We start from the raw sequence: 110,434 nt of genomic DNA, 5'->3' as shown, positions 1-110,434 counted from the left end.
TCCGGTGCGTCCGAGCTGCGTGTACTCCATGGGCACCAAGCCAACGCCTTCGAGTCCGCTCGAAGCAAGGGTGATCCCGAACGCGCCCTGCCCCCGGCGGAGTGCCGGGGGCAGGGCGTCATGCGAATGTCTTGCGCGGCCGAATGCCTCAGGCGGTCACTTCAGGTACACGATGCCGTCGGTGGTGACCGCCGGCCGGCCCGATGTGGCCACGACGACAATCTTGACGGTGTGCTTGGCGCTGCTCGACCAGCTCTTCGTCCACAGCGCGTCGCGGTACTTGGTGGTGCTGGACTTCAGGTCCACCGTGGACACCTTCACGCCGTCCACATAGACGTACACCTGGCCGGAGGTGGCAGCCCTGGAGGCCACCAGGGCGACCGAGCGACCGGTGAACGTCCAGCTCAGGCTCGCGTTCTTGGACGAGCTGGAGTACGACTTGCCGCCGAGGTAGCTGGACGAGGACTTCGTCGTCCACGTGCCCGTCTTCGTCGCCGAGCTCTCCTGGACGATGACCGGTGTGCCGGAGACCGATGCGGCGGCGGTGTTGCCCGCCTGGTCGTACGCGGTCATGGCCCAGCTGGTCGCCACACCCGACTTCGCGGTGTGCGAGGCGCTGGTCGTCGTCGGGCCGTACGTCTTGGCGACCGGGGCGGTGAGCCTGACCTCCTTGAGCGCAGCGGCGTCGGTGGCCTTCCACTTCAGGGTGAGCGGGACGGCTGTGGTGTTCACCGTGCCGGTGCGCAGGTCCAGGCTCGGCTTGGTGGTGAAGGCGGGCGCCGTCTGGTCGGCGACCACGGTGGCCGCGGCGGACGAGGCGACCTTGCCCGACTGGTGGGTGGCGCGGACCTGGACCTGGTGGCTGCCGACGGCGAGCGTGGCCTTGGCGGAGGTGGCGGTGCCCGCGGTGGTCGCGACGACCTTGCCGTCGACCAGCAGCTCGTACTTGGAGATGAACGCGCTCGGGGTGCTCGCCGACCAGCCCACGGTGACCGCGGACTTGGTGTAGTACGTCGTGCCCGAGAGCCCGGCGCCGGTCACCGACTTGATGGCCAGTCCGGTGACGGGGCCCGCGGCGAGGCTGCGGATCGCGGGCAGCTGCCCGTACAGCTTCAGGCCGGGGCACTGGGTGTTGAAGCCGTCGCGGTGGCCGGAGATCTGGTTGAAGGTGTACTTCGTACCGGCGGTGAAGGCCTTCCCGAAGTTGTTGCCACCCGTGGCGCCCGCGGTGAGCGTCGTGGTGCCCGCCGGGTCGCCCTTGTACTGGCCGAGCTTCCACGCGGCGATCCGGGCCACCGAGGTGGTCACCGCGCTCGGGGCGGCCGAGTCCGTGTACGTGCCGATGACTGCGACGCCGGCCGTCTGCCGGTTGAAGCCGTAGGTGTGCGCGCCGAAGACCGGCCGGTCCACCCCGCCCTTACGGCCCTCGAAGATCGTCCCGCACTTGTCGACCAGGAAGTTGTAGCCGATGTCCTTCCAGCCCTCGCTCTTGATGTGGTACGCGTACACGCTGCGCACGACGGCCGCGGAGTCGGCACACGAGTAGGTGTTGGTCCCGGCGGTGTGGTGGACGAAGACCGCCTTGACGGTGTCCGTGTACTCCGGCGCCTCCGGGCTCATCGACTCGTCGGCGCCCCAGCCCGCACGCGAGGTGATGGGCGGCTTGGGCGCGGTCGAGGGCGGTGCGGGCGGCAGAGTATCGGTCGGGGACGCACTCGCGGACGCCGAGGGGCTCGGGTTCACCGGGGGAGCGGGTTTCGCCGTGGCCGGGTCGGAAGGGCTCGGTGACGCCGGGTCGGACGGTATGACCTCGGCGGGCGGTTCCGTGCTGTCACTCGGCGCGGGCGGCTCGGTTGCGGCCGGGTCCGACGGGTCGGCGGAGGGGTCGGTCGTGGCATCGGCCGCGGGGATGTCGGCGGCGAATGCGGCCGGGGCCGCGTTCAGGGTGCCGCTCCGGCCCGGGTCCACGGTGTCCAGCCGCAGCCCCGCGGGCAGCTTCGCGGAGACCTTGCCGCCCGCGTTGATCCGTACCTCGACACCGTTGGAGGGGCCCACCCAGCGCGGCTCGGTGCTCCCTCGTACGCCGGACCGGCCGGTCTCCGTACGTCCGTCGACATCGGTTTCGAGCGGCAGCCAGGACGTCCAGTTCCCGTTGGCGGCGGACCTGGTCCGTACCTCCACGGCCCCGGTGACCTTGGCCGCCGGGTCGGTCCAGGTGATGCCCAGCATGCTGAACGGCTTGGTGTCCCGCTTGCCGAGGGTGGCCGAGGTGCCGTCGCCGTCGACCTTCAACGCGGTCGCGTGCACGTCGGTCTTGGTCGGGCCGGACTTGGCGTCGGCGTCCACCGAGGAGTTGCCCGTCACCCCCTCGAAGACCAGGACGCCCGTCACGGCGGACGTGGCCAGGGCAGCCGTGATCCAGATTCTTTTCTTCGATCTCAAGTCGTACCCCACGGATGGTTTCGGACATCGGCTTCGTCAGGCGCTGCGTCCGGCGACAGCACTGGCTCATGACGAGACCAGTGGGGGGTACGAGTGCTACCACGCATGCAGCGGAGACACAGCTTGCCATGCCACTCCGACTACCGGACCCCTACCCCCGCCCCTGCCGCCATCGGGCGCCACGAATTCCGCTTCCGTTCACTGCCGGGCAAACCGGTCCAGCGCCGCCAGCACCGCCCGGCTCGTCGCCGGACCGCCCAGATGCCCCGCACCGTCGATCACGGTCAGCTCCGCGTCCGGCCACGCCTTCGCCAGCTCCCACGCGGTGATCAGCGGCCCGCCCAGGTCGAACCGTCCGTGCACCAGCACACCCGGAATCCCCGTCAGCCGCCCCGCGTCCCGGATCAGCTGCCCCTCCACCAGCCAGGCGCCGTGCGAGAAGTAGTGCGAGCAGATCCGCACCAGCGCCTGCCGGTCCCGGCCGGGGCGCCCGCTGTACGGCGGCGGTCCGGTGTACGTCTCCTGGGAGAGCACCGCGTCCTCCCAGGCGCACCAGTCGGCCGTCGCCTTCTCCCGCACCCCGGCGTCGGGGCTCTCCATCCGCCGGGCGTACGCGGCGAGGACGTCCGGGGTCGCGTCCCCCTCGGCCTCCGGCACCCCGGCCCGGAACAGGTCCCAGGCCTCGGGGAAGATCTGGCCCGCGCCCCGGTACAGCCAGTCGATCTCGGAGCGCCGGGTCGTCGTGACGGCCGGGATCACGATCTCGGAGACCCGCTCCGGGTACTGCTCGGCGTACGCGAGGATCAGCGTCGAGCCCCAGGACCCGCCGTACAGGAGCCAGGTGTCGATCCCGAGGTGGCTGCGCAGCCGCTCCATGTCGGCGATCAGCCGGCCGGTCGTGTTGTACCGCATGTCGGCGGCCGGGTCGCTCGCGTGCGGGGTGGAGCGGCCGCAGCCCCGCTGGTCGAAGAGGACGACGCGGTAGCGGTCCGGGTCGAAGTACTGCCGGGGCCGCTCCCTGCACCCCGACCCCGGACCGCCGTGCACGACGAGTGCGGGTTTGCCGTCCGGGTTGCCGCACGCCTCCCAGTACACGAGGTTGCCCTCCCCGACATCGAGCATGCCGTGCTCGTACGGTTCGATCGGCGGGTACTTCTCGTCGGGCTTGCGGTCCATGGCGCGGTGGCTCCCTCGGCTCGGCGGGCAAAGGGGTCAGCTTATGGCGGGCGTAGCCTGATTGCCGTGAATTCCGAACCCCGGGCACTGGCCGTACTCGACGACCTGCTGACCGCCGCCGCCCACGACGACCGCGGTGCGCTGTGGCAACTGGCCGAGCAGGGCCGGGAGCTGGACGCCAATCTGGTACGTCTTCCGCCGGGCGCGGAGGTTGCCGAGCATCAGGAGGACGTCCTGGACGTCCTTCTCGTCGTCATCGCGGGCAGCGGCCGGGTCGTCGCCGGGGGCGACGCGCTGAACCTGACGCCTTCCAGCGTTGTCTGGCTGCCCCGTACCTCCCGCCGCGCCCTTGCCGCAGGACCGGACGGTCTGGCCTATTTGACCGTCCACCGCCGCCGCCCAGGCCTGACCATCAAGTCCTCGGTCGCGCCCCCGGCCGGATACGAGGGCGGCGATGCGCCCTGCATGCTGGACCGGGTCTGCCCCGGGTGCGGCCGGCTCTCGCAGGACCCGGAGCCGGTGTTCTGCAGCCGGTGCGGGGAGCGGTTCGCCGGTCACTGACCGCACGACTCGTCGCCGGCGGACGCGAACTTCCCTCGCTTCACTCCGGTCACCCACCCGTTCGCCGCGGCGTGGATGCCGAGCTGGAACCGGGTGCTCGCCCCGGCCCGTTCCATCAGGGCGTGCAGACGGCGCTGGAGCGTGCGGTAACTGAGTCCGGCCTGGCGGGCTATGGCCTCGTCCGGCAGCCCGGCGGTCAGCAGGCTGACGAGGAGCTGGTCCTGTTGGACAGGGCCTGGGGGGCGTCGCCCGCCTCGTCCTGCGTGCGGAGCGGCTGGGCGATCGCCCACAGGGCCTCGAACAGCGCGGACAGCGCGTCGAGGACCGCCGAGCGGTGCAGGACGACGAAGGACGGGCTCGGGTCCGGGCCCGAACCGGCGGTGCCATCCCCGTCCGGTCCGTCCCCGGCGGGCGCGGGAATACTGCCCGCGCCGAAGCAGTCGGCCCCGTCGATGCTGACGCTGATCACCGGTGACAAGGTCGCCGTGACGACCGGAGCCGACGGCAAGCAGGCCGTTGACGTCGTTGCCGCGACGGATGCGTCGAAGCACTTCCAGATCTCCAGCGGGCAGAACGGGGACCTCTACGTCATCCCCGAGGACGCGCTGAACGCCGTGTCCGCCCAGATCGTGGACCGCGAACTCTTCAACGTCACCCAGGCGTTGAAGGACGGCTACGGCGACGCGAAGACCGATGCCGTGCCGGCCATCGTCGACTTCCGGGGCAAGCCGTCCGCCACCGCCCTGCGACAGCAGGCCGAGGCTCTTCCCGGCGCGCCAAGGACGAACACACCATGCCCCGGCTCGGGCTGGCGGCAGTGCGCGTCGACAAGGGAAAGGCGAACGGTTTCTGGCGCACGGTCAGGCCTGCGGCCGGCAAGGCCAGGAGCGGATCGGGCGCGATGGTGCCCGGCACCGCCGGGGTGACCAAGCTCTGGTACGACGGCCGGGCCAAGGCCACCCTGGACCAGAGCGTGCCCCAGATCGGCGCCCCCGAGGCGTGGGCGAAGGGCTTCGACGGCAAGGGTACGAAGGTCGCGATCCTGGACACCGGCGCCGACCTGAACAACGCTGACATCAAGTCCCGTATCACCGCCACCCAGAGCTTCGTCTCCGGCGAGAGCGTGCAGGACGGCCACGGTCACGGTACGCACGTCGCCTCCACCATCGCGGGCAGCGGCGCCAACTCCGGCGGCAAGTACAAGGGCGTCGCTCCCGGAGCCGACCTCCTCATCGGCAAGGTGCTCGCCAACGCGGGCAGTGGCCCGGTGTCGGGGATCCTGGAGGGCATGGACTGGGCGGTCGCCCAGGGCGCCGACGTCGTCAGCATGAGCCTCGGAGCCAAGGCCGCCACCCCGCACGATGTACTCACCGACGCGGTGGACTCGCTCAGCGACTCCTCCGGCACCCTGTTCGTCATCGCGGCAGGCAACGATGGCAAGGGCGGCGAGTCGACACTCGGCAGCCCGGGCACCGCCGACGCCGCGCTCACCGTCGGCGCCGTCGACAAGTCCGACGCCCTGGCCGGCTGGGCGTCACGCTGGGCGGCAAGGTCCGCACGGAGTGGAACTTCGCCTCGGCGGCGCCGACCACCATGGCCGTCAAGGACTGCGAGAAGTACTCGCCCAAGCCCACCGCCTGCGAGTCCCTGCCGGTCGTCATGCTCGGCTACGACGTCCCCCTGGACATCCTCAACCAGGCACCGGCGGGCCGCCCGCACACCTTCACCGTGAACGCGGGCCGGCCCAAGGGCTGGTCCGGTTCCACCGCGATGGCGGGCGCCAAGGTCTCCGTCTCGTACGACGACGGCGCCACCTGGGAGAACGCCAAGATCAAGCGCAAGGACGACAACTCCTTCCAGGCGTCGGTACACCACCCGAAGGTGGCGGACACCAACGGGTACGTGACCCTGCGGACCGAGGTGTGGGACGCCGCGGGCAACCGCACCGTTCAGACCATCAGCCGGGCGTACGCGCTGAAGTAGGGTGCACGCCGAGATCCCTGAACCGGGGCCGCCGTCCTCCGCTCATCGCGGGGGGCGGCGGCCCGTTTCCGTACGGGCAGAAAACGACGGGGACATTAGCTCTCATACAGAGTTAAACTGGACAGATGGCGGCGGGTGATCTACCTGATGAGCTCGCCGGACTTCTGCCCCGTATCCAGAGGCTCGCCCGGCGACGGCTGTGGAGCGGCCTGTCGGCGCCCCGGCTGCGCGGGGCGCACGCCGAACTGCTGCGGCTGGTGGCCGACCGACCCGGCATCCGCATCTCCACGGCCGCACACAGCCTCTGTCTCGCGCCCAATTCGGTCAGCACCCTGGTGAACCACCTCGTCGCCGAAGGACTGCTGCGACGGGAGAAGGACCCCGGGGACGGGCGGGCCGCGCTGCTGTATCCGACCCCCGCAGGGGTCGGGAGGCTGAGCGACTGGCACGCCCGTCGCGAGGCGCTCTTCCGCGAACACCTGACCGGACTCGACGCGGCCGACCGGGCGGCACTCGCCGCCGCGCTCCCGGCCCTGCACAGACTCGCCGCCTCACTGCGAAGCGAAGGGGATGAGACCGCGTGACCATGGAAACCGCCCCCGCCCTCAACTGCACCGGTCTGAGCTACAGCTTCGGCGACGCGAAGGCCGTCGACGGCCTGGACCTGCTGGTCGGCCAGGGGGAGGTGTTCGGCCTCCTGGGGCCCAACGGCGCGGGCAAGACCACGACGATGCGCGCGATCACCACGCTCCTGCCCGTACCGCCCGGCGTCATCGAGGTGTTCGGCCATGACGCGGCCCGGCAGAAGATGGCCGTACGGCGCCTGCTCGGCTACGTACCGCAGCAGCTGTCGGCCGACGCGAGCCTCACCGGCCGGGAGAACGTCCAGCTCTTCGCCCGCGTCTACGACGTGCCCCGCCGTCAGCGCGCCGCGCGGGTCTCCCAGGCGCTGGACGCGGTCGGCCTCGGCGATGTCGCGCACCGGCTCGCCGCCACGTACTCCGGCGGCATGGTCCGCCGCCTCGAACTCGCGCAGGCCCTGGTCAGCGCGCCTCGGCTGATGATCCTGGACGAGCCGACCATCGGCCTGGACCCGATCGCACGGGACAGCGTCTGGGACCGCATCACCGAGATACGGGTGGGCACCGGCATGACCGTGCTGGTCACCACCCACTCCATGGACGAGGCCGACCAGCGCTGCGACCGGCTCGCGCTGATGCATCTCGGCAGACTCCGCGCGCTCGGCACCCCCGCCCAGCTCAAGAGCGAGCTCGTCGCCCACCGCCGGGAATCAGGGGAGACGGGCCTTCCATCACCGTCCCTGGAGGACGTCTTCCGCCACCACTCCGGAAGCGGACTGAACGACCCCGGCTCCGGCTCCGGCTCCGGTTCCGGTTCCGACGAAGGGAAAGGAGCGTTCCGAGATGTCCGCCGTACCCGTCGCACCGCATCCCGCCTCGGCTGAGTCCGTCCCGCCGGATCAGCGGTTCGCGTTGCTGCTGACCCCGCCGCCGCCCCGCACCGGCTGGCGCGTCGTACCCGCTCGCGTCACCGCGATGTGCGTCGTCGAACTGCAGAAACTGCGCCACGACCGCACCGAGATCTACACCCGCGCCGTCCAGCCCGCGCTCTGGCTGCTGATCTTCGGCGTGACGTTCTCCCGTATCCACGCCATCCCGACCGGCGGCGTCCCCTATCTCGACTTCCTGGCGCCGGGCATCATCGCCCAGTCCGCCATGTTCATCGCGATCTTCTACGGAATCATGATCATCTGGGAGCGGGACTCGGGCGTCCTCACCAAACTCATGGTCACGCCGACACCCCGGACGGCCCTGGTGACCGGCAAGGCCTTCGCCGCCGGGGTGAAGGCCGTGATCCAGGCGGCGGTCGTCATCGTGATCGCCGCGCTGATCGGTGTCGGCATGACCTGGAACCCGTTGCGGCTGCTCGGCGTGGTCGTGGTGGTCCTCCTCGCCTCGGCGTTCTTCTCCTGCCTGTCGATGTCGATCGCCGGGATCGTCCTGACCCGCGACCGGCTGATGGGCATCGGCCAGGCCATCACGATGCCGCTCTTCTTCGCCTCCAACGCGCTCTACCCGGTCGCCCTGATGCCCGGCTGGCTCCAGGCCGTCAGCAGGGTGAACCCGCTGAGCTACCAGGTCGACGCCCTGCGCGGACTGCTCATCGGCACCCAGGCCCACCTGGGCCTCGACCTTGCCGTCCTCGCGTTCGCGGCGCTGGCCGGCATCGTCGCCGCCGGTTCTCTGCTGGGCCGCCTGGCCCGTTGAGCACTACGGAGCCGTCCGGGTTCATCAGCTGTTCGGTGATCAGCTCGCCTCGTCGAGAGGGAGCAGCCAGGGGCGACCTCCTTCTACGGCAGCACCTCGTCGGCGCTGCGGGGCTCCGTGCGCTCTTGGCGATTGAGCTGGTGGCGCACGATGGAGGAGCGGCGGTAGACCTCCTTGCGTGCGCGCATGATGCTGCCGAGGGGCGCGTGCGCGGCGGTCACCCGCCACGGCGTGAAGGAGAGCGCGTCCATTCTTTTGAGGTTCTCCTCGTCGGAGATGTCCTGCTGCGGGAGGCGCAGCCTGGCCACCGTGACGAACGGGGAAAGCTGCTCGGGCCACTCGACGGTGACGTCCTCGACCGGCATCCGGTCCAGGCCGGTGCACAGCTGGACCTGGATGTCGAACGCGTAGGGCCGTTCCTGCAGCTCGGTGACCAGAGCGGGCCGGAACACCTCTGCCGCCGAGGTCAGGTCGATGGTGCGCCGGACCACCGCTTCGGCGAAGGCGGGGTCGGGGGCGATGCGCACCTTGGCGACGTGGTCGCCGTGCCGGACCGCGCCCATCGTCCAGTAGGTCGACAGCAGAACGTTCACCGAGGGCGGCTGCGACACCCTGAGGAACGCCAGGAACTCGTCCCACGCCCATTCGTCCTGCTCCAGGGTGCCCTTTCCCGTCACGAAGTCGCGGTAGAAGCGATGCCGACCGGGCGCACCCTGGGCGAAATAGGCGGGTGCTTCGAGGAAGAGTTCCTGGATGAACAGGTAATGCTCAACGGTGTTGCAGAAGAAGACCGGTGCGTTGATGAGGGCGTAGTCGAAGGTGCGGGTGTCGGGCTCGTCGTCCAGGAGGGTCGGACCGTCGATGTCGAAGATCTTGAGAGCCAGCCCGGTAGCACGGCCGAGCCGTGCGTCGGCTCCGGCATGCGGGGAGCCGTTGGAGAACCGCACGAGGGCATCGTGGCGTCCTGGCGTCGCGTAGATGCCCTGGGCGTACTCGGCGGGGAGCCGGTCGAGGATTTCGATTTCTCCTCTGACGAGCCCGTAACCCTTGGCGTGCGCGTCACGCACCGCGGCGCCGGTGCCTTCGGTCGTGACCGATTCGGTGATGTACCGCTCGGTCTTCCCGATCACTGTCCGCAGCTTGTCGTCGAAGTCGGGCTCAGCGGTTTCGACGTCCTGCGTGTAAGGGATGAACCGTGATGGCATGAATCGGCCGTTTCTCATCGGCAGCTCCGCTCGTGAGAGCGGCGCCTCGTACTCCGGGCCGACCCGTACGACGCCACATCGCTGCCTGCCGACAGGCGGGACGGTTGCGGGCCCAGGCCCTGGTCCTGGTCAGCGTAGGCACGGGTGGGCGGCTGCCGCGCGTCGAGGGCGGCCCGTCTCCGGTCGGCAGGGCGGCGCGAAGAACTGTCCGCAGGGCCGCTCGGACGTGGTCGTGGCTCGCTCCTCGTCGTCGGTGTCGCGCGGCCCGGCCGCCTGTGTCGCGCGGCCAGCTGATGCGGTCGATGATGACTGTTGAGAGGTTCTCCACGTGCTCGGCGAACCAAGGAGAGGCTCGCGGGGGCTGGAGAGGGCGACCGGTCCGGGCGCGGTCGGCCGGTTCGTCCCTGATCGCCGCCCGGAGGGCACCATGGGTAAAGTTCTCGGCGATGTCCTGGGCCTGGCGGCCGGCGTCGCGATCAGCCCGCTCCCGATCATCGCGATCATCCTTGTACTGGTCACGCCCCGAGGGCGGCTCAACGGGCTGCTGTTCACCGTCGGCTGGGTCGTGGGACTTTCGGTGCTGGGCGCGGTGATGCTGGTGATCGGCGGCCCCGGCGGCGCGTCCGCCCAGCATCATCCGGCCATCTGGGTGGGCGGCCTCGAGCTCGGGCTGGGACTGCTCCTTGTGCTGTTCGGTGCCCGGCAGTGGCGCCGGCGTCCCGCCCCCACCTCGGAGGCGCAGCTTCCGAAATGGATGGCCGCGATCGACCGCTTCACGCCGGTCAAGATCCTCGGCCTCGGGCTGGCCCTGTCGGCGGCCAATGTCAAAAACGCCTCGCTGACCATTGCGGCGGCTGCCTCCATCAGCTCGGCCGGCCTCCCTCCGGGGGAGCAGATCGCCTCACTGGCCGTCTTCGTGGTCATCGGTACCCTCGGACTGCTGACCCCGCTCGCAGTACTGCTGTTCACGGGGGAGCGGGCGACGGCCGTGCTCAGCGGCTGGAAGGACTGGACCGCCCGGCACAACGTCGCTGTGATGGCAGTCCTGTTCTTCGTACTCGGGGCGAAACTGCTCGGAGACGGCATCGGCATCCTCGTCTCCTGACCGCGGCATCTCCTGATCGGCGACCACGCACTGCTGGACTTCCCGTACGCCTATCCCGTGCGCGGCCGGTCGAACCAGATCGTCAGCAGCGTCGGTACGAGCCCCACCCAGAACAGCACCTGCGGAACACCCCGGTCCGTCCACGGCGCCGCCGCGATGGCCACCGCACACAACGTCCCCAGCACCGCCTGCACCAGCACCAGCCGCGCCCAGAACATCCGCCGCAACAACGACCGCACACTCAGCCACCCTACGGAGCGGGGCCGACAGCGGGTGACGCGGCCCTACTGCGCGGCGTAGGGGAGGAAGTCCGCCCAGGCGGCGGGGGAGAGGGCGAGAGCGGGGACGGTCAGGTCCTTGGAGTCACGGACGTGCACGGTCTCGGGGCACGTGGCGACCTCAACGCAGTTGCCGCTGTTTTCGCCGCTGTAGCTGCTCTTGAACCAATTGAGGCCGGTGTTCATAGCTCTTTCGCCACCTGCTCGATCACGTCTCTGGACTCTTCGGGGCTGAGGGCCTGCGCCCGCAGAATGCCATATTTCCCGAACAGGTTCCCCAACGCCGGTTGTTCGCTGATGAGGAAGTTGTGGTCCTGCACTTCGACGTAGGCGAGCTGACGCCGTTTCTTGGTCTCCAGCAGAACGAACGGGCCACTGAGACCGGCATGAGTCTGCCGACGTGGTGACATCACCTGCATCTGCACATGTCGAAGCGCCCCGACCTCCAGGATGTGGTCCAGCTGCTCCTTGTGCACCCGACGACCCCCGATGGGGCGGGTAAGAGCGGCGAGTTCCAGGACAAAGCCGATGTCCGGCACGGGCTTTCGGGACAGGAGCCTCTGGCGTGCCAAACGGGCCGCGACTCGGCCCTCGACCTTATCGTCGTCGACGGGTGGGTAGCCGCTGCCCAATACGGTGCGGGCGTAGCCCTCCGTCTGCAACATCCCGGGCACGACGTGAGTCTCGTACTCGTGTCTGGCGGATGCGGTGATCTCTTCCTCGGCGAACGGCTCGAACCAGGACGCCAGATAGCCGAACGTCACCCCCTCACCTGCGGCCGTCAGTGCACCTTGTGCACCCAACGCGCAGTCCGCCTCCGCGATGACTGGTCCTGGAGGTGACGGCCAGGGAGGGGTGAGGACGTGATCCAGGGACCCGGAGCGTGAGTTACAGGCCGCGGTAGACCTCGCCGCGGTGCGCGACGGCCAGCACCCACAGGATGAGCTGACCGTCTTCGACGGTGTACACGGCGCGGTAGTCGCCGATTCTCAGCCGCCACCTGTCCGAGTGCCCCTGGAGAGCTTTGATGTCAAAGGCTGCGGTATCTCCCGTATCCAGCGCCTTCTGGAGCTCGGTGAGGCGGAAGAGAATGCGGAGCGCCTCCTGACGAGGAATCTTCAGCAAGTCTCGTTGTGCGCGCGAAGTGAACCGCGTGACGTATCCCATGAGGTCAGGGCGCAGATCGGAGGAGAGCGGCCATCTCTTCCACGGAGACCGAACCGTTGAGGCCCTCGGACTCCGCCTCGTCGGCCAGTCGGTTGAGCCACTCTTCCTCGTACTGCTCGGCGACCTGCTTCAGGCGTCGGTATTCGTCGATATCGATCAGTACGGCTTCGCTCTTGCCGCGGCGGGTGATGACCGTCGGGGTCTCGTCCCGTCGCGCGCGGTCGATGACATCGGCGAGGTGACGGCGTACCTCTGCCATGGACTCAGTGACAGGCTCGCTCATGTAGCAAATGTATCGGATGTACATCTGTTGTGCGAGGGATGTGCGCGAAAGGGGGCAAGGCTCCCGCAGCCTGCGGTACGGTGATCGCGTCATAACGCTCTGTGTTGCACCTGCATGCAGGGCGGCCCCCGGGGGTGCTACCAACACCTCGCCGAGGGCCTTCACCACGAGTGGAATCGAGAGTCCACCGGGATGCTTCGGCATGCTATCGCGCCGTCTCGGCGCTACACGAAGGCTTCGCACGACGTCGTGCGCCATCCGCGTCTGGGTAGTGACGCGAAGGTTCTCCTCCTGCACGTGCAGGGGCTTCCCGAAGACCAGGCCGGGCAGGCGCTCAGTGAGCATGCGAGGAATCTCGGGATCACTGGGCGGGCGTACCAGAAGGCCAAGAAACAGCTGGTGGAGAACGGTTTCGTACATGAGCGGCGGCGGCAGGTGGGCCGGGGTCACTGGGCCACCGACCAGCTCTGCTCGAACGTCCCCCTCACGGCGGATCAGGCCCGACGGGTCCAGGACGGGCTGGTGGTGACGCCTGCGCCCCAGCCGAGTACGCGGGAACGGGCGGTCGGTCAGCCGGGGGTTCGGGCAGCCGGTGACTCACTACCGGTAGAAGAAGAACGTGAGAAGAACTATCCCCACCCACCCTCCGAAGCCGAGCCCGAGGCCGAGCCCGGTCCCGACAGCACCCCTGACCCCGAACTGAACGTGACGGAACGGCTCCTGCTGTCACTTCGCCACGCAACACCCCAGCTGCACCTGGGAGTCCGCGAGGCCCGGGGGCTCGCCGAGCTCGCCGCGGAGTGGATTCGGCGCGGCATCACGACCAACGACTTACGCCGGGCCCTGACCAGCGAACTGCCCCCGGACGGCGTGCGATCAGCGGTCGGATTCCTGCGCCACCGCCTCGTACAGAAACTGCCGGAACCCCCGGCACCCACCACTGCCCGCCCCGCGACACCACCCCGCGTCAGGGAGCTCGTCCCCTGCGCCGGTCCCGGCGAGGATCACGTCTTCCGGGCGGTGGGCGACGAAACGCACTGCGCTCCGTGCCGCCAGGAGGAGGCATGGGCCCTCCGGTCCGCCCGAGCAGCCGCGTACGCGCAGCAGCCTCCCCGCATTCCCTGGCGCGAACGGGTTGCCTCCCTCGCGGCGAAGTCGACCGAGACCGCTTGAAGGGCGATCGGCGGTCTTGCCATGGCTCGCGGATGAGAGTGCGGTGGCTGGAGTGACGACGGCATGGAGCCGCTCGGCCCGCTGCCCGGCGTCGGCGGAGGGGCGACGCCGGGCAGCGGACCTTTGCTTCCCGGCCGGGCTCGTGGCCCGGGTGGGGTGCCGCAACGGGTGTCGGTCCGGTCAGGCTTCGACAGCGGCCTGTTCGGGGGCGGGGGCCGCATCGTCCTTCGCGGTGTCGGACGCACTGCGGCGCACCGCCGGGATGACGAGGGCGATCGCCGCGGCGACCAGGGCGACGCCGCAGCCGATGATCAGGCCGGTGCGGAAGCCGCTCTCCGAGCTGAAGGTGTGGCCGCCCGCCGTGGTGGTCATCTGGGACAGGACCACGCCGATCACGGCCGCACCGATCGAGGTGCCGAGGGAACGCATCAGCGTGTTGAAGCCGTTGGCCGCAGCGGTCTCGGAGAGCGGCACGGAGCCCATGATCAGGGCCGGCATGGAGCCGTAGGCGAGACCCACACCGCTGTTGATGACCATGAGGGACAGCATCAGCCCCCAGGCGGAGCCCATGAGGACGAGAGAGAGGCCGTACCCGGCTGCCAGGACCAGGACGCCGCAGATCAGGGTGAACTTCGGGCCGCGGGCGTCGGTGAGCTTTCCGCCGAACGGAGAGACGATCATCATCATGACGCCGCCGGGGGCCATCCAGAGGCCCGCCGCCAGCATCGACTGGCCGAGACCGTAACCGGTGGCCTCGGGGAACTGGAGCAGCTGAGGCACGATCAGCATGCTGGCGTACATGCCGAAGCCGACGAAGATCGAGGCGACGTTGGTGATCAGCACGCGGGGGCGGGCCGTGGTGCGCAGGTCGACCAGCGGGTCACGGGTCCGCAGTTCCCACGCGCCCCAGGCCAGCAGCACGACGACGGCGGCGATGAACAGGCCGAGCGTCGTCACGGAGGTCCATCCCCACTCGGCGCCCTTGGAGACGGCGAGCAGCAGGCAGACCAGGCCGACGCCGAGGCCGAGCGCGCCGGGCGCGTCGAAACGCTGTCCCTTGGCGCTGGCCGGGACGTCCGGGATGAGGAACCAGATCAGGGTGGCGATGGCCACGGCCAGGACGGCGGAGCCCCAGAACAGCGCGCGCCAGTTCGCGTACTGCGCGACGGCCGAGGCGATCGGCAGGCCGAGGCCGCCGCCGATACCCATGGACGCGCTGACCAGGGCGATGGAGGAGCTGAGCTTCTCGGCGGGGACCACGTCGCGGAGCAGGGCGATGCCGAGCGGCACCATGCCCATGCCCATGCCCTGCAGGCCACGTCCGATGATCATGGGTACGACGGACGATGCGAGGGCGCAGACCACCGACCCCGCGATAAGGGGCACGGAACAGGCGAGGAGCATCCGGCGCTTGCCCAGCAGGTCGCCGAGGCGTCCGGTGACGGGCACGCACACCGCCCCCACCAGCAGGGTCACCGTGATCACCCAGGCGGTGTTCGCGGAGCTGGTGTGCAGGATCTGCGGCAGTTCGGCGATGAGCGGTGTGACCAGGGTCTGCATGATCGCGGCCACGATGCCGGCGAATGCCAGCGTGGCGATCACACCGTTCGCGCGGGTCGATGTTTGGGGGGCTCCCATACCGGGACTCCTCGGGTGGCTGTCGGGTATCGAATTGCATCGTACATGAACTATGCATAGCGCACATTGTGTGCGCTATGCATAATCGTGTGAGAGGATGGAGCGGGGCCGCTCCGAAATGAAACGTGCCGGCGGCCCGGCAAGGAGCGAGAGGCAGCGGTCGCATGGTCAGGGCTACGCAAGAGGTCGAGTACGAGCAGATGCTGCTCAGCCGCCATGGACTTCTGCATCACAGGAACGGCCGCCGCGAGGACAGCCGACTGGAGCGGAGCGCCTACATCCTGCTCAGCCGCATCCGTGTCCAGGGGCCGATGTCGATCGGTGAACTGAGCGACGCCTTCGGGCTCGACGCCTCGACCCTCAACCGGCAGACCGCCGCGGCGAAGCGCGCCGGTCTCGTGGAGCGCATACCCGATCCCGAGGGCGGTATGGCTCGCAAGTTCCGCATCACCGACGAGGGTGCGCGCATGCTCGACGACGAGCGGGAGCGCAATACGGACTCGCTGGACCAGATCATGTCCGACTGGTCCGAGGAGGACGTCTCGGCCTTCGCCGCGTACCTCAGGCGCTTCAACGCCGACATCGAGCGCCTGAGCGGACGCCGGTGGCCGCGCCCCTGATCCGCCCCGTCAGTGGCGGCAACCGCGCGGCAAGTCCTGGAGGCGGCGGCCGCGAGCGGCCCCGAGCCCGCCCGCACCCCACCTCGAACCGGACGTGACGCAAAGGGCCCCCAGTGCCACATCCCCACGGGCACTCCGGTCCGCCCGAGCCGTCGCGTACGGGGAACAGCCTTCCCACACCCCGGGCGTCGCCGGTCATACCCAGGTCTGACGCCGCAATCCAGGCCCTGGTCCGATGCCGTGGACGGGGCGGCCAGGACATGGTCGGCGGTATGACCACGCTGCCACGGAACACCGCCCCCGAATCCTTGCCCGCAGCAACCGCGACGGCTGCCGCTCCCGCTCGCGCCTCCACCGCCCTCGGCCGCATGCTCCCGGTGGAGGTCATGGAGGCCTTTCCGGGCCGCTGGGTGGGCGGCGTCGCCATGGTGCTGGGCCCGCTGCTCATGCTGGCCGGAGCCCTGGTGCGGGTACGCTCCGACTTCTTTTTTCCCGCTCAACTTGCCGCGTACGAACATGATCCCGGGCTGATGGCCACTTCGTACGCCCTCTTCGGCGCGGGCAATCTGCTGCTCTGGCCCGCCGTGGCCGTGCTTGCCGCCCGGATCGGAACCCGCAGTCCTGGCTGGGGCCTGTGGGGCGGAGTGCCGGCCATGTCCGGGCTGTTCGCCCGTACCTTTCACGCCGGAGCGGACCACATGGCTTTCCGGCTGACCGACGCCGAGGGCGCCGAGGCCGCCACCCGGGCCGTCTCCGAAACGTACGGTGCCTTCCAGATCTTCTCCGCGCTGAACCTCGCCATCCTGGCAGGCTGGCTGGTGCTCGCCCTCGGCGCCTGGCGCACCCGGACACTCGGCCCGGTACGCGCGTTCGCCCTCGCGCTGATGGCGGCCCTGCCGTTGGGTGTGCTCAAGGGCACCACCCCGCTGTCACTGGTGGCCCTCGTGGGGCTGACCGCCGCCCTGCTGCCGCTGGGCTTCGGACTGCTGCGGGAAGGCCCGCGGCCCAGCCGGGCCGCCGTTCTGCGCTGGGTGCCGCTGACGCTGGTCACACTGGTGCTGATGGTCTTGCTGGGACAGGCGGGCTGAGTGGGCCGGGACAGATACGGTCGTGCCATGAACCGCACGGGCGGCTGCCATCTCTACGCCGTCGACCTTGCGTCGGCTGTCGCCGTGAGCGCGATCTATGCCGGCTTTGCAGGCATGACCGCAGCCGACGGGCAGCCGGTCTACGACGGCCCGGCCTGGCTCCTGTGGCTGATCGTCGCTGCCGTCGGTCTGCCCATCGCGTTGCGCCGCCGTTGGCCCCTGCCGGTCATGGGCGTCGTACTGGCGGCCCTCACCGCCGCTTCCGTCCTGGACCTGACGCGCGAGCCGTACGCGGCGGCGGGCCTGGCCGCCTATCCGGTGGGCCTGGCGGAGCCCGCCCGCCGCTCGGTGACGGCGCTTGCGCTCGCGCTGCCGGTGGCGGCCGGCGGGGTGTACCTGGACGAGGCGGTGATCACCCCGGCCGGGGACCGGCAGGGAGCCGCGGGCCTGGTCGCCCTGGTGCTGGTGGTGATCGGCGGTGCCTGGACGGCGGGCTTCGTCGTACGCTCCCGCCGGGCCGAGGCACAGCGGCAGGAGCAGCGACGGGCCGAGCGCGTACTCAACGAGGAACGGCTGCGCATCGCCCGCGAGTTGCACGACATCGTGTCGCACAACCTCAGCCTGATCGCCGTCAAGGCGGGCGTCGCCGCCCATGTGGCCCAGGCCGATCCGCAGGAGGCCCGGACCGCACTGAAGGTCATAGAGGAGACCAGCAGGGCCGCACTGACGGAGATGCGCCGCACTCTTGGCGTACTGCGCACGGAAGGTGCCCCGTTGAGGCCGGCGCAGGGCCTCGGTGACCTGGCCCGACTGGCCCAGGACGCGCGCCGGGCGAGGGTCGACGTGGACCTGACGGTCCGCGGAGCGGAATCCCTTGCGGAGGGTACGCAGCTGACGGTGTACCGGATCGTGCAGGAGGGTCTGACCAATGTGGTCAAGCACGCTGCACCGACTCGCTGCCTGGTCACGGTCGAGGTCGCGGTCGCGGCGGACGGCGGAGAGGCCGTCCGTATCGACGTGGTCGATGACGGGCCTTCGGGCGGCACACGCCCACCAGCCCGGGAACTGCCGGGCGGACATGGCCTGATGGGCATGCGGGAGCGGGCACTCATGTACGGCGGGAGCTTCGAGGCCGGTCCTCGGACCGAGGGCGGCTTCGCCGTGTCCGTACGGCTCCCGATCGACGGAGGGAGCCCGTCATGACCGAGCCGACAGTTCCCGGGCAGGCCGGACCGGCCTCCGCCGCCCCGGATCCGGGCCCCGTCCGCGTCCTCATCGCCGACGACCAGGCCATGGTCCGCGGCAGCTTCCGCGTCCTCGTCGACCACACCCCCGGCCTGACCGCCGTCGGCGAGGCGGCGACCGGCACCGAAGCCGTCGAACTCGTCCGTCGCGAACAGCCGGACGTCGTCCTCATGGACATCCGCATGCCAGGCCTGGACGGCATCGAGGCCACCCGCCGCATCTGCGCCGATCCGTCCACAGTCGGCGCCCGCGTCCTCATCCTCACCACCTTCGACCTGGACGAGTACGTCTATGCCGCCCTTCGCGCGGGCGCGGCGGGCTTCCTCCTGAAGGACACACCGCCGTCGGAGGTCCTGAACGCCATCACCGTCATCGCCGCCGGAGACTCCCTCCTCGCCCCCTCGGTCACCCGCCGCCTGATCGCCGACTTCGCCCGCCGCCCCGAGCCGGGCCGCCCACCGGCCCGCACCCTCGACGGCGTCACGGACCGCGAGCTGGAGGTCCTGAGCCTGATCGCCCGCGGCCTCTCCAACGCGGAACTGGCGGAGCACCTGCACCTGAGCCTCGCCACGGTCAAGACCCACATCGGACGCCTGCTGTCCAAGCTCCGGGCGCGCGACCGCGCGCAGCTGGTGATCGTCGCCTACGAGACGGGCTTGGTGACCTCCGGCCGGCCGGGACTGTGACGTTGTCGTCGGCGCGGCCCGTGGGAATGCTGTCGCCCACTCCGCCGTCGGGGGAGGCGGCGGCCTCTCTTGCCATCGGGTCGAAAAAACGTAGAGGTGCACGGCGCCGGCGGACATGATGACGGCATGGACAATCGTGCGCTTCCCGCAGAGGCCCTGCTCGTTGTGGACGTTCAGAAGGCCGCCGTCCGCGGTGACAGGGCAGTACCCGAGACGGACCGGCTCCTGGACCGGACGGCAGACCTGATCGCACGGGCGCGAAGGAGCGGGGCGCTCGTTGTCCACATTCAGAACGACGGGCCGGCCGGAGCGGGCGACGAGCCGCACACGCCCGGTTGGGAACTTCACCATCCCGTCGAGGCCGGCCCCACTGAGGTCGTGATCCGTAAAACCAAGGACAACGGGTTCGACGGGACTTCGCTGGGCGGTCTCTTGACCGAATCGCAGGTACAGGCGCTCGCCATCTGCGGTGTGATGTCGGAGATGTGTGTCCAGGCGACGGCCCGCGCAGCCCTGGCGCTGGGGTATCGGGTCGTCATGCCGCACGACGCCCACGCGACGCAGGACATTCCGGCGGCCCCCGGAATCAGCGACCGCATCCCGGCCGCCACGGTCTCGCGGGTCGCCGAATGGGCTCTCGGTGACGAGCTCGAAGTCACCGCTCGGGCCGCAGACGTCATGTTCACGGCCCTGCCCTCGCGGTCCTGCTGAAACGCTCGGCAGTCGGGCAGCAGGCAATCGCTCGTCAGGACTCGGTGGTTCGGCGGAACAGGGCCGTCCAGAGGAACGGCTCGCCGAAGTGCGGGGACTCGGGCGGTTCGTCGTGCATGCGGCGGAGTTCGATCTCCGTCAGGTCGGAGGTCCGGCGTCGGAGACCCGGTGGGGAAGTGTCGGCGAATGCCGTTGGTGGGCGCCTTGCGGCCCGGGGCGGGTTGGTTGGCAAACCCCCCTCGCACGTGGCCCTTTTGGGTGTGGGTGCACCCGTGGAGTGACGCGAAAGGGGGCTCTCCGGGGTCACTGAGGGGTCTTTTTGATCAGGAGCAGCTACTCGGGGACCAGGCGCCCTCGCCCCAGGTGCGCGTGGCGCTCGGGAGCACCGACCTCCGTAGATCCAAAATTCAGACGGTAGCAGCAACGATTCGATGGGCAATCGGACTTGACCGAAGCACCGCCCTACGCGTGCCCGAGTGCGTGGCGGTGACACCACCGGCGGGGCAGAGCGTGGAGAGTGGGGGCAGCGGTACGGACGACGAAGGAGGACCGATGGTGGGTGTCGTGGCGAACCAGCGGAACAGGGCGGTCGGACAGGCCATGGAGGGTCCGGGGGCACGGGACCGACTCCTGTGGGCCGGACGCCAGTTGTTCGCCGCGTACGGGTACGCGCACACGAGTGTCGAGGCTCTGTGCGAACAGGCGAAAGTGCCCGTCCACATCTTCCAACAGGAGTTCGTCTCGCGGGAGGTGCTCCTGATGGCGATCTACGACGAGGTGGCGACCTACGGGCTGCGCGCCGCCGAGAACGCCCTGATGGCCGAGGGCATGGAGGACTGCCCGACGGCGGAACGGGTCCGGCTGCTCTTCGACGCCTATGTGAAGGCGGTCACCGAGGACCCGTGCGCGGCCCGGGTGGCGTTCGTCGAGGTGCTGGGGGTGAGCCGGGAGGTGGACAAGCACCTCGCGACATGGCGGGCGATGTGGATCGACTTCCTGACCTCCGAGGCCGAGCGTGCCGTGCGACGGGGCGAGGCGGTGGCGAGCGACCACACCGTGACCGTCACTGTGCTGAACCACTCGGTGGACGAACTCATGGCCCATCACGGCCGCCGCCCCCGGCAGGTCGACGCCGAGTGGCTGACCGATGAGCTGACCCGTCTCTCACTGGCCATGATCCTGCCGTCCTGACACACCCCGTTGCCGGGACGGCAAATAATGGGGAGATGGATGAACAAGACGGAGAGCGCGGAGAGCGTACGGACGACGAGATCTCGACCGTCCTGACAGGCGTCGGGCCGCGGCTGCGCGCCCTGCGCCAGGAACGCGGCACGACCCTGGCGCAGCTCAGCGAGACGACCGGGATCTCCCTCAGCACCCTCTCGCGCCTGGAATCGGGCGGCCGCAAACCCACGCTCGAACTGCTGCTGCCACTGGCCAAGGCGTACGGGGTGCAGCTGGACGAACTCGTCGGCGCACCCGCCACCGGCGATCCACGTATCCATTTCCGCCCTTTCACCCGGGACGGCATGACCTTCGTGCCGCTCACCCGGCACCTCGGCGGGCTGCACGCGTACAAGCAGATCCTGCCCGGCGGTCGCGGGGCGACGGGTCCGCTGGAGCAGCGGGTGCACGAGGGGTACGAGTGGGTGTATGTACTCGCGGGGCGGCTACGGCTGGTGCTGGGCGAGCACGATCTGGTGCTCACGGCCGGCGAGGTCGCCGAGTTCGACACGCGTACGCCGCATGCGTGGGCCAGCGCCGGGCCCGATCCGGTCGAATTCCTCAGCCTGTTCGGGCAGCAGGGGGAGCGGATGCATGTGAGGGCCCGGCCCACGGGGTCGGAGCGCTGAGGTGCCGGGAACCCGGTGACGGGCGGGTTCTCAGAAGCGGGGGCCGGGCGGGAAGCCCGTCCAGCGCAGCTCGTCGGGCAGGTGCCGCATGTCGTTGCAGACCAGGACCGACACCGGACGGTCCGGGCTGTAACGGATGACAGTCAGCGACGCATTACCGTGATTCAGACCGAGCCAGCGCCATTGCGGCGCGGCCATCGCGTGCCGTACCAGCCACGCCACCAGGAAGTTGTGGGTGACGACCAGTTCGTGGACGTCTTCGTCGCCCGCCACCGGGCCGGTGTACGCCTCCAGGGCCCGGCGCGCCAACTCCGGTCCGTGCACGCGCTCTTCGGCCGTGCATGGTTCGAGGAAGCGGAGGAGGGTGTCGGCGCAGTCCGTCGGCAGTTCGGCCCGGTCCGGGAAGTGGGGGACGTAGTCCCCGGCGTTCTCCGCCCCCTGGAGGGGGACGTCGCCGAGCTGTTCGCCCATCAGCCGCGCGGTCTCGACGGCCCGGGGCAGCGGGCCGTGATGCACCACCGAGATGGGGTGCTCGCGGAGCCGTCGGCCGAGCAGGTACGCCTGGCGGCGGCCGTTCTCCGTCAGTCCGCCGCCGTCCGCCTCCGCCTCGCCGTGCCGGGCGAGATAGAGATAGCGGGTGGCCGTTCCCGTCATGTCCCGGGTCCTTCGGTTTCTTGGCGGCCGGCTACGAGTGCCGACCGCGGATGCCGGCTACGGGAGGGCTGCGTACGGGCCGCCCAGGCCCCACGCCTGGTGCATCGCGTCGGCGAACGCGGCCGCCAGCTTGTGTTCGCCGGTGGGGCCGGGATGTGTCCCGTCGTACGTGTCCCGGTGGATGTCGTACCCCGGTGGGCGGGAGGCCAGCAGGATCGGGGACATCGGGTCGTCGAGGTCGGCGACGGCCTTCGCCAGGAGCTCGTTGAAACGGTCGCACTCGGCGGCGAACGAGGCGTCCGACTCGGCCCGTATGTTCGGTATCACGGGCAGGAGCACCATCTTGACGTGCGGGTTCGCGGTGCGGGCCGCCGTGATGAACGCCCTTGCGTTCAGGGCGGTCTGACCGCTGTCCGTATAGAACCCGAGGTCTATCAGGCCGAGCGAGACAAGCAGGATGTCCGTGCGGTGCTCGGTGACCGTGTCGGCGATCACCGGGGCCATGTGCAGCCAGCCCTCACCCCAGCCGGCCAGATGGGTGCGGGCCCCGGCGGGAAAGTCCGGGGCGCCGTACTCGCACGAGACAGGGGTGTTCGTCCCGGTGTCGTACAGCTCGCTGCGTGGGCCGACGATCGCGAACGGGGCACCGAGAGTGGAAGCGAGGTGCTGCCACATCCGGTAGCGCCAGGTGAAGTCTCCGGCGCGGCCGATCGACATGGAATCGCCGACAAACATGAAACGCATGGCGTCATCATCGCGGATCACTCATCCGACCTGCGACGTGACGATGGACACTTGTGTCATGCGTTCGTACCTGACTGTGTCCGGAGCCGCCGCGCTGCTCCTCCTCGCCGGGGCGGCTCCCGCCGTCGCGGCCGGAGACGGAGCCGATCGGAGCTTCACGATCGAAGACCCCCGGATCACCGAGTCCAGCGGCCTCGCCGCCAGCCGCGCCCACCCCGGCATCTACTGGACGCACAACGACAGCGACGACGGGCCGTACATCTACGCCGTCGACTCCCGCACCGGGAAGACCCTCGCGACGATCACCCTGCGGGGGGTGGGGCAGCCGCGCGACGTCGAGGCCATCTCGCTCGGACCCGATGGCAATCTGTACGTCGGCGACATCGGCGACAACCTGAACGGCAGCTGGGACCACGTCTGGATCTACCGCTTCCCGGAGCCGAAGCAGCTCAAGGACGCGACGGTCCGCGCCACACAGTTCGACGTGAAGTACGCGGACGGCCCGCGCAACGCCGAGGCGCTGATGGTCCACCCCACGACCGGGCGCGTCTACATCGCGTCGAAGAACGAGGACGGCGGCGGACTGTACGAGGGCCCGGCCGAGCTCACCACCGGCGCCACCAATGTCTTCCGACGGGTGGGTGAGGTGCCGTGGGTGACGGACGGGGCGTTCTCGCCGGACGGCAAGGAGCTGGTGCTGCGCTCGTACTTCAGCGCCCGTGGCTACGCCTTCAAGGACGGCAGGCTCGGCACCGACCACGCGGTCCAGGCACCGCTGCAGCGACAGGCCGAGTCGGTGACGTACACGGCGGACGGCTCGGCGCTGATGTTCGGCACGGAGGGGGAGCAGAGCGATGTGGTGCGGGTGGACATCGCCGGCGGCGGCGGTGGTGACAGCGGGGCGCCGTCGAAGGACGGCGGCGGCGCGTCGTCGGCCACCGGTGAGGCGAGCGGCCAACAGGTGAAGGGCAGCACCCTGGTCGGAGCACTGGTGCTCGCCGCCGTGGGCGCACTCGTCCTCATGAACCGGCGCCGCAAGCGCGACTGACCGTTGCCCGGTCTCCATCGGTGCGCGGACCCGGCCCCGCGTCACGCCCCGGCGCGCCGCTCGACCGCCGAACGGCGGTTCCAGCGACTGAGCCGCTGAGTCGCCGGGCGACCGGCGCACATAGGGTCGGGTGGTGTGATCAACCATGGACCCGAGCCCTTCACCACCGCCCGGCTGGACGCGCTGCCGCTGCGGGTCGCGTACGCGGACGAGATGTCCGCGGTGCTGGACGACCCGGCCCTGCACACCTACACCGGAGGCGCCCCGGAGACCGCCGATGAGCTGCGGGCCCGCTACGCACGCCAGTCCGCCGGTTCGCCGGACCCCGGGGTGGGCTGGTGGAACTGGGTGCTGCGCGTACGGGACGAGGGCTGCCTGGCCGGTTACGTACAGGCGACGGTGAACGAGCAGGACGCGGAGGCGGAGATCGCCTGGGTGGTCGGGACGCGGTGGCAGGGACTGGGATACGCGAAAGAGGCCGCGGTGGGTCTGGTCGCCCACCTCGCGGGGGTGCGGGAGGTCCGTACCGTCGTCGCCCATATCCATCCGGACCATGACGCCTCCGCCGCCGTGGCCGCCGCGGCGGGGCTGGTTCCCACGGAGGAGTGGTGCGACGGCGAACGGCGCTGGGAGCGGGGCGCAGCGGGCCGTGTGAGCGTTTGGCTTCGCGCCTCGGAGCCGGAGGTTATGGTGGCTCGCCCCGGGGTTGCCCGGGAACGGGGAAACGGGGAGGGTTTCGCGGATGGCGTGGGATGAGTGGGAGCAGCTCAAGGCCGATGCGGTGGGCCGCGGTTCCGCACAGATGCAGTTGAACCAGTATCCGGCCGATCAGGGGGGCGGGGCTCCGGCGGGCGCGGCTTCGGAAGATCTGAAGTCGGACAAGAAGGCATGGGCGAAGGCCGGCGAGGGTGTCAAAGGCCTGAAGGACGGCATCGGCAAGGCGTTGGCGAAGCTGGACGACGGGCAGGCGGGGCTGGGTGACACCGGCGGGTGCCAGAGCGCGGCGGCGCAGAAGGAGCTGTACGACTCCTGGAAGAAGTACGTCGGCGATGTGAGCAGCCGCTGTGACGAGTTGGGCGGACTTCTGGAGAGTTCGGGTCACGATCTGTCGAAGTCCGACGAGACGGTCAAGGAAGAGCTGGACAAGCTGAAGCTGAAGTACGAGGACACCGAGGCCGCCGGCGGCCAGGCGAAGGAGAAGTGATTCGCGGTCATGGATCTTGCGACGCTGAAAGCCTTCAAGCCGTCGGAGTACGAGGAATCCGCGGACGGCTACCGGGCGACCGGTGACATGGCCAGTGCGGCCAAGGATTCGATCGACAACCAGATCTGCGCGGGGGTGCGCAATCAGCTTGAGGGCCAGGCGGCGAAGGCCGCCCTCCGGGAGCTCCACGAGCTGTCGAAGAACTTCCACTACGCGCAGACCGAGTGCGGTCTGGTAAGCACCGCGCTCAATGGTTTCGCCTTCGACATGGCGGTGGCCAAACAGAAGCTGGACGCGGCGATCGAGGACGCTCGCGCGAACCACTGCACGGTGAACCCGGACGGCTCGGTCACTTATCCGGCAGGCAAGAAGCCCGGCGACGAGAAGATCGCTGACGGCGGCTCGGTGACCGGGAGCGCTGGGGGCGGCCCGACGTCCGATGCCCTGGAGCGCCAGGCAGCGAACATCCACCCGAACCCGAACTACGGCAGGGCGATGGGGTATGCGAACCGGATCGCCGATGCGTTGAAGGAAGCCACGGATGTCGACCAGAAGTGGGCGCCGAAACTGCGCGCGCTGAAGGCCGACGACGACCTGACGGTCTCGAAGCGGGACTGGGCCGACGCGCAGTCGGACATGGGTGGGGTCCGCGAGGCGGGCAAGAGCTATCTCGACTCCCTGCCGGAGCCCCCGAAGGACGGCAGTCCGAAGGACAACGCATCGTGGTGGAACGGGCTCACCCCGGAGGAGCAGGCCGCGTGGCTCTCCCTCCGGCCCGACACCGTGGGGGCGCTCGACGGGCTGCCTTCCACGGTTCGTGACGAGGCAAATCGCGTCGTTCTCGATGAGAAGCGCGGCGAGCTGCAGATAGAGCTGGACTCCATCCCGAAGCCGCCTGCCAACGAGTGGACGTGGATCACCGCAGGTATGTACCCGTCCAAGGTGCACACCGACGAATGGATGGAGTGGCACAACAAGTACGGGGACCGTTACGAGCAGCTCAACAAGTCCCTCAAAGGTATGCATAGCATCCAGGAACGCTTCGACAAGACTGGTGAGGAAGGCCTGCCCGAGGCGTACCTGCTCGGATTCAGCGCGGAAGGAAACGGCCGGGCGATCGTCGCCAATGGGAATCCGGACACGGCTGATCACCAGGCGGTCTATGTGCCGGGTACGACGTCGAACCTGGGCGGCATCGGCGGTGACATCGAACGGATGGTCAATGTCTGGCGTGTGGCTGACGCCTCGCCCGGCGACAAGTCGGTCTCCACGATCACCTGGCTCGGGTACGACGCCCCGCAGAACATCGTCAAGGACTCGCCGTTCAGCCACTACGCGAACGATGGCGCTCCGGCCTTCAACCGGTTCATGGACGGACTCGACGCGTCGCACACCGGCGACTCGGAACCACACCGCACCGCGATCGGCCACTCGTACGGCACGACCCTCATCGGTTCCGCGGCCCGGCAGGGCGACCTGAACGCGGACGACGTGATCCTCGCGGGCAGCCCCGGTGTTCAGGTACCCAAGGCCGAGCAGCTGGACGTGCCCACGGGACATGTCTGGAACCAGGAGGCCGACGGGGATCCCGTCCCGGACATCGGTCGCTATGGGCACGGCGGAACCGACTGGGACGGGCCCTGGACGATTCCTAGCGACGAGCGCTTCGGTGCCAACCAGATGACCACGGACACCGAAGGCCACAGCGACTATTGGAAGGAGAAAACCGACAGCCTGTGGAACCAGGGCCAGGTCGTGGCAGGCCATGGTGACAAAGTGAATTTGAAGCCGCCGCCGGACCACTGGGCGCATATGAGGTAGGGATGTCGGTGCCCGCAGGCACCGGTGCCTGTCCGACGACCGACCCACGAAGTACCCGACGACATGACCGGCCCGTGTCCCGGTCCGACCCATCGAGGCCCCTCGACTTGAAGAGCAAACTGAGCGCCCCGGCGCTCCTCGTGTCCCTCGCCCTCGCGACCCTCACTGGATGCAGCATGACTGACACCAATGACTCCCATGACATCCCGTCCGCGGGCACCAGCACCTCGGAGGAAGCCGCCGCTGAGGCAAAGAAGGTCTCCAGCGAGATCTACGACCTGATCGGCATCAAGGGAAAGGCGTCCAACACCGGAGCGGGCGTCACGGATTGCACGGGCAAGGACCGCGAGAAGTACTTCCAGATCTTTCACCCGTGGAGCTTCACTCCGGCATCGGCCGACCAGCTCGGTGGTGTGATGGAGCGGCTCAAGGAGGAACTGCCCAAGCACGGCTGGAAGGTCGTCGATTACGGGCCGGACAACAGCAAGCAAAAGAACGTCAACCTCACGGCCGACAACGACGAGAAGAAGTACAGCGTCAAGATTGTCCACTTCGCGAAGGACAACCCGCCGAGCCTCAGCCTGATGGTCGTCTCCGGCTGCTATCAGGTCCCGGACGGCGAGAAGGTCGAGCGGTTCTGAAGGTTGCTGCTTGCGTGACGCGTGGACGCGGGATGGCGCGGTCGGGCAGCCGTGGAGAACCAGATGATCCCCGGACACGGCCCCGGACCCGGGCCCTTCGCCACCGCCCCGCTGGGCGCGGTGCCGCTGCGGGTCGGGTACGCGGACGAGACGGCGGACGTGCCCGACGACCCCGCCCTGCACACGAGCGCGGTTCCTCGTGCCAGGGCGGATCAGGCCCGGGGGCGGCCGGCCCGGATGAGCTCGGCGACGTCGAGAGTCACCGGGGCGCCGATCGCATCGGGCAGCGTGACCGTCTGCCCGGGGGCGTACACCTCGTGACTGTCGTAACCGCCGCCCATGGGTTCCGTCAGGACATGCACCCGGCCGTGCTTGCGGTCGACGATCACATACACCGGGATCTTGGCCTCGGCGTAGGCGACAACCTTGTTGCGCAGGTCGTTGTTGTAGTTGCTGGAGGTGACTTCCAGGACGAGGCGGAAGACTGCGGGGTCGTAGCAGTTGTTCTCGACGAGATGGTCGTCGAGATCGGCGTCGACGACGGCCAGGTCGGGGATGGCGTAGTCCTCGGGGCCGCCTGGGAGCCACAGGCCGATGCCTTGCAGCACCTCCGTCTCGCCATCGTCGAGACCGGCCGTGATGAAGGGGCGCATGATCTTGGTCAACACTCGGGCGTGCGGGCCGTCCGGGGATGGGGCCACGGTGATGACGCCTCCGATGATCTCGACGCGGTAACCCGGGTGCTGCTCCATGAGGCTGTTGGCCGTTTCGAGCAGCGATTCCGGCTCACCGTCACAGGGGTGCTCGGCTGCTGCTGCAGACATTGCGGGCCTCCTGAAGGGGTTTTGTCGAGGCCATCATCGTAGGACGATCCGGCCGCCCGCGCCCGGAAGCCGTTCCGCCACCCGGTCGAGTGAACGACGAAGGGCCCCGCGCACCGGCGCGGGGCCCTTCTCGTGTGTGCGTCCTCGTTACAGCTTCTCGATCACGTAGTCGATGCAGGCCGTCAGCGCCTGGATGTCCGACGGGTCGATCGCCGGGAACATCGCCACGCGCAGCTGGTTGCGGCCCAGCTTGCGGTACGGCTCGGTGTCGACGATTCCGTTGGCGCGCAGCACCTTCGCGACAGCGGAGGCGTCGATCTCGTCCGCGAAGTCGATCGTGCCGATGACCTGCGAGCGCTTCGCCGGGTCGGTGACGAACGGGGTCGCGTACTTGGACTCCTCCGCCCAGCCGTACAGGTTCCGCGCCGAGGTGGCTGTGCGGCGGACCGAGAAGTCCAGGCCGCCCTGCGTGTTCAGCCAGTTCAGCTGCTCGTTCAGAAGGAACAGCGTGGCGAGCGCAGGGGTGTTGTACGTCTGGTTCTTGAGGGAGTTGTCGATCGCCGTCGGCAGCGAGAAGAACTCCGGGATGTGCCGGCCCGACGCGTGGATGCGCGCCGCGCGCTCCAGGGCCGCCGGGGAGAACACGCCGATCCAGAGGCCGCCGTCGGAGGCGAACGACTTCTGCGGGGCGAAGTAGTAGACGTCCGACTCGGTGATGTCGACCGGCAGGCCGCCCGCACCGGAGGTGGCGTCCACCAGGACCAGGGAGCCCTCGTCGGCGCCCGCGACGCGCTTGATCGGCATGGCGACACCGGTCGACGTCTCGTTGTGCGTGAACGCGTAGACGTCGACGCCCGCCTCGGCCTGCGGGTCCGGGTGGGTGCCCGGGTCGGAGGCGATGACGCTCGGGTCGGCGAGCCACGGGGCGAGCTTGGCGGCCTTCGCGAACTTCGACGAGAACTCGCCGAAGTTGAGGTGCTGGGACTTCGTCTCGATCAGACCGTGCGTCGCGATGTCCCAGAAGGCGGTGGAGCCGCCGTTGCCCAGGATCACCTCGTATCCCTCGGGGAGGGAGAAGAGGTCGCGCACGCCCTGACGCACCGCGCCGACCAGGTTCTTGACCGGGGCCTGGCGGTGGGACGTACCGAGAAGAGACGTACCGGTGGCGGCCAGCGCGTCGAGCGCCTCCGTCCGCACCTTGGAAGGACCGGCGCCGAAGCGTCCGTCGGCGGGCTTGATGTCAGCGGGAATCTGGATATCGGCCACGAACCGGAGCGTAGTACCTCATCGACACGGTCGAGGACCGTGTCCGTCGGATGAGACACCCGCTCCGGCTTGTGGACCACCTCGAACGGCGGATCAGCCCAGCTCGACCGGCAGGTCGTTCAGGTCGTTCTGGGTGACGATCGGCTTGTTCCGCAGCTCGGACGCCGGGACGGCGAGCTCCAGATCCGGGAAGCGCTCGTACAGCGCGGGCAGCGCCACCCCCGCCTCCAGCCGGGACAGTGCCGCACCCGGGCAGACGTGCGGGCCGTGGCCGAACGCGATGTGGCGGTTGGGGGAGCGGGTGATGTCGAAGTCACCGGCCGTCGGCCCGTGCTGCGCTTCGTCGCGGCCCAGCGCACCGAAGGAGACGATCAGTGCCTCGCCCTTCGGAAGAATCTTGTCGCCCACCTCGACGTCCTCCGTGGCGAACCGGATCAGGACATGGGACGTGGGAGTGTTCCAGCGCAGGGTCTCCTCGATCACGTTCTCCCACGGCACCTGACCGTTCAGCACCTGCTTGCGCTGCTCGGGGTGGGTCTGGAGCGCGACGACCGCGTTCACGATCAGGCTGATCGTGGTCTCGTGACCGGCCGCGATGATCAGCTGGAGGGTGTTGACGATCTCCTCGTCGGTGAGGTGGTCACCGTCCTCGGAGGCCGTAATCAGGGCGCTGGTGAGGTCGTCGCCCGGGTTCTCCCGCTTGGAGTCGACGATCTTCGTGAAGAGCGCGCCGAGGTCCGCCATCATCTGCGGGACCTCCTGGGGCGGCGTCTGCGTGGAGAAGAACTTCTCGAAGAGCTCCTTCAGCCGCGGGTGGTCCGCGCTGTCCACGCCCATCAGCTCGCTGATCACGTTCATCGGCAGCGGGTACGCGAACTCCGCCTTCAGGTCGACCTTTCCGCCCCTGGGCAGCGCGGCCAGCCGGTCCAGGCTCGCCGTGGTCAGCGCCTCGATGCCGGCCCGCAGCCGCTCCACCCGCTTCACGGTCAGCGCCTGCGCGACCAGGGTGCGCAGTCGGCGGTGGTCCGCGCCGTCGACCGTGAGCATGGAGCGGCCCGGGTTGGCGAGGCCGATCAGCGGCCAGTCCATCGGTATTTCGCCGCGCTGCCAGGCGCCCCAGACGTTGATGTCCTTCACGATCCGGCTGTCGGTGAGCAGCTGCCGCGCCTCGGCGTGGTGGGTGACCGCGTAGCAGTGCACTCCGCCCGGCAGTTCCACCTCGGCGAGCGGGCCCGCCGCCCGCAGCCGGGCACTCTCGCCGTCGAGGTCGGCGACGAAGGGGTCGAGGGCGATCCGGGTCATCTCTGGCCTCCGATGGCGATTCCGACGGCGGTTCCGACGGCAGGGGTGGGTGTGAAGGTCACCGGCAGGTCCGTCAGGCCCCGCAGCCACGGGGACGGGCGCCGGGTGAGCTGTTCGGCGGGGATGGCGAGGTCGATGTCCGGGAGCCGGTCCAGCAGCACCTCGATGCCGGTACGGGCGATGACCTCGGCGGTCTCCTGGGCCGGGAACGGGCAGCGGTGCTCGCCGTGGCCGAAGGAGAGGAACGCGTTGTTGCCGCCGGTCAGCGCGGAACCGTCGGTGCGGACCTGCGGGTCCGAGTTGGCGGCGGCGATGCCCAGCAGCAGCAGGTCGCCCGCCCGGATGTGGCGCCCGCCGAGATGGGTGTCGCGCGACGCCCAGCGGCCCGCGACGTTCTGCGTCGGGGTGTCCTCCCAGAGCACCTCGTTCATGGCCTCGGCGACGCTGTGCCTACCGCCCGAGAGGGAGGCGGCGAACCGGTCGTCGGTGAGCATCAGCCGCAGCGAGTTGCCGATCCAGTCGGCGGTCGGCTGGTGGCCCGCGGCCATCATGACCATCAGGTCCTGCGCGACCTCCTCGTCGGTGAAGCCGCCGCGGTCGGCGAGCATCCGCGAGGCGACGTCGTCGCCGGGCTCGGCGTGCTTGTCGGCCAGCAGCTGGAACATGGACGAGGCGAGGTGCTGCTGACCGGCCAGCGCCCGCTCCCGGCCGTCGATCATGTCGTTGAGCGAGCCGACCAGCGCGTGGCCGATGGTGTCGCTGAAGCCGTAGATCTTCGCCAGTACGAGGGCGGGGAGCAGCATCGCGTACTCGGCGATGATCTCGGTCCCGCCGGTGGAGCAGAACCGGTCGATGAGACCGTCGGCGAACTCCTCCGCGTACCGCTTCAGCGCGAACGGGTCGACGGCCTCCAGCGCATTGCTGATCATTCCGGCGCGCTCGGTGTGCCGCGGGCCGACCGTGTAGAGGATCGACGGCTGCTTGCGGCCGATCATCGGCAGCAGCGGCCAGTCGTCGGGGATGCGGTCCCACTGGTTCCACAGGTCGGAGTCGCGGCTGAAGAGCACCGGGTCGCTGGTCAGCTGGTGCAGTTCGCGGTAGCCGAGCACGAGCCAGGCGGGGATGTCGCCGTCGAGGACGACGGGTGCCACGGCCCCGTGGTCGCGGCGCATCTCCCGGTACAGCCGGGTCGGTTCGGTCTGGAACCGGGGGCCGGAGAGCGGCGCGCGGCCCTGGGACACGGGGCAGCCGGAGGCCGGCGCCGGGGGCTGGGTCACGAGGTGGGCTCCGGGGTCTTCTCCGGCGTGATCTCCGGACGGTCGGCGGACGTGGCGGAGGCCTTGCCCTGCGACAGGGCATGCAGGTACTCGACCAGCGTGATCAGTACGTACTTGCTGGACGAACGGTCCCGGGCGTCGCACTCCACCAGGGGTACGTCGTCCGAGAGGTCGAGCGCCTCCCGTATCTGCTGTTCGGTGTGGAGCGGGCCGCCGAAGTCGTTGCACGCCACGATGAACGGCGTGCCGTGGTGCTCCAGGCGGTCGATCGCGTACCAGGAGTCGGCGAGCCTGCGGGTGTCGACGAGGACGACGGCGCCGAGCGTGCCCGAGAACAGCCGGTCCCACAGGAACCAGAACCGTTCCTGACCGGGGGCGCCGAAGAGGTACAGCACCGAGCGTTCGTCGAGCGAGATCCGGCCGAAGTCGAAGGCCACGGTCGTGGACGTCTTCGACTGCACACCGTCGAGATGGTCGACGGCCTCGCCCGCGCTGGTCATGGTCTCTTCCGTGTTCAGCGGACGGATCTCGCTGACGGATCGGACCATGGTGGTCTTGCCGACACCGAAGCCGCCGACGACGACGATCTTCAGTCCGTTGTCGGCCGTCGCCTGCAAGGCGGCACGGTCAGAGGTTGCGGAGTCCAACGAGCACCTGTTCCAGGATGTCGGGGTCGGGGAGCCGGTCCGCGACACGGGCGGTACGGGGGTGACGGGCGCTGATCCGGCCGGTGTCCAGCAGATCGGACAGCATGATCCGGACGATGCTGACAGGCAGGCCGAGGCTCGCCGCGATCTCCACGACCGCGGTGGGCCTCGTGCACATCCGCAGGATCGTGACGTGCTCCGACTGCATGCCGGGGGCCGGCTCGCACTCGGAGACCACCAGCGTCACCAGGTCGAACGCGTCCGAATCGGACCGGCTGCGGCCACCGGTGAGGGTGTACAGCCGGTCCGGCGCGTCGTCCCGGCCGGGGCGGGGGCGAGTCATACGGATGCGGTCGCGTCGGCTGCGCCGGCCTCGGTGGCCGAGGGGGAGCGCGGCGGGGCGCTGAGGTGCTCGCCGAGCTGCTCGACGAGTTCGCTCATGTTGTGGCCGATGAGGCCGACGTCGGCCTCATCGGACGCGACGACCGCGAGATGGGCGCCCGCGCCCGCCTCGACGATGAACAGCACACCGCCGTAGAACTCGGCCATCGCGGACCGTACGCCGCCGGTGCCGTCACCGAACTCGACGGACGCGCCGTGCGACAGGCTCTGGATACCGGCGGAGATCGCGGCCAGCTGATCGGCCTGATCGACGGAGAGCTCGGGGGTGCGGCACAGCTTGAGGCCGTCCCTGGACAGGACGAGGGCGTGGCGGGTGCCGGGGGTGCGCTCCAGGAGCCCCTCCAGCAGCCAGTTGAGCTTCTCGTCGGTGGTCGCGGTCATCGGGTGTTGCCTTCTTCCGGGTGCGGGGAGTTGGCCCGAACAGCCTGGCGGAAGCTGCTGAAGCGGGCTGCCTGTTCCTTGGGGTCGGCGGTACGGGGCCGGGGAGTTGCGGTGGCACCGCCCGCGTGGGTACGGGCCTCGGCGGCGGCGAGGGTGCGGCCGCGGGGGCGCTTGGGGAGTCCGCTCTCGCCGAACCGGGGGAGGTGGCCGGTGGTCTCGGACGCGGGGGAGTCCGAGGAGGCGGGGACGGCTTCCGTCGCCGTCGCGGCAGCCGTTTCGTGCGTGGGCTCCGGCTCGGGCCTCGACTCGGACGTCGGCTCGGATGCCGGCCGGGGCGTCGGCTGGGGCGTCGGCTCAGGGACCGGGACCGGGACCGGGGCCCGGGTGAGGAGCTCCTGCGGAAGCATCAACAGGGCGCCCGTGCCGCCGCGCGCGGACGGCCGGAACGACACGGTCAGACCGTGCTTACGGGCCAGCCGGCCGACGACGGCGAGGCCGAGCCGGGTGCCGGAAAGACCCGTCAGGTCGTGGTCGGTGGCCGACACCGCGCGCTCGGCGCGGCGCAGCTGGACCTCGCTCATGACCAGGCCGCTGTCCTCGACGGTCAGGACGATGCCGGCCGGCACCTCCTCGACGTACACATGGACCTCCGCCGTGGGCGGCGAGAAGTTGGCGGCGTTGTCGAGGAGTTCGGCGAGGGCGTGCATGACGCCCTCGGCGGCGTGGCCGGCGACCGCGACATCGCTGGTCGAGTGGAGACGTACCCGCTGATAGCCGCTGATCCGGCCCATCGCGCCGCGCAGGATCGACTCCATCACGATCGGCTTCGCCCAGCGCCGTCCGGAGCGGGCGCCGGTCAGCACGGCGATGGAGTCGGCGAGCCGGCCCGCCTGGGCGGTGCGGTGGTCCAGATGGAGCAGATCGCCGAGCACGTCCTCGGCGGCGTGCCGGTGCTCCATCTCGCGCAGGTCGGCGAGCATGCTGGTGGCCAGGGCCTGCATCCGGCCCGCGGCGTTCGCGCAGGCGGCGACCGCGGCGGAACGCTCGGTGTCGCTGCGGGCCGCGCGGGCGGTGAGCCGCTCGACCTCGGCGGTGAGCCGTTCGGTATCGGCGGCGGCCTGCGAGGTGATCCGTGCGGTCTCGGCCTCGGCGGCGCCCTTGATCCGAGCGGTCTCGGCGGTGAACCGCTGGCCCTCGGCCGCGGAGGCGGAGACGAGCCGGCTGATCTCGCCGGTGAACCGCTGGGTCTCCGTCGCGAGACGGGCGCGCAACCGGTTCGCGGTGGCGCGAGCATGGACGGCGGCGGCCACGGCGGCGGACAGCAGCACGGCGGAGGCACCCGCCCCCCAGGCCAGCGCGGTCCGTACCGAGTCGGGGGCGGCGACGACCGCCCACAGGCACAGGGATCCGGTGACGGCCAGTGATATCAGCAGGGCCAGTGCGGTCGGCCGGGATGAGGGGCTCAAGTGCAGTCCTTGGGGGCGGACGGGGTAAACGGGACGGGCAGGGCAGGCGGGACCAACAGGTCTGATCGGGACAGTTCGGTACGGCAGGGGTGAACACGACAACTGGAGCTGATAATTCCAAGATAAGTCGTGGTCACTATATGAGAATTGACGCTCTATTTGGGAAGTGCTTGTGGCGTTCTCTGTCACGTATGTGACTACGCGTCCGACGTATTCCGACGTATTGACGTATTCGGGGGAGTCGCGAGGGCACGGGGCCGCCGAGTGACCGGATCAACGGCATCCTGGGCCCATGGCCGCACATCGCAAACCGCCGGAATCCGTCGCACTCGCACAGGCCCTGAGCGCCGCGGTCCGCGGAGAGGTCGACTTCGGCCCCACCGCAAGGGCGTTGACGACGATGGACGCCTCCAACTACCGCCGCGTACCGCTCGGCGTCGTCACCCCGCGCGACGCCGACGACGTGGCCGCCGCGCTCGCCGTCTGCCGTTCACACGCCGTGCCCGTGGTCCCGCGCGGCGGCGGCACCTCCATCGCCGGTCAGGCCACCGGCACCGGTGTCGTCCTCGACCTCACCCGCCATATGCGGAAGATCGTCGAGCTGGACGCCGAATCCCGTACAGCGGTCGTCCAGCCGGGCGTGATCCTGGACGACCTGCGCACCGCCGCCGCCCCGCACGGCCTCACCTTCGGCCCCGACCCCTCCACGCACAGCCGCTGCACGCTGGGCGGCATGATCGGCAACAACTCCTGCGGCGCGCACTCGGTCGCGTGGGGCACCACGGCCGACAATGTGCTCGCCCTGACCGTGGCCCGCTACGGCGGCGACACGCTGCGTCTGGGCCGGGCAGGGGAGGCCGAACCCCCCACCGGACCCACTGGACTCATCGGACTCCCCGAACTCATCGGCGAGAACCTCGCCCTCCTGCGCACCGGTTTCCCCGAGCTCCCGCGCCGTATCTCCGGATACGCCCTGGACGCACTCCTGCCCGAGCGCGGAACCGACCTCGTCCGCGCCTTCTGCGGCAGCGAGGGCACACTCGGTGTGGTGACGGAGGCGACCGTACGACTGGTCGAGGCACCGGCGGCCCGCGCGCTCGCCGTACTCGCATACGCCGACGAGTCCGCGGCCGCCGAAGCCGCCTGCGGCCTGCTTCCGTTCCACCCCCTGACCGTGGAGGGCATGGCCGCCGATCTCGTGCGGGAACCGGCCGGGCTGCCGCGCGGAGGCGCCTGGCTCTTCGTCGAGACCGGCGGCGCCACCCCGGCCGAGGCGCGGGCGCACGCCGAGCGCATCCTCCGTGCGGCCGACGCGCCGGCCGGCATGGTCGTCACCGACCCGGCCGGACAGCGGGCCCTGTGGCGCATCCGCGAGGACGCCGCCGGCACCGCCACGCGGATGCCGGACGGCACGGAGGCCTGGCCCGGCTGGGAGGACTGCGCCGTACCGCCCGCCCGCCTCGGCCCGTACCTCCGCGACTTCCGTGCCCTGCTCGCCGCCCACGGGCTGCGCGGCACCCCGTACGGGCACTTCGGCGACGGCTGCATCCACGTCCGGATCAACTTCGACCTGCTGGACCCCGAGGGAGTGGTCCGCTTCCGCCGCTTCTCCGAGGAGCTGGCGGACCTGGTCGTCGCGCACGGCGGATCACTGAGCGGGGAACACGGCGACGGCCAGGCCCGAGCCGAACTGCTCCCACGCATGTACGGAGACGAACTGGTCGCCCTCTTCGCCCGGTTCAAGAACATCTGGGACCCGTACGGCGGCATGAACCCCGGCATCCTCACCCACCCCGCCCGGATCGACGAGAACCTCCGCTTCGAGGTGCTGCCGAAGCGCCCTGTGGACGTCACGTTCGGCTACCCGCACGACGGCGGAGACTTCTCCGCGGCGGTACGCAGATGCGTGGGCGTCGCCAAATGCCGTACGGCGGAGCCGGCGGGCGCGGGCGTGATGTGCCCGTCGTTCCGGGCGACCGGCGAGGAGGCCCACTCCACCCGCGGCCGGGCCCGCCTGCTGCACGAGATGCTGGCGGGCGAGGTGATCACGGACGGCTGGCGGTCGACGGAGGTGCGCGACGCGCTCGATCTCTGCCTGTCCTGCAAGGGCTGCCGCAGCGACTGCCCGGTGGGTGTCGACATGGCCACGTACAAAGCGGAGTTCCTGCACCACCACTACCGGGGGCGGCTGCGCCCCGCCGCCCACTACGCGATGGGACGGCTGCCGGTCTGGCTGCGTGCGGCGGCCCCGTTCGCACCTGCCCTGAACGCCCTGGCCCGGGTCCGCCCGCTGGCGGCCCTGGCCAAACGGCTGGCGGGCATCGCTCCCGAGCGGACGCTTCCGGTGCTGGCGCGGGAGACGTTCACCCGGTGGGTCCGGCGGCACCGGGGCAGGGAGGCGGTGATCCCGCCGGGCGACCGGGCGGTCGGTCTCTGGCCCGACACCTTCACCAACCACCTCTCGCCCGAGGTGGGGCGGGCGGCGGTCCGGGTCCTGGAGGCGGCGGGCCGAAGACCTCTGCTGCCCGGCCGCGGGCTGTGCTGCGGCCTCACATACGTGTCCACGGGCCAGCTCGACAAGGCCCGCAGGGTCATGCGCCGGACCCTGGACCGGATGGGCGTCCACCTCGGCGACCCGCTCGTCGTCCTCGAACCGAGCTGCGCCGCGACTCTCCGCACGGACCTGCCCGAACTCCTCCCCGACGACCCCCGCGCGGCCGAACTCGCGCGTTCGGTAAGGACGTTGGCGCAGTACCTGGAGGAGTACGCCCCCGACTGGCAACCACCCCGCCTGGACCGCCCGGCCACCGGCCAGACCCACTGCCACCAGCACGCGGTCCTGGGCGACACGGCGGACCGCCGTCTGCGCGAACGGGCCGGACTGACCGGTGAGTTGAACGGCGGCTGCTGCGGACTGGCCGGAAACTTCGGCTTCGAGCGGGGTCACTGGGCGGTGTCGGCGGCCTGCGCGGAGGAGGCCCTGTTGCCATCGGTACGGGCCGCGGAGCCCGGTACGGAGTTCCTGGCGGACGGCTTCTCCTGCCGGACCCAGCTGGAGCAACTGGGCGGTGTGAGGGCGAGACATCTGGCGGAGGTACTTGCGGAGGGCCTGCCTCCCGAATTGGGCACTTCCTGCGGCTGAGGTGCGGGGCGGCCGGAGCCCGAGCTTCGGGAGCCGGGTTTCGAGCGGCGGGGAGGGCTTGTTCACTCTTTCGTGGGTGTGGGGAGGGGCCCGGGGCCGGGTCTTGAGCTTCGGGCTTCGGGGGCCGGGTTCCGGATGTCGGGATTCGAGCGGTGTCGTACAACCGGTTGGTGAAAGAAGGGGGTTGGGGAAACCTCCCCGCCCTCGCCGACCCCGTCACGGCCAGCAAGTATGACTAATCGTGACCGACTTGCGGCGTGAAGTCGCGGCTGCTTACGGTGCCGAACGTAACGACCCCGACGCGGTGTTCTCAGCACCGGCCGGGGTCTGACCCCAAGATCGAAGTAGGCGACCCCGTGGCTGTTTCAAACCTTAGCCCTGCCCCGCGAGCGTCCGCATCCTCGCGCTCCCATCCGGAGGCCAAGCCCGGTTACGGAAAGCGATCTGTGCCGGATCAACGCCTGCCCCACGAGGGTGAGTGCGTGCTACTGCCCGAGCGTGAGCGGCACATCGCCGGTTACGTGGACGCGCTGCCCGAGGGCGCGGCGATGGATATCAAGTCGCTGGCCAGGAGCCAGCCGCTGTACGGGCAGGTGGCCGTCGGCAGCGCGTTGCGGGCCCTGGGCGTGGCCGGTCATCTGCGGCATGTCCGGTGCCTGAGCGGAGAGGGCGGCCAGGTCCGCTGGGTAACCCGCACCTTCTGGTCCCGCATCGCCCGTGACAACGAGTGGTGGGAGGCATTCCTCGCCGCCGAGGAGCGCGGCTCCGCGCCGCAGGAGGCCGCCGCGGCACTGCCCCCGTGGGTCCCCACCGACCCCGCCGCGTCCGAAGCATCCGCATCCGTACCGGCGCAGCCGCCCGTCACGACAGTGCCGCAGCAGCGCACCGCTGAGCCGGAGCCGGAGCCGGAGCCGGAGCCGGAGGCGACCGTGGACCGGCCCTCTCCCGCTTTCCTCGCCCTGGCCCGTCTCGGCCGTACCGACTCCCGCCTGGCCCTCTCGGCAGCGGACTGTGCGGCACTGGAGCAGGCGGCTGCCGAGTGGTTCGCGCGCGGTGTGGACGCCGACTACCTGACGCACGCCCTCACCGCCGGGCTTCCCGCGTCTGTCGACTCGCCCTTCGGGTTCGTCCGCCGCCGTCTCCGCGACAAGATCCCGCCCCTTCTGCCCGCCGCAGCCCCGGCCGTGCCGAGAACTCCCGTACGCCGTCTGATCGTCGAGTGCACCGAGTGCGCCGTCCCGGGGAGGCCCGAAGCGTTCCGTGACGGCCTGTGCAGGCCCTGCCGCCAACTCGCCCCGGCCTGACCGACCCGACCGGCCGGGCCGCGCGAACTGCTCGCGAACTTCGGACCCAAGGAGCCTGTGCACGTGCCCCAGCTCGTCGTGGACGCCGCCCACCCGGTGAACGGCAGCGCCCCGCGCCGGACGGGTCCGGCGCGGGGCGTGAGGGTCAGCCCTGGACGGCGTAGGAGACGAAGTCGTCCCACGCGGCGGGGGAGAGGGCGAGTTCGGGGCTCAGCTGGTCCTTGGAGTCGCGGACGTGGATCGCCTGTGTCCCCTTCGCCACCTCGATGCAGTCGTCACCCTGCGAGCCGCTGTAGCTGCTCTTGAACCAGGCCAGTTCGGACGTGCTCATAGCGCTCCTCGCAATCGCTTCAACAGGCCCAGGGAGTCCTCTGGGGTCAGGCTGACGGCCCCGGATGCCGCACCGGCGGCCCCGCACGTCGCGCTGACAGGCGCCTGTGACGTCCGGTGGTCGAGGAGTGAGCCGGGACGGGCGGGGGCGCTCCCCCCGGCCATCCGGTCCCGTGCGGGAGTTCCTCAGCCGTCGGTGGCGTCCTGACCCACGATCTCGCGGGCGAGCGCGGCGAGCTTCGGCAGTGCGGGATGGCCGGGGGCGTCGCGCCGGGCGAGCAGGACCGGGACGGTCGGGGCGTCGACGAGCGGGCGGTAGGCGACCCCCGGGTGCGGGTGCATCTCGGCGGTGGATGCGGCGGAGACCCCGGCGCCGCGCCCCGCCGCGATGGCGGTCAGCCAGTCGTCGGTGTTGGCGACGGTGAGGGGCGCGGCGGGCCTGGAGTCCGGCGGCCACAGATCGACGGTGGTGGTGCCGGAGACGGTGTTGAGGACGACGGTGCCGCCCGCCAGATCGGCGAGACGGAGCGTGGCGCGGGCGGCGAGCGGCCCGTCCGCGGCGACCGCCGCCACCCGGTCCTCCTCGAACAGCACCTCGGTGACGAGCCCCGGCGCCTCTACGGGGCCCCGCAGCAACGCCGCATCGACTTCGCCGCGGGTGAGCCCGGCGGTGCGGTCGTCGATCCGCAGCAGTTCGAGCGGGGTCTGCGGATACCGCTCCTGCCAGCGCCGGAGCAGGGGTGTGGTGTACGGGCCGAACGCGGACCAGGCGTGCCCGAGCCGCAGCGGCCAGTGGCGCAGTCCGCCGGGGTCGAGCGCCTCGTCGAACGCGGCGACCGCGGCGGCGGCCTTGTCCCGGAAGGCGACGCCTTCGCGGGTGAGGACGAGATGGTGGGTGGACCGGTCGACGAGCCGGATGCCGAGGTGCTGCTCCAGGGCGGCGAGGGTGCGGGAGACCGCGGGCTGGGTGAGGCGGAGGCGGGCGGCTGCGCGGGTGACGTTGCCCTCGTCGGCGATCGCGAGGAAGGCGCGCAGATGGCGGACCTCGATACCGCGGCCGGAACTCCGGCCCGCAGAGTTCCCGGTACGGCCGTCACCGCTGCGTCCAAGGCTCATGCGCGGGAAGCATAACGGGAGCCCAACGGCATTTCACGTGCCACGCGGAGGTACCTACCGTAAGGGGAGGTACCGCACGGCGAGAGTGCAGTATATTCAATCAGCTAGTGCATTGAAATGCACTGCCGGACTCGGGAGGAACACCGCAGGTGAACGACCAGCGCAGTGCAGCAGGGGCAGCGGCCGCGGAGCAGGCCGCGGCCGTCGCCGTGCCGGAGGCGGTGTCCGCCCTGGGCGGGGCGGCAGGTCCTGCACGTCCCAAGGGCCGAAGGGCCGCACTCGCCCCGGTCGCGCTGGTAGTCGCGGGCGGGCTCTCCGTCCAGTTCGGCTCCGCGGTCGCGGTGCTGCTGATGCCGCGGGCCGGCGCACTCGGGGTCGTCAGCCTGCGCCTGGCCGTCGCCGCGCTCGTCATGCTGATCGTCTGCCGCCCGAAGCTGCGCGGCTACTCGCGCGCCGACTGGGGCACGGTCCTCGCGTTCGGGGTGGCCATGGGCGGCATGAACACACTCTTCTACCAGGCCGCCGACCGCATCCCGCTGGGCGCGGCCGTCACCCTGGAGGTGCTGGGCCCGCTGGCCCTCTCGGTGATCGCCTCCCGCCGGCTGGCCAACGTGGTGTGGGCGGGCCTCGCGCTGGGCGGCGTCGTGCTGCTGAGCGGGGGTGGCTTCGACCGCCTCGATCCGGTGGGCGCCGCGTACGCCCTGGGCGCGGGCGCCTTGTGGGCCACGTACATCGTCTTCAGCGCCCGCACCGGCCGCCGCTTCCCCCAGGCGGACGGCCTCGCCCTGGCCCTGGTGGTTGCCGCGCTCCTCTCCCTGCCCCTCGGCATCCTGGAGTCGGGCTCGAAACTGCTGGTCCCGTCCACGCTGGGACTGGGTGCGGCGGTGGCGCTGCTGAGCTCGGTCCTTCCGTACACCCTCGAACTCATGGCGCTGCGCCGTCTGCCCGCGCCCACCTTCGCGATCCTGATGAGCCTGGAACCGGCGATCGCGGCCACGGCCGGCTTCCTCATCCTCGACCAGGCCCTCTCCATGACGGACGCCCTGGCCATCGCCCTGGTCATCGGGGCGAGCATGGGGGCGGTGCGCAGCCAGGTACGGGTCGGGAAGCGCCGCCAGGCGTAGCCGGGGCCGGGCAGCCGCGCGACTCGGAGGCCCTCCCGGATCGGGGGGCCGCTGCTGCCCTCGGGGTACGCGCAGTGGCGTGCCGGGTCGATCCACTTGTCGACCTCGATGTGCCGGCGGCCGCGCTCAGGCGCGGCGGACCCGCCAGAGCCATGCTGCCGTGCCGGCCATCAGAGCGAGCATCGCCAGGTTGGACAGGAGGGCCGGGGTGCCGGCCTCCGGGCCGCCGCTGGACAGGTTCCAGGTGGCGATGATGACACTCGGCAGGACGGCGGCAAGCAGTACGCCGGTGGTCTTCTGGGCGGCGGTCCAGTGCACCGAGGTGCAGAGGAGTACCGCGCCGATGACGCGGAACAGGACGCCGAACAGCGGGCCGGGGAGGTCGGGGAAGACCATGATGAAGGGCAGCGAGAGGGTGAGCATCAGGAGCGGGACCAGGGGGTGCACCTTGCCGCGCCGGGCGGGTGCACCGACACCGCCCCGGGCCGGGGCCCCGGCGGCCCCGTTCCCCGCCTCGGCCAGCGCCGTCGCCGCGATCGTGCGGGGGTCCCCCAGCTCCGCCAGGACCTCGCCGATCGCGGCATCGGGGCGTTCGGCGCGCGTCACCTCGATGTGTTCGGCGAGGTCGGCGAGGAGTTCCCGGCGACGGTCGGCGGGGAGCGCGGAGGCCTCGCGCTCGACGGCGGAGAGGTAGTCGCGTACAAGGTCGGTGGCGGTCTTCATGCGAGGTCTCCGGTGGAGGGGTGCGGGGTGGTCAGGAAGGTGTCGACGGCGTTGCGGAAGCCGGGCCAGACGCGGGCGAACTCGTCGAGTGCGGCCCGGCCGCTGTCGGTGAGCGCGTAGTAGCGACGGGGTGGTCCGGAGGCGGACTCCTGCCAGGTGGTGGTGACCAGGTCGTCGCGGCGGAGCCGGGAGAGCAGCGGGTAGACCGTGCCCTGGCTGGTGGCCAGGGCGCCGGAGTCCTCCAAGGCGTGGAGGAGTTCCACGCCGTAGCGGGGGCGGTCCCGCATCAGGGCGAGTACGCAGTACTCCAGGACACCCTTGCGTAGCTGGGTGGCTGCCCGGGCCTGCTTGGTCGAATCACCTGGTTCCATGCGATGCAAGATACCTGGTGGAGCAAGTGGATGGGAAGGGGGGATGCCCTTGACCATCGGTCTGGCGGTGTTGGCGCTTACGAAGACCCGGCCCTACCCGAACGCGGAGCCCTCCACCCCGGAACCGTGATCCCCTCGCCCTGGGTGAGGCCGGGATCGAGGGCCCGGTCATCTTCGAGGAGGGCGCGGGCACCTCCAGCCGTCTCCACCCGCTCAAGCGCCCGAAGTTCGGCAAGCTGCCGGCCTACGCGCGGCCGGGTGACACCGTGCACATCTCCGAGACGTTCCGCCTCGTGCGCGGCACCCAGCACATCCTCGACGTGCTCGACGTCCTGTACGGGGCCGCCTCGCCCTGCGCGTCCACGACGGCGCGTTCGGGCGCACAGCCTGCCAACGCCCCGGTGGCGGGACAGAAAATAATGCAAGCATGCTTGCTTGTTTATGGGTCCGCTGCCATGCTCCTGGGCACACCGCCTTGCCCCGAGGGGAGCGCACCGTGCCCGATGTCGCAGCCGTGATCGACGACATGCGCGATGAGAGCCAGGAACTCGACGGACTCGTACGGGGGTTGAGCGCCGGGCAATGGGCCGCGCCGACCCCTGCCCCCGGCTGGAGCATCGCGCACCAGATCGCCCATCTCACCTGGACCGACGAGGTCGCGCTGCTCGCCGCCACCGATGCCGGTGCCTTCGCCGCGGAGGTGGCCGAGGCCATGGAGGCCCCCGAATCCTTTGTCGACCGGGGCGCGGAGGAACTGGCCGTGCTCGCCCCGGACGCACTGCTCGCGCGGTGGCGGGACGGGCGGGGGCGGCTCGAAGCGGCGCTGCGGGACGCACCCGCCGGAACCCGTATTCCCTGGTACGGGCCGCCGATGAGCGTCGCCTCGATGGCGACCGCCCGGATCATGGAGACCTGGGCGCACGGCCAGGACATCGCCGACGCCCTCGGGGTCACCAGGGCCCCCACCGCCCGGCTGCGGCACGTCGCCCGGATCGGGCTACGGGCCAGGGACTACGCCTACCTGGTGCGGGGCATCAAGGCGCCCGAGGAGGAGTTCCGGGTCGAACTGAAAGCACCCGACGGCGAGTTGATCGCGTTCGGGGCGCAGGACGCGCCGCAGCGCGTCACCGGGCCGCTGCTCGATTTCTGCCTTCTGGTCACCCAGCGCGCCCACCGCGACGACCTCGCCGTCCGGGCCGTCGGGCCCGACGCCGACCAGTGGCTCGACATCGCCCAGGCGTTCGCCGGGCCCGCCGGACCCGGCCGCGCGCCCCGGGCAGGCGGCAAGTGACCCCGACCGGGCCCCGGCGGACCGGACCGCTGCGGATCGGCAACGCCTCCGGGTTCTACGGCGACCGCTTCGACGCCGTACGCGAGATGCTCACCGGCGGGCCCCTCGACGTACTCACCGGGGACTATCTCGCCGAGCTGACCATGCTCATCCTCGGCCGGAGCCGGCTCAAGGACCCCACGCACGGGTACGCCACCACCTTCCTGCGCCAGCTCGAAGAGGGCCTCGGGCTCGCCCACGAGCGCGGGGTGAAGATCGTCACCAATGCCGGAGGGCTCAATCCGGCCGGACTGGCCGACGCCGTAAGGGAGTTGGCGCAGAAATCGGGAGTGCCCGTACGGGTCGCCCATGTGGAGGGCGACAGCCTCCCCGTACCCGAGGGCTTCCTCACCGCCAACGCCTACCTCGGCGGCGCGGGGATCGCCGCCTGCCTCACCGCGGGCGCCGATGTCGTCGTCACCGGACGGGTCACCGACGCCGCCCTTGTCACCGGGCCCGCCGCCGCCCACTTCGGCTGGGGCCCCGGCGATCACGACGCCCTCGCCGGGGCCGTCGTCGCCGGACACGTACTGGAGTGCGGAACCCAGGCCACCGGGGGGAATTACTCGTTCTTCCGGGGCCATGACCTGCGCCGGCCCGGCTTCCCCGTCGCCGAGATCCATGCCGACGGGTCGTCCGTCATCACCAAGCACGACGGCACGGGCGGCGTCGTCGACATCGGCACCGTCACGGCCCAGTTGCTGTACGAGACCGGCGGGCCCCGGTACGCCGGACCGGATGTCACCGCCCGGCTCGACACCGTACGGCTGGCCCAGGAAGGCCCCGACCGGGTACGGATCTCCGGCGTGCGCGGCGAGGCCCCGCCGCCCACACTCAAAGTCGGCCTCAACCGGCTCGGCGGCTGGCGCAACGAAGTCGTCTTCGTACTCACCGGGCTCGACATCGAGGCCAAGGCGCAGCTCGTCAAGGACCAGTTCACGGAAGCACTCGACCGGTCCCGTACCCGCCCCGCGGAGGTTCGTTGGGAGTTGGCCCGGACCGACCGGGCCGACGCCGACACCGAGGAGAGGGCCTGCGCCCTGCTCCGGCTCGTCGTCCGCGACCAGGACCCGGAGGCCGTCGGACGCGCGGTCTCCGGCGCGGCGATCGAGCTCGCCCTCGGCAGCTATCCGGGCTTCCATGTCACCGCCCCGCCCGGAAAGGGCGCCCCGTACGGGGTGTTCGAGGCAACGTACGTACCGGCCGGCGAGGTCCCGCACGTCGCCGTCCTTCCGGACGGGCGCCGGGAGAGCCAGGAACATCCCGCACGGACGCAGCCCCTCCGGGAAGCCGCCGAGCCGCCGCTGCCCGAGCCCCTGCCGTTCTCCGGCCCCACCCGGACCGCCCCGCTCGGCCGGGTCGCGGGTGCCCGCAGCGGTGACAAGGGCGGAGACGCCAACGTGGGGGTGTGGGCCGTCGGTGACGACGCCTGGCGGTGGCTGGCCCATGAGCTGACCGTCGAACGGTTCCGGGAACTGCTTCCGGAGACCGCCGACCTCACCGTTGTACGCCATGTCCTGCCGAACCTCCGTGCCCTGAACTTCGTCGTGCACGGGCTGCTCGGTGAGGGCGTCGCCGCCCAGCACCGGTTCGATCCGCAGGCCAAGGCCGTAGGGGAGTGGCTGCGCTCCCGGCACCTCCCCATTCCCGTATCGCTGCTGGAAGCCGCCCACGCACCGGAGGTGAACGCATGACCGTCCTGCCCACCGGGCTCGACACCGCGAGCCCCGAATACGCCGCGAACCGTGCGGCCATGCTCGCGAAACTCGACGAGCTGGCCGGCGAGCACACCAAGGCGCAGGCGGGCGGCGGTGAGAAGTACACCGAGCGGCACCGCTCGCGCGGAAAGCTCCTGGCCCGGGAGCGGATCGAGTTGCTGATCGACGAGGACACCCCGTTCCTGGAGCTGTCACCGCTCGCTGCCTGGGGGAGCGAGGCCCCCGAGTACACAGTCGGCGCCTCGCTCGTCACCGGGATCGGGATGGTGTCGGGCGTGGAGTGCCTGATCACCGCCAACGACCCGACCGTACGCGGCGGCGCCTCCAACCCCTGGACCCTGAAGAAGGCCCTGCGGGCGAACGAGATCGCCTTCGCCAACCGGCTGCCCTGCATCAGCCTCGTCGAGTCCGGGGGCGCCGATCTCCCGTCGCAGAAGGAGATCTTCATCCCGGGCGGGGCGCTGTTCCGCGACATCACCCGGCTGTCGGCGGCCGGCATCCCGACCGTGGCCGTCGTCTTCGGGAACTCGACCGCCGGTGGGGCGTACGTCCCCGGCATGTCCGACCACACCGTCATGATCAAGGAACGGTCCAAGGTGTTCCTCGGCGGACCGCCCCTGGTGAAGATGGCGACCGGCGAGGAGAGCGACGACGAATCGCTCGGCGGCGCCGAGATGCACGCCCGCACCTCCGGGCTCGCCGACCACTTCGCCGTCGACGAGCAGGACGCGCTGCGCCAGGCCCGCCGGATCGTCGCCCGCCTCAACTGGCGCAAGGCACACGCAGATCCGGGACCGGCCGAACCGCCGAAGTACGACGAGCACGAGCTGATCGGCATCGTGCCCGGCGATCTGAAGGTGCCCTTCGACCCGCGCGAGGTCATCGCCCGGCTCGTCGACGGCTCCGACTTCGACGCGTTCAAGCCGCTGTACGGGACCAGCCTGGTGACCGGATGGGCCACGCTTCACGGCTATCCCGTCGGCATCCTCGCCAATGCGCAAGGCGTGCTGTTCAGCGAGGAGTCGCAGAAGGCCGCCCAGTTCATCCAGCTCGCCAACCAGCGCGACATCCCCCTGCTCTTCCTGCACAACACCACCGGCTACATGGTCGGCAAGGAGTACGAGCAGGGCGGCATCATCAAACACGGCGCGATGATGATCAACGCGGTGTCGAACTCCAAGGTCCCGCATCTGTCCGTCCTGATGGGCGCCTCGTACGGGGCCGGGCACTACGGCATGTGCGGACGGGCGTACGACCCGCGCTTCCTCTTCGCCTGGCCCAGCAGCAAGTCCGCCGTCATGGGGCCGCAGCAGCTCGCGGGTGTGCTGTCCATCGTCGCCCGGGCCTCCGCCGCCGCCAAGGGGCTGCCGTACGACGACAGGGCTGCCGAGGCCGACGCCGGGCTGCGCGCCATGGTGGAGCAGCAGATCGAGTCCGAGTCGCTGCCGATGTTCCTCTCCGGGCGGCTGTACGACGACGGGGTCATCGACCCGCGCGACACCAGGACCGTCCTCGGGATGTGCCTGTCCGCGATCCACACCGCCCCGGTCGAAGGCGCCCGCGGCGGCTTCGGAATCTTCCGGATGTGAGGCGGCCCTTTTGCGGCCGGACCGCCGTCGCTCTCGCGGAGGTGGTTCCTCGCCGTGGGGGTTCCTCAATCGATGGTTGCGGTGTCCTAGTGGAAAGAGTCTTCCCTCATGCCAGTCATGATTCGTTCGCTCCTGGTGGCCAACCGGGGCGAGATCGCCTGCCGGATCTTCCGCACGTGCCGTGCGCTGGGCATCGCCACCGTCGCCGTGTACTCCGACGCGGACGCCGAGGCACTGCACGTACGGGAGGCGGACACCGCCGTACGGCTGCCGGGCGCCGCCCCGTCCGACACCTATCTGCGCGGTGATCTCGTCGTACGTGCCGCGCTCGCGGCGGGCGCCGACGCCGTCCACCCCGGGTACGGCTTCCTCTCCGAGAACGCCGGATTCGCCGGGGCCGTGCAGGACGCCGGTCTCGTCTGGGTGGGGCCGCCGGTCAAGGCCATCGAGCTGATGGCGTCCAAGACCCGTGCCAAGGAGCTGATGGCCGCCGCCGGGGTGCCGTTGCTCGCGCCCGTCGACACGGAGAGGGCCACCGCCGACGACCTTCCGCTGCTGCTGAAGGCGGCGGCGGGAGGCGGCGGGCGCGGCATGCGGATCGTACGTGAACTCACCGAGCTGCCGGGCGAGTTGACGGCCGCCTCCGCCGAGGCCGCTGCCGCCTTCGGGGACGGCGAGGTCTTCGCGGAGCCGTACATGGAGCGCGGCCGGCACGTCGAGGTCCAGGTCATGGCCGACGAGCACGGCGGAGTCTGGGCCCTCGGCACCCGGGACTGCTCGCTCCAGCGACGCCACCAGAAGGTCGTCGAGGAGGCCCCCGCACCCGGTCTCGACGACGCGCTTCGGGCCCGGCTGCACGATGCCGCCGTGGCCGCCGCCCGCGCCGTCGGCTACCGGGGCGCGGGCACTGTCGAGTTCCTCCTCGCGGCCGACGGACGGCCGTACTTCCTGGAGATGAACACCCGCCTCCAGGTCGAACACCCTGTCACCGAAGCCGTCTTCGGGCTCGACCTCGTCGCCCTGCAACTGCGCGTCGCGGAAGGCGAACCGCTGCCCGCCACCGCACCCCCCGAGCCGCACGGCCACGCCGTCGAGGCCCGCCTCTACGCCGAGGACCCCGCCCGCGACTGGCAGCCGCAGACCGGAGAACTGCACACGCTGGAAGTGCCGGACGAACCCGGACTGCGCCTGGACACCGGATACACCGGCGGCGACACCATCGGCGTGCACTACGACCCGATGCTCGCCAAGGTCATCGCCCACGCCCCCACCCGGGGCGAAGCCGTACGCCTCCTCGCCCGCGCCCTCGAACGCACCCGCATCCACGGCCCGGTCACCAACCGCGACCTGCTCGTACGGTCCCTGCGTCACCCCGACTTCCGCGCCGCCCGCCTCGACACCGGCTTCTACGACCGCCACCTGGACGCCCTCACCCCCGCCCCGGACGAAGCGGACCACCGCACCGCCGCCCTGGCCGCCGCCCTCGCCGACGCCGCCACCCGGCACCACGGCCCCGGCCCCGCCCGCTTCGGCGCCTGGCGCAACATCTCCTCGCAACCCCGGGTCAAGCGCTACCGCACCGAACCCGACGGCACCGAACACCAGGCCGCCTACCGCACCACACGCACCGGACCCGTCCCCGAGACCGGAGAACGGGTCATCGCCGCCCGCCCCGACCACGTCACCCTCGAAGTCGGCTCCGTCACCCGTCACTTCGCCATCACCGTCCACGAGGACAAGGTGTACGTGGACACCGCCACCGGCTCGTACACCTTCACCGCCCTGCCCCGCTTCACCGACCCCACCGACCGGACCGCACCCGGCTCCCTGCTCGCCCCCATGCCCGGCACCGTCGTCCGCATCGCGGACGGGCTCGGGGCCGGGGCGACGGTCGAAGCCGGGCAGCCACTGATCTGGCTGGAGGCGATGAAGATGGAACACCGCATCCTCGCCCCCGCCTCCGGCGCCCTCACCGCACTGCACGCCGCCCCAGGCCTCCAGGTGGAGGTCGGCGCCCTGCTCGCCGTCGTCACCGAACCCGCAGACCCTGAGGAGAACTCATGAGCACTGTCCTCGAAACCGAAGAGCACCAGGCCCTGCGCGCAGCCGTCGCCGCCCTCGGAAAGCGCTACGGGCGGGACTACATGACCTCCGTCGTACGCGACGGAGCCCACCCGCGCGAGCTGTGGAACGAAGCCGCCAAGCTCGGCTACCTCGGCGTGAACCTTCCCGAGGAGTACGGCGGCGGAGGCAGCGGGATGGCCGAACTCTCCATCGTGCTGGAGGAGTTGGGCGCAGCCGGCAGTCCGCTCCTCATGATGGTTGTTTCCCCGGCCATCTGCGGCACCGTCATCGCCCGCTTCGGCACCGAAACCCAGAAGCGGCAGTGGCTCCCCGGCCTCGCCGACGGCAGCCTCACCATGGCCTTCGGCATCACCGAACCCGACGCGGGCTCCAACTCCCACCGCATCACCACCACCGCCCGCAAGGACGGCGAGGACTGGCTGCTCACCGGGCGCAAGGTCTTCGTCTCCGGCGTCGACATCGCCGACGCCACCCTCGTCGTCGGCCGCACCGAGGACGACAGGTCCGGCAGGCTCAAGCCTTGCCTCTTCATCGTCCCGCGCGACGCACCCGGCTTCCGGCGCTCGCAGATCGACATGGAACTCCAGGCCCCGGAGAAGCAGTTCGAGCTGGTCCTCGACGACGTACGGCTGCCCGCCGACGCCCTCGTGGGAGGGGGTACCTCCCGCTCGAGCGAAGCCGAGAGTGGGGGAGAGGACGCCGGACTGCTCCAGCTCTTCGCCGGGCTCAACCCCGAACGCATCATGACCGCCGCATTCGGCATCGGCATGGGCCGCTACGCACTCGCCCGCGCCGTCGAGTACGCGAAGACCCGCCAGGTGTGGAAGGAGCCCATCGGCTCCCACCAGGCCATCGCCCACCCCCTCGCCCAGGCCCACATCGAACTGGAACTGGCCCGGCTGATGATGCAGAAAGCCGCCCGGCTGTACGACGACGGCGACGACATCGGTGCCGGCGAGGCCGCCAACATGGCGAAGTACGCGGCCGGCGAAGCCTGCGTCAAAGCCGTCGACCAGGCAGTGCACACCCTCGGCGGCAACGGCCTCACCCGCGAATACGGCCTCGCGTCCCTGATCACGGCGGCCCGCGTCGCCCGGATCGCACCCGTCAGCCGGGAAATGATCCTGAACTACGTGTCCCACCAGTCCCTGGGTCTCCCCAAGTCGTACTGACGCGGGACATTCTGTCTCTCCACGCCGCAGCTGCCCACCGCGGCTCCCGCCGCGTTCGAGAAGTCCCGCGAGAAGGAGACCGACACATGACGCCGCTCGCCGCCCCCACCCACGACCGCGGCATCACCACCCTCACCCTCGACTCACCGGCCAACCGCAACGCACTCTCCGCGCAGTTGGTGGGCGAGCTCTCCACCGCCCTGGACGCGTGCGCGGCCGACGACACCGTACGAGCCGTCGTCCTCACCCACACCGGCAACACGTTCTGCGCGGGCGCCGACCTCACCGGACCGCCCGATCCGGCAGCCTTCGTCGCCCTGATGCGGCAGATCGTCGCACTGCCCAAGCCCGTCGTCGCCCGGGTCACGGGACACGTCCGGGCGGGCGGCCTCGGACTGCTCAGCGCCTGCGACATCTCCGCGGCCGGCCCCGGTGCCTCGTTCGCCCTCACCGAATCCCGGCTCGGCCTCGCCCCCGCCGTCATCTCCCTGCCACTGCTGCCCCGCACCGACCCACGAGCCGCCGCCCGCTACTACCTCACCGGCGAACGCTTCGACGCGACCGAAGCGGCCCGCATCTCCCTGATCACGCTCGCCGTCGGGTCCGCCGAGGACATCGACAAGGCACTCGTACCCGTACTGGACGGACTGCGAAAGGCCTCACCACAGGGGCTGGCAGCATCGAAGGAGCTGGTCACAGCTACTGTGCGGAAGAGTTTCGACCAGTACGCCGAAGACCTCATCGCCCGCTCGGCAGCACTCTTCGCCTCCGCCGAGGCACGGGAAGGGATGACGGCCTTCCTCGAACGACGGGACCCCGCATGGGTGTTGTGACGCCCTCCACCGACAGGACCCCCAAGCAGGACCGCAGCCGTGCCACCCGCCGGCGACTCCTCGAAGCCGCGGTCGCCTGCCTCGCCGAACACGGCTGGGCAGGCTCCACCGTCTCCGTCGTCGCCGAACGCGCAGGCGTCTCGCGCGGCGCCGCCCAGCACCACTTCCCGACCCGCGAGGACCTGTTCACCGCAGCCGTCGAATACGTCGCCGAGGAACGCTCCGCCGCCCTGCGCGCCCTGCCCGTCCAGGGCCGCACGGCCGTCGTCGCCGCCCTCGTCGACCTCTACACGGGCCCGCTCTTTTGCGCCGCACTCCAGCTCTGGGTCGCCGCGTCCAACGAGGAACAACTCCGCCCCCGCGTCACCGAACTCGAAGCCCGCGTCGGCCGCGAGACCCACCGCATCGCCGTCGAACTCCTCACCGCCGACGAAACCAGGCCCGGCGTACGCGAAACCGTCCAGGGCCTCCTCGACATGGCCCGCGGCCTGGGCCTGGCCAACGTACTCACCGACGACACCGCCCGGCGTCAGAGGGTCGTGGCACAGTGGGCGGCGCTGCTGGACGACGCACTCAACTGACCCCGGGGGACCTGTGGGCGACCACTTCCAGACGATCGTCGACCTCGACGCCACCGAGCAGGACGCCGCACGACTCGGCACCGGGCTCCTCGACTGGCTGATCGCCGACGGATTCGTCGGCGCCGAGCGCACCGACTGCGTCCTCGACAACGACGGCTACGGCAACGCACCCGGTCCGAACTACGCCAAGGCCGTCGACGACCCGGAACCGGTCGAGCTGTGGAGCAACGGCCTCCACGTTGCGACCGGACGCACCGTCTTCGACAGCGGCCAGGGCGACGCGGGAGCCGCCACCTGCCCGCTCTGCGCCACCGAGATCCGCCTCGTCGACGACACCTGGTGCCCCGTCGACAGCGCCTGGGCCCCGTTCGCGGGCCGGCTCGGCGACTGGGCGAACGGCGGCGAAGGCGTCGTGGAGTGCCCCTCCTGCCGCAGGCCCTCCGGCATCGACCGCTGGAGCTGGGAGGACGACTACTACGCCTGCGGGCAGCTCGGCCTCACCTTCTGGAACTGGGCGGAGCTGACCTACGGCTTCGAACAGGAGGTGCGGCGCCGCCTCGGCGGACACCGCACCGTCACCCTCCGCGGCAAGCTCTAGACGTATGGACACGCAGACCGGGTGAGACTCTGCGGACCTGTCCGGGGCCGTACCTTCCGATCACGCCGGGCTTGCGGGGTACCGGGACCTCAGTTCCCCAGATCCGTGATCTGCTCGTATCCCTCGATCTCCCGGGGATCACGCGGCCCCGGCCCGACATACTTCGCCGACGGTCGCACCAGCCGCCCCGTCCGCTTCTGCTCCAGAATGTGCGCCGACCAGCCCGCCGTACGCGCACACGTGAACATCGACGTGAACATGTGCGCCGGAACCTCCGCGAAGTCCAGCATGATCGCCGCCCAGAACTCCACGTTCGTCGCCAGCACCCGGTCCGGGCGACGCGCGTGCAACTCCTCCAACGCGGCCTTCTCCAGCGCCTGCGCCACCTCGAAGCGCGGCGCACCCAACTCCTCGGCCGTACGCCGCAGGACACGCGCCCGCGGGTCCTCCGCCCGGTAGACCCGGTGCCCGAAGCCCATCAGCCGCTCACCCTTGTCCAAGGCCTTCTTCACATACGCGGTGGCATCCCCGGTCCGCTCGATCTCCTCGATCATGCCGAGGACCCGGGACGGCGCACCACCGTGCAGCGGCCCCGACATCGCACCCACCGCGCCCGAAAGCGCCGCCGCCACGTCGGCGCCGGTCGACGCGATGACCCGGGCGGTGAACGTGGAGGCGTTCATGCCGTGCTCGGCGGCCGACGTCCAGTACGCGTCGACGGCCTTGACGTGCTTGGGGTCCGGCTCACCGCGCCAGCGGATCATGAACCGCTCGACCACGGACTGCGCCTTGTCGATCTCGCTCTGCGGAACCATCGGCAGGCCCTGCCCGCGCGCCGACTGGGCGACGTACGACAACGCCATCACCGCGGCCCGCGCCAGATCGTTGCGCGCCGTCTCCTCGTCGATGTCGAGCAGCGGCTTCAGGCCCCACACGGGAGCGAGCATCGCCAGCGCGGACTGCACATCGACCCGGATGTCCCCGGAGTGCACCGGGATCGGGAACGGCTCGGCCGGCGGCAGCCCCGGGTTGAACGCCCCGTCGACCAGCAGACCCCAGACATTTCCGAACGACACATGGCCGACGAGATCCTCGATGTCGACACCGCGGTAACGGAGCGAACCGCCTTGCTTGTCCGGTTCGGCGATCTCCGTCTCGAACGCGATGACTCCCTCTAGTCCCGGTACGAAGTCGGACATGGCGGCTCCCTCAGGTCGGTGGCTGTACGGAGGCCACAGTGGCCTGCCCCAAGATATTGGCGGGTTCCCACGACGCGGGGAAGCGTGACATCCGGCACAGCGTCCCGATTCACCGGTGTCGGATTGACGCCCCTCCTTGCCGGGCAGACTTGGCCGCTGCGGCAGGATGACCCCGTGCCCACCGCAGACTCCCCCTCCGATTCCACCACCGATCCGGCCGCGATGCGCGAGCAGTACCGCTCCAAGGCCTTCACCGAGGACACGCTGGCCGCCGACCCGATGCAGCAGTTCGCCCACTGGTTCCGGCAGGTAGCCGTGGGCGGGGTGCTCCACGAGCCCAACGCCATGGTGGTCTCCACCGCCACCCCCGAGGGCCGGCCGTCCTCACGCACGGTGCTGCTGAAGAAGTACGACGAACGCGGCTTCGTCTTCTTCACCAACTACGAATCCCGCAAGGGCCGCGAACTGACCGCCAACCCGTACGTCTCGCTGCTCTTCCCCTGGCACCCGATGGCCCGCCAGGTCGTCGTCACCGGCACGGCGGCCCGCGTAGGCCGCGAAGAGACGGTCGCCTACTTCCGCACCCGCCCCCACGGCTCCCAGCTGGGAGCCTGGGCGAGCGCCCAGTCGAAGGTGATCGGCTCCCGCGACGAGCTGATCGAACGCTACGAGGAACTGGCTGCCCGCTACCCGGAGGGCGAACATGTCCCCGCTCCCCCTCAGTGGGGCGGCTTCCGGGTGGTCCCCGACACGATCGAGTTCTGGCAGGGCCACGAGAACCGGCTGCACGACCGGCTGAGGTACGTACGCGAGGGCGAGAAGTGGCGCGTCGAGCGCCTGTGCCCGTAGAAAACCACTCCGGACATGCAGAAACCCGCAGGCTCTGGTCCCTCCTTGCGGAGGAGCCGGCCGGACTTACCGGCGAGCCTGCGGGTCGGTGACTGCTTGGGTTTCGGCAGACAGCCTGCCGAGGTGCACTGTGTGCGACGACGGGCTGTCAGCCCGCAGCCACCTCACGAATCCGATAAGACTGCACTTCTCGGATCACCTCCTTTCATTCGCTGGCAGCAGCCTAGGAACCCTTCCGGGGCCACACAACCGAATTAAATGGACCGGCCTATTTCAGAGAAGTCGGTGTGCGCTGGGTCACGTTCGAGTTCAATGGTCTGACGTGCGGTAATGCCGGATACGTCCTGCGGGGGGTACGGGATGAGTGCGTCCACAAGCAGTGGGACGACCGGCGCGCTCGGGCCCGAAGAGGGTCCGAGGGCAGGGCCCGGGGCCGAGCTGCTCGCGGCGCTGCTCGACGGGATGGATGCGGCGCTCTGCGCGTTCGACGCGGACGGCACCATCACCCACTGGAACCGTGAGGCCGAGCGGATTCTGGGCTGGTCCGCCGAGGAGGCCGTGGGTCGGCCCGGATTTGCCGGGTGGGCGGTGCGGCGGGCGGACGCGGGGGAGGTGCAGGGGCTGCTGATGGCGGCCATGGACGGTGCCGGTCGCCGGGTGCACGAGTTCGCGTTGTTGCGCAAGGACGGTGGGCGGGTGCTCGTGCGGACGCAGTCGGCGGGGGTCCGGGGTGCGGACGGGAAGCCGGCCGGGGTGTACTGCGCGTTCGGGGAGGTGCATGCGCAGATCGATCTGGAGCGGTCGATCGCGCTGAGCGAGGCGCTGTTCGAGGACGCGTCGTGGGGTGTGGTGCTCGTGGATGCCGATCTGCGTCCGACGGTCGTCAACGCGCACGCGGCACGGGCGCTGGGCGGCGGTCGTACGACGCTGCTGGGGCGCCCGCTGGGGGAGTTGATCGTGCAGGGCGTCGAGGACCTGGAGGGCGCGCTGCAGCACGTACTCGCCGAGGGCGCGCCACCGGCGCCCGCCGAGCTGTGGGTGACGTTGCGGACGGCGGAGGGGGATCGGCGGCGCTGCTGGCGCAGTGGTTTTCTGCGGCTGGCGTCGCCGCTCGCGGAGGAACCGGTTCCGTTGGGGGTCGGCTGGCTGTTCCAGGACGTGACCGCAGAGAAGCTGGCGGCGCAGGAGGCGGACCGGGTGCGGTTCCGCTCGAATCAGCTGCACCGGGCTTCGCGGTCGGCGTCCGAGTGCGAGGACCCGATGGAGGCGGCGACGTCCTGTCTGGACTATGCGCTCGCGGGCTTCGCCGACCACGCGCTGGTCGACCTGGTGGCGGGGGCGCGGCTGGTGCGGGTGGCGGCGACCCCGTCCGATGAGCCGGGTCCGTGCCTGCCGGTGGCCGGCGGCGGTATTCCGCTGCGGTACACGCCGGGGCACCCGGCTCTTCAGGCGGTGGACCGTACGGGTTCGGTACGGACCAGCGCGGGCGCGGGGCCCGGGGCCGAGGTGTGGGCGGCCGAACGGCGGTGGCCGGAGGATTCGGTGCACGCGCTGTGCGCGGTGCTGCGGAGCAGGGGGCGGACGCTGGGCGTGGTGACGTTTCTGCGCTCCGCCCATCGCACGGCCTTCGAACGCCCCGACGCGGCGTACGCGGAGACGGTGGCGGCCCGGGTCGCGGGGGCGGTCGACCTGGCGCAGGCGACGGAGCGGCCGTAGGCGACGCGGTCCGGCCGGCGGTGTGCCGGGCCCCGTCGCGGAGCCCGGCACCTGCCCCGGCCGGGGCCCGTCCTCACGCTGCGTGCAGCGCCAGCGTCGGTGAGAGGCGGGACGCCCGCACCGCCGGGTAGAGGCCCGCGATCGTGCCGATCACCAGCGTCGCGCCGAAGCCGCCGCCGACCGCCCACGGCGGCACCACCCAGGGCAGCCCGCCGGAGTATGCGTACACCCCGGTCGCCGCCGCGCCGAGCGCCACGCCCGCCAGGCCGCCGAGGCCGGAGAGCATCAGCGACTCCGTGACGAACTGGATGCGGATCTGGCCCCGGGTCGCGCCGAGCGAGCGGCGCAGCCCGATCTCGTACCGCCGCTCCAGCACCGAGATGATCATGGTGTTGGCGACCCCGACGCCGCCGACGAGCAGCGCGATGCCGCCCAGGCCCAGCAGCATGCTGCTGAACGCCCCTTCTGTCGCCGCCTTGGCCTGGAGCGCCGACGACGGGTCGGTGACCTTCACGTTCTGCGGGTTCTGCGGGTCGACCGTCGCCGCCATGACCTTGCGCACGTCCTGCACCGCCGCGTCGGCCGAGCGCTCGTACACCGACGTCGGGTGGCCCTTGAAGCCCAGCAGGCGCTTCGCCCCCTCCCAGCCGACCAGTGCGGAGCGTTCGATCTCCGGGGCGAGCGGCAGTGGGGCGAGGATGCCGACCACGGTGAAGTACCGGTTGCCGATCCATACCTGCTGGCCCGGAGCGGTGATGCCGAGACGCTCCGCGGAGACATGGCCGAGCACGACGGAGGGGTAGCGTCCGGTCGCGTTGTTGAGCCAGCTGCCGCTGTGGACCTCGCCGCGCAGTACCCGCAGCAGGTCGCCGGTGGTCGCCTTGACGACGATTCCGCCCGTGTCGTCCTTGTCGATCTTCTCGTTGCGGCGTGCGGTCGTGTCGAGGTCGGCGGTCGCGCCCACCTCCTGGACGCCCTTGATGCGGCCCACCATCCCGACCGCGTCCTCGGGCAGCTTGACGTCCTGCCCGGCGAACATCGAATCGCCGGGGGAGGCCACGAGCAGGTTGGTGCCCAGCTTGTCGAGTTCCCGGAGCAGCTGGGCCTGGCTGGAGGCGGAGATGCCTACCACCGAGATCATCGTCGCGATGCCGATGGCGATGCCCAGGGCGGAGAGCACGACCCGCATCGGCCGGCTGCGCAGCCCCGCCGAGCCGACATGCAGCACGTCCCGGGGGCCGAGCCGGGCCGCTTTCAGCCGCTCCCCGCCCCGGCCGTCGGCGTCGCGGGCCGCGCGCCGCGCCCTCACTGGTCCGCTCCCGTCGCGGCGGGGGAGCGGCCGTTTCCGGAGGTGTCGCGCACATCCGTGGACGGATCGCCCATGCCCGGGGACTGATCGCGTACGTCCGCGGACGGGTTGCGTACGTCCGCGACCACCTGGCCGTCCCGGATGCGCACCTCGCGCGGCAGGTCCCGGGCGATCTCGGTGTCGTGCGTGATGACCGCGATGGTGGCGCCCTCCCGGTTGAGGTCGCGCAGCAGCTTCATCACCGCTTCCCCGGACGCCGAGTCGAGCGCCCCGGTCGGTTCGTCGGCCAGCAGCAGCGCGGGTTCCCCCACGACGGCCCGCGCGATGGCGACCCGCTGTTTCTGTCCGCCGGAGAGCTGGTGCGGCTTGTGGTCGAGGCGGTCGGCGAGCCCGACCCGCTCCAGCGCGTCGGCTGCCCTGCGGCGGCGTACGGCACGGGACAGGCCCGAGTACAGCAGGCCCTCCGCGACGTTGTCGCGGGCGCTGACGCCCGGCACCAGGTGGAACGCCTGGAAGACGAAGCCGACGTGCTGGGCACGCAGCGCGGAGAGCCTGCGGTCGGAGAGCGCCGCCACGTCGTGCCCCGCGATGTGGACGGACCCGGCGGTGGGGCGGTCCAGGGTGCCGATGATGTGCAGCAGCGTGGACTTGCCGGAGCCGGACGGGCCGACGATGCCGAGGAGTTCGCCCTCCTCGACGGTGAGGTCCACCCCGCGCAGGGCGGCGACCGGGCCCGGGTACTCCTTGGTGACGCCGCTGAGGCCGACGACCGTGTTCATATCTTCGGCACCCCGACCTTCATGCCCTCGCGCAGCCCGCCGCCGGACACCTCGACCCGGCCCTCGGCGAACATGCCGAGCTCGACCTTCACATCGCGGACCGTGCCGTCCTGGACGACCTGGAGGCCGAAGCCGCCGCCGGGCAGTGCGAGCAGCGCGTTCACCGGGACGCTGAGGACGTCCTTGTGCAGCTCGCCGGTCAGGTTCACCGTGACCGGCGCCTGGTCGAAGCCGCCGACCTTGTCCGGCTTGTCGAAGGAGACGGTCAGGGAGACCTTGGGGCTGTTGTCCTGCGGGTCCTTGCCGGGCTTCGCCGTCCGGCCGACCGAGGAGACCGACCCGGCCACGCTGCTGCCGTCCGGCAGATCGACGGTGACCTTGGTGCCCGCCTTGGCGAGCTGGGTCTCGGCGACGTCGAGCTCGAACGTCACGATGCGCTCGGAGCCGGTCGTGGTGAGGACCGGAGCGCCGGGCTGGGCCAGTTCGCCGACGGCCGCCTCGACGCTCTTGATCCGGACCTCCCCCGGGGAGAAGGCGATGTCCTGCGGTCCCACCGTTCCGGTCCGCTTGCTGTCGTGGGACTTCTGCCAGCGCTTGACGGCGGCCGCGGTCAGCTCGGTGTACTCGTCGTCCGGGGTGAAGCCGGTGTAGCCGAGCTCCGCGAGGTTGCGCTCCAGCTGCTCCACGTCCCGGCCCCGGTCGCCCGGCTTCAGCGTCCGGTACATCGGCCCCGAGCCGTACATCAGCCACACCGCCCGGCCGTCGACCTCGTACAGCCGCTCGTTCCGCTTGACGGTCGAGCCGGTGCGCGGGGTCCAGGTCATGGTGCCCGCCGCGCCCGCGTTGACCTTGCGCTGCTTGTCGTAGCCGAGCGTGCCGTCCGCCTGGGCGCTGTCGCGCAGGTCGCGGCGCTCGACCGCGGCGGTGGCCGGGGGCAGCCCGGTGTTCTTCGGGCCGCCCGTCTCCCCGGCGGAGCCGAACTGGGTGAGAGCCAGTGACCCGGCCGCCACGGCGAGCACCGCCGCGGCGGCCACCATGACCCGTCCGCGCCTCACCGCCCGGCGCTTTCGCACGCCGCGTTGGCCTTCTCGAACTTCTTCATGTCCTTCTGTATGTCCTTCTGCTGTACGGCGGGCGCCTGCGCGATCCCGCCCTCGAACTTCGGGTCGGGCATGTCGATGCCGTTCTTGCGCATGCACCGGGCGAAGGCGAGCATCTTGTCCTTCTGGGCCTGGGTGATCTCCTTGGCCCCGCCGACCGACTTGTCCTGGCAGGCCTTGAGCGCCTTCTCCATCTCCTGCTTGCTCTTGCCGCCGCCGTTGATGGTCATTCCGTGGCCGTCCTCGCCCGGCTTCGGCTCCGCGACGTCCAGGCCCTGCTCCCGCAGGCACTTGCGGTGCTCCAGGGCCTGGTCCTCGGCCGTCTTCTTGGTGCCCGAAGCAGAGCCGCCGCTCTTGGTTCCGCTTCCGCTTCCGCCGCCGTCGCCCGAGCAGGCGGTGGCCGACAGGACGACGGCGGCGGCCATCAGGCAGGCGGCGACGACGCTGCGGCTCTGTGTGCGGGAGGTGGTCCGGCGGGAAATGGTCGGGTTCATGAGGACTCCTCGTCCGTTGCTGACAGGCCGGGTACGAACGGCTTGAGCGTGCGCGACGTCGCGGTTTCGTTTCTCTCAGCCCGGATGCTTACACCGACGAAACATCGCTTTGGGTTACACAGGACTCATGCGTGTGCTGGTGGTGGAGGACGAGGAATTCCTGGCAGGGATGATCGCCGAGGGGTTGCGCCGCGACGCCGTCGCGGTGGACATCGCCCCCGACGGCCGGGCGGCGCTGGACCGGCTTCGGTTCGGCGCGTACGACGTGATGATCCTCGACCGCGATCTGCCGGGGCTGCACGGCGACGAGGTGTGCCGGCGGGTCGTCGGCATGCGCCTGCTGACCCGGATCCTGATGCTCACCGCGTCCGGGACGGTACGGGACCGGGTGGCCGGCCTCGGGCTCGGCGCCGACGACTACCTGACCAAGCCGTTCGCGTACGACGAACTCCTCGCCCGGGTCCTGGCGCTCGGCCGCCGTGCCCGCCCCGCTCTCCCGCCGGTCCTGGAGCGGGCCGGGCTGACGCTCGACACCGCCCGCCGCCAGGTCTGCCGCGACGGCCGCTACCTCTCGCTCTCCCGCAAGGAGTTCGCCGTGCTGGAGACCCTGCTGCGGGCTGAGGGCGCGGTCGTCAGCGGCGACGACCTGATCGAGGAGGTGTGGGAGGAGGACACCAGCTACCGCACCAACGCGGTCCGGGTCACGCTGTCCAAGCTCCGCGCCAAACTGGGCGCGCCCCCGGTGATCGAGACGGTCCCGGGGGCCGGCTACCGCATCGGGGACGGCCTCGCGGACGGGCCGGGGCACCACGGCCCCGCGACCGGACGGGTGAACGGGCCGGCGGACCGGCCGGACGACGGCTCCGCGGACCGGCCGGGGGAGAGCCGGTGAGGAGCGAGCGCGCCCGACTCACCGCGCTGTACGGCGGACTGCTGGTGCTGGCCGGCGCCCTGCTGATGGGGCTGGTCTACCTGCTGGTCAGCGAGCGCCTCTACGCCACTGTGCTCACTGCGGTGGCCCCGGCGGTCCCCGACGGGGCCACCCCCGCCGTCCGGTCGGGCGTGGCCTCCATGCCCCAGCCGTCGTCGGACTGGGCGCATACCGTGGTCATGGAACCCGGGCAGTACGCGGTGGCGAAGAGGGTCACCACCGCGGCCGGGGACGCCGCGCTCAACCAGCTGCTGACGGTCTCCGGGGTCTCCCTCGCCGTCTACTCGGTGCTCTCCGTCGCGCTCGCCTGGTGGATGGCGGGCCGGGTGCTGCGGCCGGTCGGCGTCATCACCGCCCGCGCCCGCCGGCTCTCCGGCAGCAACCTGCACGAACGCCTCGCGCTGAAGGCCCCGCCCGGCGAGCTCAAGGAACTGGCCGACACCTTCGACGGGATGCTCGACCGGATCGAGGAGTTGGTCGCCGCCCGCCAGCGGTTCGCCGCCAACGCCGCCCATGAGCTGCGCACCCCGCTCGCCGTGCAGCGGGCCGCAGCCGAGATCGGCCTCGCCGACGACCCGCCGCCCGAGAAGGTCGCCTGGATCCGGGACAAACTCATCGACACCGCCGCCGACAGCGAGCAGCTGATCGAGGGACTGCTGCTCCTCGCGGTCTGTGACGAGGGCCTGCGGCGGCGCGAACGGGTCGAACTGGACGCGATCGCGGCCACGGTGACCGAGGCGCTGGAGCCGGAGGCGAAGAACCGTTCCATCACCGTCGAGGCGGAGGCCCGGCCACTGCCGGCCGAGGGCGACCCGGTCCTGCTGGGCCATCTCGTGCACAACCTGGTCGCCAACGCGCTGCGCCACAACCACCCCGGCGGGACGGTACGGGTCCGGGTGGGGCCGGGCGGTCTGGAGGTCGCCAACACCGGGCCGGTGGTGGACCCGGCGACCGTGCCGCTGCTGTTCGAGCCGTTCCGCCGGGCGCAGGCCCGCCGCCATGCTCCCGGTGAGGGGGCCGGTCTGGGGCTCTCCATCGTGGCGTCGATCGCGAGGGCGCACGGCGGCGAGGCGAGCGCGACGGCGAACCCGGGCGGCGGACTGACGGTCCGGGTCGTGCTGCCGACGTGCCCGTAGCGGGGCGGCCGGCGGCCCGGCGCGATCAGTGGCGGTAGAAGATCCGGTCCCGGTACTCCGTCATGACGCGCCCGTTCCACTCGTGACCGCCGTCGACGTTCCCCGACCGCAGCATCGGCGGCTCGACCCCCCGCGCCACGAGCTGCTCCACCGCGGCGGCCATCATCGCCTGCATCACCGCACTGGTGACGACCGTCGACGCGGGTGCGAACGGCGCCGCGACCCCTTCGGCGGTCAGCTCCGCGTCGCCGATGGAGATCTTGCTGTCGAGCACGATGTCGCAGTGGTCCCGCAGGAAGCCGCCCGAGCTGTGCCGGGACCGGGTGCCGTCTGCGTACGCCACCGAAGTGACGCCGATGACCTTCAGGCCGAGCGCCCGCGCATTCATCGCCATCTCCACCGGAAGCGCGTTGCGCCCGGAGAGCGAGATGATCACGAGGACGTCGCCCGCCTTGGCGGGGCTGGAGTCGAGCACCGCGCCCGCCAGCCCGTTGACCCGCTCCAGTGCCGAGCCGAGGGGCGCCGGCATGACGTCGACGCCGACGCTCCCGGGCACGGCCAGCAGGTTCATCAGGGCGAGTCCGCCCGCCCGGTAGACGACGTCCTGCGCGGCGAGCGAGGAGTGCCCGGCACCGAAGGCGAAGAGCCTGCCGCCCGCGGCGACGGTGTCGGCGATCGCGGCACCGGCGGCCGCGATGTTGCCGGACTCCTCGTCGCGTACGCGCTCCAGCAGGCCGATCGCTGCATCGAAGAACTGACCGGCCAGCTTGCTGTCGCTCATCGAGGAGGCCTTTCCGGCGGGGAGAATTGTCCGTGGGGTGTCCGCGTCGCGGATCACGTTGCGGTCTGGACCAGTGGCCTGTCAATACCGCCCGCGCCGCTCCGCCGCACAGCGTTCGGTCGGCACGGCACGGTTGTCGGCGGTATGCGTCAGAATTGGGTCAGGGCCAGCGCACAGCGCTTACGACGTTTTCCTGTCACAGCATCGAGGGGCACGAATGTCCGGACTGATCGACACCACGGAGATGTATCTCCGCACCATCCTCGAACTCGAAGAGGAAGGCGTGGTCCCCATGCGCGCCCGGATTGCGGAACGGCTGGACCAGAGCGGTCCGACGGTCAGCCAGACGGTGGCGCGCATGGAGCGCGACGGCCTGGTGCAGGTCGCGGGCGACCGCCACCTGGAGCTGACCGACGAGGGGCGCCGCCTCGCGACCCGCGTCATGCGCAAGCACCGGCTCGCCGAGTGCCTGCTCGTCGACGTGATCGGCCTGGAGTGGGAGCAGGTCCACGCCGAGGCATGCCGCTGGGAGCATGTGATGAGCGAGGCCGTGGAGCGGCGGGTGCTGGAGCTGCTGCGCCACCCGACGGAGTCCCCGTACGGGAATCCGATCCCGGGCCTGGAGGAGCTGGGCGAGAAGGCCGAGGCCGACCCGTTCCTCGACGAGGGCATGGTGAGCCTGTCGGAGCTCGACCCGGGTGCCGAGGGCAAGACGGTGGTCGTGCGCCGGATCGGTGAGCCGATCCAGACGGACGCCCAGCTGATGTACACGCTGCGGCGGGCGGGTGTGCAGCCCGGCTCCGTGGTCAGCGTGACCCAGTCGCCCGGCGGGGTGCTGGTCGGCAGCAGTGGCGAGGCGGCGGAGCTGGACGCCGAGATCGCCTCGCATGTGTTCGTGGCCAAGCGCTGACGGGCGCCGCGACGGGCACCGCTGACGGTGCCGCCGACCGGGTGCCGACAGGGCGCTGAAGCGTTGCGACCTCGCCCGCGATTGTCAGCGGCGTCGCGGTGTCCGGGGCCTCCGCCTCCGGCGTTGTCGTCAGTCGCCGACGCTCCGCGTCGACTCCCTCCTCCGCCTTGGATTCGAAGGCCCCGGACACCGCTCCTTCTCCCACTGCCAATCGTGGGCGAGGTCGTAACGTCGGCATTCCGTTTTTCCGCCCGGAATTGCAGCGCCCGGACGGATCGCGTGCCAGGCTGTGGCTGAGGCATACCTGAGAGTGTCCGCCACCTGGTCGCGCGGTCGGGGAGGGAGCAGGCGCATGCGCCCGTCGTACCGGCATGTCCGGCATGTCTGGCACGAACACCGGAAGGTCGCAGCCGCAGTCCCGGCCGCCCGCGGGTCGCGCCCGGCCGCCCGCGATCTGCGCCCGGCCGCCTGCGGGTCGCGCCCGGCCTCCCATGAAGCCCGTGCCGCGGCTCGCGAAGGCGTTTTGGCGCCGGCTGCCCCTCGAACGACCGCTCCCCGAACGGCAGAGGGCCCCGGCGCCTTGCGGCGCCGGGGCCTGCCCTCCCCTGTTTCGACCCGGAGCCCCGAACTCTCAAGGTCGATCCCCACGGGCCCTCATCCCCGAGTGGCCCGCCTCCCGGAGAAGGTCTCCCCTGCGCGGCCGCCGTCAATCCTTGGAGCCGGTCACTCGAACGAGGGGTGTTGGATGCCGGAACCCGGTTTTCGAATAGAGGTTCGATAGTCTGGCGTGACGCGACCACACGGTGATCGAGCGGTGATCAAGCGGTGATCGAGGATCAGAAGGGGGTGCCAGAACATATGGTGCGGCGCATCGATGTGACCGGGACCGACGGCGTACGCCTCGCGGCCTGGGAGTTCGCCGACCCGCCCAAAGGGCGCACGGAGGGCGAACGCGCCCCCGGGGTCTTATTGCTCCACGGTTTGATGGGCCGGGCCTCCCACTGGGCCTCGACCACCCGCTGGCTCGCCGAGCGGCACCGCGCCGTCGGCCTCGACCAGCGAGGGCACGGCCGCAGCGAGAAGCCGGCCGAAGGCCCGTACACCCGTGATGCGTACGTCGCCGACGCCGAGGCGGCGATCGAACAGCTCGGCCTCGCCCCCGTCACTCTCGTCGGGCATGCGATGGGAGCGCTCACCGCCTGGCAGCTCGCCGCGAAGCGCCCCGATCTCGTCCGGGCCCTGGTCGTCTGCGACATGCGGGCCTCGGCGCTCGGGGCGGCCTCGCAGCGGGAGTGGGAGGACTGGTTCAAGTCCTGGCCGGTGCCGTTCGCGACGCTCTCCGACGTACGGAAGTGGTTCGGCGAGGACGACCCCTGGGTGGAGCGGCCCAACCCCGCCCGCGGCGAATTCTTCGCCGAGGTGATGGCCGAGCGGGCCGACGGCTGGCGCCCCGTCTTCTCCCGTCGCCAGATGCTCCAGTCCCGCGCGACGTGGGTGTTCGACGCGCACTGGGAGGAGCTGGCACAGGTCCGGTGCCCGACCCTGGTGCTCCGTGGCCTCGACGGCGAGCTGGGCCGGGCGGAGGCCCAGGAGATGGTCCGCGTACTGCCGCGCGGGCAGTACGCGGAGGTGGCCGACGCCGGCCATCTCGTCCACTACGACCAGCCGGAGGGCTGGCGAGCGGCGGTCGAACCCTTCCTGGAGCAGTTCGCCGAGGACCCTCAGGACGACCGCGAGCCTGTCTCCCCTTGAGACCGGCCGGCAAAGAGAGACAGGCCCTGCGGAGGAAGCTCTCAGCCCTTGCTGACCGCCGCCAGGATCTCCGGGAGCCGGTTCGCCGTTCGGGGAGCGGCGAGCCGTAGCCCCGCCCAGGAGATCAGCGCCCCGTACACGGCCCCCGCGGGCAGCAGCAGCCACAGCCACTGCTCGATGTCGGCGACATGGAGCCAGATCGTCACCGCGATCACGGGTGCGCAGAGCAGCGCCGCCGAGATCATGCCGCCGAAGATCGAGATCCAGGCGAGCCCGGCCTGCCCCGGTGCCACGTTCTTGAACGCCCCGTCCTGCGGGATCGAGTACGGGAAGTTCGCCGATGCCACGGCGCCCGTCGCCAGCATCGCGCCCAGCAGGGCGAACGACAGCCCCATGGCCTCCGGCAGCGCGCCCCAGTCGCCGAGGACCGCCGCCGTCAGCACCGTCACCAGGGTCGTGTACGGCAGGGTGATCAGCAGCAACGCCATTGCCCGCGCGCGCAGTTCGATGTACGCGTCCCGGGTGGAGGAGATGGTCAGCGCCACCATCCAGAACGCGGACGTGTCCTGCCCGAACTGGTTGTACATCTGGATGCCGAGCATTCCGGCGGCGAAGCAGGCGAAGTAGATCGAGCCGCTGCCCTGCACGGCGTTGAGCATCGGCACGATCAGCCCGATCGCCAGCGCCGTGACCCAGGCGGCCTTGGTCTTCGGATCGCGTGCGATGTACCGCAGGCTGCGCTCCATCACCGGGCCGGTACGCCCCGCGGGCAGCAGTGCGGAGAGCCGGGAGCCACCCTTGCCGGCCTTCTCGCGGGTCGGCCCGGCGGCGGAGAGGGTCGAGCCGTCCGGGGCCGTCATCAGCTTCACCAGACTCCGCTGCCACAGCCACAACAGCGCGAACAGCGCCGCCACGGACAGCAGCAGCTGTACGGCGGCCTGCCCGTACGAGCCCCGCGACGCCGAGTCCACCGCCCCGATCGCCGAGGCGGGCGGCAGCCAGCGCACCACGTCCGCGGCCGGTTCGAGCGCGGAGAGGCCGCCCGCCTGTCCCAGCCGCTGTGCACCGAAGTTGACGACCTGGAAGCCCACCGCGATCACGAGCCCGCTGAGCACCGCGAGATCGCGGCCCTTGCGTGATGTCAGCAGCCGGGTGTTGGCCGTGGCCACGGCCCGTGTCAGCGCGACGCACACCAGCAACGTGAGTGGCGCGGCCACCACGGCGAACACCGCACCGGCCACCCCCTGCGCCACCGCGATCACCGAGCCGGCCGCCAGACAGAGCGTGAACAGCGGACCGATCCCGACCAGTGACGCCGTCAGCAGCGCAGCGATCAGCGGGCGCGGCCGCAACGGCAGCATCACCAGACGGCTCGGGTCGAGGGTCTCGTCACCGCTGGGGAAGAACAGCGGCATCACCGTCCAGCCGACCGCCAGCACCCCGGTCATCAGGATGACGAGGGCACCGACATGGGCGTGCCCGCGCAGTGCGATCAGTCCCATCAGCTGGCTCGCGGCGATCAGCAGGGCGAGGACGACGGAGGTGATGTACGCGGCCCGTCGGCCGGCCGACTGCCGCAGCCCGTTGCGCAGCAGGGTCAGCTTGAGCCGTACGAAGACGGGGACGAGCCCCTCGCCGCCGCTCGTGCCGTTTTGGCCGGGGGCGGCTCCCACGGGGGCGTCGAGCACGCTCATCGGTCGCCGCCCAGCCAGTCCAGGGACTCGCCGGTGGTCCGGGAGCCTGCGCCGACGAGTTCGAGGAAGGCGTTCTGCAGCGAGGACGCCTCGCCGCGCACCTGGGCCAGGGTGCCCTGGGCCCGGATCGTGCCGGCGGCCATGACGGCCACCCAGTCGCAGAGGGACTCCACGAGCTCCATCACATGGCTGGAGAAGACGACGGTCGCCCCCGAGCGGGTGTACCGCTCCAGAACCTCGCGGATGGTCTGCGCCGACACCGGGTCGACGCCCTCGAACGGCTCGTCCAGGAAGAGCACTTCGGGGTTGTGCAGCAGCGCGGCGGCGAGCCCGATCTTCTTCCGCATGCCGGTCGAGTAGTCGACGACCAGCTTGTGCTGGGAGCCCGCCAGATCGAGTACATCGAGCAGCTGGGTGGCCCGTTTGTCGACCTCGGCGCCCGGCAGCCCGCGCAATCTTCCGGTGTATGCGAGGAGTTCGCGCCCCGAGAGGCGTTCGAAGAGCCGCAGCCCCTCCGGGAGCACACCGATCCTGGACTTCACCTCGACCGGGTCGCGCCACACGTCATGGCCGCCGACCTCGATCAGTCCCTGGTCGGGGCGGAGCAGTCCGGTGACCATCGACAGAGTGGTGGTCTTGCCCGCTCCGTTGGGCCCCACCAGGCCGATGAACTTGCCCGCGGGCAGCTCCAGATCGATCCCGGCGACCGCGGTCTGTTCGCCGAACCGCTTCCACAGCCCCTGTACGCGAACGGCGGGCGGCGCCGTCGGCGCTCCGCCCGCCTCTCCTGTTTCCCCTGCCCGCACTGCTCTGTCGGTCTCTGTCCGGTCCTGCATGATGTAAGCCTTTCGGTGTCCCCGTGTATGGGGACAGCCTACGAAATGGCACCTCAGGGAAGGCGTGCCCGTGCGTCGGCTGCTTCCCTCGCGCAGGCGTAGGCGAGCGGGCTGATGAGCTCCTCGGCGTCCGGCAGCCACCGGTTGGCGGATGTGGGACGGCGGGCCCACTGCACCGCCCCACGTCCGCCGATCCGGGTCGGCGGCCCCGTCACGTAGTGACCGTCGCCGCGGCCGACGAGGCCGATCGATGCTGCTCGCCAGTCCAACTTCCTTACCAGGGCGTCCACGTCGGTCGTCGTACCCGGCAGGACGAAGAAGAGCATCCGCCGGTCGGGGGTGCGGGTGACGGGCCCGATCGGCACGTCCATCCGCTCCATCCGGGCCAGGGCGAGGAAGCCGGCGGACTCCGGTACGTCGATCGCGTCGAAGGTGCGACCGGTGGGCAACAGGATCGACGCCCCGGGGTACTTGGACCACATCCGGCGGGCCGCGGCACCACTGCCGGTCGCCTGGCCCGCCCAGTCGGGTCCGGCGGGGTGGGCGCCGGGGGAGGCACATCCGGCGTCACCGCACGAGCACCGCTCGGCTCCCTCGGCCGCCTCCAGCCAGGTGCCGGGGCACACGGCCCAGTGCCGCTCCTCCGTGTACCGCACCGCGGCGTCGAGCAGTTGCTCGCCCCGTTGTCGGAGGATCTTCGTGGCTTCCATGACTCCGATGGGCTCTTCGACTCCGATGGGCTCTTCCACGAACAGCACAACTGCCGCCACCACATGGGGTTACGGGGGTGGCGGGCGTGGTCACGGCTCATCGATCCGGCACGCGGGGCGCATGGATGCATGGGTGGGGGCGCGCGTGAGGCGGTGCCCGATCGGGCGGGTAGCCGTTTAGGGGCAACTCCGGAACGGTCGGCCTCTGTCATATGCCGACACGAATGGCAAGGAACACGACGGACGTGATGAACACGATGAATGTGTGCATTGTCCGTGTATTTGCCGGGCAGTGATCCGCTCATGGATCACTGCGGCCTCAGGGGGAAACATGGCAGCCAGGCCTCTCGTCGCCCGCCAGCCGAACGAACGGCTCCAGGCGCTCATTCAGGAAGCCGGATGCTCCAACGCCGGCCTTGCCCGTCGCGTCAACATGGTCGGCGCGGAGCGCGGGCTCGATCTGCGATACGACAAGACTTCCGTGGCCCGTTGGCTGCGTGGACAGCAACCACGCGGCAGGGCACCGGGAATCATCGCCGAGGCGCTCGGCCGCAAGCTCGGCCGTACGGTCACGATCGACGAGATCGGCATGGCCAACGGCAAGAATCTGGCGTCCGGCGTCGGTCTGCAGTTCGCCCCGACCGTGATCGGGGCGATCGAGCAGGTCTGTGAACTGTGGCGCAGCGATGTCGGCCGCCGCGACTTCCTGTCCGGTTCGACGATCGCGTCGTCGGCGCTGGTCGAGCCCAGCCGCGACTGGCTGATCACCGGCGCCGACCCGCAGGTGGCCCGCGCCGCCGGGGCCCGCGTCGGGAGGTCGGACGTGGAGGCGGTACGGGCGATGACGGCCGCGCTCGTCGACCTCGACCACCGGTTCGGCAGCGGACATGTGCGGCCGGTCCTGGTGCACTACCTGAACAGCGTGGTCTCCGGGCTGCTCTCGGGGGCGTACCGCGAATCGGTCGGGCGGCAGCTGTTCGCGGCGGTCGCGCGGCTCACCGAACTCGCCGGGTACATGGCGGTCGACACGGGCCAGCCGGGGCTCGCCCAGCGCTACTACATCCAGGCGCTGCGCCTGGCTCAGGCGGCGGGCGACCGGGCGTACGGGGGTTACGTACTGGCCGCGTCGATGAGCCACCTCGCCGCGCAGCTCGGCAATCCGCGGGAGATCGCCCAGCTGGCACGGGCCGCACAGGAGGGCGCGCGCGGGCGTGTCACCCCGAGGGCGGAGGCGATGTTCTACGCGGCGGAGGCGCGCGGACACGCCCTGCTCGGCGACGCCCGCACCTGCCAGGCGGTGACGGGCCGGGCGCTGACGGCCATGGGGAATGCCGAACCGGACACCGGGGACGACCCCGACTGGATCGCCCACTTCGACCACGCCTATCTCGCCGACGAGCTGGCGCACTGCCACCGCGACCTCGGGCAGGCGGAGGCGGCCGCGCGGTGTGCCAAGGAGTCCCTGGACGGCCACCCGGAGTCCCGGACCCGCCGCCGCGGCATCGGCCTGGTGCTCCTCGCCACGGCCCAGGTCCAGCTGCGCGAGGTGGAGCAGGCCTGCCACACGGGCACGCGGGCGATGGAATTGCTGGGGTCGGTGCGCTCCAGCCGGGGAGCGGAGTATCTGGACAATCTGCAGCAGCGACTGATGCCCTACGGGGACGAGCCGGCGGTACGGGAGTTCGGGGCGCGGCTGGAGCTCCAGGCGGCGTGAGCGGCGTGACCGGGGCCCGACCGGCGGAGTGTGACCGAGCGCCCCTTAACTGCGTCTTGAGAGCGCTGGGTGTTACAGCGCTTGTGAAGGGGTGGTGAGTGACATCACGCGCTTGGCGAAGGGCGGCAACCACCCGATAGCGTGAGCCGACGATTCCGTAGGTTTACACGTAGGAGTCCCGGTGACGCAGAGCGGACAGGGTGACGAGCAGCAGCTCCCTGCTGTACGGCCCGCGCACGAAGGTGTCGTGCTGCCCGCGGGTGGCGGCGAGCCCTGGATACCGGGAGGGCCCGCGGATCAGGGCGCCCCGGCGGGCGGCCAGCCGTGGGGGCAGCCCTGGGGGCCGCAGGCGGCGCACCAGGACGCCTCGTCGCAGCCACAGGTTCAGGGGCATGGGGCGTACGGGCAAGGGCAGTACGGTCAGGGGCAGCCGGCGCAGGCGTACGGACAGCCGCAGGCCCAGCCGCTGCCTCCCGTACAGCCTCAGCAGCCCCAGCAGTCGTACGCGCAGCCGTTGCCGCCCGAGGTTGTGCCCGGCATGGGCATGAGCGGGGACGCGGATGCCACGCAGTACATCGCGCCGGTGCCCGCCGGGCCCGCGCCGGGCGGGCTGCCGCCGGAGAGCCCGGCGGAGGCCACCCAGTTCCTCGGCCACGGAGCGCCGCAGCCGCAGACGTACCAGCAGCCCCAGGCGCCTGCGCACGGCGGCGACGCCGAAGCGACCCAGTTCATCCCGCCGGTCCCCGGTGGCGCCCCGTACGGCATCAGGCCCGGGACCCCCGGCGACCGGCAGCCTCCCGCCGAGTTCGACAACCTGTTCCGCAACGACGGGCCCGCGGGCGCCACCCAGCAGATGCCCCAACTCGACCCCACGCAGCGGCACCAGGGCACCCATCAGCCCCCGCAGGCCCCGCAGCCCCAGTACCAGCCCATGGATGAGGGTCCGCAGGGGCGGGCCGGGCGGCCCAAGAAGCGGGCGCACGTCACGCTCATCGCCGTGGTCGTCGCCGGCTGCGCCGTCGTCGGCCTCGGCGCGGGCGCGTTGATGAGCGGTGGCGACGACAAGGGCGCGGACAACAAGCAGCCGGTGGCCGCCGCCAGTTCGTCCGCCGACCAGCCCTCCACGCAGGCCGCGGCCGACCCGGCGAAGCCGCAGGCCGAGGCGCTCGACAAGCTCCTGGCGGACAGCAACAACAGCCGTGCCGCGGTCATCGGGGCCGTCGAGAAGACCAAGAGCTGCACGGACCTGGACCAGGCCATGACCGATCTGAAGGGCGCCGCCCAGCAGCGCCGTGATCTGGTGACCCGGCTCCAGGGGCTGACCGTCGACAAGCTGCCGGACCACGAACGGCTCACCGCCTCCCTCACCAAGGCCTGGCAGGCGTCCGCAGCCGCCGACGAGTACTACGCAGCGTGGGCGGGCCAGGCCAAGGACGGCAAGAAGGTCTGCAAGCACGGCAAGGCCCGGACCACCTCCGAGTTCCAGCAGGCCACCGTGAAGAGCGGCGAGGCGAGCAAGGCGAAGAAGGAGGCGTCGGGGCTGTGGAACTCGATCGCGTCGAAGTACGGGCTGACCCGGCGGGCGGCGACCGAGCTCTGACCCGAGGCTCGGTATCAGGCCCTTCCGGTGATTGAGGAGTGGGGGTCCGGGGGCATGGCCCCCGGTACCTCACCCCATCGCGCTCGCATCCGCCAGGGTCTTCGTCACGTCCACGAACCCCTTCTTGTCCGCGACGAGCTGTCCGTCACGCACCACCTGAAACGTCACCCTGGTGTTCACGATGCGCGGATACGCGGACGAGCCGAGCATGTCCTCGAAGCGCCAGCGCAGCACCGGTGTGAGGCCGCCGGTGTCGACGGGGGTGCCGTGGTTGAGGGCGGAGGCGAGTTTCCCGGCGGTGATCTTCGGGGCGTCGATCGACTTCACGAGTTCGTTCAGCGCGGTGTACGCGATCCACGTGGTCTGGACGCCCGTGTCGTCCGGGTTGATCCGGTTGTCGCCGAAGGCGTGCTTACGGATCACCTCCCGCATCCGGTCCCAGCGGGCGTCGCCCGATTCCGGGTACCAGCCGGTGATGTAAGCCCCCTCGAACGGGCTGTTCCGGCCACCGGTGCTGTTGACCAGCGGCTGCCCGACACTGCCGAGGACGGACGAGATCCGTACGCTCCCGTACGACGGTTCGAGCCGGCGGAAGGAGTCGAAGAACGTCTCCGTACCCTCCCCGAGCACGCTCGTCACGCAGCCGCCGCTCTTCCCCGCCGCCCGGAGCGCCCGCCCGGCGGCCGCGTCGTACGAAGTGGCCGACTCCGCCGCCCGGATGTCGGCAGGCTCGGGCCGACGGGCCTCGGTGAGTCCGGTCTTGAGGAGCCAGGCCTGGCCGTCGCCGGCCAGGGTGTCGGGCCGCACCACGGACACCCGCTCGCAACCGCGGGCGAGCTGCTGGGCGTTGCCCGCGAGGAGCGCCGGCTGGCCGCCGTTGACGGGGTAGGAGACGTAGCTGCTGAACTCTTCGGTGGAGGCCCCGTAGCCGCCGATGTAGGGGATTCCGGCGGTCTCCAGCGGCGCCATGAACGAGGACCCGTGCCGGCTGTACGAGCCGACGACCGCCACCGCCTGCTCCTTGACGGCCAGCCGGGCGCAGTTTGCCGCGCCGATCGAGGTGTCCTGCTCGTCGCAGGTGACGACGCGCAGCTTGTGTCCGTCGAGCCCGCCGCTGTTGTCGACCCAGCGGGCGTACGTGCGCGCCATGGCGGTCATGCCCGCCATGTTCACCGTGTCCGGTTCCGTGGCGCCGCCCGGGGCCCACGTCACGACGGTGAGGGGCTCCCTGGAGTCCCCCGAGGCCCCAGGGAGCGCACCGCAGCCGGTGATCAGCAACGCCCCGACCGCCGCCGTACTTGTGAGGAGCTTGTAGGGGCGGGGGGAAGTGAGGCGTGGCCGTCCGGTCATGGGCATGAACATTTCCGCCCGTGGGGTAACGCCGCTGTGTGCACTGCACAACGCTCGGTGACATCCAGGTGAATTACGGGGGCCAGTGCGGGGAGCCGGGAAGGGAACGTACGATCGACAACCGTGCAGCAAGGTTCGGAGAACACTTCCCGTCGCGGCCGTCGCTCCTCCACCATGGGCGGCATGCCGCTGAATGACATGCCTTGGTGGCGCTGGCGCAGCAACGTGCGCTCGGCGCTGCACATGCTCTCCGACCCCGTCTTCCACCATGAGTGCTGGCTGGCCGGCCAGGAAGGGTACGGCGACGTCACCGATGCCGTGTACCGCCTGGTCGAGGACACCTGGCTGGACAACTGGTCCGCCGAGAAATACGTCGGGACGATCTTCCGCGACTCCGGCGAGTCCGCCCTCGTCGACGTCGCCGTGCTCCGGGTGTTGCGCATCATGCACCAGGTCGGCGCGGACGCCCCCGTGTCGGCGTATCTGGAGCACCACGGCTGGCCGGAGGCCGTACGGGCCGCCCGCGAGGCCCATGTGCTGCTCGCCACCAACGACGGCGACGACCCGGACGCCCCGCCGCGCTCCCTGGACGTGCTCCGCATCATGACCAGGACGACCTGACAGCGGTCCGGTGTGGCACGCTACGGAGATGACCGCGCCGCAGCCTGCTGAGACCACCCCGGACCAGTACGTCCTCACACTCTCCTGCCCGGACAGACAGGGCATCGTGCACGCCGTGTCGAGCTATCTCTTCATGACCGGCTGCAATATCGAGGACAGTCAGCAGTTCGGCGACCACGACACGGGTCTGTTCTTCATGCGTGTCCACTTCTCGGCGCACAGCCCGGTGACCGTGGAGAAGCTGCGGGCCAGCTTCGCCGCGATCGGCGACTCCTTCCGGATGGACTGGCAGATCCACCGCTCCTCGGAGCGGATGCGGGTCGTGCTGATGGTCAGCAAGTTCGGGCACTGCCTCAACGACCTGCTGTTCCGCTCCCGGATCGGGGCGCTGCCGATCGAGATCGCCGCCGTCGTCTCCAACCACACGGACTTCGCCGAGCTCGTCGCCTCGTACGACGTTCCCTTCCGGCACATCCCGGTGACCAAGGAGAACAAGGCCGCCGCGGAGGCGGAGCTGCTGGATCTGGTCCGCGAGGAGAACGTCGAACTGGTCGTCCTCGCCCGCTACATGCAGGTTCTCTCGGACGATCTGTGCAAGCAGCTGAGCGGCCGGATCATCAACATCCACCACTCCTTCCTGCCGAGCTTCAAGGGCGCGAAGCCGTACCACCAGGCGCACGCCCGTGGTGTGAAGCTGATCGGTGCGACGGCGCACTATGTGACGGCCGACCTCGACGAGGGGCCGATCATCGAGCAGGAGGTCGAGCGGGTGGGCCACGGCGTCACGCCGGATCAGCTGGTCGCCATCGGCCGCGATGTGGAGTGCCAGGCGCTGGCGCGGGCGGTGAAGTGGCACGCGGAGCGCCGCATTCTGCTCAACGGCCGCCGCACGGTGATCTTCTCCTAGGACGCGGGCCGGGCGGGAACTTCAGCACCCTCCTAGAGCCGGCTCAGCGATGCGGCCGCGAACAGCACGTCGCGGATCGCCTCGCGGTCGCCCTCCTGACCGGCCGCAGCCTCCACCGGCGGCACATGCCCGGCCACCAGCCGGCAGAACTCGACGCCGTCCAGCGCGACCTGCGCCACCGCGTGCGCGGGCGAGCCGACCGCGGCCGGGGAGTCCAGCGGGATGTACCAGTCACCGCCGCCCGAGCCCTCGACCTCCAGATGCAGCGAACGGCCCGGTGAACCGGCCGTCACCAGATGGCGGGCCGGGCCGGCCAGCCCCGACCTGCGGCGCTCGGCAAGAGCCGCCGGAAGGAGCCGGGCCGCCAGGTCGATCATCCGGTTGAGATGGGCGGCCGACGGCGCCTCGTACGGATAGTCCACCGCATCCGCGATGTCGCCGCCGTGCACCCAGCATTCGAAGGCCCGGTCCAGCAGCGAGTCGTGCATCGGAAGGGCGAAGTCCCCGTACGAGACGGAGAGTTCGGCGACTTTGCGACCGGCGAAGGACACCGTACGGATGAGGGTGTGGCTCTGCTCGCGCCATGGCTCGCGGATCGCACGGGTGAGTGGCCGCCGGGCCCCCGACCAGTACTTCTCCGTGCGTGCGCCGGGCGAGAGCGGCCAGTCGACGCCCCGGCCCGAGGCGCCGTCGCCGAGCGGTACATCGATGCCGAGGGCGGTGCCGACCAGCCCGTCGACGGTCATGAGGTGGCCGATGACGCCCGCGACCGTCGTCTTGCGATGGACCGCCTGCTCGCCCTCGAACCACTTCAGCCGCATGGGTGCGTGCCACTCCGAGCTGCCTATGTCACGCAGCAGCGCATCGAGCCGTGCGGTCTCCGCGTCGTACGGGGCGGCCCAGTCCGGCACCGGGATGGTGGCCGGACGGCGGCTCAGACAGGTGTCGATCACCCGGGAACGCAGCGCCGGATCGAGATCCAGGCTGCGGTCGGTCTGCAGCAGGCCGACCGCGTCGCGCAGTCGCAGGGCCTCGTCCGCACACGCGGCGCACACGGTCAAATGCGCCTCGACGGCCTCGGTCTCCTCCGCCGAGCAGGCGGCCAGGGCCCAGGCGCCGAGGAGGGCCTTGAGGACGCGATGGGGCAGCACCAGCGCCGGTGCGGCGGGCGGGTCCGAAGGGTCCGGTGGTGCCACGGCGGATTCCGGTTCCGGTGTCTTCGGTTGCGGGGCCGGCCGCGGCTCCTCGGGCTCGGTCGCGGGCACGGGCGGCGGCAGGGGGAAGGCGTCGAGGTCGAAGTCGTCCGCGGCGGCCCGGGGTCCCGGTATGCGCGGCGCGCCCCGCAACTCGTCGTCGCGTCCGTCCCCCTCGTGTCCGTTCGAGTCGTCGTCACCGGTCACAGCGGCCGTCCGTATCCGGGCGGCGACGCCCCCTGCAGAGGGCGGGTGTGCGCGGTGGAGAGCAGCTGCAGCCCGAGCCGCAGCCGGCGGCGGGCCTCGTCCTCGGTGACGCCGAGGTCGGCCGCCGTCTGCCGGTAGTCCCGGCGCTGGATGTACGCGAGCTCCAGTGCGGCCCGTAGCGGGGCGGGCATGGACGCCACGATGTAGTCGGCGCGGGCCGCGGCCGTGGCCCGGCGCACCCGCTCCTCCAGATCGGCGCGGGCCGCGTCCCCGGTCTCCTCGTCCGTACCGCCCGGGAGGCAGTCCTCCTCGCGCAGCCGCCGCACGGACTGGCGGTGCGTGAGCCGGGCCACCCAGGACCGCATCGAGCCCTGCTTCGGGTCGTAGGCGTCCGGGTTCTCCCACACGTAGCCGAAGACCTCGCGGGTCACCAGATCGGCGGCGGCCTCGTCGTCGAGCATCCGGTGGGCCTGGCTGTGCACGAGCGAGGCGAACCGGTCGTAGAGCTCGCCGAGAGCAGCCGCCTCACCGCGCGCCAGCCGCTGCTGCATCTTGCGGTCCCAGCGGGGTGGTGCGTTCTTCGGCATACGACCCCCAGCCCTGTTCCCCTCGTCACATCGAATGTAGTCGGCGACACCGACGATGCACGCCCTTTACGGCAAGTACGCCCCTGATGAGGCCCGGGATGATAAGGAATGCGCCATCCACCGACGACTGTCCCGATTGTGTCCCGCCGCGCGGCTCGGTGTTTCATGGGGCTGCGGCGGGGGCAGCCGCGAGGAGGAACGGAAACTTCCGGAACGTCGGAATCCCCGCAACGAGAGGCCCAGTCGCGTGAGGAATCCTTGCCCGCGTGGAAACCACCCACCGGCTGCAACCACCCACGCCTACCGGCTCACCCAGGAACGCTCCCGGACGCCACTGAAAGTGGCCGAGACCGTGCAGGGCGACTGGACCGTGCTGCGCATACGAGGCGAACTGGATCTGGTGACGTCGCCCGTCGTGCGCCAGTGCGTCCATGACGCGGTCGCCGTCGGCCGCCACGATGTGGTGCTCGACCTCTCCGAGGTCCTGTTCTGCGATTCCAGCGGCGTCGGCGTACTGATCGCGGCCCGCCGTCTGATGCGCTCCTGCGGGGGCCGGCTGCGGCTGATCCTGCCGGCCCGCGGTGCGGAGGAGGGTTCCCACGTCAACCGGGTGCTCGCCGCCCTCGGCGTACGCCGTCTCTTCGACGTCTACCCCGACCGGTACGCGGCCGTCGACGACGAGGCCCGGCCGCTCTCGGCGTGAAGCCGGTCCATGACCAGGTTGTAACACCGGTGGCGCGCGTAAGTGACACGTGACGCCCGTCGGCGCCGTAGGCTCCCCGCATGGACAGCGCAGAGTATGAGCGCAAGATCGCCCTCCGCTTCGCCGCCTTCGACCAGGACGGCAACGGATGCATCGATCGCGCGGATTTCAGTGCCGCCGCGGCCCGTCTGCTCACCGAGTTCGGTACGACGGCCCGCTGCGACAAGGGCCAGGCGCTCTACACCGGGGCCGAGGCCTTCTGGCAGGGCATGGCGGGCATCGCCGACGTCGACGGGGACCAGCGCGTCACCCGTGAGGAGTTCGTGGGCGGGGCCGTGAAGCGGCTGCGCGACAACCCGGAGCGCTTCGCGGAGATCGCCCGCCCCTTCCTGCAGGCCGCGCTCGCCGTGGCGGACCAGGACAACGAGGGCGCGGCCTCCGTATCCGCTGTGGAGCGAGCGCTGAAGGTCCTGGGCGCGAGCGCGGAGTCGGCGGCTTTCGCGGCGCGGAGCCTGGACGCGGACCAGGACGGCAAGGTCGGCGAGAACGAGGCGGTGGCGGCGTTCGCCGCCTATTTCACGGTGATCGCGCCGGACGCGTAGCCGGTCGGTCCGGCAGTCGATCGTCCTCAATCGCCGGACGGGCCCACGAGATGCCCTCGGACCTCGGGCGGGCCGGGGGCGGAGAACCGCTCCCGCAGCCGGTACTTCAGTATCTTCCGCAGCGCCTCGTTGCGCGGTAGCGCCGCCACCACCTCCAGCTGTTCCGGCAGCTTGTGCACGGAGAGCCCCTCCGCCCGCAGGTAGCCGGTGATTTCCGGCAGGGTCAGGGGGGCGGCGCCCGCCGGCTGTTCCACGACCGCGCAGACGCGTTCGCCGCGCTCCGGGTCCGGCAGCCCGATCACCGCCACGTCCCCGACGCCCGGGTGCCGGTGCAGCAGGTCCTCGATCTCCTTGGCGGAGATGTTCTCCCCCTTGCGGATGATGATGTCCTTGAGCCGCCCGGTGAGGACCAGATGGCCGCTCTCCAGGAGATGGCCGACGTCGCCGGTGACGAGGAAGCCGTCCGCGTCGAAGGCGTCCCGGGCCGCGTTCAGATAGCCCTGGCAGACGGCTTCCCCGCGGAGCCGTACCTCGCCGTCCGTCCCGTACGGCAGCGGCTTGCCGTCCTCGTCGGTGATCCGTATCTCCATGCCCTCGGGCGGCCGCCCCTCCGTCTCGGCGAGGTGCTCCACCGTGTCGTCGGGGGCGCCCATCGTGATCATGGGGACCTCGGTCATGCCGTAGCCGTGGGTGAGCTGGATGCCCATCTCCCGTACGACCGCGTGGTAGATCTCCGGCGGTTTCGGCGCCCCGCCGCCCGCCAGCAGCCGCAGCGTGGGGACCACCTTGCGCGTCGGGTCCTTGCGCTGTTCGGTCAGGAACATGGAGTAGAACGCGGTCGAGCCGCCCGCGACCGTCACCCCGTGGCGCCGGTAGCCGTCCAGCGCCCCGGGCATTGCGAACTGCTCGAACAGGACCGCGGGGAATCCGTACAGCAGCAGCATCACGGTGTAGTCGGGCCCGGCGATGTGGGCGAACGGGAACGCCATCGAGCCGATGTCGTCGGCCGACAGATGCAGCGCGTGGGCCAGGCACGAGCCGCCCGCGATCAGGCTGCGGTCAGTGTGCAGGACTCCCTTCGGGTCGGAGGTGGTCCCCGACGTCCAGTAGATCCAGCGCACCGCCGTGCCGTCCGTGGGAGGGGGCGGGAGCACGGCGGGGTCGCCGTCCGGCAGCTCCTCGTACGCCTCGAGGACCTGCGGCGGCCGCTCGAGGTCCGCAGCGATCCGATGCGCCATCGCGGTGTGGTCGAAGCCGCGCCAGGTGCCGGGCACGGCGAAGAAGGCGGCCTTCGACTCGCGCAGCGCGAACCCCACCTCGCGGTCCCGGTAGAACGGGATGACGGGCGACTGCACGGCCCCGAGCCGGGTGAGGGCGAAGGAGAGCAGCGCCGTCTCCAGGCGGGTCGGCAGCTGCCAGGCGACGACGCTGCCGGGTCGCACCCCCAGTCCGTACAGGCCGGCCGCGACCCGCTCGCAGCGGTCGCGCAGCTCGCCGAAGGTGAGGTTGCGGTCGTCCTGGATGAGGACGGGGCGGTCCGGGGTCAGCGCGGCGCGGCGCTCGATGAGTTCCCAGAAGGTGGCCGATGCGCCCAGGGCGTGTGCGGTCTCGTTCACTGCGTTCCCCGCTCCCTCTTAACTGACGGGTAGTCAGATGATGCGGAGAGCGTAGAGCGCTGCGCCTTGTCGGTCCAGGGGTGCGGGGCTAGCCTGGGGTCGAAGCAAATCTGACGGGGCATCAGATGCGTGCCTTGTGCGCCGAAGGGGACACCATGACGGAACTGCCTCGGATCGTCAGCGTCGACGACCATGTGATCGAGCCGCCGCACCTCTTCTCGACCTGGCTGCCCGCCAAATACCGCGAGCGCGGCCCGCAGCCGCTCACCGCGGGCATCGGCGAGCTGGCGTACACAGGGGGCAAGTACGTCATCACGATGGACCCGGACGGGCCGCCGACCGACTGGTGGATCTACGAGGACCTCAAGTTCCCGTACAAGCGGAACATCGCCGCCGTCGGCTTCGACCGCGACGACATGACGCTGGAGGGGATCACCCGGGCCGAGATGCGGCGCGGCTGCTGGGACCCGGCCGAGCGTCTCAAGGACATGGACCTCAACCATGTCGAGGCGAGCCTCTGCTTCCCCACCTTCCCGCGCTTCTGCGGCCAGACCTTCGCCGAGGCGCACGACAAAGAAGTAGCGGTGGCGTGTGTCCGCGCCTACAACGACTGGATGGTGGAGGAGTGGTGCGGCGACAGCGGCGGCCGGCTCATCCCGCTCTGCATCATCCCGCTCTGGGACATCGACCTGGCGGTGACGGAGATCAAGCGGAACGCGGCGCGCGGGGTGCGGGCGGTGACCTTCTCCGAGATCCCCACCTACCTCGGGCTGCCGTCGATCCACACCGGCTACTGGGACCCGTTCTTCGCGGTCTGTCAGGAGACCGGCACGGTCGTCAACATGCACATCGGGTCCAGCTCGCAGATGCCCGCCGCCTCGCCCGATGCCCCGCCCGCCGTACAGGCCAGCCTCTCCTTCAACAACGCCATGGCCTCGATGATGGACTTCCTGTTCAGCGGGGTGCTGGTGAAGTTCCCACGGCTGAAGCTCGCCTACAGCGAGGGCCAGATGGGCTGGATCCCGTACGCCCTGGAGCGCGCCGACGACGTCTGGGAGGAGCACCGCGCCTGGGGCGGGGTGCGCGATCTGATTCCCGAGCCGCCGTCCACGTACTACTACCGGCAGATGTTCTGCTGCTTCTTCCGCGACAAGCACGGCATCGCCTCGCTCGATGTGGTGGGACGGGACAACGCCACCTTCGAGACCGACTACCCGCACGTCGACTCGACCTTCCCGCACACCAAGGAGGTCGCCCTCGACCATGTCGAGGGACTGGACGAGGAGACCGTCTACAAACTGATGCGCGGAAACGCGATCCGGATGCTCGATCTGGACCTGGACAAGTAGGCGCGCGGTGGATCTCGCGTACACGGAGGCCGAGGAGGAGTTCCGGGCGCGGCTGCGCGAGTGGCTGGCCGCCGTGCTGCCGTCACTGCCCGCGAAGCCCAGCCCCGACGACTGGCCCGGGCGCCGCGCATACGACACCGCCTGGCAGCGGATGCTGTACGACGCGGGCTACGCGGGCCTGCACTGGCCCGTCGACGCCGGCGGACAGGGCGCCACCCCGACCCAGCATCTGATCTTCCTGGAGGAGACCGAGAAGGCCGGCGCCCCGTACGTCGGCGCGAACTTCGTCGGGCTGCTGCACGCCGGGCCCACGATCGCGGCCGAGGGCACGGCCGAACAGCGGGCGCGCTGGCTGCCGCCGGTGCTGCGCGGCGACGAGATCTGGTGCCAGGGGTTCAGCGAGCCCGATGCCGGCTCGGACCTCGCCTCGCTGCGGACCCGTGCGGTGCGCGACGGCGACCACTATGTGGTGAGCGGGCAGAAGATCTGGACCTCGCACGCGGAGGTCGCCGACTGGTGCGAGCTGCTGGTGCGCACGGACCCGACGGCGCCCAGGCACCGCGGGATCAGCTGGCTGGCGATGAGGATGGACGCTCCCGGCGTCACCGTCCGCCCGCTGCGCACGCTCGCCGGGTCCACCGAATTCGCCGAGATGTTCCTCGATGAGGTGCGGGTGCCGGTCTCCCACCGCATCGGTGCGGAGAACGACGGCTGGCGGGTCACCATGGTCACCCTCTCCTTCGAACGCGGTACGGCATTCGTCGGCGAGGTCGTCGCCTGCCGCCGCACCCTGGCCGCCCTGGCAGCCGAGGCGCAGGCGAACGGCGGCTGGGACGACCCGGTCCTGCGCCGCAGGCTGGGCAGGCTGAACGCCGAATTCCGGGCGCTGTGGCGGCTCACCCAGTGGAACGTCAGCGAGGCGCAGAGCAGCGGGGGCGTCCCGGGCACCGGCGGCTCGGTCTTCAAGCTGCGCTACTCGCACGCCCGCCAGGAGCTGTACGAGGCGGCCGCCGAGGTACTCGGCGCGGACGCGGCCGATCTGGACCGGGAGTGGGCCTTGGACCGGCTCTCCTCGCTCTCGTACACCATCGCCGCGGGCACCTCGCAGATCCAGCGGAACATTGTCGCCGAGCGGATCCTCGGCCTGCCGAAGGGGCGGTGAGCGGACTGTGGACTTCCAGCTCTCGGACGACCAGCGGGCCCTGCGGGCGGGGGTACGGGAACTCCTCGCCGGGCGCTTCGGCAGGGACCGGATGCGGGCGGCTCTCGACGGCGGCACGGGCATCGACCGGGCCCTGTGGCGGGAGCTCGGCGAGGCCGGGTTCTTCGCGCTGCGGCTGCCTGAGACGGAGGGCGGTGTCGGGCTCGGGCTGCCCGAATCGGTCCTTCTCTTCGAGGAGGCGGGGCGGTCGCTGTTGCCGGGACCGCTGATCGCCACCCATCTCGCCGCCGGTGCGGTGAAGGGGGCGGCGGAGGGCGAGACGGTGGTCGCGGTGCTGGACGCGGGGCAGCCGGTGGGGCACCTGGGGGATGCGGACGGCCTGCTCGTACTCGGGCCGGGGGAGGCACGGACCCCAGGGCCGGGTTCAGGTCCGGAGCCGGGGGAGGCGCGGGCCGTGACCGGCGGGGCGCTGCGGGATGTCGTACGGGAAGCCGCCAGGCCCGTACGGTCGCTCGACCCGTTCACGCCCCTGTGGCGGGTCACGGGCCCCGTCGGGCCCGGCGAGCTCCTGTCCGGCGGGGCGCGGCTGCGCGACGAGGGCGCCCTGCTCGCCGCCGCCGAACAGCTCGGAAGCGCCGCCCGTACGACCGAGATGGCCGTCCAACACGCCGGTGAACGTGAACAGTTCGGTTCGCCGATCGGGTCCTTCCAGGCGGTCAAACACCTGTGCGCCGGGATGCTGGTCCGCGCCGAGCTGGCCCGCAGCGCCGTCTACGCGGCGGCCGTGACCGCGGACCGGGCCGAGATCGCGGGCGCCAAACTGCTCGCCGACGACGCGGCGGTCCGCAATGCGCGCGACTGCCTTCAGGTGCACGGCGGAATGGGCTTCACCTGGGAGGCAGACGTCCATCTGCACCTCAAGCGGGCGTGGCTGCGGTCCGGGCAGTGGCTGACGGCGGCGGCGGCCGAGGAGGCGCTTGCAGCCGACCTGTGCTGATTGCGCAGGGGTTCCGTGGAGGCTTCGGGCGCGCGACGGTGGGTGGATGCGGGATGCACGCATGTGACAGGCGGGCCGCAGAGCCTCACGCTGCGGAGTTACGCAGTGGAGTCGGCGGGTTCCGATGCCGGCTTGTGTCCTTTGCGTGATTCGTCACGGGGTGGAGTCGGCGCCGGGCTCAGGTACGCTCCGTTGGATGCGAGAGGTTCTGGAATCGGATGATCCGGATGTTGCCCGTGCGGCGGCTCCGGTCCGGAAGAGGTGCCCTGCTCGCATTCCACGCAGAAGCGCCGGGCCTGCCCGGGAGACGACTCCCGCAGCCTCGATGCGCCTCTGTTCGACTCCCCGCAGCGCGCGTCGCACAGTATGCACCACGCGTACTCCTTCGCGCTGGAATATGCCCGAAGCGCTTGTTGCGGTGACTGTACGTCAACCATGCTGTCTCGTAAGGGAATCACGTTCCGTGACCCTGAGGAGGCGCGAGGCGATGTGTCCGCCGGTTCGGATGGTGTGAGCGGTGCAGGTGCTTCAGGTTCAGCTGGAGGTCGGGCCGGATCCCGCGGAGGTCGGGAGGGCCCGTAGATGGGCGCGATCGAGACTGGTCGGGTCCGGGATAAGAGACGACGAGCCGCTGGCCGAGACGCTCATCCTGCTGATCTCGGAGCTGGTCACCAACGCGGTCGTCCACACCGGCTGTCCGGCCGTGCTGCGCATGCTGTTCGGCGCGGCGGAAACGGCGGGGACGGCCGGGACCGTACGGGTCGAGGTGGCCGACACCAGCTGCCGTCCGCCGCAGCAGCGGCACGCGGCGGGCGAGGACACCGGCGGCCGGGGCCTGGAACTCGTCGACGGCCTCGCGGACCGCTGGGGCTGGCAGCCGGAGGGCGCCGGGAAGCGCATCTGGTGCGAGGTCGACCGGGGCGCCCCGGTGATCCAGGTGGTGCCGGTGCACCCGGGCGTGCAGAGCGCACAAGGTGTTCATGGTGCACCGGGCCCGGTGGATGCGGACCGCGAGGCGTACGAGCCGTCACGAGTCGTTACGCATCACGCATAAGGGCTGAAGCGGTCGGTCCGGGGTGCGGTACGGCGCCGGCCTGAGCGCCTTCAGAGGACGGCGACCGGAGCGACCGGGGTGCCGGTCGCGCCGACGAACGGTTCCGCCATCGCGGAGAGCAGGAAGCTGTACCGCTTCTCTTCCGCACAGGCTGTGGACAACTTTTCCAGATTCCAGTTCTGGCCCTGCAGCATGCCCATCTCGACCAGGTCCAGTGCATGCACCCCCAGCCACAGGTCCTCGATCTCGGGCGGGAAGATCTCGAAGGTCAGGGTGTCATTGGCGACCGCCGCGACATCGCGCGCACGGAACCACTCGGGCGTCCTGATCGAGAGACCGGGCGACGGATAGGCGTACGCGTGCTTGTCGCCCGCCAGATGGACCTGCACCTGCCCCGTCCGTACGAGCACGATGTCACCGGCCCTGACCCTGACCCCCGCCAGTTCCTCGGCCGCGTCCAGGTCCTCGGGGGTGACGGCATGGTCGCCGGGCAGCCTGTCCGTGCCGTGTGTGCGTGCCACATCGAGCAGCACCCCGCGCGAGACGATGTGCGGTGCCTTGTCGATCCCGCTGAACTGCGCGCCGCCGTGCGCGGTGATCGTGGCGGCCGGGCGGCCGTTGTAGATCTTTCCCGAGTGCGAGGCGTGGGTGAGCGCGTCCCAGTGGGTGGCCGTCTGCAGGCTCAGGACGGCTGTGTCGTCGCTGGTGGCGACGGTGCCGGGGCCGAAGAGTTCCTGGTTGATCTGGACCATGGTGTGCAGCGGATTGATCCGCCCCGGGATCAGGCCGCTCTGGACGCCGTCCTGCTGGAGGGGGAGCGCGAGCGGGATGCGCAGCCCGGTGCGGACGGCGGCGACCGCCTCGCGTACGACCGCGTCGGTGATCAGGTTGAGCGTGCCGATCTCGTCGTCGGCGCCCCAACGGCCCCAGTTGTTGACCCGCTTGGCGATGTCGTGGAACTCGGCCGGCAGTGACATGGAGCCTCCTGGGGCTTGTGCTCGTGGACCCGATGACCCATAAAATCTAACGGTCCGTCAGAAACCGTGGGAAGGGGCCGGACATGGGGAACTTCTTGGCAGGCAAAGTGGTCGCCGTGACGGGTGCCGGGCGCGGCATCGGGAGGGCGGTCGCACTCGCGGCGGCGGCCGAGGGGGCGAGAGTCGTCGTCAACGACTACGGCGTCTCCATCGAGGGCGGCGAGCCGAGCAGCGAGGTAGCCGAGTCCGTCGTCAAGGAGATCGAGGCGGCGGGCGGCGAGGCGGTGGCCGTCGCCGACGACATCTCCACGATGGCCGGCGGGCAGCGGATCGTGGACACGGCGCTCGCGCAGTACGGGCGCATCGACGGGGTCGTGTGCGTGGCCGGGATCCTGCGGGAACGGATGCTGTTCAACATGTCCGAGGAGGAGTGGGACCCGGTGGTCGCCACCCACCTCAAGGGCACCTTCACCGTCTTCCGGGCCGCGTCGGCGGTGATGCGGAAGCAGGAGAACGGTGGCACGCTGATCGGTTTCACCAGCGGCAACCATCAGGGCAGCGTCGCCCAGGCCAACTACAGCGCCGCCAAGGGCGGGATCATCTCGCTGGTACGGAGCGCGGCGCTCGGCCTGCACAAGTACGGCGTCACGGCGAACGCCGTCGCCCCGGTCGCCCGCACCCGGATGTCCGCCAATGTGCCCATGGAACTCAAGGAGATCGGCGAGCCGGAGGATGTGGCGGCGCTCGTCGTCTACCTGCTCAGCGAACGGGCCCGCAAGGAGAAGATCACCGGTCAGGTGTACACGATCGCAGGACCGAAGATCGCGGTCTGGGCCCAGCCGAGGGAGCTGCGGGCGGGGTACGCGGAGGGGGCCTGGACCCCGGAACGGATCGCGGACTTCCTGCCGGGGACGGTGGGCACGGACCCGATGCCGATGCTGGCGCAGTTGGAGGAGATGGCGATTGCGGCGGCGGCGAAGGCGCGGCCGAACGCTTGACCTCCCCCCGTGGCTCCGCCCCGGACCCCGCTCCTCGATCGCCGGAGGGGCTGGATCTTCCGCCCGATCCCAAGGAGTGGACGTGGACTTCGCATTCGACGCGGCGGACGACGCCTTCCGCCAGGAGGCCCGGTCCTGGCTGGATGCCCACCTCACGCAGCCCTGCGCCACCGAGGGCGGCCGCGCCTGGGAGCAGGAGCTGGGCCGGGCCGGCTGGATCGGCCTCGGCTGGGACAACCACGGCGCCGGCCACGGCAACCGGCACGCAAGCCTCACCCAGCAGGTCGTCTGGGCCGAGGAGTACGCCCGCGTCAGCGCCCCCGCCCGGGTCGGCCACATCGGCGAGAACCTCCTCGCCCCGACCCTGATCGCCTATGGCACGCAGGCGCAGAAACAGCGCTTCCTGCCCGCCGTGGCGCGCGGCGACGAGCTGTGGTGCCAGGGATACAGCGAGCCGGGCGCCGGATCGGACCTCGCCGGGGTGCGGACGGCCGCCGTACCCGACAAGGGCCGCGGCGGCCACCGCGTCACCGGGCAGAAGATCTGGACGTCGCTCGCGAGGGACGCCGACTGGTGCTTCGTCCTGGCCCGTACGGAGCCCGGCTCCAGCCGCCATCACGGCCTGTCGTTCCTGCTGGTGCCGATGGATCAGCCGGGCAGGATCGAGGTGCGGCCGATCCGCCAGATGTCGGGTGCCAGTGAGTTCAACGAGGTCTTCTTCGACGGGGCGCACGCACAGGAGTGTGTCGGCGGCGAGGGCAACGGCTGGGCGGTCGCCATGGGGCTGCTGGCCCTGGAGCGCGGCGTCTCCACACTCGTCCAGCAGATCGGGTTCGCCGCCGAACTCGACCGGGTGGTCCGCGCCGCAGTCGACGGCGGCGCCGTCACTGACCCGGTACTGCGCGAGCGCCTCGTGAGGCAGTGGGCGGAGCTGCAGACCATGCGCTGGAACGCCCTGCGCACCCTGGGCTCCACGGGCGGCCCCGGCGCACCCAGCGTGGCGAAACTGCTCTGGGGCGGCTGGCACAAGCGCCTCGGCGAGCTGGCCGTGGAGATCAGGGGCGCGGCGGGTGCCGTCGGCCCGGACGACTGGTCGGCGCAGACACCGTACGAACTCGACGAGGCACAGCGTCTGTTCCTGTTCACCCGGTCCGACACCATCTACGGCGGCTCGGACGAGATCCAGCGGAACATCATCGCCGAGCGGGTGCTCGGCCTACCGAGGGAGCCGAGATGAGAGGCGTCGTCTTCGACGGCAAGCGGACCGAGGTCGTCGATGATCTGGAGATACGCGATCCGGGCCCCGGTGAGGTACTGGTGGCGGTGGCCGCGGCCGGGCTGTGCCACAGCGATCTGTCGGTGATCGACGGAACGATTCCGTTCCCGGCGCCGGTGGTGCTCGGGCACGAGGGTGCGGGCGTGGTGGAGGCCGTCGGTGCGGGCGTCGGCCATGTCGCGCCCGGCGACCATGTGTCGCTGTCCACGCTGGCCAACTGCGGGGCATGCGCCCAGTGCGACCGGGGCCGGCCGACGATGTGCCGCAAGGCGATCGGCATGCCGGGACAGCCGTTCTCGCGGCGCGGGAAACCGCTCTACCAGTTCGCGTCCAACTCGGCCTTCGCCGAACGGACCCTGGTCAAGGCCGTGCAGGCGGTGAAGATCCCCGCCGATCTGCCGCTCACCTCGGCGGCCCTGATCGGCTGCGGGGTACTGACGGGAGTCGGAGCCGTACTCAACCGGGCGAAGGTCGACCGGGGCGACACCGTCGTGGTGATCGGCACGGGCGGTATCGGACTCAATGTGATCCAGGGCGCCCGGATCGCGGGGGCACTGACGATCGTCGCCGTCGACGCCAACCCGGCGAAGGAGGCGGTGGCGCGACAGTTCGGCGCGACGCACTTCCTGACATCGGCGAAGGGCGTACGGGAAATCCTGCCCAGTGGCGCGGACCACGCCTTCGAGTGCGTGGGCCGGACAGAACTGATCCGTACCGCGATCGATCTGCTGGACCGGCACGGCCAGGCGATCCTGCTGGGCGTCCCCGCGGCGACGGCGGAGGCGTCGTTCCTCGTCTCGTCGATGTACCTGGACAAGTCGATTCTGGGCTGCCGGTACGGCTCCTCGCGCCCGCAGCGGGACATCGCGCTCTACGCGGACCTGTACCGGGAGGGCGGGCTGCTCCTGGACGAACTCGTCACCGAGACCTATGCGGTGGAGGACTTCGCCAAGGCGGCGGACGACGCGCACCATGGCCGGGTGGCACGGGGGGTGCTCGTCTTCTAGTGCCAATGCCTTGCAGTCAGGGGCGCGGCCGACGCTCCGGGGTTCGAGCAGGCCGCCACGAAGGCGGGTTCGCCATGGGCCGCGGGGGAACCGATACTGGGTCGGTGAGCAGGCGACAGATGCTGATGACGGCGGAGGCGACCCGCGCGCTCGTGAACGTTGCGCCGGCGGATCCCTGAGTCGAACTGGCCACCCCTTTCGGGATCTCGCTCGCGCTGCGCGAGGGCTTCAGGCCGCGCCGCCATGCGCCGGCCAGGCTGTGTCGTCGGCGGCCAGCCATGGCTCGTTCGCGGCGGCGGTGGGGGTTGTCCCGGTGAACGCGCGGACGTCGTGGTGGAGGTGGGACTGGTCGGCATAGCCACAGTCCGCCGCCACCCGCGCGGGGGTGTGCCCGCGGACAAGGCGGTGGATGGCCTGATCGAAGCGGACCAGCATGGCGGCGCGTTTGGGTGTCAGGCCGATCTGCGAGCCAAAGCGTGACCACATGCGTTGGCGGCTCCACCCGGTCCGGGCTGCGAGGTCGCTCACGCGGGCTCGGCCATGGCTGGCGACGATCTGGCGCCAGGCCCAGGCCACCTCGGGATCGACCACCCTGCCTGCATGGAGCCGGGTGAACAGTTCCGTGTCGATCAGCGCGAAGCGTTCCGGCCAGGTTCGCGCATGGTGAAGCCGCTCCCGCAGGCGCGGCGTGTCGCGGCCCCACAGGTCGTCGAGTGCGATGACGCTCCCGCGCAACTCCGCGAGCGGGAGCCCGAGCACGGGGTGCGCTGCAAGCGGAGACAGGCGTATCTGCACACACTCGACGCCCTCGGCGCGCACCTGGAACGCGCTGAAGGCGAGCCCGGCGGCCAGGCTCTCCGACCGCATTGGGCCGGCCGCGCTGTTGATGTCGAACAGGCGGTCACCGAACTCGACGGCCACGGTGACGGCTGGGTGGGGGATGGCTCGTAGTTCGATGGGGCTGTCGCCGTGAATGCGGAATCCGGCCACGTCGACCCCAGGGAGCGCGGTCGCCCGCGACGGTCGCTCGATCTCCCAGGTAGCGGTGGGGTCTGCCGTCCGGCGAACTGGTCGCATTCCTCGACTGTACGAGCGGCTCGGCGGCGGGATCAACCACGCGTGAGGCGCGGACATTTCCCCAAGACGCGTCGCGTTGGCCGGCGGGAGGGTGATGGCGCCACGAACCGAGCGACGGAGGAGCCATGGACGAGACGACCACCCCGCAAGACCAACGCACCCGCAGCCGCGCGGCTGCGGCGCCGAGCGCCCCGCGCGGGCGGCGGGCGTGGAGCCGGCGGCGGTGGATCACGCTGCTGGCCGTCGGCGTGCTGGCTGTCCTGCTCGCGTGGAACACGGTGTCAGTGCTCACGCGGACAGCCGAAGCCTCCGGCGAGCAGATCGTGCGCCTTCCCGGCGGGGACATCCATGTCGCGCAGGATGGGCCGCCCGGCGCACCCACGGTGGTGCTCCTGCACGGCCTGGCCGGCTCGACGCCATGGTGGGATCCAGTGCTGCCGGCACTGCGGGACCTGCACGTGGTGCGGGTGGACCTGCTCGGCCACGGCAGATCAGCCAAACCGGTCGACGGTTACGGCATGGCGGAGCAGGCGCGCCGGGTCGGTGCCGTACTCGACAAGCTCGGGGTGCGCCGCGCGACCGTCGTCGGGCATTCGACCGGCGGCGCCGTCGCCACATCGCTGGCCGAGCAGCGCCGAGACCTGGTGGCGGCGATCGCGCTGATCGACACCGGCCCGCGGCTGGACGCGTTCCTCGGCGACAACTTCGCCGGCCGCCTGCTGACCACGCCGGTGGTAGGGGAGCTGCTCTGGCGGCTGCGCACCGACAGCGTGATCCGCGACGCGCTGAGCACCGCGTTCACCCGCAAGGTGCGGATCCCCGACCAGTTCATCGCCGACATCCGGGGCATGACCTACCGCAGCCTCACCGCGACCGACGAGGCGTCCTCCGCGTACGTGAAGGAACGGCCCATCCCCGACCGGCTCGCCGGCCTCGGTCTGCCCACCCTGGTGATCTTCGGCTCCCAGGACCGGCGATGGCAGCCGTCCTCCGCCCAGGACTACCGCCGAGTCCCCCACGCCCGGATCGAGAGCCTCGACGGTGTCGGCCACACACCCATGCTCGAGGACCCCGACACCACCGGAGCCCTCCTGCATGGCTTCGCCCTCGAAACCGCGCCACGCTGACCCGGCACCACCAATCATCCACCCCAGCCGCCACGCCTGGCGCAGCCCGACATCAAACGGCAACGCCCTCTCGTGCCGCTACTGAGGTTTTCGGTTCGGGGTGACGTCATGGACGGGCCAGGATGAGTCCGGTCTCGGCGATGAAGCCGTCGAGCAGGCCGGGCTGGTACTGCATGCGTTTGAGGCGGGTGCGGGCCAGTGCGGCAAGTTCATCGAGGCTGCACGGGGCGAGGTTGCCCAGGCTGTTCTTCAGATGTGCCCACAAGCCCTCGGCCGGGTGGCGCGCGGGGGCTGGTGTTCTAGGCCCTGCGAAGGTCTTGTGGGGCCGGCGTCCTCCCGGACCGGCGAATCCCGGGCCCTCCGTCAGGCCCTCCTGTCCGTATCGTGCCGGGGCTGCGTGCCCCGGCACCGCGCCCGGCCGCGTTGCCGTCGGTCAGTCGCCGAAGGCGCTGCTGTCGCGCGGGGCGACGTCGGGACGCGTGTTCACGGACCACATGTGGGTGCACTGCGGGCACTGGAGGTGAACGACCGCTCCGTTGTTGGATATCAGATAGCGCCAGTGCTCACGGCAGGTACGGAGGTCGGCGCAGTTCTCGCAATGACGGGCGTCGTCGCAGACGGGGCAGGGCATCCAGGCGCGGCGGGCCACGTCCGCCTGCGGATCAATGGGCAGTCGCACGGCCCGGCCCCCTTCCCGGCAGGACGCCGGTCGCCACCAGCAGGTCGTAGGTGCGCTGCTGTTCGGCGTCCAGGCCCGAGTAGAGGAGCGCGTACGCCTCGTCCTCGCCCTGGAGGGCGGCGATCGGGTCCCAGTCGGGCCCGAGTGCGGTCACGACCTCGGCCCGGCGCCGCGCTTCCTCGAACGTCAGATCGATCGTGAAGGGTATGAGAATGTCTGGATTTCCCTTTTTCATGGCGAAACTTCCGAAGTGCCGGTGGAACTCCACATGCCTATCAGGCGGAAGCGGCGACGGGGAAGGGTGACCTAAGTCGCCCCGAGGAGGAGCGGCCCCCGGCCCAGGGGCGAGGAACCCCCGGATCGGTCGGCGGGGGTGGGTTGTTGCCGGCGTCAGGGCCCCGACGGCGGACGCGTTCCACGGGCGGCACTGTGACGTACTTCATGTGGTTGTCCGGGGCGTCGGGCGAGGTGATCCGAGTGACGCGGAGGGGTAACGGCTGGAGCGCCCGGTCAGGCCCTCCCCGCGCGGAATGTGCGCCGGTACACCGTGGGGGACACCCCCAGCGCCGCCTGTAGATGCTGCCGCAGCGATGTGGGCGTCCCGAAGCCCGCGTCCCTCGCCACCTGGTCGATCGACAGGTCCGTCGACTCCAGCAGCTGCCGGGCCCGTTCGACCCGCTGCCGGGTCAGCCACTGCACGGGGCTGACCCCGACCTCCTCCCGGAACCGACGGGTGAACGTCCGTACGCTCATCGACTCCTGCTGCGCCATGTCGCGCAGCAGGATCGGGTGCTCCAGCCGGCCGAGTGCCCAGGTGCGCGCGGAGGTGGTGGTCGTGAACTGCGCTTCGGGCACGGGGCGTTGGATGTACTGCGCCTGCCCGCCGTCCCGGTGCGGGGGCACCACCGTGCGGCGGGCGACGTCATTGGCGACGGCGGTGCCGTGGTCGCGGCGCACGATGTGCAGGCAGAGGTCGATTCCGGCGGCGACCCCGGCGGAGGTGAGGACGTCTCCGTCGTCGATGAACAGGACGTCGGGGTCGACCCGGACCTCGGGGAAGAGCTGCTGGAAGTGGTCGGCGGACGACCAGTGGGTGGTGGCGGGGCGCCCGTCGAGATATCCGGCGGCGGCCAGTACATAGCTGCCCGTGCAGATGGAGACCATGCGGGTGCCCGGCCTGATGTGCGCGAACGCGGCGGCGAGCTCGTCGGTGAGCCTGCCCTCCGTGTAGACGGGGCCGAGTTCGTAACTGGCGGGGATCACGACGGTGTCGGCGGTGGCCAGGGTCTCGGGGCCGCGCTCGACGGTGATCGTGAAATCCGCGTCGGTGCGGACCGGGCCCGGCGGGCGCACGGAACAGGTCACGACTTCATAGAGTTTGCGGCCCTTGTTGCGCGGCTCGGAGCCGCGCGAAAGGCCGAAAATCCTTTGGGGGATGCCCAGTTCGAAGGGGAGCAGCCCGTCGAGGGCCAGGACGACGATCCGGTGCGGCATTGGCGGACTCCCTTCACCCCTAGCTGGTATAGACCTTAAGCTGATAGATGTCACTGCTGTGAAGGAAAAGTCAGCAGAGCGCGTGCGCATTCCCGCCGCGGACCGCGAGGGCACGCCGCCCCTTTTGCCTTGTTCGTCGAGCATGGGGCCGCTGGGCGACGGATTGGGTGACGGCCTGGGGGGTGGACGGCCGGCCGAGCTCTGGAACCGTAACTTCCGGCTCTTCTTCGTCGCCCGTACCGCCGCGCTCTTCGGTGACGGAATGATTCCGGTGGCGCTCACCGCGGGCCTGCTGGGGGCGGGCCGGCCGCACTCGTCGGTGGGGTTCGCGCTGGCGGCCTGGATGGGGCCGCTGGCACTCTTCGTGCTCTTCGGCGGCGTACTGGCGGACCGGTTCACCCCGCGCCGGATGATGATCATCGCGGATGTGCTGCGGCTGGTCGGGGCCTCGGTGCTGGCGGTCTCCTTCGCCACCGGCAACCCGCCGCTGTGGGCGGTGTACGCGCTCAGCGCGGTGGCCGGTGTGGGCGCCGCACTCTTCCAGCCGGGCGTCGCGTCGACCGTGCCCCGGGTGTCCTCGGACGTGCAGCGCGCCAATGCGGTGCTCCGGGTCTCCGAGGCGCTGATGACCATGGCGGGCCCGGCCTTCGCGGGCATGCTCGTCGGACTGGCCAGCGCCGGGGCGGTGTACGCGGCGAACGCGTCGACGTTCCTGGTCTCCGGCCTCTGCCTCTTCCTGCTGCGGCTCGCCCCGGCCCCGTCGGACGCCGTGCAGCGTGGCACCTTCGTCGCCGAACTGGTCGATGGATGGCGGGAGTTCCGGGCCCGCAGCTGGCTGTGGGGGGTGATCGCGATCTGGACGGTCTACGGCTTCACGGTGCTCGGCCCGATGCTGCCGCTCACCGCGGTCGAGGTCACCGAGGCGCACGGCTCGGGGACGTATGGCGTGATGATGGCGGTGAACGGCGCGGGCAGCGTCGTCGGCGGGCTGCTCGCCCTGCGCCTGAGGCCGCGCCGCCCGCTCGCGGCGGGGGCCGTCGCGCTGACCGCGGTCTGCGTGAACCTGGTGGTGCTGGGCCTCGGGCTGCCGGTGGCCGCGCTCGGGGCGGGGCAGTTCGTGGCGGGTGCGGCGTTCGCGTTCTGGCTGGTGATGTGGTCGACGACGGTGCAGACCCATGTCCCGCCGGAGGCGCTGAACCGCCTGCACGCGTACGACGTGGCGGGCTCCCTGCTGATGCTGGCGGCGGGCCGGGCGCTGGCGGGACCGGTCGCGGACCGGCTGGGCGCGCCGGAGGTGCTGCTGGCCGGAGCGGTGATCAACCTGATGGTGGTGGCGGTACTGCTGGTGGCCCGGCCGATCCGGCGGCTGGAGCGGATCGGATGACCGCGGGAGGGTCGGACACCGTCGTGCCCCGGGCGGCGCGGACGGCTCTGCGGGCACGCGCGGTCGCGGCCGGGGCCGCGGCGCTGACCGTCGCAGCGGGGCTCGGGGTCAGGGCGTTCGCGGACGGTGCCGTCGCCAAGTACGCCGGGGACGCGCTCTACACCGTGCTGATCTGCGCCCTGGCCACTGTGATCGCCCCGCGTGCGCGGCCGGCCGTCACGGCAGGGACGGCGCTCGCGTTCAGCTGGGCGGTCGAGCTGCTGCAACTGACCGGGGTGCCCGCGGAACTCTCCCGGCACAGCGCGGTGGCGCGGCTGGTGCTCGGCTCGGCCTTCAACGCACCCGACCTGTTCTGGTACGCGGTGGGGGCGGGGTGCGCCTGGGCCGTGGCGGCCCTGGCTACTTGCTCCGGGAGCGCTCCTCGGACCTCTGCATCTCGATGACCTGGAGGACATGGGCGCTGGTCTGCCTGCGCACACTGCCACCGACGAGCAGCGCCGCACCGCACACGGACAAGGGCGCGGAGATCCCCAGAATGGCCAGCTGCTTCGGCCACTCGGTGATCATCTCGCACTCCGTCGTGACCCGGTAGCAGTACGCGTCCTGCTGTTCCACCAGCAGGAAGCCCAGCCAGATCCACAGGGCGCAGGCGACGATCAGAAGCACGGCGCCCCAGGCCTGCATCAGCGCGGAGCGGTGGTGGAACTGTTGGCGTGCCGCCCACTGCATGAGATCCCCCGGTTCGGTACGCGACGAAGTCCAAGGGGCGGACGCACCGCCCGCCGACCGACAGGTGATCGTACGCGCATACGAGCCCGTCCGGGCCGGAAGGCGTCGGTCGTCATGGCCCGATTCCTGCGAAGCATGTCCCTCCGGCCACTCGTGAGGGCGTACGCCATGACCCGATGCTGAGTGACGTGACCCAGACAACCGAAAGCGCCGCCCGGGACGACGACCGGCAGGCCACCTCCGCAGCCCCCGACGGGCGCTCCCGCCGGCGCATTCACCGCGCCTGGATCGTCGCCGTCGTCACCTTCGTGACGATCATCGGCGGCGCCGCCTTCAACTCCCTGCCCGGCCTCCTCATCGACCCGCTCCACACGGAATTCGGCTGGTCGCGCGGGGAGATCGGACTCGCCGTCTCCATCGACATGGCGCTGTACGGGCTCACCGCACCGTTCGCGGCCGCGCTGATGGACCGCTTCGGTATCCGCCGGGTCGTCGTCGTGGCCCTTTCCACGGTGGCGGCCGGGGCACTGGCCAGCGTCTGGATGACGGCCTCCTGGCAGTTGATGATCTATTGGGGGCTGCTCGTCGGCCTCGGCACCGGGTCGATGGCGTTGGCCTTCTCGGCAACGGTCACCAACCGCTGGTTCGTCGCCCGGCGCGGTCTGGTCACCGGCATCCTCACCGCGGCGGGCGCCTCCGGACAGCTGGTCTTCCTGCCGCTGTGCGCCTGGATCGTCGAGGAGCACGGCTGGCGCCCGGCCTCGGTGACCGTGGCCCTCGCCGCCCTGGTCGTCGTTCCGTTCGTCTGGCTCCTGATGCGCGACCACCCGGCGGATGTGGGCCTCGCCCCGTACGGCGGCACCTACGTGAAGAAGCCCGCACCCGCACACGGGGCGGCGAGGCGCACCGTACGCGTCCTGTTCGACGCCGCCCGCACCGGGCCGTTCTGGCTGCTGGCCGGTACGTTCGCGATCTGCGGGGCCTCGACCAACGGCCTGATCCGTACGCACTTCGTGCCGTCGGCCCACGACCACGGCATGCCCATCACCGCCGCGGCCTCGCTGCTCGCCGTCATCGGGGTCTTCGACATCATCGGCACGGTCTTCTCCGGCTGGCTCACCGACCGCTTCGACGCCCGCCGGCTCCTCGCCGTCTACTACGCGCTGCGCGGCGTCTCACTGCTCTTCCTGCCGATGCTGATGGCGCCGACGGTGCATCCGCCGATGGTGTTCTTCATCGTCTTCTACGGTCTGGACTGGGTCGCCACCGTCCCGCCGACGCTGGCCCTGTGCCGTGAGCAGTACGGCGAGGACAGCGCCATCGTCTTCGGCTGGGTCCTCGCCTCCCACCAGGTGGGCGCGGCGCTGGTGGCGTTCCTGGGCGGTGTGGCGCGCGATGTGTTCGGCTCGTACGACATGGTCTGGTACGCGTCGGGGGCGCTGTGCGCGATGGCGGCCCTGATGGCGCTGGTGATCCGGCGGGTCCGGGAGCCGTCGGGCGCCGCCGCGGGACTCGGCTGACGGTTCCGGTCAGGCGGAGAGGTTCTCGGCGACCGTCAGGAAGACAGGGAAGTTCGCGATGTCGCTGACGGCGACGCTGCACCAGCGGCCGGATTCGCCGGTCCCCATGATGTGAACCCTGCCCGCCCGACCTGTATCTCCTGGACGTCGGACCAGGGGAGGTGGCCGCTCCTGCTGGTGGCCATGCCGGTGCGTGGGCCGCGGTGAACGTTCATCCGCCGGTCCGGGCCGGGGGCGCGGTGAACGTTCAACCGCCGAGCGGCCCGAACCGCCCGAACACCCCCCGGTGGAACAGCAGCGGACCGTCCCCGTCCGCTGCCCCCAGCGCCTCCACCCTGCCCACCACGATCAGATGGTCGCCCCCGGTGTGGACGGCCTGGATGCGGCAGTCGATCCAGGCCGGTACGGAGTCCAGCAGCGGCGACCCGGTCGCGGGAGCCGCCTCGTACGCCACCCCCGCGAACTTTTCGGCCCCGCTCACCGCGAAGCTCCGGCACAGCGCTCCCTGGTCCGCGCCCAGGATGTTGACGCAGAAGGCCCCGGCGCGGGCAATGTGCGGCCAGGTCGTCGACGTACGGGCGACCATGAAGGTGACCAGCGGCGGGTCGAGGGAGAGCGACGCGAACGACTGGCAGGCGAAGCCCGCCGGCCCCTCCGCGTCGTCCGGGTCGTGTGCGGTGACGATGGTGACCCCGCTCGCGAAGTGCCCCAGTACGTGGCGGAAGTCGGCCGGGTCGACCGGCAGCCGCTCGCCGTCGGCGACGGCCCGCAGATCCGGGCGCGGCAGCGGATCGACCGGCGGCGGCGCTGCGGTGGTGGCGGCGCCGACGGACCTGAGGTACCGGACGGCGGTGGCGGCCATGCCTGCGTGTCCCATCACGCCTTCCATTGAAGCTGACGGAACGTCAGATAGAAAGGGTGGGGCAAGGGTTCCGTGTGCGAAGGGGGGAGCCGGGGTTGAGGAGTATCCGTGCCGGATCGTGCGCCAACGACCTCGGGAGCGATTGAGTTCGTGACGTGCCGGCCTGGCGGGTCGGCTGGTGCGTGATCAGCAGGTGGCCTGGCGGGCGAGTTCTTCGAGCAACTCGCCGGAACATGCGCGGGAGACCACGCCGTTCCGTGCGGAGCTGGAGCGGTACTTCTTCCTGGACGTCGCGGACCGGGAGAAAGTGCAGGCCGAGCGCCGTGCCCATAACCGACTCGGAGCCCGGCGGGCGGCCGAGGACGCCGACAGGGCGGCGTGCTCCGACGCGGTGTCGGAGTACGCCGCCCTGGGGTGGGACGGGCTGCGGGAGGTGGCCCGCGTTACTTCGGGTCGCGGTTGAACTTCGAGGTCGACCAGAAGTATCCGAGCACCGCGAGGCCCAGGCACCAGGCGATGGCGAGCCATCCGTTGTTGCCGATCTCGCTGCCGAGCAGCAGCCCGCGCAGGGTCTCGATGGCGGGCGTGAACGGCTGGTACTCGGCGATCGGCTGGAACCAGCCCGGCATCGCGTCGACCGGGACGAAGGCGCTGGAGAGGAGCGGCAGCAGGATCATCGGCATCGCGTTGTTGCTGGCGGCCTCGGCGTTCGGGCTGATCAGGCCCATGCCGACCGCGACCCAGGTGAGCGCCATGGCGAAGAGCACGAGCAGCCCGAACGCCGCCAGCCACTCCAGGACGCCGGCATCCGTGGACCGGAAGCCGATGGCCACGCCGACGGCGCCGACGAGGACCACGCTGATGATTGACTGCAGCACGCTGCCGATGACATGTCCGATGATCACGGAGCCGCGGTGGATCGCCATCGTGCGGAAGCGGGCGATGATGCCCTCGGTCATGTCGTTGGAGACGGATACCGCGGTGCCGATCGTGGTGCTGCCGATGGTCATCAGCAGGAGGCCCGGGACGATATAGGCGATGTAGTCGGAGCGGTCCGCGCCGCCGCCGCCGATGCCCGCGCTCATCACATCTCCGAAGATGTAGACGAAGAGCAACAGCATCATGATCGGCGTGAGCAGCAGGTTCAGGGTCATGGACGGGTAGCGGCGTGCGTGCAGGAGGTTGCGGCGCAGCATCGTGTTCGAGTCGCGTACGGCGAGGGCGAGGGCGCTCATCGGACAGTCTCCTTGGGCTGGTTGGGCACGTTGGTGGAGCCGGTCAGGGCGAAGAACACGTCGTCGAGGTCAGGGGTGTGCACGGTCAGCTCGTCCGCCTCGATGCCGGCCGAGTCCAGCCAGTCAAGGATGGAGCGCAGCTCGCGCTGGCTGCCGTCGCTGGGGATCTGCAGCGCGAGCGCCTCGTCGTCCCGGGAGGCCTCGCGCAGTGCGGAGGCGGCGGACTGGTACGCGCCCGGGTCACAGAAGCGGAGCCGGACGTGTCCGCCGGGGATGAGCCGCTTCAGCTCCTCGGCGCTCCCCTCGGCGGCGATCTTGCCGTCGTTCAGCACCGCGATGCGGTCGGCGAGCTCGTCGGCCTCATCCAGGTACTGGGTGGTGAGGAAGACGGTGACGCCGCCGGAGACCAGCTCGCGGATGATCCCCCACATGTTGTGGCGGCTGCGCGGGTCGAGGCCGGTGGTCGGCTCGTCGAGGAAGATGATCCGCGGGTTGCCGACCAGCGTCATGGCGATGTCGAGGCGGCGCTTCATGCCGCCGGAGTAGGTGGAGGCGGGCTTCTTCGCGGCCTCGACCAGGTCGAAGCGCTCCAGCAGCTCGGCGGCGACCCGCCGTCCCTCGCGCTTGGAGAGGTGGTGCAGGTCCGCCATGAGGAGCATGTTCTCCTCGCCGGTGATCAGCCCGTCGACGGCGGAGAACTGCCCGGTGACGCCGATCGCGGCCCGGACCGCCTGCGGGTCGGCGGCCAGGTCGTGGCCGCCGACGTGCAGGTCGCCGGCGTCGGCGGTGATCAGGGTGGAGAGGATTTTGACGGCGGTGGTCTTGCCGGCGCCGTTCGGGCCGAGCAGCGCGAACACGGACCCGGCCGGGATGCGCAGATCGATGCCGTCGAGCACGGTCTTGTCGCCGTACGACTTGCGCAGACCGACGACGGAGACGGCGGCGGGCGACTGCGGACCGTCACCCCGACTGGACGTGGGCATGACAGATGAAGGCATGGGGCTCTCCCGATCGAAGGGTGAAGTGACTGGGGTGAGTGAGCGAGTTTGCGGGGCCGGTGCTCAGCCCCGGGCGCGGCGGACGTCGATGTTGCCGTGCCGGGTGCGGGCGCGGACCTCGACGGTGTCCTCGGTCTTCTCCGGGGTCTCGGACGCGGTGAGCGTGTTGCGCACCTGGCCGGAGCGCGAGCTGACGTCGAGCCAGGCAGCAGTGCCCTCGCGGACGCCGACCTCGATGGCGCCGTAGGAGGTCTCCAACTGGACTGTGCCGCAGGTGACTTCGGCGACGCGCAGGGTGCCGTGAGCGGTGGTGGCGGCGACCGAGCCCTCGGCGCGCTCGATGTTGATGTCGCCGTTGGCGCCGCTCACCCGCAGGTCGCCGGTCGCGGTGCCGACGGTCGTGGTGCCGTGCGAGTTCTTCAGGACAGCGGGGCCGTCGACGGTGCCGACGCGCAGGCTGCCGGAGCTGGTGGTGATCTCGGCCATGCCCTCGATCCGGTCGACGGTGATCGAGCCGTGGGAGGCGGTCAGCTGGAGAGGCCCGGTCGTGTCGAGGCGGACGTCACCGGACGAGGTCTTCACCCGGACCTCGCCGAGCCGGCCCTCGCCGAGTACCTGGGCCCAGGCGCCGGTCATGTCGATGCGCGAGCCCGTGGGCAGTTCGACCGTCACGTCGACGGTGCCGGTGCGCCCGAGGAGATAGCGCTGCTTGGGCGTCCTGACGGTCAGGACGCCGCTCGCGTATGTGACTTCGGTCTGCTCGGCGGCCCGCACGTCCTGGTCCTTCTTCGGGTCGCGGGGGGCTACGTCCACGACGGTGTCGGCGCGGCCGGTCGCGGCGAACTGGATGGATCCCGCGTCCACGTGGGCGTTGACCGAGATCGGCTGGGGCGTGTCGAAAGAAGGCATGGCTGTCCCGTCCTCTTGGGTCCTCTTGGGTGTTCGTGGCGTCCCCGCTGGTGGGACGTGGTGTGGGTGAAGTCGTTCCGAGGGGCTGGTTAATGCACCCAGCCCGTGAAGCTCTGGCCGATGATCCTGGTCTTCCCGGGGGTACGGGGGGTGGCGGCGCCGCCCGTGTCGACCGCGGCCGACACGACGCGTACGAGCCATGCGTTGACCGACAGGCCCTCGCGGCTCGCGGCCTCCTCGGCGCGGGTCTTGAGGTGGGTGGGCAGGCGCAGATTGACGCGGGCGGTGCCGCCCTCGTCCGTGTCGGCGGGGACCGGGGCCGGTGCGGGCGCCGGTGTGTCGAGCGGTTCGGTCCGGTCCTCGTGCTGCGGCAGCACCACCACGAAGTCGGGGTCGAGGCCACGCAGTCGTACGTCGACCGAGCCGGGGGCGAGTTCACGGGTGATCTCGTCCATGGCGGCGGACAGCACATTGAGCAGGGTCAGGCGGGTGGCCGACTCCAGCGGCGCGGTCAGCCGCTCGGCGAGCTCGCGGGCTTCGTCGCCCCCGGCTTCGGCGGCCACCGCCAGTTCCCTGCGGAGTGTTTCGACATACGGCGTGAGGTCCATGACGCAATAGTGGCACCATTGTGGCGCCATTGGCAAGGCTGAAGGTGCGTTGCGTGGCGCGGGGTTGGGGTCCATGGCGGCGAATTGGCCTGTCGTCGCAGGTCAGCGGCGCGCGAGGAGTGAATGAGGTTATGGCGCCAAGTTGTCGCGAGGTGGTGTCGAGTGGTGTCGCGCGGAGCCGAGCGGGCGCCCTCTCGCTGTTCAAGATCAAGTACGAGCGTTAATGGCTGCACCAGTACAAGGCTGCGGAAGCAGGGCCCGGAGCCCATCGCAGTGCCCGCGCAGCGCAGTGCGAAGCCGACCCGCATCGGGTACTCCCGTACGTCGACCGCCCGCCAGGGGCCGGCAAGCCGGCTCGACGCCCTCCGGGGAGCGGACTGCCACAAGATCTACCAGGAGCAGATCAGCACCCGGATCAAGGTGCGGCCCGAACCGGCGGCCGCGCTCACGCTCGCCCGCCAGTTCAAGGAGGCCGCGCCCGACACCCCGGTCATCTTCGCCGCCCACGAGCTCAAGCGCCTGGCCCGCAACGCCGCCGAGTTGATGATGCTCTCTGTCGACCTCCCGGTCGCCGGCATCCGGCTCGAACTCCTCACCGGCCCGCTGAACGACATCTGCGCCCCCAACCGCATGGGCGTCATGTCCATGGCGGCGATCTACCCACCCGCCCCCAGCACCTCGTCCGCTCCGTCCAGATGCTCCCGGCGCGGAATCCGTTTCCCGGCCTCGACCTTGTAGACCTGGTCCTCCCCGTACCCGATCGCCACACCGAACTCGGGCGCGGCCTGCTGACCGTCGAGGCGCTCACCGACCGTTGTGGCGTCAGCCTCGGCCCCGTCCACTGCCGCAACCGTGGAGGACGTCTTCGCAGTGGGGTGCCCGCAGCCGACGAGGAGGAGGTCCTCGGCGATGCCGTGGCCCTGTCGGCGGTGGCCGGCGACAACTGGGCCCCGCGCACACAGCACCCCAGGAAAGATCCGCTATCGTGCGTTGCGTATCCCGAGAATGTATGCCGCAGTAAGCGCAACGGCACGGTCTTCGTCATGTGACAGATCTGCGAGGGCACGTGACGCTGTGATTCCCGGGATATCCGCGAGCGCCTGTGCCAGCCGTCGACGTGCAGACGATTCAACGGTGCCGTGGGCGAGGCAATCAACGAGCCCGGTAGCGATCTGATCCGCCAACGCGGGACGACTCGCCAGCGCGCTCAGTGCATCGGCTGCACCGACGTCATTCGTCTCCTCGACGACCATATCGATGAGCGTCGGGACCGCGTCGGCCACTCCACGTGCCCCGAGCGCCAGAGCTGCATACCTGCGGACCACGATGTCGGGGTTCGTGAGGGCGTCCTGCAGCAGTGCGGTCGCCTCACCGTCCGGAATCTCGGCGATGGACTGGACGGCACGTTTCCGCACCTCGGCCACTGATGAGCCGAGGCCCTCCGCCAGCAGCGCCAATCCGCCATCGCCCGATTGCGCCAAAGCCCATCGAAGGGCTCCGGCGACGTTCGGGTCCGTCTCGCTCAGCGCTGCCTCGACCAGTGCTTCCACTGGCATCGGAACCTCTTCGATCGAGGACAAGGCCGCGCGCTGGCGCGTCCCAGCGCTCTTTGACCCCAACGCCTGGAGGAGTGCAACGATCTGGAGGACGTCCTCCCAGCCGGCGGGTTCCGCGGCACCGATCCGACGGAGTCGCGTGAGCAGCTCCGTCTCACCTGCAATGCGTTCTCGCGTCTGGCGGATGAGGTCGTCGACGAGCTCTGAGGGCGTGAAGTCTTGATCATCGAGCGCGCGACCGACTTCGCGCAGCGACAGCCCCAATGACCGCAGGCTCTCGATATGGAAGATCCGTCGGATGTCCTCGCTGGAGTACTCTCGATAGCCGGCGTCGGTACGACCCGTTGGCCGCACCAGGCCGAGCGAGTCGTAATGCCTGAGCATGCGGGCGCTGACCCCGGACCGTCGTGCCACATCACCGATCAACACTGCCTATCACCCCTCCTGGCCGGCCCTGCCGAGGGCTACGACGCGCTTCGCCTCCTCGATCGTGAACTCGAATCCGGCATCCGGGTCGCGCAACAGCCGTTCCGTGGCGATCGCGTGCGCCCGCACGCGAGGGTCGCGATCCGTCATCGCAGCGCGCAGAGTTGGCAGAATCACCTCACCGAGCGCGATCAGCGCCCGGCTGAGGCTCAGCTGCGTCTCACGTTCGCCGCGTCCGAGCTGTGTCGACAACGCTGCGGCCAACTCGGGCTCTTCACCTTCGGGCACGAGCACGACCGCTGCCCGCCAAGCGCTGCGCGCCACCTCATCGTCGGCGTCGGACAGAAGCGCCCGTGTGATCGCCGGCCACGCTTGCCGATCCCCGATCTTGGACAGCGTGTGCAACGCCTGGCTTCGTGCCTGCGCACGCTCCGAGCGGACTTCATCGAGAAGCTCTGGGACCGTCATTGATGCTGAGTGGCGGGTGAGTGCCCACGTAAGCATTTCGCGCACGTAGAACTCGGGTTCGATCGCGCATCGTTCGATGAGCTTGTCGACGAACCGCGGGTCAGGGGTCGTACCGACCGCTAACGCTGCCCGCAGCCGCACTGACGAGTGGCTGTCCTCCAGCCCCTGGAGAGCTCGAATCGTATGCGTGTCCTGTTTCGGCATGGTCATCGGGACCACCTCCCTGACACAGTGAAGACCTTGTCACTGTGTCAAGGTCAAGCGGGGCCACGCCGCGAGATCACCAGGCACCCTCTGTCCACCGAGTTCGGTGCGTGTCAAGTTCTTCGAGCCGATCGACCTGCCAGGGCCGGGCGAGGCGGAGTCGGGTGTGGGCGGCGTTGATCAGCCAGGTCCAGCGGTCGGCTGCCTGTGGGGTGCGGAGTTTCGGGCGGGTCCAGCCCCCAGTGTCCGCTTGATCATTCTGAAGGTGTGTTCAAGGTCGGAGGGACGCCAGAGGGCTTCCGGGGCCGCTCACAGCCCCCGGTACTTCGGTGTACGCCGTTCAACGAAGCTCGCCACGCCCTCGTTGGCGTCCTGCGTCGTCATGTTGACCTCCTGGGCCATCGCTTCGGCCGCGAACGCCGTCGCGCGGTCGGAGTCCAGGGAGGCGTTCACCAGCTGCTTGGTGAGGGCGATCGCGCGGGTCGGGCCGTCGGCCAGGCGCTGGGCCCACGCGCGGGCCGTCGCCGTGAGTTCCTCGTCCGGGACCACCCGGTTGACCAGACCCAGACGCTCCGCCTCCCTCGCCGGGAGCGAGTCGCCGAAGAACATCAGCTCCTTGGCGCGCTGCGGGCCGATCAGGCGCGGCAGCAGGTATGCGCCACCGCCGTCCGGTACGAGGCCGCGGCGTACGAACACCTCGATGAACTTCGCCGAGTCGGCGGCCAGCACCAGATCGCAGGCGAACGCGAGGTGGGCGCCGAGGCCGGCAGCAGTGCCGTTGACGGCCGCGATCACCGGCTTCTCGCAGTCCAGGACCGCGGCGGTCAGGCGCTGAGCGCCGAGCCGGATCGTACGGGCGACATCGCCCGGCACCCGGTCGCCCGTCGTCGGGGCGCCGCGCAGGTCGGCGCCCGCGCAGAAGCCGCGGCCGGTGGCGGTGAGGACGACGGCCCGGACAGCCGGGTCGGCGGAGGCCTCGGTGAGCAGGGCGATGACGCGTTCCCGCTGGTCCCAGGTGACGGCGTTCATCGCTTCGGGGCGGTTGAGCGTGATCCAGGAGACGCCGTTGTCAGTGGCGTGGAGTACCAATGAGTCAAGCGGGTCGGTGGACTCGGTGGACTCGGTGGTGTCTTCGGGGGAGGACGGCATGAGGCAGCTCCTGGGTAGGTGGGTCGGCCGGTGGCGCGGCCGTCGAGGCGGTCGGCGGGGTGACCGGTCAGCGGCAGACGGCGAGCGCGTCCAGCGCGACCGCGCCCTGCCCCCGCCCCAGCACCATCAGCGGGTTGATGTCCAGCTCGGAGAGGTCGTCGCCCAGTTCCAGCGCCATCCGCTGCACCCGCAGCACGACCTCGACGAGCGCGTCCACATCCACCGGCGGACCGCCGCGTACGCCCTCCAGCAGGGCCCGGCCGCGCAGTTCGGCCAGCATCGACCGCGCCTGGTCCTCGCCGAAAGGCGGCACGCGTACCGCCGCGTCGTGCAGCACCTCGACCAGTACGCCGCCGAGCCCGACCGTCACCGTCGGCCCGAACAGCGCGTCCTGCGTGACACCCACCATCATCTCGACGCCCCGCTCGACCATCTGGCAGACCAGGATGCCGTCCAGCTCGACGCCCTCGTACCGTGCGATGTCGGTCAGTTCGCGGTAGGCGTCGCGTACCTGGCTGGCGGAGGTGAGCCCGACCTTGACCAGACCCAGCTCGGTCTTGTGCGCGAGCCGGGCGCCCGACGCCTTCATGACGACCGGGTAGCCGACCAGCCCCGCGGCCCGGACGGACGCCGCGGCGCTGGTCACCAACTGCTCGCGCGGGACGCGGATTCCGTACGCGCGCAGCAGCTGCTTCGCCGCGTGCTCGCTCAACTGGTGGCCCGGGCGCATCAGTGCCTGCGCCTTGCGGAACGAGGGCGACGGCGTGCGCGGCGCCTCGTCGAAGGGGGAGCGGTAGGAGGCTACGAACCGGTGGTGGTCCAGATAGGCCTTCACCGCGGTGATGCAATTGCCGAAGGTACGGAAGGTGGCGACGCGGGACGAGCCGAGCAGCGTCGTGCGGTACGCGTCCTCCGTACCGACGGGCGATCCCCACACCACGCACACCAGCTTGTCCGTGGCCTCCGCCGCGTCCACCAGGTCCTGCGCGAGCCTGTCGCTCATCGGGGGGAAGGGGCCGGTGATCGGACAGATCAGCACCCCGACGGCGGGGTCGGCGAGGATCGCGTCGATGATCTTCCGGCCGCGCCAGTCGCCGACCGGGTGGCCGCCGTTGTCGACCGGGTTCGCCACGTTCAGATAGCCGGGGATCCACTCGTGCAGCTCGCGCTGCTTCTCCTCGGACAGGGTGGGGATCTTCAGCCCCGCGCCGGTCGCCAGGTCCGAGAAGTGCGCGCCCGTGCCGCCCGAGATCGAATAGACGACGACCCCGTCGGCCTGCGGCTTCCGTGCCCGGGCCAGCAGGGCCGCGGTGTCCTGGAGTTCGTCGAGCCCGTCCACCCGGATCACGCCGAACTGCCGCATCGCCGCGTCCACCACCTGGTCGGCGCCGGTCAGCTTGCCGGTGTGTGAGGCGGCCATCCGGGCTCCCGTCTCCGTACGCCCCACCTTGACCGCCACCACCGGAACGCCGGCCCGCGCCGCCCGGTCCGCGGCCAGCAGAAAGGAGCGCCCGTCCTTGAGCCCCTCCACGTAACAGGCGATGGCCCCGACCTCCGGGCGCTGCGAGAAGTACGAGATGAAGTCGGCGGTCTCCAGATCCGCCTCGTTGCCCGTGGGCGCCCAGTGCGAGAGCCGCACGCCCAGCTCCTGAAGGGTGTAGACGGGGCGGCCCTGGTGACCGGACTGAGTGATCAGTGCGATGGCCGGTCCGTCCAGATCGTCCCGGAACTCCTCGAAGGCGTTGAGGTTGGTGTTCGGCCCGAGCAGCCGCAGCCCGGACCGCTCCACGGCCGCGGCCAGTCGCGCCTGGGCGGCGGCGCCCTCCTCACCGGTCTCGGCGAACCCGGAGGCGAAGGCCACGGCGAACTTCACCTTGGACTGCGCGAGTTCCTCGATCACCGGGAGCGGATCACCGACCAGCAGCACGGCCAGATCGACCTGCTCCGGCAGGTCCGCGACGGAAGGAGAACAGGCCCGCCCGAACACGGACTCCCGGCTGGGATGAACGGGATACAGCCGCGCCCCGACCCGCTCGGCCCAGCCGATCAGCTGCCGGGTGATCCCGGTATTGGGCCGCCCTTCGGTGTCGGACGCGCCGATCACGGCGACGGACTCGGGCCGGAAGAACCGGTCCAGATCCGGCACGGGCGCGTGCAGCGGGCGGCCGCTGACATCGAGATCGCCCTCCGCGGCGGCGGCCGCCATGCTGTGGACGATGGCATGCGGCTCTTCGCCGCAGGCCACCACCCTGGCGCGGAAGTCGGTGGTGAGGGTGCCGTGAGTCGATCCAAGCATCGTTCCGCCCACTCCTGCTCGAAGTCCGTCGGGTGCTCGTGCCCGGCCAGCCGAAAGCTGACGCTCTGTCAGGTTACTGAACTGACGGCCCGTCAGGAATGGGTATGCAGGCAAAGGCTGATCCGGACGCATGGACATCCACTCCGGATTCCGGGACATGGCCCGCGTGCGGGGCGCCGGGACAGGCTTCTCGTATGACACAGGAAGCACAGAACACTCGTACAGACCGGCCCGTACTCGTCGTCGGAGGTACCGGCAAGACCGGACGCAGGGTCGTGGAACGGCTGCGGGAACAAGGGGTGGAGACGCGGGTGGCTTCGCGGTCCGGGGAGACACCGTTCGACTGGGACGACCGGGGGACCTGGGGCGCGGCGCTGGAGGGGGTCGCGGCGGCGTACATCGTTCCGCTGGACCTCGCTCCCTCCCGGACCCCCGCGCTGGTGGAGCAGGCCGTGGCGAGCGGGGTCGGGAGGCTGGTGCTGCTGTCCGCCCGGGGCGCCGACGTGCCGGGGTATTTTGGGGACTCCTACGACGGGACGGGACCGCACATGGAGGGGGAGATCGCGGTGCGGGCCTCGGGGGTGCCGTGGACGATCCTGCGGCCCGGCTGGTTCGCGCAGAACTTCAGCGAGGGAGTCTTCCGCGACGGGGTGATGGGCGATGAGCTGGCGCTGCCCGCCGGGGACGGGGCCGCCGCGTTCGTCGACGCGGACGACATCGCGGACGTCGCTGTCGCCGCGCTCACCCGGCCCGGCCACGAGGGTCAGGTGTACGAGCTGTCCGGACCGCGGGCGCTCACCGTCGACGACGCGCTGGCCGAGATCGCGAAGGTCACCGGGCGGCGGGCCGGGTACGTCCCGGTCCCCGAGCAGGAGTTCGTGGCGGGACTGGTCGCCCAGGGGATGTCCCCCGAGGAAGCGGCGCTGTGGACGGACGCGATGAAGCCGATCCGTACGAGCCGGGAGGCTCCGGTCGTCGACGGAGTGCAGCGTGCGCTGGGGCGCCCGCCGCGGGACTTCGGTACGTTCGTGCGCAAGGCGGACGACGCGGGCGCCTGGACCGGCTGAGCCCGGGGGAGGCGGCGTCAGCCTGCCGGGGCCTCCCGGTCCGGTTCGCCCCGTACCGCGGGCTCGCGGCGGTACGCGCTCGGGCTGACGCCCCGGACCCGTTTGAACGCGGCGCTGAAGCCGAACGCGTCGGCGTACCCCACCCGGCGGGCCACCGCCGCCACCGTCAGGTCCTGGCGGCTCAGCAGATCGGCGGCGAGCGTCATGCGCCATTCCGTCAGATACGCCACCGGGCCCTCCCCGACCAGTTCGGTGAACCGTTTCGCGAACGTGGTGCGCGAGACCCCGGCCCGTGCGGCCAGCTCCGCCGTCGTCCACGGATGCGCCGGCTCCTCGTGCATGGCACGCAGCGCCGGGCCCGCCACCTCGTCGCCGAGAGCGCGGTACCACATGGGCGGGGCCGCCTCCGGGCGGTCGAACCAGTCGCGCAGCGTGCACACCAGCAGCCAGTCCAGCAGCCGGTCCAGCACGATCTGCCGGCCCGGCCGCGCCCTGCCGATCTGCGTCTCCAGATAGTCGCGCAGCGGCGAACAGTCCTCTTCGTCCGGCACGACGAGCACCGGAGGAAGGACCCGGAGCAGCCGTCGCGGAACCTCGGCGTGCACGTCGTAGGTGGCGGCCAGCAGCACGGTGGGGCCGCTGAGTTCGTCCGGCGGTGCCGGGTCGGCTCCGGGCTCGGTGTCCCAGCGCACCTCGCGTACGGACGCACCCGTATCCGTACCCGTACTCGTGTCCGTGGCCGGGTCGCCGGTGAAGACGAACGGAGCCGGGCCCCGTACGATCGCCGCCTCGCCGATCCGCACCCGGCGCGCCGTACCGTCGCCGCTCCGGCCCCCGTCCCCGCCCTCCGGGACGATCCAGCCCTCGCCGCGCAGCGGCACGCACAGGGTCAGATACGCGCCGTCCGTGAACCTCAGCGACCATGGCGGCCACAGCACCGAGCGGCCGAAGACCGCCCCCTTCCCCCGCACACCACGCAACAACTCGTCGAACACGTCCATGCGTCAACGGTACGCAGACGGGGCGGCGGACCGGGCGTTCGGCGGTGCCGTACACAGGCGCGCGGTGCGCAGTGGCGCTCCGGCCGGCAGACCCGTACGCGGGGGCGCCCGGCGGGATGCTCCCGAGCGCTACGGGGGCTGCGACAAGACACCGCCGAATCCTGCAAAGCCGCCGTTGCTCTCGCGTCACCGCTCATGTGAGCAACTTATTGACGGCACCCCCGGGCAGCAGCCGTTCGCCGAGCAGGGATCGGCAGGTAGCCGGTCAACCGCCGAAAACGCAACCGGCGGCAGCCTTCGTCGCGGCCGGGGTCTTGGAGAGGCCGACGGTTTG

111 protein-coding genes and 5 pseudogenes (1 of these 116 running past the window's edge) are annotated in these 110,434 nt (G+C 70.8%); 58 read left to right on the top strand and 58 right to left on the bottom strand.

From position 1 onward, the window contains the following. The 3 genes from OG609_RS17845 to pip form a co-directional block, all read right to left on the bottom strand. On the bottom strand, positions 1 to 30 hold the 5' portion of the coding sequence (locus tag OG609_RS17845) for an aldo/keto reductase (protein WP_327273736.1). Its footprint begins 966 nt before the window's first position; only the first 30 of its 996 coding nucleotides appear in the window; it begins with the start codon at positions 28 to 30; the stop codon falls past the left edge of the window. A 126-nt stretch (positions 31 to 156) separates the two neighbouring features. Next, on the bottom strand, positions 157 to 2,442 hold the full coding sequence (locus OG609_RS17840) for a peptidoglycan recognition protein family protein (RefSeq protein ID WP_327273735.1): 2,286 nt from the start codon (positions 2,440 to 2,442) through the stop codon (positions 157 to 159). A gap of 198 nt (positions 2,443 to 2,640) precedes the next feature. Then, positions 2,641 to 3,618, bottom strand: coding sequence for a prolyl aminopeptidase (pip, locus tag OG609_RS17835; protein ID WP_327273734.1), 978 nt, complete (start codon positions 3,616 to 3,618; stop codon positions 2,641 to 2,643). A 66-nt stretch (positions 3,619 to 3,684) separates the two neighbouring features. On the opposite strand from pip, the gene OG609_RS17830 reads away from it, so the two are divergent. Beyond that, on the top strand, positions 3,685 to 4,179 hold the full coding sequence (locus OG609_RS17830) for a cupin domain-containing protein (RefSeq protein ID WP_327273733.1): 495 nt from the start codon (positions 3,685 to 3,687) through the stop codon (positions 4,177 to 4,179). 196 nt (positions 4,180 to 4,375) lie between these two features. On the opposite strand, the gene OG609_RS17825 is transcribed toward OG609_RS17830, so the two are convergent. Beyond that, on the bottom strand, positions 4,376 to 4,648 hold the full coding sequence (locus OG609_RS17825) for a hypothetical protein (protein WP_327273732.1): 273 nt from the start codon (positions 4,646 to 4,648) through the stop codon (positions 4,376 to 4,378). On the opposite strand from OG609_RS17825, the gene OG609_RS17820 reads away from it, so the two are divergent. The 6 genes from OG609_RS17820 (at position 4,632) to OG609_RS17795 (ending at position 8,450) form a co-directional block, all read left to right on the top strand. Continuing rightward, positions 4,632 to 5,105, top strand: a complete 474-nt coding sequence (locus OG609_RS17820; protein ID WP_327273731.1) for a hypothetical protein — start codon at positions 4,632 to 4,634, stop codon at positions 5,103 to 5,105. The genes OG609_RS17825 and OG609_RS17820 overlap by 17 nt on opposite strands. Continuing rightward, the gene (locus OG609_RS17815; RefSeq protein WP_327273730.1) at positions 5,081 to 5,911 is read left to right on the top strand and encodes a S8 family peptidase; all 831 of its coding nucleotides are present in this window, start codon (positions 5,081 to 5,083) and stop codon (positions 5,909 to 5,911) included. Before OG609_RS17820 ends, OG609_RS17815 begins: the two co-directional genes overlap by 25 nt. Further along, positions 5,908 to 6,162 (top strand): hypothetical protein, encoded by a 255-nt coding sequence (locus tag OG609_RS17810; protein WP_327273729.1) that lies wholly within the window; start codon positions 5,908 to 5,910, stop codon positions 6,160 to 6,162. Before OG609_RS17815 ends, OG609_RS17810 begins: the two co-directional genes overlap by 4 nt. 125 nt (positions 6,163 to 6,287) lie before the next feature. Then, positions 6,288 to 6,746 carry a MarR family winged helix-turn-helix transcriptional regulator gene (locus tag OG609_RS17805; protein ID WP_327273728.1) on the top strand — a complete coding sequence of 153 codons (459 nt, stop codon included), beginning with the start codon at positions 6,288 to 6,290 and terminating at the stop codon, positions 6,744 to 6,746. 2 nt (positions 6,747 to 6,748) lie between these two features. Further along, positions 6,749 to 7,627, top strand: a complete 879-nt coding sequence (locus OG609_RS17800; protein WP_327278094.1) for an ABC transporter ATP-binding protein — start codon at positions 6,749 to 6,751, stop codon at positions 7,625 to 7,627. Beyond that, complete coding sequence (locus OG609_RS17795) at positions 7,587 to 8,450, top strand: ABC transporter permease (RefSeq protein ID WP_189280934.1); 864 nt, start codon at positions 7,587 to 7,589, stop codon at positions 8,448 to 8,450. The genes OG609_RS17800 and OG609_RS17795 overlap by 41 nt, the downstream gene beginning before the upstream one ends. A gap of 83 nt (positions 8,451 to 8,533) precedes the next feature. Here the strand turns inward: OG609_RS17795 and OG609_RS17790 are convergent, their stop codons facing one another. After that, positions 8,534 to 9,655, bottom strand: a complete 1,122-nt coding sequence (locus OG609_RS17790; protein WP_327273727.1) for a catalase family protein — start codon at positions 9,653 to 9,655, stop codon at positions 8,534 to 8,536. Between the two features lie 427 nt (positions 9,656 to 10,082). On the opposite strand from OG609_RS17790, the gene OG609_RS17785 reads away from it, so the two are divergent. Continuing rightward, positions 10,083 to 10,760 carry a GAP family protein gene (locus OG609_RS17785; RefSeq protein WP_327273726.1) on the top strand — a complete coding sequence of 226 codons (678 nt, stop codon included), beginning with the start codon at positions 10,083 to 10,085 and terminating at the stop codon, positions 10,758 to 10,760. Positions 10,761 to 10,810: 50 nt separating this feature from the next. Here OG609_RS17785 and OG609_RS17780 read toward each other — a convergent pair whose 3' ends face one another. The 5 genes from OG609_RS17780 to OG609_RS17760 form a co-directional block, all read right to left on the bottom strand. Next, positions 10,811 to 10,999 (bottom strand): hypothetical protein, encoded by a 189-nt coding sequence (locus OG609_RS17780; protein ID WP_327273725.1) that lies wholly within the window; start codon positions 10,997 to 10,999, stop codon positions 10,811 to 10,813. Between the two features lie 45 nt (positions 11,000 to 11,044). After that, positions 11,045 to 11,224, bottom strand: a complete 180-nt coding sequence (locus OG609_RS17775) for a DUF397 domain-containing protein (protein ID WP_327273724.1) — start codon at positions 11,222 to 11,224, stop codon at positions 11,045 to 11,047. Beyond that, on the bottom strand, positions 11,221 to 11,802 hold the full coding sequence (locus tag OG609_RS17770) for a DUF5753 domain-containing protein (protein ID WP_327273723.1): 582 nt from the start codon (positions 11,800 to 11,802) through the stop codon (positions 11,221 to 11,223). The genes OG609_RS17775 and OG609_RS17770 overlap by 4 nt, the downstream gene beginning before the upstream one ends. Before the next feature lie 124 nt (positions 11,803 to 11,926). Next, positions 11,927 to 12,205, bottom strand: a complete 279-nt coding sequence (locus tag OG609_RS17765) for a type II toxin-antitoxin system RelE family toxin (RefSeq protein ID WP_327273722.1) — start codon at positions 12,203 to 12,205, stop codon at positions 11,927 to 11,929. A gap of 4 nt (positions 12,206 to 12,209) precedes the next feature. Next, complete coding sequence (locus OG609_RS17760) at positions 12,210 to 12,488, bottom strand: type II toxin-antitoxin system Phd/YefM family antitoxin (protein ID WP_327273721.1); 279 nt, start codon at positions 12,486 to 12,488, stop codon at positions 12,210 to 12,212. Positions 12,489 to 12,680: 192 nt separating this feature from the next. On the opposite strand from OG609_RS17760, the gene OG609_RS17755 reads away from it, so the two are divergent. Continuing rightward, positions 12,681 to 13,661: a hypothetical protein gene (locus tag OG609_RS17755; RefSeq protein WP_327273720.1), complete on the top strand. Its 981-nt coding sequence runs from the start codon at positions 12,681 to 12,683 to the stop codon at positions 13,659 to 13,661. Positions 13,662 to 13,841: 180 nt separating this feature from the next. Here OG609_RS17755 and OG609_RS17750 read toward each other — a convergent pair whose 3' ends face one another. Next, positions 13,842 to 15,299: an MFS transporter gene (locus tag OG609_RS17750; protein ID WP_327273719.1), complete on the bottom strand. Its 1,458-nt coding sequence runs from the start codon at positions 15,297 to 15,299 to the stop codon at positions 13,842 to 13,844. A gap of 164 nt (positions 15,300 to 15,463) precedes the next feature. On the opposite strand from OG609_RS17750, the gene OG609_RS17745 reads away from it, so the two are divergent. From OG609_RS17745 to OG609_RS17725, 5 genes are all read left to right on the top strand, one after another. Then, a complete protein-coding gene (locus OG609_RS17745; protein WP_327273718.1) occupies positions 15,464 to 15,919 on the top strand; it encodes a MarR family winged helix-turn-helix transcriptional regulator in 456 nt (151 codons plus the stop codon). 272 nt (positions 15,920 to 16,191) lie between these two features. Beyond that, a complete protein-coding gene (locus OG609_RS17740; protein WP_327273717.1) occupies positions 16,192 to 17,007 on the top strand; it encodes a hypothetical protein in 816 nt (271 codons plus the stop codon). A gap of 27 nt (positions 17,008 to 17,034) precedes the next feature. Continuing rightward, entirely contained in the window at positions 17,035 to 18,210 is a 1,176-nt protein-coding gene (locus OG609_RS17735; RefSeq protein ID WP_327273716.1) for a sensor histidine kinase, read from the top strand. Further along, on the top strand, positions 18,207 to 18,938 hold the full coding sequence (locus OG609_RS17730; protein ID WP_327273715.1) for a response regulator transcription factor: 732 nt from the start codon (positions 18,207 to 18,209) through the stop codon (positions 18,936 to 18,938). Before OG609_RS17735 ends, OG609_RS17730 begins: the two co-directional genes overlap by 4 nt. 126 nt (positions 18,939 to 19,064) lie before the next feature. After that, positions 19,065 to 19,649 carry a cysteine hydrolase family protein gene (locus tag OG609_RS17725; protein WP_327273714.1) on the top strand — a complete coding sequence of 195 codons (585 nt, stop codon included), beginning with the start codon at positions 19,065 to 19,067 and terminating at the stop codon, positions 19,647 to 19,649. 34 nt (positions 19,650 to 19,683) lie between these two features. On the opposite strand, the pseudogene OG609_RS17720 reads toward OG609_RS17725, so the two are convergent. After that, a pseudogene (locus tag OG609_RS17720) lies at positions 19,684 to 19,824 on the bottom strand (SAM-dependent methyltransferase); the annotation flags it as partial. A gap of 425 nt (positions 19,825 to 20,249) precedes the next feature. On the opposite strand from OG609_RS17720, the gene OG609_RS17715 reads away from it, so the two are divergent. Together OG609_RS17715 and OG609_RS17710 are read left to right on the top strand one after the other, a co-directional pair. Then, positions 20,250 to 20,840 carry a TetR/AcrR family transcriptional regulator gene (locus tag OG609_RS17715; protein WP_327278093.1) on the top strand — a complete coding sequence of 197 codons (591 nt, stop codon included), beginning with the start codon at positions 20,250 to 20,252 and terminating at the stop codon, positions 20,838 to 20,840. 35 nt (positions 20,841 to 20,875) lie between these two features. Further along, positions 20,876 to 21,502: a helix-turn-helix domain-containing protein gene (locus tag OG609_RS17710; RefSeq protein ID WP_327273713.1), complete on the top strand. Its 627-nt coding sequence runs from the start codon at positions 20,876 to 20,878 to the stop codon at positions 21,500 to 21,502. Positions 21,503 to 21,532: 30 nt separating this feature from the next. Here the strand turns inward: OG609_RS17710 and OG609_RS17705 are convergent, their stop codons facing one another. Together OG609_RS17705 and OG609_RS17700 are read right to left on the bottom strand one after the other, a co-directional pair. Beyond that, on the bottom strand, positions 21,533 to 22,156 hold the full coding sequence (locus tag OG609_RS17705) for a histidine phosphatase family protein (RefSeq protein ID WP_327273712.1): 624 nt from the start codon (positions 22,154 to 22,156) through the stop codon (positions 21,533 to 21,535). A gap of 57 nt (positions 22,157 to 22,213) precedes the next feature. After that, positions 22,214 to 22,900, bottom strand: a complete 687-nt coding sequence (locus OG609_RS17700) for a GDSL-type esterase/lipase family protein (RefSeq protein ID WP_327273711.1) — start codon at positions 22,898 to 22,900, stop codon at positions 22,214 to 22,216. Positions 22,901 to 22,958: 58 nt separating this feature from the next. On the opposite strand from OG609_RS17700, the gene OG609_RS17695 reads away from it, so the two are divergent. From OG609_RS17695 to OG609_RS17675, 5 genes and pseudogenes are all read left to right on the top strand, one after another. Next, on the top strand, positions 22,959 to 23,948 hold the full coding sequence (locus OG609_RS17695; RefSeq protein WP_327273710.1) for a WD40 repeat domain-containing protein: 990 nt from the start codon (positions 22,959 to 22,961) through the stop codon (positions 23,946 to 23,948). Between the two features lie 120 nt (positions 23,949 to 24,068). After that, positions 24,069 to 24,578 (top strand): annotated as a pseudogene (locus tag OG609_RS17690) (GNAT family N-acetyltransferase); the annotation flags it as partial. A gap of 112 nt (positions 24,579 to 24,690) precedes the next feature. Beyond that, positions 24,691 to 25,152, top strand: coding sequence for a hypothetical protein (locus OG609_RS17685; RefSeq protein WP_327273709.1), 462 nt, complete (start codon positions 24,691 to 24,693; stop codon positions 25,150 to 25,152). 9 nt (positions 25,153 to 25,161) lie between these two features. Further along, positions 25,162 to 26,973, top strand: a complete 1,812-nt coding sequence (locus OG609_RS17680; RefSeq protein WP_327273708.1) for an alpha/beta hydrolase — start codon at positions 25,162 to 25,164, stop codon at positions 26,971 to 26,973. 176 nt (positions 26,974 to 27,149) lie between these two features. Then, positions 27,150 to 27,614, top strand: coding sequence for a hypothetical protein (locus OG609_RS17675; RefSeq protein ID WP_327273707.1), 465 nt, complete (start codon positions 27,150 to 27,152; stop codon positions 27,612 to 27,614). A gap of 212 nt (positions 27,615 to 27,826) precedes the next feature. Here OG609_RS17675 and OG609_RS17670 read toward each other — a convergent pair whose 3' ends face one another. From OG609_RS17670 to OG609_RS17635, 8 genes are all read right to left on the bottom strand, one after another. Continuing rightward, the gene (locus OG609_RS17670) at positions 27,827 to 28,438 is read right to left on the bottom strand and encodes a Uma2 family endonuclease (protein ID WP_327273706.1); all 612 of its coding nucleotides are present in this window, start codon (positions 28,436 to 28,438) and stop codon (positions 27,827 to 27,829) included. Positions 28,439 to 28,585: 147 nt separating this feature from the next. After that, entirely contained in the window at positions 28,586 to 29,704 is a 1,119-nt protein-coding gene (gene serC, locus OG609_RS17665) for a phosphoserine transaminase (protein WP_327273705.1), read from the bottom strand. A gap of 93 nt (positions 29,705 to 29,797) precedes the next feature. Continuing rightward, positions 29,798 to 31,006, bottom strand: a complete 1,209-nt coding sequence (locus tag OG609_RS17660; RefSeq protein WP_327273704.1) for a cytochrome P450 family protein — start codon at positions 31,004 to 31,006, stop codon at positions 29,798 to 29,800. Further along, the gene (locus tag OG609_RS17655; protein WP_327273703.1) at positions 31,003 to 32,283 is read right to left on the bottom strand and encodes a cytochrome P450; all 1,281 of its coding nucleotides are present in this window, start codon (positions 32,281 to 32,283) and stop codon (positions 31,003 to 31,005) included. Before OG609_RS17655 ends, OG609_RS17660 begins: the two co-directional genes overlap by 4 nt. Beyond that, positions 32,280 to 32,930 (bottom strand): GTP-binding protein, encoded by a 651-nt coding sequence (locus tag OG609_RS17650; RefSeq protein ID WP_327273702.1) that lies wholly within the window; start codon positions 32,928 to 32,930, stop codon positions 32,280 to 32,282. The genes OG609_RS17655 and OG609_RS17650 overlap by 4 nt, the downstream gene beginning before the upstream one ends. Further along, positions 32,911 to 33,273 carry a DUF742 domain-containing protein gene (locus tag OG609_RS17645; protein ID WP_327273701.1) on the bottom strand — a complete coding sequence of 121 codons (363 nt, stop codon included), beginning with the start codon at positions 33,271 to 33,273 and terminating at the stop codon, positions 32,911 to 32,913. The genes OG609_RS17650 and OG609_RS17645 overlap by 20 nt, the downstream gene beginning before the upstream one ends. Then, on the bottom strand, positions 33,270 to 33,713 hold the full coding sequence (locus tag OG609_RS17640; protein ID WP_327273700.1) for a roadblock/LC7 domain-containing protein: 444 nt from the start codon (positions 33,711 to 33,713) through the stop codon (positions 33,270 to 33,272). Before OG609_RS17640 ends, OG609_RS17645 begins: the two co-directional genes overlap by 4 nt. Next, positions 33,710 to 35,179 (bottom strand): sensor histidine kinase, encoded by a 1,470-nt coding sequence (locus OG609_RS17635; protein WP_327273699.1) that lies wholly within the window; start codon positions 35,177 to 35,179, stop codon positions 33,710 to 33,712. Before OG609_RS17635 ends, OG609_RS17640 begins: the two co-directional genes overlap by 4 nt. A gap of 292 nt (positions 35,180 to 35,471) precedes the next feature. Here OG609_RS17635 and OG609_RS17630 point away from each other — a divergent pair, with 292 nt between their 5' ends. Beyond that, a complete protein-coding gene (locus OG609_RS17630; RefSeq protein ID WP_327273698.1) occupies positions 35,472 to 38,321 on the top strand; it encodes an FAD-binding and (Fe-S)-binding domain-containing protein in 2,850 nt (949 codons plus the stop codon). A 356-nt stretch (positions 38,322 to 38,677) separates the two neighbouring features. After that, positions 38,678 to 39,625 carry a MarR family transcriptional regulator gene (locus OG609_RS17625; protein ID WP_327273697.1) on the top strand — a complete coding sequence of 316 codons (948 nt, stop codon included), beginning with the start codon at positions 38,678 to 38,680 and terminating at the stop codon, positions 39,623 to 39,625. Between the two features lie 145 nt (positions 39,626 to 39,770). On the opposite strand, the gene OG609_RS17620 is transcribed toward OG609_RS17625, so the two are convergent. Both OG609_RS17620 and OG609_RS17615 read right to left on the bottom strand, forming a co-directional pair. Beyond that, positions 39,771 to 39,956 carry a DUF397 domain-containing protein gene (locus OG609_RS17620; protein WP_327273696.1) on the bottom strand — a complete coding sequence of 62 codons (186 nt, stop codon included), beginning with the start codon at positions 39,954 to 39,956 and terminating at the stop codon, positions 39,771 to 39,773. 185 nt (positions 39,957 to 40,141) lie between these two features. Continuing rightward, positions 40,142 to 41,071: a LysR family transcriptional regulator gene (locus OG609_RS17615; RefSeq protein ID WP_327273695.1), complete on the bottom strand. Its 930-nt coding sequence runs from the start codon at positions 41,069 to 41,071 to the stop codon at positions 40,142 to 40,144. 149 nt (positions 41,072 to 41,220) lie between these two features. Here OG609_RS17615 and OG609_RS17610 point away from each other — a divergent pair, with 149 nt between their 5' ends. Continuing rightward, positions 41,221 to 42,195, top strand: a complete 975-nt coding sequence (locus tag OG609_RS17610; RefSeq protein ID WP_327273693.1) for an EamA family transporter — start codon at positions 41,221 to 41,223, stop codon at positions 42,193 to 42,195. Positions 42,196 to 42,321: 126 nt separating this feature from the next. Here OG609_RS17610 and OG609_RS17605 read toward each other — a convergent pair whose 3' ends face one another. Continuing rightward, positions 42,322 to 42,918 carry an HAAS signaling domain-containing protein gene (locus tag OG609_RS17605; protein ID WP_327273692.1) on the bottom strand — a complete coding sequence of 199 codons (597 nt, stop codon included), beginning with the start codon at positions 42,916 to 42,918 and terminating at the stop codon, positions 42,322 to 42,324. Continuing rightward, complete coding sequence (locus tag OG609_RS17600; protein ID WP_327273691.1) at positions 42,915 to 43,289, bottom strand: PadR family transcriptional regulator; 375 nt, start codon at positions 43,287 to 43,289, stop codon at positions 42,915 to 42,917. Before OG609_RS17600 ends, OG609_RS17605 begins: the two co-directional genes overlap by 4 nt. Positions 43,290 to 43,785: 496 nt before the next feature. On the opposite strand from OG609_RS17600, the gene OG609_RS17595 reads away from it, so the two are divergent. The 8 genes from OG609_RS17595 (at position 43,786) to OG609_RS17560 (ending at position 53,195) form a co-directional block, all read left to right on the top strand. After that, positions 43,786 to 44,580 carry a TIGR03084 family metal-binding protein gene (locus tag OG609_RS17595; RefSeq protein WP_327273690.1) on the top strand — a complete coding sequence of 265 codons (795 nt, stop codon included), beginning with the start codon at positions 43,786 to 43,788 and terminating at the stop codon, positions 44,578 to 44,580. After that, entirely contained in the window at positions 44,577 to 46,313 is a 1,737-nt protein-coding gene (locus OG609_RS17590) for an acyclic terpene utilization AtuA family protein (RefSeq protein ID WP_327273689.1), read from the top strand. Before OG609_RS17595 ends, OG609_RS17590 begins: the two co-directional genes overlap by 4 nt. Next, positions 46,310 to 47,926, top strand: coding sequence for an acyl-CoA carboxylase subunit beta (locus OG609_RS17585; protein WP_327273688.1), 1,617 nt, complete (start codon positions 46,310 to 46,312; stop codon positions 47,924 to 47,926). Before OG609_RS17590 ends, OG609_RS17585 begins: the two co-directional genes overlap by 4 nt. 117 nt (positions 47,927 to 48,043) lie before the next feature. Next, positions 48,044 to 49,990: an acetyl/propionyl/methylcrotonyl-CoA carboxylase subunit alpha gene (locus OG609_RS17580; protein WP_327273687.1), complete on the top strand. Its 1,947-nt coding sequence runs from the start codon at positions 48,044 to 48,046 to the stop codon at positions 49,988 to 49,990. Further along, positions 49,987 to 51,183 carry an acyl-CoA dehydrogenase family protein gene (locus OG609_RS17575; protein ID WP_327273686.1) on the top strand — a complete coding sequence of 399 codons (1,197 nt, stop codon included), beginning with the start codon at positions 49,987 to 49,989 and terminating at the stop codon, positions 51,181 to 51,183. Before OG609_RS17580 ends, OG609_RS17575 begins: the two co-directional genes overlap by 4 nt. Before the next feature lie 86 nt (positions 51,184 to 51,269). Beyond that, on the top strand, positions 51,270 to 52,016 hold the full coding sequence (locus OG609_RS17570; RefSeq protein WP_327273685.1) for an enoyl-CoA hydratase family protein: 747 nt from the start codon (positions 51,270 to 51,272) through the stop codon (positions 52,014 to 52,016). After that, on the top strand, positions 52,004 to 52,597 hold the full coding sequence (locus OG609_RS17565; RefSeq protein ID WP_327273684.1) for a TetR/AcrR family transcriptional regulator: 594 nt from the start codon (positions 52,004 to 52,006) through the stop codon (positions 52,595 to 52,597). Before OG609_RS17570 ends, OG609_RS17565 begins: the two co-directional genes overlap by 13 nt. 13 nt (positions 52,598 to 52,610) lie before the next feature. Next, entirely contained in the window at positions 52,611 to 53,195 is a 585-nt protein-coding gene (locus OG609_RS17560; protein WP_327273683.1) for a hypothetical protein, read from the top strand. A gap of 89 nt (positions 53,196 to 53,284) precedes the next feature. Here OG609_RS17560 and OG609_RS17555 read toward each other — a convergent pair whose 3' ends face one another. Then, positions 53,285 to 54,394, bottom strand: coding sequence for a citrate synthase 2 (locus tag OG609_RS17555; protein ID WP_327273682.1), 1,110 nt, complete (start codon positions 54,392 to 54,394; stop codon positions 53,285 to 53,287). A 222-nt stretch (positions 54,395 to 54,616) separates the two neighbouring features. Between OG609_RS17555 and pdxH the strand changes: the two genes are divergently transcribed. Together pdxH and OG609_RS17545 are read left to right on the top strand one after the other, a co-directional pair. Beyond that, positions 54,617 to 55,243 carry a pyridoxamine 5'-phosphate oxidase gene (gene pdxH / locus OG609_RS17550; protein ID WP_327278092.1) on the top strand — a complete coding sequence of 209 codons (627 nt, stop codon included), beginning with the start codon at positions 54,617 to 54,619 and terminating at the stop codon, positions 55,241 to 55,243. A 360-nt stretch (positions 55,244 to 55,603) separates the two neighbouring features. Further along, the gene (locus tag OG609_RS17545) at positions 55,604 to 56,959 is read left to right on the top strand and encodes a PAS domain-containing protein (RefSeq protein WP_327273681.1); all 1,356 of its coding nucleotides are present in this window, start codon (positions 55,604 to 55,606) and stop codon (positions 56,957 to 56,959) included. 73 nt (positions 56,960 to 57,032) lie between these two features. Here OG609_RS17545 and OG609_RS17540 read toward each other — a convergent pair whose 3' ends face one another. From OG609_RS17540 to OG609_RS17525, 4 genes are read right to left on the bottom strand one after another with little or no spacing between them, the layout of a single operon-like run. Then, on the bottom strand, positions 57,033 to 58,268 hold the full coding sequence (locus OG609_RS17540) for an ABC transporter permease (RefSeq protein ID WP_327273680.1): 1,236 nt from the start codon (positions 58,266 to 58,268) through the stop codon (positions 57,033 to 57,035). Further along, the gene (locus OG609_RS17535; RefSeq protein ID WP_327273679.1) at positions 58,265 to 59,047 is read right to left on the bottom strand and encodes an ABC transporter ATP-binding protein; all 783 of its coding nucleotides are present in this window, start codon (positions 59,045 to 59,047) and stop codon (positions 58,265 to 58,267) included. Before OG609_RS17535 ends, OG609_RS17540 begins: the two co-directional genes overlap by 4 nt. Continuing rightward, positions 59,044 to 60,084, bottom strand: coding sequence for an efflux RND transporter periplasmic adaptor subunit (locus tag OG609_RS17530; protein WP_327273678.1), 1,041 nt, complete (start codon positions 60,082 to 60,084; stop codon positions 59,044 to 59,046). Before OG609_RS17530 ends, OG609_RS17535 begins: the two co-directional genes overlap by 4 nt. Positions 60,085 to 60,098: 14 nt before the next feature. After that, positions 60,099 to 60,641 carry a hypothetical protein gene (locus OG609_RS17525; RefSeq protein ID WP_327273677.1) on the bottom strand — a complete coding sequence of 181 codons (543 nt, stop codon included), beginning with the start codon at positions 60,639 to 60,641 and terminating at the stop codon, positions 60,099 to 60,101. A gap of 127 nt (positions 60,642 to 60,768) precedes the next feature. Between OG609_RS17525 and OG609_RS17520 the strand changes: the two genes are divergently transcribed. Together OG609_RS17520 and OG609_RS17515 are read left to right on the top strand one after the other, a co-directional pair. Next, the gene (locus OG609_RS17520; protein WP_327273676.1) at positions 60,769 to 61,533 is read left to right on the top strand and encodes a response regulator transcription factor; all 765 of its coding nucleotides are present in this window, start codon (positions 60,769 to 60,771) and stop codon (positions 61,531 to 61,533) included. After that, positions 61,530 to 62,708, top strand: a complete 1,179-nt coding sequence (locus OG609_RS17515; RefSeq protein ID WP_327273675.1) for a sensor histidine kinase — start codon at positions 61,530 to 61,532, stop codon at positions 62,706 to 62,708. Before OG609_RS17520 ends, OG609_RS17515 begins: the two co-directional genes overlap by 4 nt. Before the next feature lie 25 nt (positions 62,709 to 62,733). On the opposite strand, the gene OG609_RS17510 is transcribed toward OG609_RS17515, so the two are convergent. Further along, positions 62,734 to 63,489, bottom strand: a complete 756-nt coding sequence (locus tag OG609_RS17510) for an SIS domain-containing protein (protein WP_327273674.1) — start codon at positions 63,487 to 63,489, stop codon at positions 62,734 to 62,736. Positions 63,490 to 63,706: 217 nt separating this feature from the next. Here OG609_RS17510 and OG609_RS17505 point away from each other — a divergent pair, with 217 nt between their 5' ends. Next, the gene (locus OG609_RS17505; protein WP_093899867.1) at positions 63,707 to 64,399 is read left to right on the top strand and encodes a metal-dependent transcriptional regulator; all 693 of its coding nucleotides are present in this window, start codon (positions 63,707 to 63,709) and stop codon (positions 64,397 to 64,399) included. Positions 64,400 to 65,257: 858 nt separating this feature from the next. Beyond that, entirely contained in the window at positions 65,258 to 66,151 is an 894-nt protein-coding gene (locus OG609_RS17500) for an alpha/beta fold hydrolase (RefSeq protein WP_327278091.1), read from the top strand. A 41-nt stretch (positions 66,152 to 66,192) separates the two neighbouring features. Here OG609_RS17500 and OG609_RS17495 read toward each other — a convergent pair whose 3' ends face one another. From OG609_RS17495 to OG609_RS17485, 3 genes are read right to left on the bottom strand one after another with little or no spacing between them, the layout of a single operon-like run. Further along, positions 66,193 to 67,845 (bottom strand): transporter, encoded by a 1,653-nt coding sequence (locus OG609_RS17495; RefSeq protein ID WP_327273672.1) that lies wholly within the window; start codon positions 67,843 to 67,845, stop codon positions 66,193 to 66,195. Beyond that, a complete protein-coding gene (locus OG609_RS17490; protein WP_327273671.1) occupies positions 67,842 to 68,681 on the bottom strand; it encodes an ABC transporter ATP-binding protein in 840 nt (279 codons plus the stop codon). Before OG609_RS17490 ends, OG609_RS17495 begins: the two co-directional genes overlap by 4 nt. A gap of 53 nt (positions 68,682 to 68,734) precedes the next feature. Next, positions 68,735 to 69,391 (bottom strand): bifunctional DNA primase/polymerase, encoded by a 657-nt coding sequence (locus tag OG609_RS17485; protein ID WP_327273670.1) that lies wholly within the window; start codon positions 69,389 to 69,391, stop codon positions 68,735 to 68,737. 331 nt (positions 69,392 to 69,722) lie between these two features. On the opposite strand from OG609_RS17485, the gene OG609_RS17480 reads away from it, so the two are divergent. Both OG609_RS17480 and OG609_RS17475 read left to right on the top strand, forming a co-directional pair. Beyond that, the gene (locus OG609_RS17480) at positions 69,723 to 71,105 is read left to right on the top strand and encodes a transcriptional regulator (RefSeq protein ID WP_327273669.1); all 1,383 of its coding nucleotides are present in this window, start codon (positions 69,723 to 69,725) and stop codon (positions 71,103 to 71,105) included. Between the two features lie 181 nt (positions 71,106 to 71,286). Continuing rightward, positions 71,287 to 72,705, top strand: coding sequence for a hypothetical protein (locus tag OG609_RS17475; RefSeq protein WP_327273668.1), 1,419 nt, complete (start codon positions 71,287 to 71,289; stop codon positions 72,703 to 72,705). 69 nt (positions 72,706 to 72,774) lie between these two features. Here OG609_RS17475 and OG609_RS17470 read toward each other — a convergent pair whose 3' ends face one another. Beyond that, on the bottom strand, positions 72,775 to 74,055 hold the full coding sequence (locus OG609_RS17470; RefSeq protein WP_327273667.1) for an ABC transporter substrate-binding protein: 1,281 nt from the start codon (positions 74,053 to 74,055) through the stop codon (positions 72,775 to 72,777). Between the two features lie 174 nt (positions 74,056 to 74,229). On the opposite strand from OG609_RS17470, the gene OG609_RS17465 reads away from it, so the two are divergent. Further along, the gene (locus OG609_RS17465; RefSeq protein ID WP_327278090.1) at positions 74,230 to 74,676 is read left to right on the top strand and encodes an SCO4402 family protein; all 447 of its coding nucleotides are present in this window, start codon (positions 74,230 to 74,232) and stop codon (positions 74,674 to 74,676) included. Between the two features lie 28 nt (positions 74,677 to 74,704). After that, positions 74,705 to 75,583 (top strand): formyltetrahydrofolate deformylase, encoded by an 879-nt coding sequence (purU, locus tag OG609_RS17460; RefSeq protein WP_327273666.1) that lies wholly within the window; start codon positions 74,705 to 74,707, stop codon positions 75,581 to 75,583. 32 nt (positions 75,584 to 75,615) lie between these two features. Here the strand turns inward: purU and OG609_RS17455 are convergent, their stop codons facing one another. Next, the gene (locus tag OG609_RS17455; RefSeq protein ID WP_327273665.1) at positions 75,616 to 76,983 is read right to left on the bottom strand and encodes a zf-HC2 domain-containing protein; all 1,368 of its coding nucleotides are present in this window, start codon (positions 76,981 to 76,983) and stop codon (positions 75,616 to 75,618) included. Further along, positions 76,980 to 77,570, bottom strand: a complete 591-nt coding sequence (locus OG609_RS17450; protein ID WP_327273664.1) for an RNA polymerase sigma factor — start codon at positions 77,568 to 77,570, stop codon at positions 76,980 to 76,982. Before OG609_RS17450 ends, OG609_RS17455 begins: the two co-directional genes overlap by 4 nt. A 334-nt stretch (positions 77,571 to 77,904) precedes the next feature. Here OG609_RS17450 and OG609_RS17445 point away from each other — a divergent pair, with 334 nt between their 5' ends. Continuing rightward, entirely contained in the window at positions 77,905 to 78,273 is a 369-nt protein-coding gene (locus OG609_RS17445) for an STAS domain-containing protein (RefSeq protein ID WP_327278089.1), read from the top strand. Between the two features lie 80 nt (positions 78,274 to 78,353). Beyond that, positions 78,354 to 78,875 carry an EF-hand domain-containing protein gene (locus OG609_RS17440; RefSeq protein ID WP_327273663.1) on the top strand — a complete coding sequence of 174 codons (522 nt, stop codon included), beginning with the start codon at positions 78,354 to 78,356 and terminating at the stop codon, positions 78,873 to 78,875. A 26-nt stretch (positions 78,876 to 78,901) separates the two neighbouring features. Here OG609_RS17440 and OG609_RS17435 read toward each other — a convergent pair whose 3' ends face one another. Then, entirely contained in the window at positions 78,902 to 80,491 is a 1,590-nt protein-coding gene (locus tag OG609_RS17435) for a class I adenylate-forming enzyme family protein (protein ID WP_327273662.1), read from the bottom strand. A 155-nt stretch (positions 80,492 to 80,646) separates the two neighbouring features. Here OG609_RS17435 and OG609_RS17430 point away from each other — a divergent pair, with 155 nt between their 5' ends. From OG609_RS17430 to OG609_RS17415, 4 genes are all read left to right on the top strand, one after another. Continuing rightward, complete coding sequence (locus OG609_RS17430; RefSeq protein WP_327273661.1) at positions 80,647 to 81,840, top strand: amidohydrolase family protein; 1,194 nt, start codon at positions 80,647 to 80,649, stop codon at positions 81,838 to 81,840. A gap of 7 nt (positions 81,841 to 81,847) precedes the next feature. Continuing rightward, a complete protein-coding gene (locus tag OG609_RS17425; RefSeq protein ID WP_327273660.1) occupies positions 81,848 to 83,002 on the top strand; it encodes an acyl-CoA dehydrogenase in 1,155 nt (384 codons plus the stop codon). 7 nt (positions 83,003 to 83,009) lie between these two features. Continuing rightward, complete coding sequence (locus tag OG609_RS17420; protein ID WP_327273659.1) at positions 83,010 to 83,999, top strand: acyl-CoA dehydrogenase family protein; 990 nt, start codon at positions 83,010 to 83,012, stop codon at positions 83,997 to 83,999. Between the two features lie 517 nt (positions 84,000 to 84,516). Beyond that, positions 84,517 to 85,053 carry an ATP-binding protein gene (locus OG609_RS17415; RefSeq protein ID WP_327273658.1) on the top strand — a complete coding sequence of 179 codons (537 nt, stop codon included), beginning with the start codon at positions 84,517 to 84,519 and terminating at the stop codon, positions 85,051 to 85,053. A 50-nt stretch (positions 85,054 to 85,103) separates the two neighbouring features. On the opposite strand, the gene OG609_RS17410 is transcribed toward OG609_RS17415, so the two are convergent. Then, entirely contained in the window at positions 85,104 to 86,030 is a 927-nt protein-coding gene (locus tag OG609_RS17410; RefSeq protein WP_327273657.1) for a cyclase family protein, read from the bottom strand. An 83-nt stretch (positions 86,031 to 86,113) separates the two neighbouring features. Here OG609_RS17410 and OG609_RS17405 point away from each other — a divergent pair, with 83 nt between their 5' ends. The 3 genes from OG609_RS17405 (at position 86,114) to OG609_RS17395 (ending at position 89,311) form a co-directional block, all read left to right on the top strand. Then, on the top strand, positions 86,114 to 87,028 hold the full coding sequence (locus OG609_RS17405) for an SDR family oxidoreductase (RefSeq protein ID WP_327273656.1): 915 nt from the start codon (positions 86,114 to 86,116) through the stop codon (positions 87,026 to 87,028). Between the two features lie 82 nt (positions 87,029 to 87,110). Further along, positions 87,111 to 88,265: an acyl-CoA dehydrogenase family protein gene (locus OG609_RS17400; protein WP_327273655.1), complete on the top strand. Its 1,155-nt coding sequence runs from the start codon at positions 87,111 to 87,113 to the stop codon at positions 88,263 to 88,265. Continuing rightward, entirely contained in the window at positions 88,262 to 89,311 is a 1,050-nt protein-coding gene (locus tag OG609_RS17395; RefSeq protein ID WP_327273654.1) for a Zn-dependent alcohol dehydrogenase, read from the top strand. The genes OG609_RS17400 and OG609_RS17395 overlap by 4 nt, the downstream gene beginning before the upstream one ends. Before the next feature lie 228 nt (positions 89,312 to 89,539). Here the strand turns inward: OG609_RS17395 and OG609_RS17390 are convergent, their stop codons facing one another. Beyond that, positions 89,540 to 90,301 (bottom strand): helix-turn-helix domain-containing protein, encoded by a 762-nt coding sequence (locus OG609_RS17390; protein WP_327273653.1) that lies wholly within the window; start codon positions 90,299 to 90,301, stop codon positions 89,540 to 89,542. 212 nt (positions 90,302 to 90,513) lie between these two features. Here OG609_RS17390 and OG609_RS17385 point away from each other — a divergent pair, with 212 nt between their 5' ends. Beyond that, positions 90,514 to 91,515, top strand: a complete 1,002-nt coding sequence (locus OG609_RS17385; RefSeq protein WP_327273652.1) for an alpha/beta fold hydrolase — start codon at positions 90,514 to 90,516, stop codon at positions 91,513 to 91,515. 106 nt (positions 91,516 to 91,621) lie between these two features. On the opposite strand, the pseudogene OG609_RS17380 reads toward OG609_RS17385, so the two are convergent. From OG609_RS17380 to OG609_RS17365, 4 genes and pseudogenes are all read right to left on the bottom strand, one after another. Next, a pseudogene (locus OG609_RS17380) lies at positions 91,622 to 91,804 on the bottom strand (IS630 family transposase); the annotation flags it as partial. A 144-nt stretch (positions 91,805 to 91,948) separates the two neighbouring features. Then, complete coding sequence (locus OG609_RS17375; RefSeq protein ID WP_327273650.1) at positions 91,949 to 92,194, bottom strand: hypothetical protein; 246 nt, start codon at positions 92,192 to 92,194, stop codon at positions 91,949 to 91,951. Next, a complete protein-coding gene (locus OG609_RS17370) occupies positions 92,178 to 92,429 on the bottom strand; it encodes a DUF6400 family protein (RefSeq protein WP_327273649.1) in 252 nt (83 codons plus the stop codon). Before OG609_RS17370 ends, OG609_RS17375 begins: the two co-directional genes overlap by 17 nt. 275 nt (positions 92,430 to 92,704) lie before the next feature. Beyond that, positions 92,705 to 93,688, bottom strand: a complete 984-nt coding sequence (locus tag OG609_RS17365) for a GlxA family transcriptional regulator (RefSeq protein ID WP_327273648.1) — start codon at positions 93,686 to 93,688, stop codon at positions 92,705 to 92,707. 142 nt (positions 93,689 to 93,830) lie between these two features. On the opposite strand from OG609_RS17365, the gene OG609_RS17360 reads away from it, so the two are divergent. Both OG609_RS17360 and OG609_RS17355 read left to right on the top strand, forming a co-directional pair. Further along, positions 93,831 to 95,072 carry an MFS transporter gene (locus OG609_RS17360; protein WP_327273647.1) on the top strand — a complete coding sequence of 414 codons (1,242 nt, stop codon included), beginning with the start codon at positions 93,831 to 93,833 and terminating at the stop codon, positions 95,070 to 95,072. Then, positions 95,069 to 95,515, top strand: coding sequence for a ribosomal maturation YjgA family protein (locus OG609_RS17355; protein WP_327273646.1), 447 nt, complete (start codon positions 95,069 to 95,071; stop codon positions 95,513 to 95,515). The genes OG609_RS17360 and OG609_RS17355 overlap by 4 nt, the downstream gene beginning before the upstream one ends. Here the strand turns inward: OG609_RS17355 and OG609_RS17350 are convergent. Then, positions 95,472 to 95,801, bottom strand: coding sequence for a hypothetical protein (locus tag OG609_RS17350; RefSeq protein ID WP_327273645.1), 330 nt, complete (start codon positions 95,799 to 95,801; stop codon positions 95,472 to 95,474). The two genes, OG609_RS17355 and OG609_RS17350, sit on opposite strands and share 44 nt — an antisense overlap. Before the next feature lie 188 nt (positions 95,802 to 95,989). Here OG609_RS17350 and OG609_RS17345 point away from each other — a divergent pair, with 188 nt between their 5' ends. Further along, the gene (locus OG609_RS17345) at positions 95,990 to 97,321 is read left to right on the top strand and encodes an MFS transporter (RefSeq protein ID WP_385650958.1); all 1,332 of its coding nucleotides are present in this window, start codon (positions 95,990 to 95,992) and stop codon (positions 97,319 to 97,321) included. Positions 97,322 to 97,568: 247 nt separating this feature from the next. Here the strand turns inward: OG609_RS17345 and OG609_RS17340 are convergent, their stop codons facing one another. Further along, entirely contained in the window at positions 97,569 to 98,183 is a 615-nt protein-coding gene (locus OG609_RS17340) for a flavin reductase family protein (protein ID WP_327278088.1), read from the bottom strand. A gap of 178 nt (positions 98,184 to 98,361) precedes the next feature. On the opposite strand from OG609_RS17340, the gene OG609_RS17335 reads away from it, so the two are divergent. Beyond that, positions 98,362 to 98,646, top strand: coding sequence for a hypothetical protein (locus OG609_RS17335; RefSeq protein WP_327273643.1), 285 nt, complete (start codon positions 98,362 to 98,364; stop codon positions 98,644 to 98,646). Here the strand turns inward: OG609_RS17335 and OG609_RS17330 are convergent. From OG609_RS17330 to OG609_RS17315, 4 genes are all read right to left on the bottom strand, one after another. Then, a complete protein-coding gene (locus tag OG609_RS17330) occupies positions 98,627 to 99,418 on the bottom strand; it encodes an ABC transporter permease (RefSeq protein ID WP_327273642.1) in 792 nt (263 codons plus the stop codon). The two genes, OG609_RS17335 and OG609_RS17330, sit on opposite strands and share 20 nt — an antisense overlap. Continuing rightward, entirely contained in the window at positions 99,415 to 100,416 is a 1,002-nt protein-coding gene (locus OG609_RS17325; RefSeq protein ID WP_385650955.1) for an ATP-binding cassette domain-containing protein, read from the bottom strand. The genes OG609_RS17330 and OG609_RS17325 overlap by 4 nt, the downstream gene beginning before the upstream one ends. A gap of 63 nt (positions 100,417 to 100,479) precedes the next feature. Continuing rightward, positions 100,480 to 101,325, bottom strand: coding sequence for a DUF4097 family beta strand repeat-containing protein (locus tag OG609_RS17320; protein ID WP_327273640.1), 846 nt, complete (start codon positions 101,323 to 101,325; stop codon positions 100,480 to 100,482). 89 nt (positions 101,326 to 101,414) lie between these two features. Continuing rightward, on the bottom strand, positions 101,415 to 101,933 hold the full coding sequence (locus OG609_RS17315; RefSeq protein WP_327273639.1) for a hypothetical protein: 519 nt from the start codon (positions 101,931 to 101,933) through the stop codon (positions 101,415 to 101,417). 123 nt (positions 101,934 to 102,056) lie between these two features. On the opposite strand from OG609_RS17315, the gene OG609_RS17310 reads away from it, so the two are divergent. Then, positions 102,057 to 102,671: a recombinase family protein gene (locus OG609_RS17310; RefSeq protein ID WP_442817973.1), complete on the top strand. Its 615-nt coding sequence runs from the start codon at positions 102,057 to 102,059 to the stop codon at positions 102,669 to 102,671. On the opposite strand, the pseudogene OG609_RS46200 reads toward OG609_RS17310, so the two are convergent. The 6 genes and pseudogenes from OG609_RS46200 to OG609_RS17285 form a co-directional block, all read right to left on the bottom strand. After that, a pseudogene (locus tag OG609_RS46200) lies at positions 102,593 to 102,775 on the bottom strand (transcriptional regulator); the annotation flags it as partial. The gene OG609_RS17310 and the pseudogene OG609_RS46200 overlap by 79 nt on opposite strands. A 138-nt stretch (positions 102,776 to 102,913) precedes the next feature. Beyond that, the gene (locus OG609_RS17300; RefSeq protein WP_327273638.1) at positions 102,914 to 103,918 is read right to left on the bottom strand and encodes a HEAT repeat domain-containing protein; all 1,005 of its coding nucleotides are present in this window, start codon (positions 103,916 to 103,918) and stop codon (positions 102,914 to 102,916) included. Positions 103,919 to 103,924: 6 nt separating this feature from the next. Next, entirely contained in the window at positions 103,925 to 104,593 is a 669-nt protein-coding gene (locus OG609_RS17295; protein WP_327273637.1) for a HEAT repeat domain-containing protein, read from the bottom strand. A gap of 124 nt (positions 104,594 to 104,717) precedes the next feature. Continuing rightward, a pseudogene (locus OG609_RS46195) lies at positions 104,718 to 104,875 on the bottom strand (NF041680 family putative transposase); the annotation flags it as partial. Between the two features lie 21 nt (positions 104,876 to 104,896). Beyond that, positions 104,897 to 105,736, bottom strand: a complete 840-nt coding sequence (locus OG609_RS17290; RefSeq protein WP_327273636.1) for an enoyl-CoA hydratase/isomerase family protein — start codon at positions 105,734 to 105,736, stop codon at positions 104,897 to 104,899. Between the two features lie 67 nt (positions 105,737 to 105,803). After that, positions 105,804 to 108,032: an acetate--CoA ligase family protein gene (locus OG609_RS17285; protein WP_327273635.1), complete on the bottom strand. Its 2,229-nt coding sequence runs from the start codon at positions 108,030 to 108,032 to the stop codon at positions 105,804 to 105,806. A gap of 194 nt (positions 108,033 to 108,226) precedes the next feature. On the opposite strand from OG609_RS17285, the gene OG609_RS17280 reads away from it, so the two are divergent. Next, the gene (locus OG609_RS17280; RefSeq protein WP_327273634.1) at positions 108,227 to 109,099 is read left to right on the top strand and encodes an NAD(P)H-binding protein; all 873 of its coding nucleotides are present in this window, start codon (positions 108,227 to 108,229) and stop codon (positions 109,097 to 109,099) included. 17 nt (positions 109,100 to 109,116) lie between these two features. Here OG609_RS17280 and OG609_RS17275 read toward each other — a convergent pair whose 3' ends face one another. Then, positions 109,117 to 110,100, bottom strand: a complete 984-nt coding sequence (locus OG609_RS17275; RefSeq protein ID WP_327273633.1) for an AraC family transcriptional regulator — start codon at positions 110,098 to 110,100, stop codon at positions 109,117 to 109,119. Positions 110,101 to 110,434 lie beyond the last annotated feature (334 nt).

This window comes from Streptomyces sp. NBC_01224, from assembly GCF_036002945.1.
Lineage (GTDB): Bacteria > Actinomycetota > Actinomycetes > Streptomycetales > Streptomycetaceae > Streptomyces.
Note: the sequence above shows the minus strand (reverse complement) of the source record. Positions and strands in the feature narration are given on the sequence as shown.

Excerpts from the sequence above, each read along its gene's own strand:
- OG609_RS17290 (WP_327273636.1), bottom strand. The coding sequence starts at position 105,736 with ATGCCGTCCTCCCCCGAAGACACCACCGAGTCCACCGAGTCCACCGAC.
- OG609_RS17450 (WP_327273664.1), bottom strand. The coding sequence starts at position 77,570 with ATGCCGAAGAACGCACCACCCCGCTGGGACCGCAAGATGCAGCAGCGG.
- OG609_RS17735 (WP_327273716.1), top strand. The coding sequence starts at position 17,035 with ATGAACCGCACGGGCGGCTGCCATCTCTACGCCGTCGACCTTGCGTCG.
- OG609_RS17495 (WP_327273672.1), bottom strand. The coding sequence starts at position 67,845 with ATGAGCGTGCTCGACGCCCCCGTGGGAGCCGCCCCCGGCCAAAACGGC.
- OG609_RS17350 (WP_327273645.1), bottom strand. The coding sequence starts at position 95,801 with ATGCAGTGGGCGGCACGCCAACAGTTCCACCACCGCTCCGCGCTGATG.
- OG609_RS17395 (WP_327273654.1), top strand. The coding sequence starts at position 88,262 with ATGAGAGGCGTCGTCTTCGACGGCAAGCGGACCGAGGTCGTCGATGAT.
- OG609_RS17570 (WP_327273685.1), top strand. The coding sequence starts at position 51,270 with ATGACGCCGCTCGCCGCCCCCACCCACGACCGCGGCATCACCACCCTC.
- OG609_RS17285 (WP_327273635.1), bottom strand. The coding sequence starts at position 108,032 with ATGCTTGGATCGACTCACGGCACCCTCACCACCGACTTCCGCGCCAGG.
- OG609_RS17580 (WP_327273687.1), top strand. The coding sequence starts at position 48,044 with ATGATTCGTTCGCTCCTGGTGGCCAACCGGGGCGAGATCGCCTGCCGG.
- OG609_RS17745 (WP_327273718.1), top strand. The coding sequence starts at position 15,464 with ATGGTCAGGGCTACGCAAGAGGTCGAGTACGAGCAGATGCTGCTCAGC.
- OG609_RS17510 (WP_327273674.1), bottom strand. The coding sequence starts at position 63,489 with ATGAGCGACAGCAAGCTGGCCGGTCAGTTCTTCGATGCAGCGATCGGC.
- OG609_RS17545 (WP_327273681.1), top strand. The coding sequence starts at position 55,604 with ATGAGTGCGTCCACAAGCAGTGGGACGACCGGCGCGCTCGGGCCCGAA.
- OG609_RS17315 (WP_327273639.1), bottom strand. The coding sequence starts at position 101,933 with ATGGACCTCACGCCGTATGTCGAAACACTCCGCAGGGAACTGGCGGTG.
- OG609_RS17795 (WP_189280934.1), top strand. The coding sequence starts at position 7,587 with ATGTCCGCCGTACCCGTCGCACCGCATCCCGCCTCGGCTGAGTCCGTC.
- OG609_RS17360 (WP_327273647.1), top strand. The coding sequence starts at position 93,831 with ATGGGGCCGCTGGGCGACGGATTGGGTGACGGCCTGGGGGGTGGACGG.
- OG609_RS17430 (WP_327273661.1), top strand. The coding sequence starts at position 80,647 with ATGACGGAACTGCCTCGGATCGTCAGCGTCGACGACCATGTGATCGAG.
- OG609_RS17685 (WP_327273709.1), top strand. The coding sequence starts at position 24,691 with ATGGCGTGGGATGAGTGGGAGCAGCTCAAGGCCGATGCGGTGGGCCGC.
- OG609_RS17310 (WP_442817973.1), top strand. The coding sequence starts at position 102,057 with ATGAGGTTATGGCGCCAAGTTGTCGCGAGGTGGTGTCGAGTGGTGTCG.
- OG609_RS17605 (WP_327273692.1), bottom strand. The coding sequence starts at position 42,918 with ATGAAGACCGCCACCGACCTTGTACGCGACTACCTCTCCGCCGTCGAG.
- OG609_RS17755 (WP_327273720.1), top strand. The coding sequence starts at position 12,681 with ATGCTTCGGCATGCTATCGCGCCGTCTCGGCGCTACACGAAGGCTTCG.
- OG609_RS17275 (WP_327273633.1), bottom strand. The coding sequence starts at position 110,100 with ATGGACGTGTTCGACGAGTTGTTGCGTGGTGTGCGGGGGAAGGGGGCG.
- OG609_RS17480 (WP_327273669.1), top strand. The coding sequence starts at position 69,723 with ATGGCAGCCAGGCCTCTCGTCGCCCGCCAGCCGAACGAACGGCTCCAG.
- purU (WP_327273666.1), top strand. The coding sequence starts at position 74,705 with ATGACCGCGCCGCAGCCTGCTGAGACCACCCCGGACCAGTACGTCCTC.
- OG609_RS17530 (WP_327273678.1), bottom strand. The coding sequence starts at position 60,084 with ATGGTGGCCGCCGCGGCGGTGCTCGCCGTGGCGGCCGGGTCACTGGCT.
- OG609_RS17680 (WP_327273708.1), top strand. The coding sequence starts at position 25,162 with ATGGATCTTGCGACGCTGAAAGCCTTCAAGCCGTCGGAGTACGAGGAA.
- OG609_RS17465 (WP_327278090.1), top strand. The coding sequence starts at position 74,230 with ATGGGCGGCATGCCGCTGAATGACATGCCTTGGTGGCGCTGGCGCAGC.
- OG609_RS17320 (WP_327273640.1), bottom strand. The coding sequence starts at position 101,325 with ATGCCTTCTTTCGACACGCCCCAGCCGATCTCGGTCAACGCCCACGTG.
- OG609_RS17615 (WP_327273695.1), bottom strand. The coding sequence starts at position 41,071 with ATGAGCCTTGGACGCAGCGGTGACGGCCGTACCGGGAACTCTGCGGGC.
- OG609_RS17525 (WP_327273677.1), bottom strand. The coding sequence starts at position 60,641 with ATGAACCCGACCATTTCCCGCCGGACCACCTCCCGCACACAGAGCCGC.
- OG609_RS17440 (WP_327273663.1), top strand. The coding sequence starts at position 78,354 with ATGGACAGCGCAGAGTATGAGCGCAAGATCGCCCTCCGCTTCGCCGCC.
- OG609_RS17675 (WP_327273707.1), top strand. The coding sequence starts at position 27,150 with ATGACTGACACCAATGACTCCCATGACATCCCGTCCGCGGGCACCAGC.
- OG609_RS17520 (WP_327273676.1), top strand. The coding sequence starts at position 60,769 with ATGCGTGTGCTGGTGGTGGAGGACGAGGAATTCCTGGCAGGGATGATC.
- OG609_RS17805 (WP_327273728.1), top strand. The coding sequence starts at position 6,288 with ATGGCGGCGGGTGATCTACCTGATGAGCTCGCCGGACTTCTGCCCCGT.
- OG609_RS17790 (WP_327273727.1), bottom strand. The coding sequence starts at position 9,655 with ATGCCATCACGGTTCATCCCTTACACGCAGGACGTCGAAACCGCTGAG.
- OG609_RS17330 (WP_327273642.1), bottom strand. The coding sequence starts at position 99,418 with ATGAGCGCCCTCGCCCTCGCCGTACGCGACTCGAACACGATGCTGCGC.
- OG609_RS17500 (WP_327278091.1), top strand. The coding sequence starts at position 65,258 with ATGGTGCGGCGCATCGATGTGACCGGGACCGACGGCGTACGCCTCGCG.
- OG609_RS17730 (WP_327273715.1), top strand. The coding sequence starts at position 18,207 with ATGACCGAGCCGACAGTTCCCGGGCAGGCCGGACCGGCCTCCGCCGCC.
- pip (WP_327273734.1), bottom strand. The coding sequence starts at position 3,618 with ATGGACCGCAAGCCCGACGAGAAGTACCCGCCGATCGAACCGTACGAG.
- OG609_RS17815 (WP_327273730.1), top strand. The coding sequence starts at position 5,081 with ATGGTGCCCGGCACCGCCGGGGTGACCAAGCTCTGGTACGACGGCCGG.
- OG609_RS17740 (WP_327273717.1), top strand. The coding sequence starts at position 16,192 with ATGACCACGCTGCCACGGAACACCGCCCCCGAATCCTTGCCCGCAGCA.
- OG609_RS17820 (WP_327273731.1), top strand. The coding sequence starts at position 4,632 with ATGCTGACGCTGATCACCGGTGACAAGGTCGCCGTGACGACCGGAGCC.
- OG609_RS17295 (WP_327273637.1), bottom strand. The coding sequence starts at position 104,593 with ATGACCATGCCGAAACAGGACACGCATACGATTCGAGCTCTCCAGGGG.
- OG609_RS17565 (WP_327273684.1), top strand. The coding sequence starts at position 52,004 with ATGGGTGTTGTGACGCCCTCCACCGACAGGACCCCCAAGCAGGACCGC.
- pdxH (WP_327278092.1), top strand. The coding sequence starts at position 54,617 with ATGCGCGAGCAGTACCGCTCCAAGGCCTTCACCGAGGACACGCTGGCC.
- OG609_RS17710 (WP_327273713.1), top strand. The coding sequence starts at position 20,876 with ATGGATGAACAAGACGGAGAGCGCGGAGAGCGTACGGACGACGAGATC.
- OG609_RS17600 (WP_327273691.1), bottom strand. The coding sequence starts at position 43,289 with ATGGAACCAGGTGATTCGACCAAGCAGGCCCGGGCAGCCACCCAGCTA.
- OG609_RS17470 (WP_327273667.1), bottom strand. The coding sequence starts at position 74,055 with ATGACCGGACGGCCACGCCTCACTTCCCCCCGCCCCTACAAGCTCCTC.
- OG609_RS17640 (WP_327273700.1), bottom strand. The coding sequence starts at position 33,713 with ATGACCGCGACCACCGACGAGAAGCTCAACTGGCTGCTGGAGGGGCTC.
- OG609_RS17620 (WP_327273696.1), bottom strand. The coding sequence starts at position 39,956 with ATGAGCACGTCCGAACTGGCCTGGTTCAAGAGCAGCTACAGCGGCTCG.
- OG609_RS17555 (WP_327273682.1), bottom strand. The coding sequence starts at position 54,394 with ATGTCCGACTTCGTACCGGGACTAGAGGGAGTCATCGCGTTCGAGACG.
- OG609_RS17785 (WP_327273726.1), top strand. The coding sequence starts at position 10,083 with ATGGGTAAAGTTCTCGGCGATGTCCTGGGCCTGGCGGCCGGCGTCGCG.
- OG609_RS17385 (WP_327273652.1), top strand. The coding sequence starts at position 90,514 with ATGGACGAGACGACCACCCCGCAAGACCAACGCACCCGCAGCCGCGCG.
- OG609_RS17410 (WP_327273657.1), bottom strand. The coding sequence starts at position 86,030 with ATGTCACTGCCGGCCGAGTTCCACGACATCGCCAAGCGGGTCAACAAC.
- OG609_RS17670 (WP_327273706.1), bottom strand. The coding sequence starts at position 28,438 with ATGTCTGCAGCAGCAGCCGAGCACCCCTGTGACGGTGAGCCGGAATCG.
- OG609_RS17660 (WP_327273704.1), bottom strand. The coding sequence starts at position 31,006 with ATGACCCGGATCGCCCTCGACCCCTTCGTCGCCGACCTCGACGGCGAG.
- OG609_RS17700 (WP_327273711.1), bottom strand. The coding sequence starts at position 22,900 with ATGCGTTTCATGTTTGTCGGCGATTCCATGTCGATCGGCCGCGCCGGA.
- OG609_RS17280 (WP_327273634.1), top strand. The coding sequence starts at position 108,227 with ATGACACAGGAAGCACAGAACACTCGTACAGACCGGCCCGTACTCGTC.
- OG609_RS17490 (WP_327273671.1), bottom strand. The coding sequence starts at position 68,681 with ATGCAGGACCGGACAGAGACCGACAGAGCAGTGCGGGCAGGGGAAACA.
- OG609_RS17585 (WP_327273688.1), top strand. The coding sequence starts at position 46,310 with ATGACCGTCCTGCCCACCGGGCTCGACACCGCGAGCCCCGAATACGCC.
- OG609_RS17725 (WP_327273714.1), top strand. The coding sequence starts at position 19,065 with ATGGACAATCGTGCGCTTCCCGCAGAGGCCCTGCTCGTTGTGGACGTT.
- OG609_RS17800 (WP_327278094.1), top strand. The coding sequence starts at position 6,749 with ATGGAAACCGCCCCCGCCCTCAACTGCACCGGTCTGAGCTACAGCTTC.
- OG609_RS17715 (WP_327278093.1), top strand. The coding sequence starts at position 20,250 with ATGGAGGGTCCGGGGGCACGGGACCGACTCCTGTGGGCCGGACGCCAG.
- OG609_RS17355 (WP_327273646.1), top strand. The coding sequence starts at position 95,069 with ATGACCGCGGGAGGGTCGGACACCGTCGTGCCCCGGGCGGCGCGGACG.
- OG609_RS17535 (WP_327273679.1), bottom strand. The coding sequence starts at position 59,047 with ATGAACACGGTCGTCGGCCTCAGCGGCGTCACCAAGGAGTACCCGGGC.
- OG609_RS17340 (WP_327278088.1), bottom strand. The coding sequence starts at position 98,183 with ATGGCCGCCACCGCCGTCCGGTACCTCAGGTCCGTCGGCGCCGCCACC.
- OG609_RS17760 (WP_327273721.1), bottom strand. The coding sequence starts at position 12,488 with ATGAGCGAGCCTGTCACTGAGTCCATGGCAGAGGTACGCCGTCACCTC.
- OG609_RS17630 (WP_327273698.1), top strand. The coding sequence starts at position 35,472 with ATGGCCGCACATCGCAAACCGCCGGAATCCGTCGCACTCGCACAGGCC.
- OG609_RS17765 (WP_327273722.1), bottom strand. The coding sequence starts at position 12,205 with ATGGGATACGTCACGCGGTTCACTTCGCGCGCACAACGAGACTTGCTG.
- OG609_RS17325 (WP_385650955.1), bottom strand. The coding sequence starts at position 100,416 with ATGCCTTCATCTGTCATGCCCACGTCCAGTCGGGGTGACGGTCCGCAG.
- OG609_RS17645 (WP_327273701.1), bottom strand. The coding sequence starts at position 33,273 with ATGACTCGCCCCCGCCCCGGCCGGGACGACGCGCCGGACCGGCTGTAC.
- OG609_RS17575 (WP_327273686.1), top strand. The coding sequence starts at position 49,987 with ATGAGCACTGTCCTCGAAACCGAAGAGCACCAGGCCCTGCGCGCAGCC.
- OG609_RS17485 (WP_327273670.1), bottom strand. The coding sequence starts at position 69,391 with ATGGAAGCCACGAAGATCCTCCGACAACGGGGCGAGCAACTGCTCGAC.
- OG609_RS17695 (WP_327273710.1), top strand. The coding sequence starts at position 22,959 with ATGCGTTCGTACCTGACTGTGTCCGGAGCCGCCGCGCTGCTCCTCCTC.
- OG609_RS17365 (WP_327273648.1), bottom strand. The coding sequence starts at position 93,688 with ATGCCGCACCGGATCGTCGTCCTGGCCCTCGACGGGCTGCTCCCCTTC.
- OG609_RS17370 (WP_327273649.1), bottom strand. The coding sequence starts at position 92,429 with ATGAAAAAGGGAAATCCAGACATTCTCATACCCTTCACGATCGATCTG.
- OG609_RS17775 (WP_327273724.1), bottom strand. The coding sequence starts at position 11,224 with ATGAACACCGGCCTCAATTGGTTCAAGAGCAGCTACAGCGGCGAAAAC.
- OG609_RS17505 (WP_093899867.1), top strand. The coding sequence starts at position 63,707 with ATGTCCGGACTGATCGACACCACGGAGATGTATCTCCGCACCATCCTC.
- OG609_RS17405 (WP_327273656.1), top strand. The coding sequence starts at position 86,114 with ATGGGGAACTTCTTGGCAGGCAAAGTGGTCGCCGTGACGGGTGCCGGG.
- OG609_RS17705 (WP_327273712.1), bottom strand. The coding sequence starts at position 22,156 with ATGACGGGAACGGCCACCCGCTATCTCTATCTCGCCCGGCACGGCGAG.
- OG609_RS17750 (WP_327273719.1), bottom strand. The coding sequence starts at position 15,299 with ATGGGAGCCCCCCAAACATCGACCCGCGCGAACGGTGTGATCGCCACG.